The 100,777-nt window shown below is 33.2% G+C and carries 86 protein-coding genes and 4 pseudogenes; 60 read left to right on the top strand and 30 right to left on the bottom strand.

Annotated elements, in window-relative coordinates:
- Nucleotides 1-29: 29 nt before the first annotated feature.
- The 4 genes from qoxA to qoxD are packed head-to-tail and all read left to right on the top strand — an operon-like array spanning nucleotide 30 to nucleotide 4,021.
- On the top strand, nucleotides 30-1,151 hold the full coding sequence (qoxA, locus tag ACA31_RS12950; protein WP_057511557.1) for a cytochrome aa3 quinol oxidase subunit II: 1,122 nt from the start codon (nucleotides 30-32) through the stop codon (nucleotides 1,149-1,151).
- A complete protein-coding gene (gene qoxB, locus ACA31_RS12945) occupies nucleotides 1,151-3,139 on the top strand; it encodes a cytochrome aa3 quinol oxidase subunit I (RefSeq protein ID WP_057511558.1) in 1,989 nt (662 codons plus the stop codon). Before qoxA ends, qoxB begins: the two co-directional genes overlap by 1 nt.
- On the top strand, nucleotides 3,129-3,734 hold the full coding sequence (qoxC, locus tag ACA31_RS12940; protein ID WP_057511559.1) for a cytochrome aa3 quinol oxidase subunit III: 606 nt from the start codon (nucleotides 3,129-3,131) through the stop codon (nucleotides 3,732-3,734). The genes qoxB and qoxC overlap by 11 nt, the downstream gene beginning before the upstream one ends.
- Nucleotides 3,731-4,021: a cytochrome aa3 quinol oxidase subunit IV gene (gene qoxD, locus ACA31_RS12935; RefSeq protein ID WP_057512644.1), complete on the top strand. Its 291-nt coding sequence runs from the start codon at nucleotides 3,731-3,733 to the stop codon at nucleotides 4,019-4,021. Before qoxC ends, qoxD begins: the two co-directional genes overlap by 4 nt.
- Before the next feature lie 540 nt (nucleotides 4,022-4,561).
- On the opposite strand, the pseudogene ACA31_RS12930 reads toward qoxD, so the two are convergent.
- Nucleotides 4,562-5,473: pseudogene (locus ACA31_RS12930) on the bottom strand (alpha/beta fold hydrolase); the annotation flags it as partial.
- Nucleotides 5,474-5,584: 111 nt separating this feature from the next.
- The gene (locus tag ACA31_RS12925; RefSeq protein WP_057513723.1) at nucleotides 5,585-6,586 is read right to left on the bottom strand and encodes an ABC transporter substrate-binding protein; all 1,002 of its coding nucleotides are present in this window, start codon (nucleotides 6,584-6,586) and stop codon (nucleotides 5,585-5,587) included.
- Nucleotides 6,587-6,853: 267 nt separating this feature from the next.
- Between ACA31_RS12925 and ACA31_RS12920 the strand changes: the two genes are divergently transcribed.
- A complete protein-coding gene (locus ACA31_RS12920) occupies nucleotides 6,854-7,372 on the top strand; it encodes an NADPH-dependent FMN reductase (RefSeq protein ID WP_057513722.1) in 519 nt (172 codons plus the stop codon).
- Between the two features lie 79 nt (nucleotides 7,373-7,451).
- Nucleotides 7,452-7,798: pseudogene (locus ACA31_RS12915) on the top strand (recombinase family protein); the annotation flags it as partial.
- Nucleotides 7,799-8,137: 339 nt separating this feature from the next.
- On the opposite strand, the gene ACA31_RS13570 reads toward ACA31_RS12915, so the two are convergent.
- Both ACA31_RS13570 and ACA31_RS12905 read right to left on the bottom strand, forming a co-directional pair.
- Nucleotides 8,138-8,272 carry a hypothetical protein gene (locus ACA31_RS13570; RefSeq protein WP_301335887.1) on the bottom strand — a complete coding sequence of 45 codons (135 nt, stop codon included), beginning with the start codon at nucleotides 8,270-8,272 and terminating at the stop codon, nucleotides 8,138-8,140.
- Nucleotides 8,273-8,316: 44 nt separating this feature from the next.
- Nucleotides 8,317-9,177: a LysR family transcriptional regulator gene (locus ACA31_RS12905; RefSeq protein ID WP_057513720.1), complete on the bottom strand. Its 861-nt coding sequence runs from the start codon at nucleotides 9,175-9,177 to the stop codon at nucleotides 8,317-8,319.
- Between the two features lie 153 nt (nucleotides 9,178-9,330).
- On the opposite strand from ACA31_RS12905, the gene ACA31_RS12900 reads away from it, so the two are divergent.
- Genes ACA31_RS12900 through ACA31_RS12885 form a run of 4 tightly spaced genes read left to right on the top strand, consistent with a single transcriptional unit; the run spans nucleotide 9,331 to nucleotide 13,489 of the window.
- Nucleotides 9,331-10,479, top strand: a complete 1,149-nt coding sequence (locus ACA31_RS12900; protein WP_253721406.1) for a 2-methylaconitate cis-trans isomerase PrpF family protein — start codon at nucleotides 9,331-9,333, stop codon at nucleotides 10,477-10,479.
- A 4-nt stretch (nucleotides 10,480-10,483) separates the two neighbouring features.
- A complete protein-coding gene (locus tag ACA31_RS12895) occupies nucleotides 10,484-11,488 on the top strand; it encodes a Bug family tripartite tricarboxylate transporter substrate binding protein (RefSeq protein ID WP_057513718.1) in 1,005 nt (334 codons plus the stop codon).
- Between the two features lie 16 nt (nucleotides 11,489-11,504).
- Nucleotides 11,505-11,990, top strand: coding sequence for a tripartite tricarboxylate transporter TctB family protein (locus ACA31_RS12890; RefSeq protein ID WP_057513717.1), 486 nt, complete (start codon nucleotides 11,505-11,507; stop codon nucleotides 11,988-11,990).
- A 17-nt stretch (nucleotides 11,991-12,007) separates the two neighbouring features.
- A complete protein-coding gene (locus ACA31_RS12885) occupies nucleotides 12,008-13,489 on the top strand; it encodes a tripartite tricarboxylate transporter permease (RefSeq protein WP_057513716.1) in 1,482 nt (493 codons plus the stop codon).
- A 758-nt stretch (nucleotides 13,490-14,247) separates the two neighbouring features.
- Here the strand turns inward: ACA31_RS12885 and ACA31_RS12880 are convergent.
- Nucleotides 14,248-15,288: an NAD(P)-dependent alcohol dehydrogenase gene (locus ACA31_RS12880; RefSeq protein WP_057513715.1), complete on the bottom strand. Its 1,041-nt coding sequence runs from the start codon at nucleotides 15,286-15,288 to the stop codon at nucleotides 14,248-14,250.
- 249 nt (nucleotides 15,289-15,537) lie between these two features.
- Here ACA31_RS12880 and licT point away from each other — a divergent pair, with 249 nt between their 5' ends.
- The 3 genes from licT to ascB all read left to right on the top strand — a co-directional run bounded on the left by licT (nucleotide 15,538) and on the right by ascB (nucleotide 19,851).
- Entirely contained in the window at nucleotides 15,538-16,380 is an 843-nt protein-coding gene (licT, locus tag ACA31_RS12875) for a BglG family transcription antiterminator LicT (protein ID WP_057513714.1), read from the top strand.
- A 178-nt stretch (nucleotides 16,381-16,558) separates the two neighbouring features.
- Nucleotides 16,559-18,433, top strand: coding sequence for a PTS cellobiose/arbutin/salicin transporter subunit IIBC (ascF, locus tag ACA31_RS12870; RefSeq protein ID WP_057513713.1), 1,875 nt, complete (start codon nucleotides 16,559-16,561; stop codon nucleotides 18,431-18,433).
- Nucleotides 18,430-19,851 carry a 6-phospho-beta-glucosidase gene (ascB, locus tag ACA31_RS12865; RefSeq protein ID WP_082587085.1) on the top strand — a complete coding sequence of 474 codons (1,422 nt, stop codon included), beginning with the start codon at nucleotides 18,430-18,432 and terminating at the stop codon, nucleotides 19,849-19,851. Before ascF ends, ascB begins: the two co-directional genes overlap by 4 nt.
- Before the next feature lie 88 nt (nucleotides 19,852-19,939).
- Here the strand turns inward: ascB and ACA31_RS12860 are convergent, their stop codons facing one another.
- Nucleotides 19,940-20,674, bottom strand: coding sequence for an NAD-dependent protein deacylase (locus ACA31_RS12860; RefSeq protein ID WP_057513712.1), 735 nt, complete (start codon nucleotides 20,672-20,674; stop codon nucleotides 19,940-19,942).
- 290 nt (nucleotides 20,675-20,964) lie between these two features.
- Between ACA31_RS12860 and dcuS the strand changes: the two genes are divergently transcribed.
- The 4 genes from dcuS (at nucleotide 20,965) to ACA31_RS12840 (ending at nucleotide 25,986) form a co-directional block, all read left to right on the top strand.
- Complete coding sequence (gene dcuS, locus ACA31_RS12855; RefSeq protein WP_057513711.1) at nucleotides 20,965-22,563, top strand: DcuS/MalK family sensor histidine kinase; 1,599 nt, start codon at nucleotides 20,965-20,967, stop codon at nucleotides 22,561-22,563.
- Between the two features lie 2 nt (nucleotides 22,564-22,565).
- Nucleotides 22,566-23,285, top strand: a complete 720-nt coding sequence (locus ACA31_RS12850; protein ID WP_057513710.1) for a response regulator — start codon at nucleotides 22,566-22,568, stop codon at nucleotides 23,283-23,285.
- Between the two features lie 137 nt (nucleotides 23,286-23,422).
- Complete coding sequence (locus ACA31_RS12845) at nucleotides 23,423-24,775, top strand: 2-hydroxycarboxylate transporter family protein (RefSeq protein WP_057513709.1); 1,353 nt, start codon at nucleotides 23,423-23,425, stop codon at nucleotides 24,773-24,775.
- A 29-nt stretch (nucleotides 24,776-24,804) separates the two neighbouring features.
- Complete coding sequence (locus ACA31_RS12840; RefSeq protein ID WP_057513708.1) at nucleotides 24,805-25,986, top strand: NAD(P)-dependent malic enzyme; 1,182 nt, start codon at nucleotides 24,805-24,807, stop codon at nucleotides 25,984-25,986.
- Between the two features lie 181 nt (nucleotides 25,987-26,167).
- Here the strand turns inward: ACA31_RS12840 and ACA31_RS12835 are convergent, their stop codons facing one another.
- Nucleotides 26,168-27,013 carry a hypothetical protein gene (locus tag ACA31_RS12835; protein ID WP_057513707.1) on the bottom strand — a complete coding sequence of 282 codons (846 nt, stop codon included), beginning with the start codon at nucleotides 27,011-27,013 and terminating at the stop codon, nucleotides 26,168-26,170.
- A 303-nt stretch (nucleotides 27,014-27,316) separates the two neighbouring features.
- Between ACA31_RS12835 and ACA31_RS12830 the strand changes: the two genes are divergently transcribed.
- The gene (locus ACA31_RS12830) at nucleotides 27,317-28,519 is read left to right on the top strand and encodes a GTP-binding protein (RefSeq protein WP_057513706.1); all 1,203 of its coding nucleotides are present in this window, start codon (nucleotides 27,317-27,319) and stop codon (nucleotides 28,517-28,519) included.
- Between the two features lie 108 nt (nucleotides 28,520-28,627).
- Here the strand turns inward: ACA31_RS12830 and ACA31_RS12825 are convergent, their stop codons facing one another.
- Together ACA31_RS12825 and ACA31_RS12820 are read right to left on the bottom strand one after the other, a co-directional pair.
- Nucleotides 28,628-29,362: an acetoacetate decarboxylase gene (locus tag ACA31_RS12825; RefSeq protein ID WP_057513705.1), complete on the bottom strand. Its 735-nt coding sequence runs from the start codon at nucleotides 29,360-29,362 to the stop codon at nucleotides 28,628-28,630.
- 19 nt (nucleotides 29,363-29,381) lie between these two features.
- Complete coding sequence (locus ACA31_RS12820; protein ID WP_057513704.1) at nucleotides 29,382-30,386, bottom strand: ketopantoate reductase family protein; 1,005 nt, start codon at nucleotides 30,384-30,386, stop codon at nucleotides 29,382-29,384.
- Nucleotides 30,387-30,489: 103 nt separating this feature from the next.
- Here ACA31_RS12820 and ACA31_RS12815 point away from each other — a divergent pair, with 103 nt between their 5' ends.
- The gene (locus tag ACA31_RS12815; RefSeq protein ID WP_057513703.1) at nucleotides 30,490-31,386 is read left to right on the top strand and encodes a LysR family transcriptional regulator; all 897 of its coding nucleotides are present in this window, start codon (nucleotides 30,490-30,492) and stop codon (nucleotides 31,384-31,386) included.
- A gap of 444 nt (nucleotides 31,387-31,830) precedes the next feature.
- Entirely contained in the window at nucleotides 31,831-32,832 is a 1,002-nt protein-coding gene (locus tag ACA31_RS12810) for an LLM class flavin-dependent oxidoreductase (RefSeq protein ID WP_057513702.1), read from the top strand.
- Nucleotides 32,833-32,964: 132 nt separating this feature from the next.
- Here ACA31_RS12810 and ACA31_RS12805 read toward each other — a convergent pair whose 3' ends face one another.
- Nucleotides 32,965-33,783 (bottom strand): LysR family transcriptional regulator, encoded by an 819-nt coding sequence (locus ACA31_RS12805; protein WP_057513701.1) that lies wholly within the window; start codon nucleotides 33,781-33,783, stop codon nucleotides 32,965-32,967.
- 140 nt (nucleotides 33,784-33,923) lie between these two features.
- Between ACA31_RS12805 and ACA31_RS12800 the strand changes: the two genes are divergently transcribed.
- Both ACA31_RS12800 and ACA31_RS12795 read left to right on the top strand, forming a co-directional pair.
- A complete protein-coding gene (locus ACA31_RS12800; RefSeq protein ID WP_057513700.1) occupies nucleotides 33,924-34,811 on the top strand; it encodes a DMT family transporter in 888 nt (295 codons plus the stop codon).
- 493 nt (nucleotides 34,812-35,304) lie between these two features.
- Entirely contained in the window at nucleotides 35,305-36,114 is an 810-nt protein-coding gene (locus ACA31_RS12795) for a hypothetical protein (protein ID WP_057513699.1), read from the top strand.
- 348 nt (nucleotides 36,115-36,462) lie between these two features.
- On the opposite strand, the gene bioB is transcribed toward ACA31_RS12795, so the two are convergent.
- Nucleotides 36,463-37,446 carry a biotin synthase BioB gene (bioB, locus tag ACA31_RS12790; protein ID WP_057513698.1) on the bottom strand — a complete coding sequence of 328 codons (984 nt, stop codon included), beginning with the start codon at nucleotides 37,444-37,446 and terminating at the stop codon, nucleotides 36,463-36,465.
- 268 nt (nucleotides 37,447-37,714) lie between these two features.
- Between bioB and ACA31_RS12785 the strand changes: the two genes are divergently transcribed.
- Nucleotides 37,715-39,133 (top strand): sodium:solute symporter family protein, encoded by a 1,419-nt coding sequence (locus ACA31_RS12785; RefSeq protein ID WP_057513697.1) that lies wholly within the window; start codon nucleotides 37,715-37,717, stop codon nucleotides 39,131-39,133.
- 173 nt (nucleotides 39,134-39,306) lie between these two features.
- Here ACA31_RS12785 and ACA31_RS12780 read toward each other — a convergent pair whose 3' ends face one another.
- Nucleotides 39,307-40,311: an NADP-dependent oxidoreductase gene (locus tag ACA31_RS12780; protein ID WP_057513696.1), complete on the bottom strand. Its 1,005-nt coding sequence runs from the start codon at nucleotides 40,309-40,311 to the stop codon at nucleotides 39,307-39,309.
- 190 nt (nucleotides 40,312-40,501) lie between these two features.
- Between ACA31_RS12780 and ACA31_RS12775 the strand changes: the two genes are divergently transcribed.
- Together ACA31_RS12775 and ACA31_RS12770 are read left to right on the top strand one after the other, a co-directional pair.
- The gene (locus tag ACA31_RS12775; protein WP_057513741.1) at nucleotides 40,502-40,843 is read left to right on the top strand and encodes a MerR family transcriptional regulator; all 342 of its coding nucleotides are present in this window, start codon (nucleotides 40,502-40,504) and stop codon (nucleotides 40,841-40,843) included.
- Between the two features lie 59 nt (nucleotides 40,844-40,902).
- The gene (locus tag ACA31_RS12770) at nucleotides 40,903-41,262 is read left to right on the top strand and encodes a DUF1304 domain-containing protein (RefSeq protein WP_057513695.1); all 360 of its coding nucleotides are present in this window, start codon (nucleotides 40,903-40,905) and stop codon (nucleotides 41,260-41,262) included.
- A 67-nt stretch (nucleotides 41,263-41,329) separates the two neighbouring features.
- On the opposite strand, the gene ACA31_RS12765 is transcribed toward ACA31_RS12770, so the two are convergent.
- Together ACA31_RS12765 and ACA31_RS12760 are read right to left on the bottom strand one after the other, a co-directional pair.
- Entirely contained in the window at nucleotides 41,330-42,094 is a 765-nt protein-coding gene (locus ACA31_RS12765) for a 2OG-Fe dioxygenase family protein (protein WP_057513694.1), read from the bottom strand.
- A 304-nt stretch (nucleotides 42,095-42,398) separates the two neighbouring features.
- The gene (locus ACA31_RS12760; RefSeq protein WP_057513693.1) at nucleotides 42,399-43,904 is read right to left on the bottom strand and encodes an FAD-dependent monooxygenase; all 1,506 of its coding nucleotides are present in this window, start codon (nucleotides 43,902-43,904) and stop codon (nucleotides 42,399-42,401) included.
- A gap of 492 nt (nucleotides 43,905-44,396) precedes the next feature.
- Between ACA31_RS12760 and ACA31_RS12755 the strand changes: the two genes are divergently transcribed.
- The 3 genes from ACA31_RS12755 (at nucleotide 44,397) to ACA31_RS12745 (ending at nucleotide 47,817) form a co-directional block, all read left to right on the top strand.
- Nucleotides 44,397-45,776, top strand: coding sequence for an LLM class flavin-dependent oxidoreductase (locus ACA31_RS12755; RefSeq protein WP_057513692.1), 1,380 nt, complete (start codon nucleotides 44,397-44,399; stop codon nucleotides 45,774-45,776).
- 24 nt (nucleotides 45,777-45,800) lie between these two features.
- Nucleotides 45,801-47,300: a sodium:solute symporter family protein gene (locus ACA31_RS12750; RefSeq protein WP_057513691.1), complete on the top strand. Its 1,500-nt coding sequence runs from the start codon at nucleotides 45,801-45,803 to the stop codon at nucleotides 47,298-47,300.
- A 127-nt stretch (nucleotides 47,301-47,427) separates the two neighbouring features.
- Complete coding sequence (locus ACA31_RS12745; protein ID WP_057513690.1) at nucleotides 47,428-47,817, top strand: tautomerase family protein; 390 nt, start codon at nucleotides 47,428-47,430, stop codon at nucleotides 47,815-47,817.
- 122 nt (nucleotides 47,818-47,939) lie between these two features.
- Here the strand turns inward: ACA31_RS12745 and ACA31_RS13405 are convergent, their stop codons facing one another.
- Together ACA31_RS13405 and ACA31_RS12740 are read right to left on the bottom strand one after the other, a co-directional pair.
- Nucleotides 47,940-48,083, bottom strand: coding sequence for a hypothetical protein (locus ACA31_RS13405; RefSeq protein WP_172793177.1), 144 nt, complete (start codon nucleotides 48,081-48,083; stop codon nucleotides 47,940-47,942).
- A 69-nt stretch (nucleotides 48,084-48,152) separates the two neighbouring features.
- A complete protein-coding gene (locus tag ACA31_RS12740; protein WP_057513689.1) occupies nucleotides 48,153-48,977 on the bottom strand; it encodes an AraC family transcriptional regulator in 825 nt (274 codons plus the stop codon).
- A gap of 185 nt (nucleotides 48,978-49,162) precedes the next feature.
- On the opposite strand from ACA31_RS12740, the gene melB reads away from it, so the two are divergent.
- The 6 genes from melB to ACA31_RS12710 all read left to right on the top strand — a co-directional run bounded on the left by melB (nucleotide 49,163) and on the right by ACA31_RS12710 (nucleotide 55,969).
- Entirely contained in the window at nucleotides 49,163-50,551 is a 1,389-nt protein-coding gene (gene melB, locus ACA31_RS12735; RefSeq protein WP_057513688.1) for a melibiose:sodium transporter MelB, read from the top strand.
- 15 nt (nucleotides 50,552-50,566) lie between these two features.
- The gene (locus ACA31_RS12730) at nucleotides 50,567-53,542 is read left to right on the top strand and encodes a glycoside hydrolase family 2 TIM barrel-domain containing protein (RefSeq protein ID WP_057513687.1); all 2,976 of its coding nucleotides are present in this window, start codon (nucleotides 50,567-50,569) and stop codon (nucleotides 53,540-53,542) included.
- 293 nt (nucleotides 53,543-53,835) lie between these two features.
- On the top strand, nucleotides 53,836-54,723 hold the full coding sequence (cidR, locus tag ACA31_RS12725) for a cidABC operon transcriptional activator CidR (protein ID WP_057513686.1): 888 nt from the start codon (nucleotides 53,836-53,838) through the stop codon (nucleotides 54,721-54,723).
- Nucleotides 54,724-54,832: 109 nt separating this feature from the next.
- Nucleotides 54,833-55,360 (top strand): acyl-CoA thioesterase, encoded by a 528-nt coding sequence (locus ACA31_RS12720; protein WP_057513685.1) that lies wholly within the window; start codon nucleotides 54,833-54,835, stop codon nucleotides 55,358-55,360.
- 6 nt (nucleotides 55,361-55,366) lie between these two features.
- Nucleotides 55,367-55,741: a hypothetical protein gene (locus tag ACA31_RS12715; RefSeq protein ID WP_057513684.1), complete on the top strand. Its 375-nt coding sequence runs from the start codon at nucleotides 55,367-55,369 to the stop codon at nucleotides 55,739-55,741.
- A 39-nt stretch (nucleotides 55,742-55,780) separates the two neighbouring features.
- Complete coding sequence (locus tag ACA31_RS12710) at nucleotides 55,781-55,969, top strand: hypothetical protein (protein ID WP_057513683.1); 189 nt, start codon at nucleotides 55,781-55,783, stop codon at nucleotides 55,967-55,969.
- A 203-nt stretch (nucleotides 55,970-56,172) separates the two neighbouring features.
- Here ACA31_RS12710 and ACA31_RS13635 read toward each other — a convergent pair whose 3' ends face one another.
- Complete coding sequence (locus ACA31_RS13635) at nucleotides 56,173-57,981, bottom strand: endonuclease/exonuclease/phosphatase family protein (protein ID WP_057513682.1); 1,809 nt, start codon at nucleotides 57,979-57,981, stop codon at nucleotides 56,173-56,175.
- A gap of 470 nt (nucleotides 57,982-58,451) precedes the next feature.
- On the opposite strand from ACA31_RS13635, the gene ACA31_RS13530 reads away from it, so the two are divergent.
- The 4 genes from ACA31_RS13530 (at nucleotide 58,452) to ACA31_RS12685 (ending at nucleotide 63,847) form a co-directional block, all read left to right on the top strand.
- The gene (locus ACA31_RS13530; protein ID WP_156393462.1) at nucleotides 58,452-59,831 is read left to right on the top strand and encodes a poly-gamma-glutamate hydrolase family protein; all 1,380 of its coding nucleotides are present in this window, start codon (nucleotides 58,452-58,454) and stop codon (nucleotides 59,829-59,831) included.
- A 149-nt stretch (nucleotides 59,832-59,980) separates the two neighbouring features.
- Nucleotides 59,981-61,705, top strand: a complete 1,725-nt coding sequence (locus ACA31_RS12695; RefSeq protein ID WP_057513681.1) for a purple acid phosphatase family protein — start codon at nucleotides 59,981-59,983, stop codon at nucleotides 61,703-61,705.
- A 130-nt stretch (nucleotides 61,706-61,835) separates the two neighbouring features.
- Nucleotides 61,836-62,513, top strand: coding sequence for a hypothetical protein (locus ACA31_RS12690; RefSeq protein ID WP_057513680.1), 678 nt, complete (start codon nucleotides 61,836-61,838; stop codon nucleotides 62,511-62,513).
- Between the two features lie 149 nt (nucleotides 62,514-62,662).
- Complete coding sequence (locus tag ACA31_RS12685) at nucleotides 62,663-63,847, top strand: MrcB family domain-containing protein (RefSeq protein WP_057513679.1); 1,185 nt, start codon at nucleotides 62,663-62,665, stop codon at nucleotides 63,845-63,847.
- 535 nt (nucleotides 63,848-64,382) lie between these two features.
- Here ACA31_RS12685 and ACA31_RS12680 read toward each other — a convergent pair.
- Nucleotides 64,383-64,991 carry a GNAT family N-acetyltransferase gene (locus ACA31_RS12680; RefSeq protein ID WP_057513678.1) on the bottom strand — a complete coding sequence of 203 codons (609 nt, stop codon included), beginning with the start codon at nucleotides 64,989-64,991 and terminating at the stop codon, nucleotides 64,383-64,385.
- A gap of 258 nt (nucleotides 64,992-65,249) precedes the next feature.
- On the opposite strand from ACA31_RS12680, the gene ACA31_RS12675 reads away from it, so the two are divergent.
- The 10 genes from ACA31_RS12675 (at nucleotide 65,250) to ACA31_RS12630 (ending at nucleotide 75,079) form a co-directional block, all read left to right on the top strand.
- Nucleotides 65,250-66,197 (top strand): glycosyltransferase family 2 protein, encoded by a 948-nt coding sequence (locus tag ACA31_RS12675; RefSeq protein ID WP_057513677.1) that lies wholly within the window; start codon nucleotides 65,250-65,252, stop codon nucleotides 66,195-66,197.
- Nucleotide 66,198: 1 nt separating this feature from the next.
- Nucleotides 66,199-67,683 (top strand): hypothetical protein, encoded by a 1,485-nt coding sequence (locus ACA31_RS12670; RefSeq protein WP_057513676.1) that lies wholly within the window; start codon nucleotides 66,199-66,201, stop codon nucleotides 67,681-67,683.
- A 296-nt stretch (nucleotides 67,684-67,979) separates the two neighbouring features.
- A complete protein-coding gene (locus tag ACA31_RS12665) occupies nucleotides 67,980-68,633 on the top strand; it encodes a DUF2848 family protein (RefSeq protein WP_057513675.1) in 654 nt (217 codons plus the stop codon).
- Nucleotides 68,633-69,415, top strand: a complete 783-nt coding sequence (locus ACA31_RS12660; RefSeq protein ID WP_057513740.1) for a carbon-nitrogen family hydrolase — start codon at nucleotides 68,633-68,635, stop codon at nucleotides 69,413-69,415. The genes ACA31_RS12665 and ACA31_RS12660 overlap by 1 nt, the downstream gene beginning before the upstream one ends.
- A gap of 25 nt (nucleotides 69,416-69,440) precedes the next feature.
- Nucleotides 69,441-70,427 carry a DctP family TRAP transporter solute-binding subunit gene (locus ACA31_RS12655; RefSeq protein WP_057513674.1) on the top strand — a complete coding sequence of 329 codons (987 nt, stop codon included), beginning with the start codon at nucleotides 69,441-69,443 and terminating at the stop codon, nucleotides 70,425-70,427.
- Nucleotides 70,428-70,438: 11 nt separating this feature from the next.
- A complete protein-coding gene (locus ACA31_RS12650; RefSeq protein WP_253721400.1) occupies nucleotides 70,439-70,903 on the top strand; it encodes a TRAP transporter small permease in 465 nt (154 codons plus the stop codon).
- Nucleotides 70,900-72,177: a TRAP transporter large permease gene (locus ACA31_RS12645; protein WP_057513673.1), complete on the top strand. Its 1,278-nt coding sequence runs from the start codon at nucleotides 70,900-70,902 to the stop codon at nucleotides 72,175-72,177. The genes ACA31_RS12650 and ACA31_RS12645 overlap by 4 nt, the downstream gene beginning before the upstream one ends.
- A gap of 20 nt (nucleotides 72,178-72,197) precedes the next feature.
- Nucleotides 72,198-72,851 carry a GntR family transcriptional regulator gene (locus tag ACA31_RS12640; protein WP_057513672.1) on the top strand — a complete coding sequence of 218 codons (654 nt, stop codon included), beginning with the start codon at nucleotides 72,198-72,200 and terminating at the stop codon, nucleotides 72,849-72,851.
- Nucleotides 72,852-73,140: 289 nt separating this feature from the next.
- Nucleotides 73,141-73,905 (top strand): 2,4-dienoyl-CoA reductase, encoded by a 765-nt coding sequence (gene fadH, locus ACA31_RS12635; protein WP_057513671.1) that lies wholly within the window; start codon nucleotides 73,141-73,143, stop codon nucleotides 73,903-73,905.
- 334 nt (nucleotides 73,906-74,239) lie between these two features.
- Entirely contained in the window at nucleotides 74,240-75,079 is an 840-nt protein-coding gene (locus ACA31_RS12630) for a YitT family protein (protein WP_057513670.1), read from the top strand.
- A gap of 102 nt (nucleotides 75,080-75,181) precedes the next feature.
- Here ACA31_RS12630 and ACA31_RS12625 read toward each other — a convergent pair whose 3' ends face one another.
- The 8 genes from ACA31_RS12625 to ACA31_RS12595 all read right to left on the bottom strand — a co-directional run bounded on the left by ACA31_RS12625 (nucleotide 75,182) and on the right by ACA31_RS12595 (nucleotide 82,779).
- Nucleotides 75,182-76,219 (bottom strand): galactitol-1-phosphate 5-dehydrogenase, encoded by a 1,038-nt coding sequence (locus ACA31_RS12625; RefSeq protein WP_057513669.1) that lies wholly within the window; start codon nucleotides 76,217-76,219, stop codon nucleotides 75,182-75,184.
- 36 nt (nucleotides 76,220-76,255) lie between these two features.
- Nucleotides 76,256-76,411, bottom strand: coding sequence for a hypothetical protein (locus ACA31_RS13395; RefSeq protein ID WP_165349528.1), 156 nt, complete (start codon nucleotides 76,409-76,411; stop codon nucleotides 76,256-76,258).
- Between the two features lie 54 nt (nucleotides 76,412-76,465).
- A complete protein-coding gene (locus tag ACA31_RS12620) occupies nucleotides 76,466-77,497 on the bottom strand; it encodes a zinc-binding dehydrogenase (protein WP_057513668.1) in 1,032 nt (343 codons plus the stop codon).
- A 20-nt stretch (nucleotides 77,498-77,517) separates the two neighbouring features.
- On the bottom strand, nucleotides 77,518-78,777 hold the full coding sequence (locus ACA31_RS12615; protein WP_057513667.1) for a PTS galactitol transporter subunit IIC: 1,260 nt from the start codon (nucleotides 78,775-78,777) through the stop codon (nucleotides 77,518-77,520).
- A 127-nt stretch (nucleotides 78,778-78,904) separates the two neighbouring features.
- Nucleotides 78,905-79,183, bottom strand: a complete 279-nt coding sequence (locus ACA31_RS12610; RefSeq protein ID WP_021338961.1) for a PTS sugar transporter subunit IIB — start codon at nucleotides 79,181-79,183, stop codon at nucleotides 78,905-78,907.
- Between the two features lie 76 nt (nucleotides 79,184-79,259).
- Nucleotides 79,260-79,727, bottom strand: a complete 468-nt coding sequence (locus ACA31_RS12605) for a PTS sugar transporter subunit IIA (protein ID WP_057513666.1) — start codon at nucleotides 79,725-79,727, stop codon at nucleotides 79,260-79,262.
- Nucleotides 79,728-79,746: 19 nt separating this feature from the next.
- Nucleotides 79,747-81,774 carry a BglG family transcription antiterminator gene (locus ACA31_RS12600; RefSeq protein WP_253721399.1) on the bottom strand — a complete coding sequence of 676 codons (2,028 nt, stop codon included), beginning with the start codon at nucleotides 81,772-81,774 and terminating at the stop codon, nucleotides 79,747-79,749.
- Between the two features lie 255 nt (nucleotides 81,775-82,029).
- Nucleotides 82,030-82,779, bottom strand: a complete 750-nt coding sequence (locus ACA31_RS12595) for a DeoR/GlpR family DNA-binding transcription regulator (protein ID WP_057513664.1) — start codon at nucleotides 82,777-82,779, stop codon at nucleotides 82,030-82,032.
- Between the two features lie 171 nt (nucleotides 82,780-82,950).
- Here ACA31_RS12595 and ACA31_RS12590 point away from each other — a divergent pair, with 171 nt between their 5' ends.
- The 9 genes from ACA31_RS12590 to eutH all read left to right on the top strand — a co-directional run bounded on the left by ACA31_RS12590 (nucleotide 82,951) and on the right by eutH (nucleotide 93,223).
- The gene (locus ACA31_RS12590; protein WP_057513663.1) at nucleotides 82,951-84,417 is read left to right on the top strand and encodes a rhamnulokinase; all 1,467 of its coding nucleotides are present in this window, start codon (nucleotides 82,951-82,953) and stop codon (nucleotides 84,415-84,417) included.
- A complete protein-coding gene (gene rhaA / locus ACA31_RS12585; RefSeq protein WP_082587081.1) occupies nucleotides 84,404-85,663 on the top strand; it encodes an L-rhamnose isomerase in 1,260 nt (419 codons plus the stop codon). Before ACA31_RS12590 ends, rhaA begins: the two co-directional genes overlap by 14 nt.
- Entirely contained in the window at nucleotides 85,664-86,494 is an 831-nt protein-coding gene (rhaD, locus tag ACA31_RS12580) for a rhamnulose-1-phosphate aldolase (RefSeq protein ID WP_057513661.1), read from the top strand. It abuts the gene before it with no gap.
- A complete protein-coding gene (gene rhaM, locus ACA31_RS12575; protein ID WP_057513660.1) occupies nucleotides 86,495-86,809 on the top strand; it encodes an L-rhamnose mutarotase in 315 nt (104 codons plus the stop codon).
- Nucleotides 86,810-86,830: 21 nt separating this feature from the next.
- Nucleotides 86,831-88,177 carry an MFS transporter gene (locus tag ACA31_RS12570; RefSeq protein WP_057513659.1) on the top strand — a complete coding sequence of 449 codons (1,347 nt, stop codon included), beginning with the start codon at nucleotides 86,831-86,833 and terminating at the stop codon, nucleotides 88,175-88,177.
- A complete protein-coding gene (gene aldA / locus ACA31_RS12565) occupies nucleotides 88,174-89,607 on the top strand; it encodes an aldehyde dehydrogenase (protein WP_057513658.1) in 1,434 nt (477 codons plus the stop codon). Before ACA31_RS12570 ends, aldA begins: the two co-directional genes overlap by 4 nt.
- A 286-nt stretch (nucleotides 89,608-89,893) precedes the next feature.
- A complete protein-coding gene (locus ACA31_RS12560; protein WP_253721398.1) occupies nucleotides 89,894-91,315 on the top strand; it encodes a sensor histidine kinase in 1,422 nt (473 codons plus the stop codon).
- Between the two features lies 1 nt (nucleotide 91,316).
- On the top strand, nucleotides 91,317-91,883 hold the full coding sequence (locus ACA31_RS12555) for an ANTAR domain-containing response regulator (RefSeq protein WP_057513657.1): 567 nt from the start codon (nucleotides 91,317-91,319) through the stop codon (nucleotides 91,881-91,883).
- A gap of 104 nt (nucleotides 91,884-91,987) precedes the next feature.
- Entirely contained in the window at nucleotides 91,988-93,223 is a 1,236-nt protein-coding gene (gene eutH / locus ACA31_RS12550; RefSeq protein WP_156393461.1) for an ethanolamine utilization protein EutH, read from the top strand.
- A 264-nt stretch (nucleotides 93,224-93,487) separates the two neighbouring features.
- On the opposite strand, the gene ACA31_RS12545 is transcribed toward eutH, so the two are convergent.
- The 3 genes from ACA31_RS12545 to ACA31_RS12535 are packed head-to-tail and all read right to left on the bottom strand — an operon-like array spanning nucleotide 93,488 to nucleotide 97,143.
- The gene (locus tag ACA31_RS12545) at nucleotides 93,488-94,255 is read right to left on the bottom strand and encodes an SDR family NAD(P)-dependent oxidoreductase (protein WP_057513656.1); all 768 of its coding nucleotides are present in this window, start codon (nucleotides 94,253-94,255) and stop codon (nucleotides 93,488-93,490) included.
- Nucleotides 94,256-94,281: 26 nt separating this feature from the next.
- Nucleotides 94,282-95,682, bottom strand: coding sequence for a glutamine synthetase family protein (locus ACA31_RS12540; RefSeq protein WP_057513655.1), 1,401 nt, complete (start codon nucleotides 95,680-95,682; stop codon nucleotides 94,282-94,284).
- Nucleotides 95,683-95,703: 21 nt separating this feature from the next.
- Nucleotides 95,704-97,143 (bottom strand): NAD-dependent succinate-semialdehyde dehydrogenase, encoded by a 1,440-nt coding sequence (locus ACA31_RS12535; RefSeq protein WP_057513654.1) that lies wholly within the window; start codon nucleotides 97,141-97,143, stop codon nucleotides 95,704-95,706.
- Nucleotides 97,144-97,365: 222 nt separating this feature from the next.
- Between ACA31_RS12535 and ACA31_RS12530 the strand changes: the two genes are divergently transcribed.
- Complete coding sequence (locus ACA31_RS12530; RefSeq protein ID WP_057513653.1) at nucleotides 97,366-98,436, top strand: M20 family metallopeptidase; 1,071 nt, start codon at nucleotides 97,366-97,368, stop codon at nucleotides 98,434-98,436.
- 96 nt (nucleotides 98,437-98,532) lie between these two features.
- Here the strand turns inward: ACA31_RS12530 and ACA31_RS12525 are convergent.
- Nucleotides 98,533-99,278 (bottom strand): annotated as a pseudogene (locus ACA31_RS12525) (SLC13 family permease); the annotation flags it as partial.
- A gap of 132 nt (nucleotides 99,279-99,410) precedes the next feature.
- Between ACA31_RS12525 and ACA31_RS12520 the strand changes: the two are divergent.
- Both ACA31_RS12520 and ACA31_RS12515 read left to right on the top strand, forming a co-directional pair.
- A complete protein-coding gene (locus ACA31_RS12520; protein WP_057513652.1) occupies nucleotides 99,411-99,920 on the top strand; it encodes a YfiT family bacillithiol transferase in 510 nt (169 codons plus the stop codon).
- A 458-nt stretch (nucleotides 99,921-100,378) separates the two neighbouring features.
- Nucleotides 100,379-100,777 (top strand): annotated as a pseudogene (locus ACA31_RS12515) (transglycosylase); the annotation flags it as partial.

The following is a 100,777-nucleotide window of genomic DNA, read 5'->3' as shown; positions in this document are numbered from 1 at the left end:
TACAATTGTAGTATTAGGAGGTCAAAAAAGTGTCAAAATTTAAGTCTTTGCTTCTACTCTTTGGCTCGCTAATTTTACTTAGTGGTTGTGAGAATGTAGAAGTTTTAAACCCAAAAGGGCCAATGGCAAGTGATTCGAAGTTCTTGATTATGTATTCAATCATCTTCATGCTTGTTATCGTTGCCGTCGTAATTCTCTTGTTCACAGTCTTTCTATTCAAATATAGAATCAGTAAGACTGAGGAAACAGGTAAGATGCACCACAGTGTTTTAATGGAAACCATTTGGTTTATCATTCCGGTCATCATTCTAATTGCTTTAGCCATTCCAACGGTTAAATCACTTTACAATTATGAGGAAACGCCAGATAAAAAGGATGATCCTATTGTAGTTTATGCTACAAGTGCTGGTTATAAGTGGTTCTTTAGTTATCCTGAAGAAAAAATCGAAACGGTTAATCACTTAACTATTCCGAAAGATCGCCCTGTTGTTTTCAAACTCCAATCAATGGATATGATGACAAGTTTCTGGATTCCACAACTTGGTGGTCAGAAATATGCGATGACAGGTATGACTATGGACTGGACGTTAACAGCTAGCGAAGAAGGTACGTTCCGTGGACGTAACTCAAACTTCAACGGCGAAGGGTTTGCTCGTCAAACTTTTGATGTTAATTCAGTAAGTCAAAGTGAATTTAAAGATTGGGTCAAAGATGCTCAAAGTAAAAAAGAATTAGATCAAGATACCTTTGATAAGCAACTTTTACCAACTACTGAAAATGAAAACTTAACTTTCAGTGGTACTCATCTAGCATTTGTTGATGCTGCAGCAGATCCTGAGTATATTTTCTACGCTTATGATCGCTACAATTACGTACAAAAAGATCCAAACTTTAACACTGAAAAAGAATTAACTGAAGATGTGTTAGATAAACCAGATCAACCTGCACGTAAACCGCAAATCACAAATGCGAACTATGAGAGACATGGTATGAAAGCCATGATTCTTGGCAACAACGAACCATACGATAGTGAATTCAAAGACGAGGAAACACATAACGTCGATGAAATGGACAAAATCTCTAAAGGTGCTAAAGACGAAAAAGCATCTGAATTAGAGAAAAAAGAGCATGAATCTGGAGGTGGACATTAATGGATTTTCCATGGGATCAGTTACTCGTTAAAGGTTCTTGGATGATTACAATGGCACAAATCGGTGCCCCATTTGGAATCATTGGACTAATCGCAGTAATTACTTATTTTAAATTATGGAAATATTTATACAGAGAATGGTTCACATCTATCGACCATAAGAAAATCGGGGCAATGTATTTAATCTGTGCCGTATTAATGTTCGTTCGTGGTGGTATTGACGCATTAATGATGCGTACACAATTAGCGATTCCTAACAATACGTTTTTGGACTCAAATCACTATAACGAAGTTTTTAGTACACACGGTGTTATCATGATTATCTTTATGGCAATGCCTTTCATATTTGGTTTGTGGAATGTCATTGTACCTTTACAAATTGGTGCTCGAGACGTTGCATTCCCTGTATTAAATAGCGTAAGTTTCTGGTTATTCTTCTCAGGTATGATTTTATTCAACTTGTCATTTATAATCGGGGGCTCACCTGCAGCTGGTTGGACTAACTATGCACCACTGGCAGGTGAATTCAGTCCCGGACCAGGTGTCAATTATTACTTAATTGCAATTCAGATTTCTGGTATCGGTACACTGATGACAGGTATTAACTTCTTCGTAACCATACTTAGAATGAAAACACCTACAATGAAATTTATGGAAATGCCAATGTTTACGGTTACTACTTTCATTACAGCCTTACTCATTATCTTGGCTTTTCCAGTATTAACAGTTACATTAGCACTATTCACAACAGATAGAATCTTCGATACTGCATTTTTTGCAGTAGCAAATGGTGGTATGCCAATGCTTTGGGCTAACTTCTTCTGGGTATGGGGGCACCCTGAAGTTTATATTGTTGCCCTTCCAGCATTCGGTATATACTCTGAAATTATTCCAACATTTGCGCGTAAACGCCTATTCGGCCACCAAAGCATGGTTTGGGCAACGGCAGGTATTGCGTTCTTAAGCTTTTTAGTTTGGGTTCATCATTTCTTCACAATGGGTAATGGTGCGTTAATCAACTCATTCTTCTCAATTTCAACCATGCTTATCGGTATACCAACTGGTGTTAAAATATTTAACTGGTTGTTCACGCTTTACCAAGGCCGAATTACGTTCGAGTCACCAATGTTATTCTCACTAGCATTTATCCCCAACTTCCTAATAGGTGGAGTAACTGGTATTATGCTTTCTATGGCAGCAGCAGATTACCAATACCACAACACATACTTCCTAGTGGCGCATTTCCACTACACGTTAGTATCCAGTGTTGTACTTGCCTGTCTAGGAGCTTTAATATTCTGGTGGCCTAAGATGACTGGATTTAAGTTAAACGAAACGTTAAACAAATTCTGCTTCTGGTTCTTTGTAATCGGTTTCAACATTTGTTTCATACCTCAATTTATACTTGGTCTTGACGGTATGCCACGTCGTTTATATACTTACATGCCAGAAGATGGTTGGTGGTTATTAAACGTAATCTCAACTTTCGGTGCTCTATTAATGGCATTAGGCTTTATGTTCTTAGTTGCAAGTATTGTTTACAGCTTCTTCAAAGCACCACGTGAATTAACTGGTGATAACTGGGATGGTTTAGGTCGTACACTAGAATGGTCAACTGCTTCAGCGATGCCACCTAAATACAACTTTGCTATCACGCCAGATTGGAACGACTACGATACATTTGTTGATATGAAAGAACATGGTCGTCATTATTTAGATAACCATAATTACACAGATATCCACATGCCGAATAATACCCCAGTTGGTGTATTCATGGGAATATTCTTCACTATTGGTGGTTTCTTCCTAGTATTTGAAACATTACTACCAGCTATTCTTTGCTTAATTGGTATCTTTGGCACTATGATTTATCGTAGTTTCCAAGTAGATCACGGTTATCACATTCCAGCTTCTGAAGTAATGGAGACTGAAAAACGTTTACGTGAAGCACGAATAAAAGAAAAGGAGGCTGTAAGTCATGAGTCATGATGCAAACACAATTGATCAACGTTCGCATGAAGGTGAATTAAATAAGCTTGGCTTTTGGATTTTCCTTACAGCTGAATTCTCATTATTCGGTACGTTATTTGCAGCGTTACTAACACTGCAACATGGTGGCGATTATGCTGGTAAAATGACTACCGAGTTATTTGAATTACCGCTCGTTTTGATAATGACATTTGCTTTATTAATTAGTTCTTATACATGTGGTATTGCAATTTACTACATGAGAAAAGAAAAAGAAAAATTAATGATGATTTGGATGATTATCACTGTACTATTAGGTATGGTATTCGTAGGCTTTGAAATCTATGAATTCACACACTATGTGCATGAGGGTGTTAATCTTTCGATTGGTTCTTATTGGTCTAGTTTCTTTATACTATTAGGAACGCATGGTGCCCACGTATCGTTAGGTATCGTCTGGATTATCTGTTTATTAATCCAGATCGCAATGCGAGGATTAAATAAAGACAATGCTCCTAAATTATTTATAGTAAGTTTATATTGGCACTTTTTAGATGTTGTATGGATCTTCATCTTCACTGCCGTATATATGATAGGGATGGTGTTTAGCGGATGAATACAATAGTAAAACACACAGTAGGTTTTATTGCCTCAATCGTTCTGACAATATTAGCAGTGTTTGTAACTTTATACACATCTATGGAACTTAACGTTAAGATTACCATCATTTTTGGTTTTGCTTTTATACAGGCTGCAGTTCAATTATTAATGTTTATGCACTTAACTGAAGGTAAAAACGGAAACTTACAAGCATTTAAAGTTGTATTTGCGATTATCATTACTTTAATTACTGTTATTGGTACTTATTGGGTAATGCAGGGGGGACACTCAGCTCACTTATAATCCATAGAAAAGGAATTCTCTTCAAAGGAGTGACCCGAATTAGTGGGTGTAAAATTAAAACGCTTTCTTTGAATTCATACATTAAAATGTATTTACAAGGAGTTTGTTTCTATAAAGAGAGTTGGTTATTTAATAGATATTAAAAACAAAGCAATTAAATATGATCCTAAAATATTAAGTTATCCATAATTTCTAACAAGGGTTATCAGGTTATTCAATTAACAAAAAAATCATGTTAATAACTTTATATTTATATCTAAAACTATCGTTATTAATACAAGATTACCTTTTGAAATGTTTAAAAGACTCCTTATCTAATAAGGAGTCTTTTCTAATATATTTCCAATAATTAATAAGTGTAGATTATATGAGTGATAATACTTACATAAAACAACTATATAGCATCTTAGAAATCTTCTTTAACTGACCGTACTCTGCGTATACATGCTCCCTCTATCATTCTAACTCTTGCTACTTTCATGTTGAAACACCTATTCTATTAGCATTAGCTTCTTTAAAAAGAAACTTATCCGACATTTTTTAGATAACTCGTTTAACAAAATTGATAATTTCATTCGTAAATAAATTAGGAGTTTCTATAGCGGGAAAATGACCACCTTGTTCAATCTCATTAAAATAGATTAAATTATATTGGGTTTTGATGTAAGAATAAGGAGGTATCATTATATCTTCACTGAAAATAGAAACACCTGTTTTAGTATCTATAGTGCCTAATTGCGGCAATCTAGTTGCATTTTCTAGATATATATTCATTGAAGTTCCAATACTTTGGGTATGCCAATAAAAATAAATATTATTAATAATATCTTCCATACTTAATAAATTATGACCACTCCAAGAATCATATTTCTCACCAATCCATGAAATCAAACCAAGAGGAGAATCGTTAAGTCCATATGCTAAGGTCTGAGGTTTAGTTGACTGTATTTCCATATACCCAGTTTCTTTATAAAAGAACTCACTAGCTCTTTTTTTATATTCAAGTTCATCTTCAGTTAAGTTTTTATTCTTCTGTAATATGTCTTTAACTATCCCTATATCAGTTAAATGAAGGCCTTTAATAGAATTTGGAGATTTTTTAGCCATGTAGCGTGCAATACCTGATCCAATATCTCCACCAGAAACTATAAATTCATCATAGTTCAATTTATTTTTCATTAATAAATTCATTATATCGGCAATTTCTTCGTTATTTAACCCTTCATTAAATTCAGAAAGTCCAAATCCAGGTATAGAAGGAATTATAATATCGAAAGAAATATTTTCCCCATTATATTCAAAACCTTCTTTCAATTTGTCTATAACTTTTGTATATCGCAAAATACTATCTGGCCACCCATGCAATAATATCAATGGAATCGTGATGTTAGACTTCCCTTTTTCATAAATAAAATGGATTTTTTGCTTGTTTATATATGTTGAAAAATTTCTAAATTGATACTTTAGTAATGAATTTGAAAAAAAAGACTCCTTTTAAAAGGAATCTCTTCTATGATGTTTAGTGTTAACTATAGATTATGTAATTATTCCTAATCCTAATTATTATTGATACGCTTGTTGAATTTGGTCAAGTTGTTGCATCGTTAAATTAATGCCACCTTCACCAAAAAACCATGTGTTTGCTTCAAATACATATACATCATTGTTTTTAATTGCTTTAACATTATTAATAACTGAGTTTTTAAGTGCATTAGGCATACTATCATCATTTTCATCTTGCGTTCTATTAATTATAAATAGTTTGTCCGGATTCATTTTTTCCAAATATTCATTTGAAATTAAAATACCGCTGGAATTAGGTTTTATTTTCTTATCTGCATGTTGGATACCTAAGTCTTGGTTTAGAAATCCACCAAATCGTCCTGATGCACCGTATGATTTAATTCCTTTATCATCAACATTTAGAAATAAGATACGCTTGTTATTAATAATTTTTTTGGATTCCTTAACTTTAGCATCTAATTTTTCAACCAATGCTTGAGTTTCTTTTTCTTTTTCAAAAATTGTACCTATATTTTTTGAGCTTTGTTTTATTGAAGCGATATAGTCCTTGTGATTTGGACTCACAAACACAATTTTTGCATTAGGTGCAGCCTTCTTCATCTCATCTAATGTTTTAGTATGAGCTTGTCTAAACGAAGCAAATATGACGTCAGGTTTTGCTTTAGCTAGACGATCGTAACTGGGTCTACCAGGATTACCAAGATTCTCATATTTCTCACTTTTAAATTCTTTTAAACTTTTAGGTAAAAAAGATGCATTTTCTCCTTTAGTAATTGCAACAATACGATCTTGTAACTTAAGCTGTTGCATAATATCAAGTGCACCATAATCCATGACAACTACATTTTTAGGATTGATAGGGACATCTATGGTTTCTTTTTTTACTTTTCCTTCAGTGTGATCCTGAGTTTTTTCTTTCATTTCATAGGTGTGAGTAATCTTTGTTATCTCTTTTTTTGAGTCTTCTTTACTGTTTGAACTACATGATGCTAATAACAGTGCTAAACACAAAAACATTATAATTATATAGGGCTTTTTCATTTTTATAATTTCCTCCGTATATAAATTATATAGTTAGTGATAACGATTATCAATATCAAATAAATAGTTAAACTAAAAGTTGTAGAAGTAAAAAATGATCGTTTCCTAAAGTATTAGGTAATACAGCGTCTGAGACAAATACTTAGTCGACTAGGATTAATTTTTGTTAAGATAATGGTGTTCAAAGTTTGAAATTAAATTATGATCCTATTAAGGAAATAGTTATTACTAAAATAATATACAAATGAAAAGGAGTTGTAATTGAAGATGACGCGTTTTTTAGCATTATGTGGAAGTAAACGTAAAAATTCACTAAACAAAAAACTACTAATCGATATAGAGCGAAATCTCTCACATGAACACACCTTTGAAACATATGATGAAATATATGATTTTCCAATATTTCATTCTGATATTGAATATGAAGATTATCCGAACATTATAAAAGAATATATAGATAAGTTAGATAAAAGTGACCATATTGTCATTACAACGCCTGAATACATCAGGGGGGTCCCAGCTACTTTAAAAAATGCAATCGAATGGTTATTAGCTTCAAATATCCTTTATAAAAAGCCTGTTTCTTTTATTGTTAGCAGTGTACATGGTGATGCATGTTATGATAACTTGATTGAATTTTTGAAATTCCTCAATCCAAAACTTCATGAAGACGGTATGCTATTGTTATCAGGAGGAAAAAGACTACGCGATGAAAATGGGCAATTCTTTTATGCAGAGACTGAAAATAAATTGCAGAACTTTGTACAACATTTAGAATGGAATTAAAATAATATTTTGAAATACTTAAAATCTTTACTGAAGCAGTATCAGTAAATAAAGAACATATACTTTAGACACAAAATCCAAGAAACAGTTAATTGAGTTGTCTCAATGGTTGGATGAAAACAGTATTGTTTTACATATTGTTGATATGAATGTATCAACGAAAGATGCGATGGGCAAGATGTCCTTTACCATGATGAGTGTATTTGCGGAACTTGAAGTTTACTTGTTAAGTGAGCGTACGAAAAAAGATTAGAAGCTGCGAGAGCAAGAGGAGATAAGGGTGGAAGACCTTCATTGCCAAATCACAAAAACCGTGAGATTAAATTCTTATATGATGAACAAAAACTTACAGGCGAAGAAATTGCTGGAAGGACTGGTGGGAGTTGGTCTACAGTGTACAGGATTTTAAAAATCAGAAGTGGTTAATATATATTTTAATGTTATTTCCATTTAGTTCATCTCTTCTTAATATTTTCTGGAGGTATTAAAAATAGAAAGTATACTACTATAAATATAATTAAAAATGCCAGTATGAAACCTATTGTTTTAATATAAATATTAGATATCCAAAAACCTAATATTAATAATATTGCTGCTATAAATGCTATTATCGTTAAAACTAAAGTCATAAATTTCTCCTCTGAATTCAAATTTCCAAGAAATCATATAGTATCATAAAAATATTTTTTATTAAATATAGCATGAATTATTACAGTTATTATCTTAATAAATACATAGCAATTATAAGAGGTTCAAAGCGACTAATTATTTTCTAGAACTGTCGGTGCTATTACCATCTTCGGGCCCTCTCATAATATCATCTATGTGCATAAAACCATTTGTTATAATTACAAATATTAATATGATAAATAAACCAAAGTACGAATCTTTTACTGTCATTGGCTTTTTTCTCTTTTGAAAATACCAACCTAATAAAAGGATTATTATAAATTTCTTTCTTTCATAAAATTATAAAATGCTCTCACCACAGTGTTATTTAAATATTGTTGTTTTAATATCATATCAGTATTTCTAATAATATAAGCACCATGTTGATCTAAGCATGGTATTTTAAATAAATTTTCATTATCATCCAAGAGAATATCTGGCAAAATAGAAAAGCCTAAGCCATTTTGTACAAATTCTTTACTTGTTTCCATATTATCGACTTTTATGGTAATTGAAGACGGTTCAATAAATCTACCTATCCACCAATCATCTATTAACTTATTAAGGGAAGTATCAGTATTATAATATATTCTTGGCAAATGAGGTAAATCATCTATAGAAATTGGATTTTTAGATACAATATAAATCTTTTCTTGCATAAGGCGTATTTTTTGAGATGAAAAACTATAGTCACCTCTTAAAATACCTACTTGAGAGTAGTCATTATGAACGGATTTAAAAACTTCTTCACTCCAACCAGTATTAACATCAAATTCTACTAATGGATATTTTTTACTGAATTCCGACAAAATTTTAGGCAATTGGTACCTTGAAAAAATACTTGATGCGCTTAACCTTAATATACCTTGAACTGTATTTTCTTGATTTATAAGATCTTCTTTAAGTTTTTGATTATCTTTTATCATAGAAATTGCATAGTTTACTATCATTTCACCTGCAGAAGTAAATACCACACCTTTCTTATTTCTATGGATAATTTTAACATCAAATTCTTTTTCGAGTTTATTAATTCTATATGTAACTGCTGGTTGTGATGTTCTCAATATCTTACTTGTTTTCGTAATGTTTTTATATTTAAATAACTCTCTTAATATCTCCCAATCTATACCATCCATAAACTTGGCCCCCTTATATATTTTATAATCGTCATAAAATTTTTTTAGGTTTAATCATAAAAAAGCAATATTTTATTTATCGAATATATACTTATATACTCTATATAAGTTAACTGAATATTTCAATAAATATGAGGGGGTCATAATGTGGATATGAGAAATACAAAAATACCATGTGTTTTAATGAGAGGGGGAACGAGCAGAGGGCTAGTTTTTAAAGATAGTGATTTACCTTTGGATATTGAAACTAGGGAAAAAGTAATATTAAAGATTTATGGTAGTTCTCCCAATGGACAAATTGATGGTATTGGAGGAGGCACTTCTGTTACAAGTAAAGTAGCAATCGTGGGTATAACTGATACAGATGAGAGTGATATTTATTACACATTTGGACAAGTTGGGATAAATAAAAAAAGTATTGATTATAATGTGACTTGTGGAAATATGGCAGCAGCTGTTGGGCTCTATGCAGTTGAAGAAGGGCTAGTTAAAATGCAAGAAGGTAAAACTAAAGTTAAAATTTTAAATACAAATACTAAAAAGATAATGGAAGTTGTTATTCCCGTGAGAAAAGGAAGTGTTGAAAATATTGGTGATTTTTCTATTTCTGGTGTAGAAGGAACAGGGGCAAAAATAGCAGTGAATTTTATGAATCCTTCTGGTGCTTTTACTGGGAAATTGTTTCCTACTGGAAATTTAGTTGATTATATTAAAGTTGATAAAAAAACATTTGAAGTAAGTGTATTAGATACTGGCAATATTGTTTCTTTTGTGAAAGCAAATGAATTTTCCCTTGAAGGCCATGAATTATCAGATGCGATCAATAAGCCTAATGTTTTAAAAGAAATTGAAAAGTTACGTGTGAAAATAGGAGTCCTATTAGGTATATTTAGCAAAGAGGAAAATATAAACCCTGAATTAGAAGCATTGCCTAAAATAACATTAGTTAGTGAACCCAATGATTATATAACAGAGCTAGGTATTTTAAATAAAAAAGAAAGTATAAGCATTATAGGACGATACATTTCCATGGGGAAGTTACATCCTACTTTTGCTGTTAGTGGTTCTATTTGTTTAGCGACAGCATGCCAAATACCAGGAACAATTCCTTATTCAATTTGTAAAAAAGATCCTATAGATACAATAAATATAGGACATCCTAGTGGGACTATTTCTGCTGAAGTCTTTTTACAAAAAAATGAAAGCGGTCACAAATTACTTAAAGGCGGTACTGGGCGTACTGCTAGGAGAATCATGGAAGGGCATGCTGTGATTCCAACATCTTTAATAGATAAGGAGTGAAAACATGATTAAAAAGAAGGCAATATTAATTGTTTTATTATCTGTTTTATTAGTTAGTTGTAGTGCTAAAGGTGATTCTAAAAATAATGATAAGAAGAACTCAGTTGAAAACTTTCCCAATAAAACGGTTAATGTAATTATACCTTTTGGGGAAGGGAGCGCAAGTGATGCGTTTGTAAGACAATATTCACAAATTCTAAGCGAACACTCAAATGCAAATTTTCAACCAATAAATAAGGATGGTAGTAGTGGTTTATTAGGTATGTTACATACTTATCAACAAAAAAATGATGGATATAATATTCTAGAAATCACGCCTTCACAAGTTATAGCCGATAACTTAGATAAAAGTAAAGATATTAAATTATTAGATGATTTTGAACCACTTGCTCAAATTCAGAGTGACATCTATGTGCTTTCCGTTTCTAAAGATAGTCCTATAAAGGATTATGATGATTTAATTGCAAAAGGAAAAAAGGGTGGAATTACAGTTGGGGGAGCAAGCTCAACAGGTCTAGATGATTTTGCGACAAGTAATTTTGAAAAAGAAGCTAATATAAACACTAATTTTATACCATATTCGTCTGGTTCAGAAGTAAAGGCTGCTGCCCTTGGTGGTGAAGTGGATGTTTACTTAGATAAAGTTGTAAATGTTGTTGATTATGTAAAATCTAAAAAGGTTAGATCTTTAATTATTTTTAATAATGAAAGGATTAATAAAATAGATGAATTTAAAAAAACACCTACAACGAAAGAAAAAGGTTTAAACGTAGATATTGGATCTTGGAGAGGTTTTGTAATTAAAAAAGGTGCACCGAAAGAAGTGAAAGAACAACTAAGCAAACAATTAAAAAATGCTTACGAAACTGAAGAATATAAGAAATATTCGGAGGATAATTTAGTTGATATAGGTGAAGGCTACCTTGGTCCGGATAAATTCGAAAAAAAATTAGATAAAGAGTATAAAAAATTTGATGAAATTGCAAAAGACTTAGATATCAAGCAATAAGATTAGGGGGGATTTCATGGGAAGTATAATATTTGGCTTTATATTATTAATTACATTTTCATATTTTTTGATTAATTCAATAAATATGGAGAATTTAAGAGAAGTTGATCCAATAGGCGCCTCTGGTATACCGACCTTTGTATTGTTTTTACTTGTGTCACTACTTTTTTATACATTAATTAAGGAAATTATTAAATATAGAAAAAACAAAGAAGGTGTTAATTATAAAGCACTATTAAATAAATCTGTATTAATAATTATTAGTATAACAGTATCACTTGGTTTATTTATTTTAGTTATAAATAAAATAGGGTTTTTCTTGGATTGCCTATTTTTAACCCCATTATTATTAATATTATTGGGAGCCAAAAACAAGTTTCAAATTATTTGTTTCTCTATAGGCATTCCGCTACTTTTTTCATTCTTATTTGGGAATGTATTAAACATTCCTATACCAAAAGGAATTGGCGTTTTTTCTGAAATTAATAACTTTATATATTAAAGAAGGAAGGTGTAATAATGAATATAGAATTATTAAAAGATTCCTTTTTAACTATAATTGAACCTATGAATCTTATGTTAGTAATTTTAGGTTTATTAGTAGGTATATTTCTTGGAGCATTACCTGGTATAGGTTCTTCTATGGCAATTGTATTAGCTTTGCCTTTTACATATTTCTTAGATGTATTGCCAGCTATAGCATTATTGTCAACGATTTATGTTGGATCAGCTTATGGGGGGTCAATAACAGCTATTTTATTTAACACTCCTGGGACGCCTGAAGCAGTAGCTACGACATTTGATGGTTATCCAATGTCACAAAAAGGAAAGTCAAAAAAAGCATTAGGTTTAGCAATAAGCAGTTCAGCTTTTGGTGGGATATTTGCAGTTTTCTTAATGTTCTTTTTATCTTCTATGCTATCAGAACTAGCGTTTAAAATACATTCTTCAGAATACTTTGCATTAGCTATTTTAGGCATGACAGTTATTTCTGCCTTAGGTACTAGTAGTATGGTTAAAGCTATTATTTCGGGCCTTATCGGCATCTTCATCTCAACTATAGGAATAGACCCTTTGACAGCAACAGATAGATTCACATTTAACACTATAGAATTAATGAATGGAATAGATTATATCCCTATCATGATAGGGGCATTTGCATTAGGTGAAGTGTTTTCACAAGTTACAGGCAATAATTCTAATAATTCAACTTCAACTTCAGATATGTCAAAAGGAATGTTCAAATTCAAGGAATTTTTTGAATATAAATGGACTGCACTAAAATCAGCAATAATCGGAAGTTTACTTGGAATATTACCAGGAACAGGTGGTTCAATAGCTTCCTTTGTGAGTTATGGGGTAGCGATGAAGACTGATAAAAATCCTAAGGAATTTGGTAAAGGGAGATCAGAAGGAATAGTGGCACCTGAAACTGCTAACAACGCGGCTGCTGGAGTTTCAATGATTCCCACGCTTATTCTTGGCATACCTGGTAGTCCAACAACTGCTGTAATATTAGCTGCTTTAATACTTCAAGGAGTGCAACCTGGACCACAACTTATATCAGATCAACCTATCCTGTTGTATTCAATATTTTTAGCAATGTTATTTGCAAGTGTTATGACTTTAGTTGCTGGTAGAGCAGGCGTACAAATATTCACTTTATTATTGAAAGCACCATATAGTATAATAGCAACTTTTATAATTATACTTTCCCTACTAGGTGCTTATGCTACAAATAATGACTTATTAAATGTTTGGATCATGTTATTATTTGGAGTGGTAGGGTATCTAATGAAAATATTTAATTTTTCAATAGCTGCATTGATATTAGGAATTGTTTTGGGTCCCTTAATGGAAAAATCATTAAGAAGACACTTATTAATTAATAATGGAGAATATTTATCTTTATTAAATTCTCCTATTACAGTAATACTTTTGATAGTCAGTATTTTAATAATAGTATTACCAATGATTATGAATAAAATAAAAGCTGAATAAAAATAGATTTATTAATTAAAGAAAATAAAAGTCATTGTCTTAACATCAATTGTTTTTCTTAGATATTTAAGTCTATAATTTTATATTAAAAATAAACTAAATTATCATGAGCCCTTTCAGTTATATACTGAAAGGGCTCAATTACTACTAAATAAAATAGGAATATTCAACTTTAATTAAATCAATAACTTATGTTTATAAAAAAGCTTTTTCAATTAGTTCAAGCACTCTCAAAAGTAAAGGTGTAGCAGTCATATAATCACCTCCTTACATTAAGAATTAAATATAGTCTCATTAAATCTAAGTCCTATATTCATTTCTTGCTATTATCCAAATTGTTTTCAAATTTGTCACTATTCCAATAAAAGTAGTATTAATATCCATAATGTCATAAAAGGAATTCCATTGCTAATAATACTATTGTATATTTTGTAGCTATACCTAATAATTCAGCCAACCAAATTCAAAATATTGCACCATAACATCCAAGTGTAATAATAGATTCTATTTACATAAGATATTGATTTTACATTTCTACTATTATCCCGCCAGTAAGTATGTAAGCCCATGTACTTCCGATATGTTGAATAGAAATTAGATATAACTACCAAAATGCTACATATTATGAGCAACAAAGCATTTTTAACAAATGTTTCTCACGAAACATTAGACAAATAACCAGCAAAAATCTGGTCCGATAATTTTAATAAGACAAAATAAAAAGATGCCCCAACGCTAAGGGCATCTTTTCAAAAATATTACATTGTACTTGTATCAATTACAAAACGATATTTAACATCTGAAGCTAAAACTCTCTTATATGCTTCATCAATTTGATCAGCTGAAATTAATTCGATTTGAGGTTCAATGTTGTGTTTTGAACAGAAATCTAACATTTCTTGAGTCTCTTTTATACCACCAATAGCTGAACCAGCAAATGATCTACGATGACCAATTAAATTTGCAACATGTAATGATATAGGCTCTGCTGGAGCCCCAACATTAACAATTGTACCATCTAGTGTTAATAAGTTAAGGTAATCATCTAATTTCAGATTCGCACTTACTGTATTAATAATTAAATCAAATGAGCTTGCAAGTTTTTCAAAAGTTGCTTCATCACTTGTTGCATAATAATGTGAAGCACCTAATTTCAAACCATCTTCTTCTTTATTTAATGTTCTTGATAATACCGTTACTTCAGCACCCATAGCATGTGCAATTTGAACAGCCATATGTCCAAGTCCACCCATACCGATAACTGCTACCTTTTTATCTTCATTTGCATTCCAATGATTTAAAGGTGAATAAGTTGTAATGCCAGCACAAAGTAAAGGTGCAGCAGCATCTAAACCAATATTATCAGGAATACGTAATACAAAATCTTCATGTACTACAATATGCGTTGAGTATCCACCTTGAGTGGGTTCACCATATCTGTCTGTACCTGCATATGTACCGACGTTTCCTTTTAAACAGTATTGTTCTTCGCCATTTTGACAATGTACACATTCTCCACAAGAGTCTACCATGCAACCTACACCGACACGGTCATCTATTTGATGCTTACTGACTTCAGAACCAACTTCTTTAACGATACCTGCGATTTCATGACCTGGCACTAATGGATAATGAACGGGACCCCATTCTCCATGTGCAGTATGAATATCAGAATGGCATATTCCTGCATATTTAATTTCTATTAAAATATCATGTGTATCAAGATCACGTCTTTTAATTTCTGTAGCGTAAAAATCAGAATCTGGGCTATTTACAGCTCTAGCTTTAACATTTAACATATATTGATACCTCCATTATTTGTACATCAGAATATTACTATTAATATTCTTCATTGTTTATAATAGACCTTAAAGTATACTTGAGGTCAATGAATATGACTTCGCATAAAATTATGACTGAATATCCAATTCGGTCGTTTAATAAAGATATTAATTTAATAATAAAAAATGGCACAGTGGTCATAGCATATACAAAGTTGATATTAATTCTTCTAATATGGCACAATATACTACAATGAGGGGTGTCATATGAAAATAAATAAAATCATAAATAATAATGTTATCAGTGTCACTCAAAACAACCAAGAGCGTGTTGTTATGGGTAAAGGGATTGGGTTTCAGAAGCAAGAAGGGGACATTGTAGAAGAATCAAAGATTGATAAGATTTTTGATTTAAGTAGCCAAGAGATATCTGACCGTTTCAAAACGTTATTAATTGAAGTGCCAATTGAGGTCGTTCAAGCAGTTGAGAAGATTATTGAGGTTGCAAAGGTTGAATATCATAAAGACTTAAGCGATACAATTTATGTTGCACTGACTGACCATATTAACTTTGCAATTGAGCGTCAACAAGAGGGTATGGCAATCAAAAACGGATTATTATGGGAAATTAAAAAATTCTATCCAACTGAGTACGAGATTGGGATGCGTGGCTTGGACTGGATTGAAGAATATGCAGGCGCTAAATTACCAGCTGATGAAGCGGGGTTTATCGCAATTCATTTGTTAAATGCAGAGCATAATAACTTGGCAGATTATAATCAAGTAACCGAAATGGTACAGAATATTTTAAGTTTAGTGAAGTATCACTATAGATTAGACTTTGATGAAGAAAGCTTAACTTACTTTAGATTTGTGACACATTTAAAGTTTCTTGCGCAACGTATTTTCTCTGAAAATCCACTCAATTCAAGTGAAATTGAACTTTATGATATTGTGAAAGAGAAGTATAAAGATGCATTTAAGTGTGTGAAGAAGATTGAAATATTTTTAATGAAAAAACATCAATATGAAATGACAAGAGACGAAGCCTTGTACTTAACCATTCATATACAAAGATTAATTTCTAGAAATGAAAGCGTTGACATTTAGTGTTGATGTGCTATATTTAGTGTTAATAAAACAAAATAAACAATTAATTGTTTAGGATTGTGACTGTTCGGCAGGCGAGACCTAAGCCATTAATAGATGAATTTATCTTGAGATAAGTATATCTATTTGTGGTTTAGGTCTCGTTTTTTTTGTTCTAAATAAGGCGGGAGTGATAGAAATGGCAAATAAACAAAGATTGGCTGATGAAATACTAAAAAACATTGGCGGTAGTGGTAATGTTAAGAATTTAACGCATTGTATGACACGTTTAAGATTTGTGCTAAATGATGAAAGTAAGGCAAATGATGAAACTATAAAGCATTTGGATGGAGTCATGGGTTTACGTAAACAAGGTGGACAATATCAAATTATTGTCGGGAATAATGTTTCGAAAACGTATGCTGAATTAATGAAGTTAGGTGTAAGTGGGGATGGTAAAAGTAACGAGCCTGTTGAAAAGAAAAAATTAACAATCAAACAAGTGGGTATTAATATTTTAGACGCTATCATCGGTACGATGTCTCCATTAATTCCTGCCATTATTGGTGGGTCAATGATTAAGTTATTAGCAATGCTTTTAAGTATGACAGGTGCGTTATCAGAGGAAAGTTCAACCTATAATATTTTAAATACTATAGGTGACGCACCGTTTTTCTTCTTACCGATACTCGTTGCAGTATCTGCCGCTAAGAAATTTAATAATAATGTATTCTTGGCATTAGCAGTGTCTGGGGTCATGGTTCACCCAGTATTTATGGAGATTATGGAGAAAGCAGCTGAAGGTAAAGAAGCTACATTTGCATTTATTCCAGTTATGTCTGTGAAATATACGTATACGATTATTCCAGCCATTGTCATGACATGGTTGCTAAAATACATTGAAGATTTTGCAGACTATATTACGCCAATTGTTATGAAAAACTTTTTGAAACCAATGTTAATTTTATTAATTGCAGCGCCTATAGCGATTATTATTGTTGGTCCTGCTGGTATTTTAATTGGTACGGGATTAGCTCAAATTGTATTCTTTGTACACGGTCAGTTAGGATTCTTAGCAGTAGCAATTGTTGGTGCGCTATGGCCATTATTAGTTATGACAGGTATGCACCGTGTGTTCACACCAACAATCGTTCAAACCATTGCAGAAACAGGTGAGGAAGGTATGGTTATGCCATCTGAGATTGGTGCCAACTTATCTCTTGGTGGGGTTTCCATGGCAGTAGCATTTAAAACGAAAAATAGAGAATTACGTCAAACAGCTTTGGCAGCAGCGTCATCAGCAATTATTGCTGGTATTACTGAACCTGCATTATATGGGGTAGCCATTCGATTAAAACGTCCAATGATTGCATCAGTTATTACAGGATTTATAGCAGGTTCAGTTGCAGGACTTGCAGGACTTGCCAGTCATTCTATGGCAGCACCTGGATTGTTTACGAGTGTGCAATTTATAGATAAAGACAATCCTATGAGTATTGTATGGGTTATTGTAGTTATGGTTTTATCAATTGTTATTTCATTTATTTTAACGTTGGTGATTGGTTTTGAAGATATTCCAGAATCAGAAGATGAATTATTAGATTTAGGTACGAAAGACGGTATTACTGTCGCGTCTCCAATTGAAGGGGAAATCAAACCGATTGCAAGCGTTCAAGACGATGTATTTAGTAGAGAAGTGATTGGAAAGAGTATTGCAATTGAACCAACAGGAAATAAGATTTATGCACCAGTAACTGGTACAGTGACCTCAGTCTTCCCGACAAAACATGCGATTGGCATTACAGGTGACGAGGGTGTTGAAGTATTAATTCATGTGGGTATCGATACTGTGAAGTTAGAAGGAAAACCATTCACATCTGCAATAGAACAAGGAGATCATGTGAATGTGGGTGATATTATTGGAACATTTAATTTAGCTGAAATTATTGAAGCGGGTTATGACCCTACAACAATTTTAGTGATTACAAATACTGAAGATTATGATGCAATTACGTCATTCGATAACATTGACGTTGAAGCACATACATCAATATTAGGAGTGGTTAAAAAATGAATATAAATACGTTTCCAGAAGGTTTTCTTTGGGGTGGCGCTATTGCAGCAAATCAAACTGAGGGAGCATGGGATATAGGTGGCAGAGGATTAAGCAATATAGACCTAATTCCTCATGGCGCTAATCGACAAGAGATAAAACTAGGGAATAAAAAATCTAAATTAAGTGATACAGAATATTATCCAAGTCATACAGGTATTGATTTTTACCATCGTTATAAAGAAGATATTGCGTTACTTGCAGAAATGGGATTGAAAGTGTTTAGAACATCTATTTCTTGGAGTAGAATTTATCCAAATGGTGATGAAGAAACACCAAATCAAGCTGGTATCGATTATTACACTGATTTATTTAAGACATGTAAAGCGCATAATATGGAGCTACTCGTAACGCTTGCGCATTTTGATATTCCAATGGGTATCGTTGAGCAATACAACGGTTGGAAAAATAGAGAAACAATTGATTTATATGTGCAATTTGCGGAAACGTGCTTTGAATACTTTGGCGCATACGTGAACTACTGGATTCCATTTAATGAGATCAATGTCGTGTTACACAGCCCATTTTCAGGTGGAGGTTTAACCTTTGATGAAACTGAAAATAAAGAAGCAGTGTTATATCAAGCAGCACATTACATGTTAGTCGCAAGTGCTAGGGCTGTTGAAAGTTGTCATCGCATCACACCAAAAGCAAAAATAGGCTGTATGATTGCAGGTGGTAGTTTTTACCCTTATAGTTGTAACCCTGAAGACGTCTGGCAGTCTATGAATGATGAAAGAACCAATACGTTCTTCGTAGACGTACAAGCAAAAGGGAAATATCCGTATTATATGAAATCATTCTTTAAATCTAAAGGTCTCAATATTGATATTGAAAGCGATAAAGAAACATTGAAAGAAACTGTAGATTTTGTAGCATTTAGTTATTATGCCTCTCGAACATCTATTGCTGATATTTCAAGAGTGGAAAAAAATGAAGGCAATATTATTGTATCAGCTAAAAACCCATACTTAAAAATGAGTGATTGGGGCTGGGTTATTGATCCGCTTGGTTTAAGAATTACGATGAATCAAATATACGAAAGATTTGAGAAGCCGCTTTTTGTCGTAGAAAATGGCTTAGGTGCGAAAGATGTAGTAGAAGTAGATGGGACTATTCAAGACGATTATCGTATTGATTATATGCAACAACATTTCCAAGCGATGTATGATGGGATTCAAGATGGTGTACCACTACTAGGCTATATTAGTTGGGGGATTATTGATTTAGTATCAGCATCAACGGGTGAAATGAGTAAAAGATACGGTATGATTTATGTTGATAAAGATAATGCTGGCAATGGCACTTTAGAACGTAAAAAGAAAAAATCATTTGATTGGTATAAACAAGTGATACATCAAAATGGTATAGAAATATAAATTATTTAAGATAAATAAATGTAAAAGAGAACTCGTCTTATAAAAACGAGTTCTCTTTTTTATAAATTCCTTAGCTTCACTACATAACTCACTCTACACATTCTAGGTCTTTAATCACTTTGACCATGTCGTCATGAATGACTAAAGTTGCGTGGTTATCATAAGGCGTAGGGTCTCTATTAATGATAACTAGGTTCTGTCCTTTGAAATTCGAAATAAGTCCTGCTGCTGGTTGGACTACAAGTGAGGATCCTAAGACAACTAAAGTATCGGCTTCATTTATTTTATTCAGTGCATTATATATGGTATTTTCATTTAATAATTCCCCGTAAAGTACAATGTCAGGTCTAATCGGGTTACCACACGTTTCACACTCGCGTAAATGATGCGCCATAATATAATTTCTAAAATATTCATTGTGGCATTCAATACAATAGAATTGATTTAACGTGCCATGCAGTTCGTCTACATTAGAACTCCCTGCATCAGTATGCAAGCCGTCGATATTTTGGGTAATGACACCTAATGAACGTTTGTTTTGTTCTAGTTGAGCAATCCATTGGTGAACGAGGTTCGGTTGTTTATCTGCTATAAGTAAACGTTTATGATAAAAATTAACAAATCCTACTGGATCATCTTGTAGATAATCAGTACTTAATAAATATTCAGGCGCGTAGCCATCTTTTGAAATTTCATCGAATAATCCACCCATAGAACGAAAATCAGGGACACCACTTGCGACAGATACACCTGCGCCTGTAAAAAATGTGATGTTATTAGAACCATTAATGATATTTTTGAATTGTTCAATCTTGTGATTCATGTATCTCACTCCATAAAAAATTTGAAAATCTAAGGAAAACTTTAGAAACCGCTATCAACATTCAAACTAATTTTAAATTTTAGAAAGTAATTTAGCAAATAAAACGTAAAGTTAAGCCCACATAAGTCAGTAGATAGTCGCTTGTTTAAGGACGTATTTACGGTTTTTAAATTATATTATTATTATATTAAATTACATATTTAACACTTATACTAATTAATTGTCGAAAGTATGATATATTTCTAATAATTATATGTATAAATCTTAATAACTAAAGGCGGTTTGGAGCTTTGAAGAAAAAGAGACTAAAGTTAAGTACATTAATCATTATTGTAGTATGTATTGTAGTGTTATTTTCTTTACTTATTACAAGTGTATTGATTAGTCAGACAATTAAAGATACGATACATAAAACAACTGAAGAGAAAGCTGAAGTAATTGGTAAGACAGTTTCTCAATCTGAGATTGTTCAATCTACTTTGAAAAAGGGCGACGATGATAATAGAATACAAACATATGTGTCTGAAATACAACATTCAACGGATGTGAGTTTCATTGTTGTAATGGATATGAATGGAATACGAAAGTCACATCCTAATGAAAAGTTAATTGGTAAGCATTTTAAAGGTGGCGATGAAAAAAATGCGCTTCATGGTAAAGAGAGTGCTTCTATTTCTAAAGGTACGCTCGGTGAATCATTAAGGTCATTTACACCTGTTTATGTTGATGGTAAACAAGTTGGCGTAGTTGCCGTTGGTGTACCGATGAAAAGTGTTTCTGAAGCACTTGCAGATGGCAATAAGCAGATTATCATTGGATCAATTGTTGGGCTTATCGTCGGTGCCTTTGGCGCATATCTACTTTCTAGATACATTAAGAGAATATTGCTTGGTTTAGAACCTTCGAATATTGCTAAGATATTTGGAGAAAGGAACACGATGTTACAATCTGTTCATGAAGGTATCGTTGCTGTTGATAAAGAAGGTAAGATTAATTTAGTGAATAAATCAGCGATGGATATATTTAAAAAGGCAAATCTCAATAGCAATCCTATTGGCATGAAGATTGATGATTATATGGAGTCTACACAACTACCAAAAGTACTCGAGTTAGGTAAACCAGAATTAGATAAGGAACAAAATATTAATGGCGTAAAGATTTTGGTTAATAGAGTACCATTGGTTGTAAATAATGAAATTGTTGGTGCAATTTCAACATTTAGAGACAAGACAGAGGTTAACAAGCTTTCTGAACAGTTAGTAGGCGTGAAGACATATGCTGATACATTACGTGCGCAGTCACACGAGTTCAGTAATAGATTGCACGTAATTTCTGGTCTGTTACAAATGGAACATTATGAAGATTTGAAAAAATATATACATGAAATTGTTGAAGTCGGTAGCCAAGAGAATGGTAGTATTACGTCGAAGATTAAAGACGCTGTGTTAGCTGGATTCTTAATTGGAAAATTAAGTTTGGCGAGGGAACAGAATATTAAATTGTCTATTATGAGCCATACAGTAATCCCTGAACCGAAACATTCATATATTACACATGAACTGATTACGATTATAGGTAATTTAATAGATAATAGTATAGATTCTTTAAGCGCTGCTTCTGTTAGAGAGAAAACAATCGACGTACATTTGAAATATATAAATAGTGAATTAAGTATAGATATTGTAGATTCAGGGTTAGGTTTAAAAAGTGAATTAACGCATCAAATTTTTGAAAAGGGCTATTCTTCTAAAGGGGAAGATAGAGGATATGGGCTACACCTTGTTCAACAAAGCGTAGAGAAACTTAGTGGAGAAATAAATGTAGCTTCTAATGTAGAAGGCAATGTGACATTTTCAGTGGTTATAAACTATTCAGAAAAGGGGGATTAAAAATGTTAAATATCTTAATTGTTGAAGATGATCCAATGGTTGCACAAATAAATCAACAATTTGTTGGAAAAATAGATGGCCAAGCTTCAGTTGATATTGCCTCAAATGTTAAAGAAGCTATAAACTACATAGAAAACAAAGAAATTGATTTATTATTGCTGGATATATATATGCCTGAAGAAAATGGTCTTACATTTCTTAAATATATAAGAGAGCAAGGTTATAAAATAGATGCAATACTCATCACAGCAGCTTCTGATGTCGAGGATATCCAAACTGCATTTCGTTACGGCGCTGTAGATTATTTAATTAAGCCCTTCGACTTTGAGCGGTTTCAACAATCGTTGTTGAGATATAAAAAAGGTCTAACATTCTTTAATAAAACGAGTAGTATTAATCAAACTGACATTGACGCTGAGTTTCTCAATAAGGAAATTGTTGAGTGTGATTCAGAGCTGAAATTACCAAAAGGCGTGACGGAAGCAACATTACAAGTAATTATTGAAAAAATGAAATACTTTGAAGAAAATGAATTCTCTACTGATGACATCTCAAAGCGCGTCAATATTTCGAGAGTTTCTGTAAGAAAATATTTAAAATTTTTAACAGATATAGAGGTTTTAGAGGAATCTTTAAATTATGGCATAGGTCGGCCCATCAATTTCTATAAGGTTAAAAAGGATAATCTACAGTATTTAAATAGTTACATAGAATTATATTGAAGTACTACCGAATTAAAAGGATGAAATTCCTTTTGATTCGGTTTTTTTAATTACAAAAAGATAATTAAAATTTCATAAACTATAATTCTATGTCGCCTATGAATAAAATAGATTTATACGTAACAGGGGGGTTAATAATGAATACGAAAGAAAATTTGAAAGCGCTTACTAATGATGGGATACCAATAGAGCGTAGCTTCAAAAGTTTAGGGAAAAGGCTAGTTAATATTAAAGTGGGTGTGTTGCCATTACCACTTTACTTAATACTAGCTGTAATTATATTAGCTGCGTCCATATATAATACATTACCGACAGACATGATTGGGGGATTCGCAGTAATCATGATTTTGGGTATCTTGCTCGGAGATCTTGGTCAAAAAATACCGATTTTAAAAGATATCGGTGGACCTGCTATTCTAGCATTACTTGTACCATCTGTTTTAGTGTTTTTAGATGTTATTAACACATCTTCTATGGAATCGGTTACAAGTTTAATGAAGACCTCGAACTTTTTATATTTCTATATTTCTTGTTTAGTTGTTGGCAGTATTTTAGGTATGAATAGTAAAGTGCTAATTCAAGGATTTACACGTATGTTTGTACCTTTATTAGTGGGAACTATTTTGGCAGTATCTTCAGGCTTATTAGTCGGGCTATTATTTGGTTATGATATTAAGCATACATTATTTTATATCGTTGTACCTATTATTGGTGGAGGTATTGGTGAAGGTATTATACCATTATCCATTGCATACTCATCTATATTGGGAGGGTCAGCTGAATCGTTCGTTTCTCAAATGATTCCAGCAGCAGTAATTGGTAACATATTTGCGGTTGTTACTGCAGGTATCATGATGCGCGTAGGAGAAAAGCATACAAAGCTTTCAGGAAATGGAAAATTAATTAAATCTGAAAACATAGATGAAATGAGTGAGGATAAAGAAGAGAAAGAAAAAGTCATTGATTTCTCACTTATGGGAGCAGGTTTACTTATTGCCTGTAGTTTCTTTATTGTTGGTACACTTGGTCAAAAATTCATAGGTATGCCGGGGCCAGTTATTATGATTCTATTTGCAACGATTATTAAATGTTTAAAGGTATTGCCACATAATATGGAAGATGGCGCGCATAATTTATATAAATTTGTATCTACAAGTTTGACTTGGCCGTTAATGGTAGGGCTTGGAATGTTGTACATACCTTTAGAAGATGTCGTTAAAATTGTAACACCAGCATATGTTGTGATATGTGCATCAGTTGTATTAACCATGATTGTTTCTGGCTATTTTGTAGGTAAATTGATGAAAATGTATCCAGTAGATGCCGCTATTGTGACGAGTTGTCATAGTGGTTTAGGTGGTACAGGCGATGTAGCTATATTATCAGCATCTAAACGTATGGCACTTATGCCATTTGCACAAGTTGCTACTAGAATAGGCGGCGTATCAACAGTAATCATAGCAACATTTTTGTTGAAAATATTAAGTTAAATCATAATACGATATAAGGAGTAATAAATATGTCAGTAAGAAATGAAACTACAAAATCAATAAGTTTACACCATGAACGCTCAGGAAAAATAGAAATTACAAGTAAAGTAGAGGTTAATAATGAACAAGATTTGAGTGTCGTTTACACGCCTGGCGTATCTGAAGTATGTAAGGCTATTACAGAGGATGAATCAAAAGTAAATACGTTAACAGCACGAGGTAATATGATTGCTGTAATTACGGATGGTACGGCGGTACTTGGATTAGGTGATATTGGACCCAAAGCTGCTATACCAGTTATGGAAGGAAAAAGTATTTTATTTAAAAAACTGGCAAAGGTAGATGCATTTCCTTTATCTTTAGATACAAAAGATACTGAAGAAATCATATCTATTATAAAGGCTTTACAACCTAATTTTTCTGGGATTAATTTAGAAGATATATCCGCACCACGTTGCTTTGAAATTGAGAAGAGATTAATTGAAGAGCTCGATATTCCAGTATTTCATGATGATCAACATGGAACGGCTATAGTTGTACTTGCAGCATTAATCAATGCACTTAAATTTGTTCAAAAAGAAAACTATTCTGTAAAAATCATTATCAATGGTGCTGGATCCGCAGGTATTGCGATTGCTAAGTTATTATTAGAAGCAGGTTATAAAAACATTACACTGGTCAGTCTAGAAGGTGTCTTAAATAAATCAGAAACGTGGATGAACAGCGCTCAACAAGATATTACAGCATATACAAATCCTGATGAACATAAAGGTACATTGGATGATGTCATTCAAAATGCAGATGTATTTATTGGTGTATCTGGTCCCAAAGCGTTAACAAAAGATCATGTAAAGTCAATGAGTGATAACCCAGTTGTTTTTGCATTAGCCAACCCAACGCCAGAAATATATCCAGAAGAAGCAATAGAAGCTGGAGCTGCAATAATTGGAACTGGACGTTCAGACTATCCTAATCAAATCAATAATTTATTAGCATTTCCAGGAATATTTAGAGGCGTGTTAGATGCACACTCAAGTGATATTACAACAGAAATGAAAATAACGGCAGCTAAAGCAATTGCTGGCACAATAAGAGAAGATCAGTTAGCAACAGATTTTATTATTCCTAACGCGCTAGATAAAAACGTCACTCACCAGGTCGCAGAAGCGGTTAAAAATAGCGTGAAAAAAGAAGGGGAAATATTAGTTTAGAGTGAAAAAAAGGAACAGCAAATGGAATTGTTAGCAGATTTATGATTCTAGACAAAGTAGAAAGTTGATTAATCTGATGGATATGAGTTCTACGATTTTAATAAGTAACTAAGATTCTAAATAATAATTAAAAGCGCTGACAACACAATATAATGTTGTCAGCGCTTTTAATTTTGTACCTTTATTCTAGTTCTCCATCTTCATCATATTTCGTTACGTTACCGTCTTGATCAACAATGTAGGAGCCAGCTAAGTTATCATCTTTATCAGTAAAGGAGAATCCCCAATCTCCATTATCACTTTGTTCAGGCTCTTTATAGGTGTATTGAGAAGTATTTAAACTATGTCCCTCATATGCTTCAACCTTATCAATTACATTTTCTCGTGTGACTTCACCACTATTATCATTACTATTTTCGCTACTATCATTAGAACCATCAGATTCAGAAATTACAGGTGTCCAATGTTCTATTTCACTTTGAGAAAAATCTTTTAGTTTTACGGTTTTAGGATTATTAAGTATGCGGGTAGATTCATTTTGCGAATAATCATCTTTGTCCCAACGTTTGTCTTGGAAATGACTAGGTACGTCATAAACGTCTACTGTACCATCATGGTTGTCTTGATAAATAACTTGTCCTGCAGCAGTTGGTGTGCCATATAAAGCTTGCGTACCGTTCGGAAATGTTGCGGAAGCACGCTTATTATATGGATTTAATACGTCACCCGATATATCTACATGAGTGATTTCAGTACTTGAAGAATCTGCATTGCCACCATTATCTTCAATTATAGAAATCCATACTTTGGCGTAATGTTCAGGCGAATTAGTACTTTCGTCATTACTGTTACCCTCAGATGATGAATTATCATTGTTGCTTTCATCTTTGCTATTATTACTACTGTTTTGGTCTTGTTTGTTTGAGTCATTAGAATCTCCATCAGATCCTGTATTAATGTTGATATCACAAGCAGATAGACCAATAGAAGCTACAATAATTACGGTAGCTATATATTTAAATTTCATAAAATCCCCCTTATATAATAAATAAGTATGCTTAATATTTATTATACCCAATAAGTTGTCAAAAATCTTTTTATTAAAAAATATTATGATAATTTTGAAAGAAAATATTCACTTTTTAATTTCAAAATCGTTTTTATCTTCATAGTATTTAGCTACTTTTAAAAGATATAATTCTCTCTCAAAAAATCTTTCGCGAATTAGTGTGATTAGAATGCTCTGAAAATATAATATTGACTTTACTTAAATTTAACGTTACATTATAAAACGTAATAATTACGATTTATAAAAGGGGAGTCATGTCTAATGAGTAAAATTCCGGTAACTGTTTTAAGTGGCTATTTAGGGTCAGGAAAGACAACGTTGCTCAATCACATTTTAAAAAATCGAGAAGGACGTAAAGTAGCGGTTATTGTAAATGATATGAGTGAAGTAAATATTGATAAAGATTTAGTTGCAGAAGGTGGCGGCTTATCGAGAACAGATGAGAAACTAGTTGAATTATCAAATGGCTGTATCTGTTGTACGTTGAGAGATGATTTATTAAAAGAAGTCGAACGTCTCGTACACAAAGGAAATATAGATTATATTGTCATTGAATCTACAGGTATTTCAGAACCTGTACCAGTTGCTCAGACATTTTCATACATAGATGACGAACTCGATATTGATTTAACATCGATATGCCAATTAGACACAATGGTGACAGTCGTTGATGCGAATCGTTTCACCAATGACATTAATTCCGAAGATTTATTGATTGACCGAGACGAAGGTGCTGATGAGACCGATGAACGTACAATTGCAGATTTACTAATCGATCAGGTTGAATTCTGTGATGTCCTTGTATTGAATAAAACGGATTTAGTTACTGAGAATGAATTACAGAAACTTGAAAATGTATTGATACAGTTACAACCTGAAGCGAAATTAATTAAAACGGTTAATGCAGAAGTAGAATTAGACGAAATTTTGAATACTGGGCGCTTTGATTTTGAAAAGGCAAGTGATTCTGCAGGGTGGATTAAAGAATTAACTGAAGGTGGCCATGCGACACATACGCCAGAAACTGAAGAATACGGTATAAGTTCTTTTGTATATTCAAGAAGATTACCCTTTCACGCGGAACGTTTCAATACATGGTTGGAAAATATATCAGATAATATCGTTCGTTCCAAAGGTATCGCGTGGCTCGCACAATATAATGAAGTCGCTTGTTTATTATCGCAAGCTGGTTCTTCTTGTAACATTAGTCCAGTGACTTATTGGGTTGCTGGTATGCCACTAGAACAACAAAGACAGATATTGCAAGAAAGAACAGATGTTGCAGAAAATTGGGATATTGAATATGGAGACCGAAACACACAACTTGTCATTATCGGTACGGATTTAGATACTGAAAAAATTGAACGTGAACTAGACGCATGTTTATTAAATTATCATGAAATAGAGCAAGATTGGAGTAACTTATCAGACCCTTATCAATGGGAGATAAGTACGCAAAAATAGACGAAAAGAGGAAGCGTTGTGTTTGAATGCTTCCTCTTTTTGTATTTAATTATTTTACGATAGATGAATACTATTTATATCTTTTTTAACAAACACGTATCTTCGTTATTATTTTAAATAATCATAAATTTGTTTTGGACGTCCTAAATATAAATTTGCAATAATATGTTGCCCATCAACGATCTTTTGCACTGGAAAGTCAGCTAGTGGCGCCATGACATGTTCAAATAATTGTAGTCTCACTGGTGAGCGATAGGCCTCTTGTATTTGGAAATCTGTAATTTGACTACGTGTTAATTCACTTTTTTCGAGTTCTCCATTATAATCACGCATTTGTTTTAACATAAATTGGGGTTGAGCGATTATATTTTTGGCTTCTTGCTCATCCATAGGGAAGTGTTTGTAACCCATTGTTGTTTGAGCTACACGTAAAGAGCCATAATCTAAAGTCCCTACAAGTACATCATTATCTATATATAAATTAGGCTGCCCTGATTTTTTCGGAAAAGCTGCAATTTCACGTCCAGATGTAATTGCAGCTTGATTGTTAACATACATACTTAAATAAAATTCACCTTGTTCTCCATTATATTCTACTGGTATAACTTGACCTGCTTCCATATAAGAACCTAAACCTGTACTATCAGGCATGTTTATAATTTCAAATTTAATTAAATTACTTGTAATTTTCAAAGGTTCTGGAACTACACGTTTTAATGCTTCTATATCAGTTTCATAAATTACATTGAGGTATTCTCTATTTCTAAAAAATGGGTTGGTTGGGGAGAATGCAGGCGCGTTAACTGGTGTTGTAACTATATTTTTTAAATCTTCTTTTTTCATAATAAGTCTCCTCCTATAATTATGACAATACTTTAAACAGTTGTAATGAATGTTCAAATTCAGGAAGTTCACTTGAATTTGAAGCTTTTGAAATAATTTCTACAATTTTTTGGTTAAAAGGTGTGGATATATTGTGTTTTTCTCCTACCGCAACTACAAGGCCATTAATATAATTAATTTCAGTTTGTCTTTGTTTTCTTAAATCCTGCAACATACTGGCTTCTAATTTACTGCTAGGCTGAAGCATTTTGTTTAGTTTTTCTGCATTTTTTTGGTTTTCAAATTCAGTTAAATCATGACCGCTAATAGTAGCAAATGCTATATTATTGGCATAGCCCACTTTGATACATTCATCAACTACGTGTCTTGCTATTTTAAAGGCATCTGGATTGTCTAAAATATCACCATATGTGCAATTTAATGCTGCTGATAGACCGCTAAAAGTACTATTGATAAGTAATTTAGACCACTTTGTTCCTAGTAAGTTATCGGAAAGGTGGACATTTCCAATACAACCTAAAAGGCTTTTTAACGATTTAAGTCTAGATGTGATTTCACCATTTAATTCACCAATTTGAAGTGCATAATTTTTAAAAGAATTATAATCTGTCGTTAATTCTGATATGCCAGGTGCTTTAAACGTTGCACCAAATTCTACTGATCCTGCAATAACGCTATCTCTAGGTATATATTGTTGAATAATTTCTTCAGGCACTCCATTTTGTAGAGATAACAATATACCATTACTTTTTAAAATATTTTTGATAACTGGTAATACATCTTTATTATAAGTTTGTTTCGTTAATAATAAAATCAAATCATACTGTTGATTAATTTCATTAGGTTTTAACGCGTTAACTGAAACATGAAAATTATCTGTGCCTTCTATAGTGGCGCCTTGACTATTTAAAGTATTAACATGTTCATCATAAGTATCAATGAGATCGACGTTTTCGTTTGTTAAAGATAAATACGCCCCCATAATTGTTCCTAAAGAACCCGCTCCATAAATTGCTATATTCATTAAAAATCACCTCATTTACTACTATAATTGCTATTATTTATATATACTAATATATAATATTGATGAATATATAAGTGTAAGCTTATAGTTGGAAGGTGAGTTCTTGGAATTATTACATTTAAAGTATTTTAAACGTGTAGCAGAAAATTTAAATTATACTAAAACTGCAAATGAGTTAAATGTTAGTCAGCCTGCTTTAAGTATGATGATAAAAAAATTAGAGCAAGAATTAAATGTAGAATTATTTTATAAAAAAGGAAGAAATGTATTTTTAACTGATAATGGAAGTGTTTTGTTGAAGTCGGCAAACAATATTTTTAATGAGCTCAACAAAGCAGAAGAATTAATTTATAGGAATGAACAAACCAAAAATCAAACGATTAGTTTTGCATCTTCTCATAGTCGTTTGATTTCATATATATTTGATGAGTATATAAAGCATAATCCACAATACATGTTTAATTGTGAAATTGACACAATGGGAGCGATTATTCAGAAAATAATTAACTATGATATTCAATTTGCTTTAAGTTCAATCAAAATAAATCACCCTAAAATAGAATGTCGGTCTATTATTGATGAAGATATTGTTATTACATATCCTAAACAGTTTGATGATAGTCCAAACTTCGACTTCGTCTATAACAATGACATTATCAAAAATTTTGTTTTTCCGTCTCATAATCAAGATTATAATAATCTAACAAAAAGTAAGTTAATAACAATGAATTTGAACATTCATCATGCAACTTATATTGATGATGCGTTTATCACATCGATAGTAAAACAACGACAAAATTTTGCTTTTGTCCCTATTAGCATGTGTAGAAAATTAGAGTTGCCTTATATTCCTCATTCAGATTTGATAATTCATACTTCAATTTATTTGTCTTCATTAAAGAACGAGAAATTAAATGAAGGAAATTTAGATATGTTTAGATTTATTGAAAGTTATTTGAAAAAGAATAAAGCGTTTTATGTGATGAATCGTAATTCATGACTGTCATAATATTATCTTAATACGGGATGTTTAAGTATTTCAAGACATGTCACATCAAGGTCTCTCTTATAACATTAAGGACATTTACATTTAGGGCTTTTCAAAAAGCAGGATATGGAATAGTTTCGTATATTACTAATACCTGTATTTAAGAGTTGAATGGGAATGCCCTTTAGCCTTTTTAATTTCCCGGAAAATAATTAGGTAACAGACCCTCTTTAATTCTAATGATGAATAATGCTATTTACATAGTTGTTATATTGAATATTTACACGCTATAAACAGTAAATTATCTTTATATCGCATGGTGTTTTATGATGGAATAAGCAGAGGATTTTTTTAATTGTGTGATGCCCATATCTGTTTTAAACAAAAAAAGTAAGCATTATATCAAATTAGAAAACCATCAATATTCAATAAGGTTTATAAAGGAGAACAAAATAAATGACAAAACATATACCATTAAGTGTCCTCGAACTTGTAGGCATTTCGGAAAATCAGACAGTCAAGGAAGCACTTGAGGCATCTATGGATAATGCAGAGCTTGTAGATGATCTTGGATTCAAGAGACTTTGGTTTGCCGAGCATCATAATACAAAAAATCTTGCATCCAGTGCTACATCACAACTGATTGCGATGGCAGCAGCACGAACAAAAAATATTCGTGTAGGATCGGGCGGTATTATGTTGCCAAACCATTCACCATTGCAGTTAGCTGAAAATTTCGGCACGACTGCCCAACTCTATCCAGGTAGAATTGACCTTGGACTTGGGAGAGCACCTGGAACGGACCAAAAGACATCACAATTGATTACACGTTCTGATAGTGATGCACAGACTTTTGCAAATTCTATTTTTGACCTTATGGGCTGGTTCAGTGACGAAGGACTAGGTAACAGTGTTCCTGTGACTTCGACAGTAGGTACTGGTACAAACGTACCAATTTGGGTATTGGGCTCAAGTATAAATGGTGCATCAATTGCTGGACAGCTTGGACTACCGTATTCTATTGCGACACATTTTGCGCCTGATGACTATAAACAAAAAATTGACATGTACCGTTCTACATTTAAGACAGATGCGCCAACTTCTCAAATCGATGAACCATATGTCATGGCGGGAATTAATGTTGTTGTAGCACCAACAGACGAGGAAGCAGAAAAAATTTGGACAACGACGATTCAAATGATGAGAGATATGCATACAGGTCAGCAGCGTAAGTTACAGCCACCTGTAGACCCTGAAGAATTAGGGTCAGAAGAGCAAAGAAAAATGATGGAATCGATGTTCAGCATCAAAGCCGTTGGTTCACCTGAAACAGTCCGTAAAAGACTAGAAGCGTTCACGGAAGAGACCGGAGCGGATGAACTCATCACTGTGACTTATACTTATGACCCAGAAAAAAGAAAACAATCGATGGAACTACTCGCAGACCTGTGGTTCTAAGTAATTGATGCTCAAGGAAGATGTTTCCATGTTTAATCAAGGTAAGAAACAAGCATCGTCTGATTAGATTTAAGATAGCGGGAACTGTATGTCATTTATGATGTACAGTTCTTTTTTATAGCTTTATAAATTTTATTTTGTGTTGTCTTTCAAGATATTGTAAAAATTATTTATGTGTTTCTCTTTTTTTGAGTAAATTCCTATCGTTCGCGAAGCATTTGGAAGTTTAATGTGAGTATACATATTGCTGTTAACCTTTTCCATATAGGACTTTGGACAGATGGCCACACTTTCACTTGTAGCTATAAAATTTAAAATGGATTCTCTATCTTTGACGTAGGATAAATCCATTTTTTTCGGATTGATGTTATTATTTTTAAAATCAAATGTATCGCCCGGTGGTTCTAATAAATAGTAATGTTGTTGAGCTAAGACTTCTGCATCAATATGATTTATTTCATTTAATGCATGTTGCTTAGAGAATACAAGTTCATAGGGCTCTTCAAACCAATATTCATAATAAACACCTTCTTGTAACGCAATTTGTTCACCTATTACCAAGTCTAATTTATGTTGTTGAAGCTGATTTACTAATTCCTCTGTACTGTTGGCTGGAAATAATCTGATATGTTCATTTTGATTGTTCATTTTATGCAATTCTTCTAATGGAAAATTTGAAATAATACCTACTTTTAAAACTTCAGTATCTTGGTTTTTTAAATAATCAATTTGCTGTTTTACTGATTTCAGTCCTTCATATAACTTTAACCCTTCATTTGTTAAACTGACGCCTCTAGGAGTCGCGTCAAATATTTTATAACCAAAATATTGTTCTATTTGAGTAATTCTTTTCTTAATACCAGGGGTGCTTATATTTCTTTCAAATGCAGCTTTATTATAACTTTTAGCTTTAACTACGGAAAATAAATCTTCTAAGTAATCCACTTCCATACTATCCCACCTTTTAACTTAAAGTTTATACTCATTATACTAAGTGCTTATTCCTCAAATCACAATACCTTGCTAACATTTAATTAATGAAGGAGGAGTGATTTGTTCATGACATTAAATTCATTGAAAAGGATGCAACTATGAAAGCATTAATCCAGTTCATAGCATCAATGTTCATCTTTGGAACGATAGGCCTTATCATTAAACAAATAAATTTAACGTCAGTAGAAATAGCGATGCTTAGCAGTTTTATTGGATGTACTTTTTTATTATTATTTTACATTATGCGTAATAAAAGACTAAACTTTACATTTTTGAAGCGTTATAAATGGCTCATTATTCTCTCTAGTTTTGCGTTAGCCGGTAACTGGGTGTTTTTATTTCAATCATATCAGTATACGAGTATTGCGAATGCAACTTTAGGTTATTATTTTGGTCCGATTATTGTGTTAATGCTGTCTCCATTCATTTTAAAAGAAGCATTGAGTAAAAAAAGTGTGTTTTGTATTATCGCTTCACTTATCGGGTTGATATTTATTTTAAGTAATGGTTTTCTACAGCCTGGATCGAATGATGTGTTAGGAATTCTAATTAGTATGCTTGCGGGGAGTTGTTACGCTTGTTTAATGCTTACTAATAAATTTATTAAAGATGGTAGCCGTATGGATTTAGCGATCTTTCAATTATCTATAACAGCATTGATTTTACTTCCCTTGGTGTTTGGGGTTGGTGGTGGATTTGAAATTCACACACAAATTGCTGCAATACCATTTATTCTCTTTTTAGGAGTTGTTAATACTGGTATTGGCTTTTGGTTATTCTTTTCTGGTATGGAAAAATTAAACGGTCAAAATATTGCATTATTAAGCTATATAGATCCATTAGTCGCAATTTTTATATCGGGTCTTATTTTACGTGAACAATTTACGGTTTTACAAATGATTGGAGGGATAATACTGATTGCTTCAACGTTCTTGAGTGAATTTTCATTTAATAAATTTAAAGTACGACGGAAACAAGAATTTTAAATACTAAGCATTTCATTGGAGTAGGTACATTAAAAAAGTAATATATTTTTAATGGTTATAATTCAAGATTTATAATCTATATATAGGCACATCAAAAATACTCGAATAAACAAGCAAACCTATTTTGGTTTAATAGGTTTGCTTATTCGTTTCTATACCCCATATAATGTTATAGTCTAATAGATTCTATAACTATATTTTAAATTAGAAGCTGTTAAAGTCATTATATTGGAATATGACGCCTCTAATTTAACTTAAGAAAATGTCACCCGAATAATTAACCAAATCTATATGAGGGATTGTTTACGTATGTGATATGGAAGTGGGTTAGTTATACCAAATACCCAAAGTTATAAAAAAGGATGGCACAAATAGAGAATTAAAAGATATCCGTTTGTGAATGAGATAAACAAGCCAAGTAAGAATTATAAAATGCTTATATATCATTTCATTGGTTGTAAGTTATACGCTATAAGTATTGGAGAATGTTTTTATGAATAGTTTTAAAAAGATATTTACGAGTAGCACGAAAACGGCAAATAAGAAAGTAATCACTATATATGTTGTTTTACGCTTAATTGTTATTTTAAACCTCATGAATGAAATGATATTTATACAAAGATGGGATGTCATTTTCACCCTTGTTTTGACGCTTGTCCTATTTACTATTCCACAACTTACTGAACGATTATTAAAAATTGAAATACCTAATTTACTGGAATTTATTATTATACTGTTTATTTTTAGTTCTACGATTTTAGGTGAACTTGGAGATTTTTACAGTTATTTCAGATTATGGGACACAATGCTTCATTCGATTAATGGATTTTTAGCTGCAGGTATTGGATTTTCACTGGTATTTTTACTTAATAAAAATGTGAGAGGAATCAATTTAAATCCATTGTTTCTTGCAATCGTTACTTTTTGTTTTTCTATGACTATCGGTGTGATGTGGGAGTTTTTTGAATACACTGTGGATCAGGGCATGGATATGGACATGCAAAAAGATCGAGTGGTTCAAAAAGTGAATAGTGCAACTTTGGCTAATGAGCACAATACTGTACATCACATTGATAATATAGAGAAAACTGTTATAGAGAGTAGAGATGAGTCGGGACATCGTGTTGAAAATGTTGTGAATGGTGGCTACCTTGATGTTGGAATACATGACACAATGAAAGATTTATTTGTGAATTTGCTGGGCGCAGCTACATTTAGTGTGCTAAGTTACTCATACGCGAAATACGATCGGAAAAAATATAAATTTGTTAAGAATTTTATACTTAAAAGAGAAGATAGGTAATTGTGTACTTTTGATCATATGAAGTTAATGATGTTTAAAATAAATCTAAAATAGTTCAATCATATAATACATTTATGATTGAACTATTTTATTTTTCATTTACAGAGTTCCTTTCTGGTATTGCGTTTTAAGTAAAATCAATAATAAAATGAATGAGGGTAACCAAACAAAATCTAAATTCAACATGCCTAGGTAAATACAATCAGAAATAATTGGTAAACTAAGTGCATTTCCTAGGGAATAAACTTAGTTTACAGTATGGCTAGCATATTCTGTTACGAGGATTTTCTTGAATATGATTCTTGCACCACCAAAAGATAGGGCAAAGCATTAATAGAAGTTTAATTTCTAATTTCCTTTCAATTCATTATTGCCAAAGTCAATTTCAAATCCTAAATCTTGAATCATTTTATAGTCCAATTTATTAGGCTGTCCTCCAGTAATTAAGTAGTCTCCTACAAATATTGAATTTGCAGCCTTTAAGGCCAAAGGTTGTAGTGAACGTAAATTAACTTCTCTACCGCCAGCAATTCTAATTTCTTTAGATGGATTAACGAGTCTAAATAAAGCGATAAGTCTTAAGCATTTCATAGGTGTCAATTCATCCATTTCCCCGAACTTTGTGCCTTTAATGGGATGTAAAAAATTAATAGGAATACTATCGGCGTCGATTTCTTTTAAGGCGAACGCCATATCAATAATATCTTGGTTTGACTCTCCCATCCCACAAATTACACCAGAACAGGGTGAAATATTATTTTCTTTCATAATTTCTAAAGTATTGGTTCTATCCTTATAAGTATGTGTAGTTACAACTTCTTCGTGATAGTTTTCACTAGTATTTATATTATGGTTATATCTATCAACACCAGCTGTTTTGAGTTTTTTTGCTTGCTCATCATTGGTTAAACCAAGACATGCACATATTTTCAATTGAGGATGGTTTGATTTAATTTCTTCTACAGTTCTACTTATATGATCAATTTCTTTATTACTAGGACCTCTGCCACTCATAACAATACAATAAGTGCCTATATTGTTTTCATGTGCTACTTTGGCACCACTCACAATTTGTTCTTCTGGTACTAGAGCGTACCGTTGCTTTTGTTTCATATCTCTAGATTGACCGCAATAACCACAATCTTCAGGGCATATACCACTTTTTGCGTTTAAAATCATGTTTAATTTAACTTTTTTGCCATAATAGTGTTTTCTTAATATGTAAGCTTCGTTTAATAAATCTAATGTGTCTACGTTAGAATCTTCATAAATTTTTAGCAACATATCTTTAGTTAGATTTTCCCCTTGTAAAATGTTTTCAGCTAATTTCATAGTAATGCTCCTCATTTAATTAGACTTTAATAGTTTCTCCTTTTTATAATAAAGCTATTCCTGTATAAATGTAAACCAAAATAAATAAATAGTTTACATTATCTCCGTAATAGTTAGAAATTCTGATAAGGGGAGCAATTTTTTATATTCAAATTGCTTAAGAAAGCGTAACGATATCAACTTAAATTTAAAATATAGTTTGATTCAAGTAGGAAGTCACGATAAACTAATGGCATTGTGAAAAATATATTTACGAGGGGATAATATAGTGTTTAATAGTAGTGAACAATTAATTTTAGGATTTACGATCATTATTTATTTTGTTTTTTTACTTTTGATGTCTTTATACATACAACGAAAAATAAAAACATATGATGACTATAATATGGCAAGTAGAACGGTAACCGTATGGCCACTGATTTTAACATTCGTCAGTACAGGTGTAGGTGGCGCGACACTGTTAGGTTATATGGAAAATGGCTATACATTAGGTATGGGACAACAGTGGATTCACATAACCATGATAGCTGCTGTTATCGTACTTGCGTTTTTTTTATTAAAACGTATTAGATTATTAGGCGAAAAGCATAATATGGTGACAATCGGTGATTATACTGCACTGCGTTATGGCGAATCAGCACGTGTTCCTACTGTTATCAGTTTCTTATTTGCTTATTGTGCGATGACAGGTATGCAATTTGTCGCGATTGCTTCTATTCTGAATTTAACAATAGGGTTAAATATGACAGCGGGTATTATTATAGGATGTATCTTACTGACTATAAAAACTTACCTAGGCGGCTTAAAAGCTGTTATTTGGCAGGACGTTGTTCAAGGGACAATATTAACAATCGGTATTATAGTGTTATTTTTTGTGGTTATCTATTACTCAGGTAGTTGGAGCGATATTCAAGCTAATGCGAGTGGTCAAAATCAAAACGACATGCTGAACTTCCTTAATATCACACCAAATGAAATTTTAATCTATCTGTTAACATTAGCTTTTTATCAATTTATCAGACAAGATGTGTGGCAACGTATTTGGGCAGCTAAAGACTTGAGCACTGCAAGAAATGGTTACGGTATTTCGATGATTATTGCGGTGCTATTAGGTGCAATGACAGTATTTATTGGCGTGTATGCTAAGTTTGGTTTGAATTTAGATGTAACAGACACACCATTAGTTTATTATAATGTCATTCAAGAAGTATTCCCATTTCCATTAGTACTTATAATGATTATAGTATTATTAGCAGCAGTAATATCTAGTGCGGATTCCTTCTTCATTGCAGGTTCTTCATCTATAGCTAACGATATTATAAAACCAAATGTGAAAAGTCATAATCAGAATAAAATGCTGTTATATAGTAAACTTTCAGTGTTGATCGTAGCAGTAATTTCTTTAGTATTAGCACTTATGATTCCAGAATTAGTAAATCTTATGGTAACCGGCACTGCGATGTCAGTATCAGGTTTGCTTGCACCAGTGATTTTCGGTCTATTTTGGAAAAAACCCACCAAACTTGCAGGTAATATCGCAATGTGGAGTGGACTTGGCTCAGCAGTAGTATGGCAAATACTCGGTCATCCGTTTGGTCTTCATCCAATCTTAATTGGGTTGCCACTTTCAACAATTATGTTATTACTTGTAACATTCTTTGGTAAGAAAGATTACACGAGGACATAGGTAACCAGTTTAGCAAGCACTTTATAGTAAATTAAAAAATCTCACTCATCAAATAAGATGAGTGAGATTTTTATTAAGCACTATTTTTTTATAAGCACTATTTTTTTATAAGCACTGATCAAATAAACTGGCTAGTCTAAAAGTCCGCCATCATTATTAAATTATATTTCGGATTATTCTTCTGATATTTTAACCACTTGTTTACCAAAGTTTTCACCAGAAAATAGTTTTCTAAATGCATTAGGCAATTGATCAAAGCCTTCATCGATTGTTACTTGTGATTTAATTTTATCTTCAGATACCCATTTTGCAAGTTGTTCGCTTGCTTCTTTAAAATGTTCTGCAAACTGTGCGACTACAAAGCCTTGCATTAAGGCTTGGCTTTTAACTAGTGTTTCTTGAATTCTTGGTCCCATTTCAGTTTGCGTATGATTGTAAGTTGAGATTGCACCACATACAGGTACACGTGCAAATGTATTTAAATGTTTGAAAACTTCATCTGATAATTTTCCACCGACGTTTTCGTAATATACATCAATACCATTTGGTACAGATGCTGCAAGTTGTGCTTCAAAATCATTACATTTATAATCAACAGCAGCATCAAAGCCTAATGTGTGTGTTAAGTACTCTGTTTTTTCTTTTCCACCGGCAATACCAACAACATTTGCACCTTTTATTTTAGCAATTTGTCCTACTACAGATCCTACAGCTCCTGAAGCAGCAGATACCACAACTGTTTCACCTTCTTTAGGTTTTCCTATTTCCAATAATCCGGTATAGGCAGTCATACCTGGCATTCCTAAAATACTTAAATATAAATGTAATGGAACTTCTGTGGAAGGTATTTTATTCACTTGGTTTGCATCAGTAGTGATTATTCTTTGCCAAGGTAAGACACCCGTAACATAATCTCCTTCTTCCAAGTAATCCACTTCAGATTTTATAACTTTCGCTAAAATATGCCCATCAATTGGTTTACCGATATCATAAGGTTTAACGTAACTTTTTGAATCATTCATTCTTCCACGCATATAAGGATCCACAGAAATATAAATAGATTTTAATTGTACTTCACCCGTATTAGGTTCTGTTGTTTGAATTGCTTCGTAACTAAAAGTATCGTTTTGAGGTAATCCTTCTGGTCTTTCGCTTAATACAACTTGTTCATTTTGCATAGTAATCCTCCGTGTAAATATTTTTTTAATTAGTGTTTAAACTGACTTTCTTAAATGAATTTATTTCTTGTAATGATAATTGCCATTGAGGTATAAAAAGCAAGACTTTTTCATTGTTTTTCCTCCTATTGAGTGGTTATATAATAAGATAACAGTTAAACCTTAGTTTAAGAGAAGGGATGTGCTTACATTGGAAAAACTTTATATTGATCAAGTAGCAAGCAAATGTAATATAAGTAAAAGTAAGTTAAGATTTTATGAAAAAAAAGAAATATTAAAATTTATAGAAAGAGATGCTAATAATAAAAGGTTATATAGTGAAGATGATATTGAAATGATAAAATTCATAAAGTGTTTAAGTAATTTGAATATGAGTTTAAAAGATATTAAAAAAAATACAGGTATGTTATATGATAATGAAATAGATATAAAAACAATATTAGAAGTACATTTAGGGGTTTTAAATAACCAAAAAGAAGTACTGAATAAAAGAATCGTAGTAATTGAAGAAGAGTTAAATCAAATTATTTAACTTATAGCTTTTAGTTAAAGATATGACAACAATTTATTTGAAAAAGAGGTGTATTAAGTATGAGCATTGTTTCAGGAATTCTTGTTTTATTAGTTGCTATTGAATTTATATATATAATGATATTACAAACGATTAAAACGACTTCCCTAAGAACCAGTAAAATATTCAATATTAAGCAGGAAGAATTAAAACAGCCTAATTTAAAAGTTCTTATGAAAAACCAGGGTGTTTATAATGGACTTCTTGGTGTGTTGTTATTATATGCACTATGCTTTTCCCATAATCCTAGAGAATTAAGTGCTTGTATTTTAATATATATCATTTTAGTTGCTATATATGGGGCAATTACTAGTCAAAAATCTATAATTCTAAAACAGGGTGGACTTCCTATCATTGCCCTTATCTCATTGTTTTTTTAACTTGTTTTTAACTAATTATTGTGTTGACAGACTTACCCCCTACTTTTATAAAAGTAGGGGGGTAATATTATTCATCGACATCTGCAACAACTGTTTGTTGGTAATCAATTAATATGACAGATCTAAGACCTGTACCTTGTTCTGATCCTTTTTCAACTGGACTCACATAATGACTTACATTAGGATCGTAAACGCCATAGGATTCTAAAGGATTTTCCATTTCAAAAACTTCTATTATATTGTTTCTATCAGTGTCTTCAGGATTATTCCCAGCAGCTTTTGGCACTGCGATAGCATTTGTCCCACCAATAATATTCTTTCTTTCAATTAAATGAGCAAACGTAAACGGTTCTCCGTCTTGATGTAAACAGTTCGGTGAAGAAACAGCCTTATCTCCGTCATTTTCTACATACAATTTAACGAAATGCACACCCACATGAATCGGTAAGATTTTATCTTCTTCGTTCCAAAACGTTTCATGATAATTGGCTATAATAATATCGTTTAACAATTTATTACTTCTTATATTTTCATCAATAGAGTGGAATTCTCTATATGATCCGGAATGTTCTGGATTGAACTTCCCTTGAAAATACGCAGAATAATCAACGCCATTTCTTTCAATCGTAGGAAGCCAAAAAACATCTTCAGTTCCAGGTAAAACGATTGCTCTAGAGTATCTTCTATATCTATTAAGGTTAGGGGCATAATCATCTTCAGGTAGATCAGCAAAGTATTCTAATATTTCATTATAATCCTGTGCAATACCCTCATAATTTAAACTTTTCATTAAATCATATCTTGAATAACCATCTTTTTGTAATTTATTCATTATTCAATACGTATCCTTTCTATTTTTAAATCTAAGAATGTGAGAATATTCACACGAATTGCGCACAATTCTTCATACTACTTAAGTATATTACTTAATCATTTCTTTTTATTTTATACCATTGTAAGTAGTAAACACAAATATCGATAAATTTTGATTGCTTATACTAGTCCGAAAAAATCTCATCCATCTTATATGATGAATGAGATTTGTATTTACTTTATCAAATTAACAATCATCTTCGAAATATTTGAAAAGCCAATCAGTATTTGTACTTTCCATGTGTGCTTTTTAAAGCGCTAAGCTAATTTAAACGACGGATATGATAATTATGAATCATATTTTTTATAGTTTCTAAATTATGGAGGTCTGTAGCTACAGATACGTAACTATCTGGACGAACTAGGAATACTGAATTTTCTTTAATACCTTTCGCATTGACTGTTCTATTCCATGGTACATCATATAGAGGAACACCAGTTTCAAAAGCGAGCTGTTTGAGTGCTTGGTTAACTTGACCATATGCATGAAGTTGCCAATCATAAGATTTTAATGGTTCAAAGTTATTAATATTATTTGTGTGCACCCATGGTAAGCGATCTCCACCTTTAATGTCACCATATTCTCCACTGCTTAATTCACTATGTCGATAGTTTATATTAGTTTGAGAGATTGTTTTAAACATTAATTGTTTTAATGTGTTAAAACGTAATAATTTAGATGCAAAGAAAGGAATGACGAAATTTTTCACCATTTGACTATTGGACATAATTTGAAAAGCCTTGTCTGTTGTCTTCACTAACCTTTGGGCGAATTTGATACGTTCAGGTTCGTAGGTATCTAGTAATTTTGGTGAGGCTTTTTCTGTTAGAACTGCGCTCAGTTTCCAAGCTAAATTAAGCGCGTCACTTATGCCTGTGTTCATACCTTGACCACCAGCAGGACTATGAATATGACCAGCGTCTCCACATAAGAAAGCACGGCCCAGTCTGAATTTTTCAGCAACGCGATGGTGGGAACGATAGGATGAATACCAGTTCACTTTATTTACTTGTATTGGTAATATACGCTCAACATGAGGAATTAGAGGAGTGAGTGTTTGTGGAGCATCACCATCTACTACAAGCGCTTCAGGTATTAAACCAATTAGACGTAGTTGTCCTGTAGTTCTAATAGGAAAACCTAAACAAAAGTAGTTATCATGGAAACCCATGGATGCTTCTTTCAAAGCTGAACTATTTTCTACATCAGCAACGAAGAACATTTGATGATAGGTTCCACCTGGGAAATCAAGGTTAAGTGATTTCCTAACAACACTACTGGCACCGTCGCACCCACAAATGTAGGAAAATGTTTTCGTGATTTCCCCATCAGGTGTATTTATGGTAGCTGTTACAGCGTCACCATCATCCTCAAATCTTAATAGATCATGATTCCAACTAATTTGACCACCTCGTTTTTCTAGCTCATCAACGAGTATTCGTTCGTGGACGTCTTGGGGAAGTGATAAAACATATGGATAAGGACTTATGCCTTTACCAATTTTACCTACAGGTAATTGTGCAACAACCTTACTATCTTTATATACATTTATAGTGTTTACTAAAATTCCTTTTGCTACAACTTTATTTGAGAAACCTAACTGCTGATAAAATTCAAGGACTCTTGCCTGTAAAGCCATTGCACGTGAAGCGGTTCCAGGCCCTTTATTTTTATCAATAATTTTAAATGGAATACCTTGATTACTTAATGAAATTGCCATGGCTAAACCACTAGGTCCAGCTCCAACTATTAATACTTCATTAATCATATCTATCTAACCCCCAACCTCTGTAATTTCTTAGCACAAGCTAAACATATAATAATTAAACGTAATGTTCAATTGTTGTAATATAGAAAATAGAACTTGGCGTCATATGTTCGTTAAAATTACGAAATAGGGGGATTATCTTTGCTCTGGAATTTACTATACGTATATTTGTTGTGTTCTCATCCTATGCCTTCACACTCCAATGACTAAGTGTCACATATTTTAATATGCATTTATAAAATGGTTCAAATGAGTAAAAATAATTTACCGATTTAATCCGACTATTCTTATAGAATTTACTGATTTGGTGTTGACGAAGTATGGAATATTCGCTATATTTACTAGCATAGATATTATCTGAAAATTCTATAAATTAAGAATTTTCATCTTAGGAAATGAGTAAAGTAATTCAGAAAATATTAATTTAAATTTTAAAATTTCCTCAACAGTCACTATGAAGCATAACGAAACTACATTTAGGAGGAAAAACATATGCCGAAGAAACAGATACATTTTAATGGATTTGTTCAAAATTCACCATCTCCACATTCGTCTGGGTTATGGAAACATGACAAAGATCAAGGTGCACATCATAATCAATTAGAGTATTGGATAAATATTGCACAAACATTAGAGAAAGGTAAGTTTGATTCTATATTTATTGCAGACGTTTTAGGAACATATAGCGTTTATAATCAATCGAGTGATGCTGCAATTAAGCATGCAGTCCAACTTCCTGCGCACGATCCTATACCAATTATTTCTGCTATGGCTACAGTCACAAAACATATTGGTTTTGCCCCAACAATTTCTACTACATATGCACAACCGTATAGTTTAGCTAGACAATTATCCACATTAGATCATTTAACCAATGGTCGTTTAGGTTGGAATGTCGTCACTTCTTATTTAGAAAGTGAAGCGATTAACTTAGGACTGAAAGAACGATTACCAAAAGATTTAAGATATAACAGAGCAGATGAATTTCTCCAAGTCGTTTATAAACTTTGGGAGGACAGTTGGGAAGACGGCGCTGTAGTTAATGATAAAGATACGGATACATATGCAGATCCTGATAAAGTGCACGAAATTAACCATGAAGGTGAATTCTTTAGTGTGCCTGGACCTCATATAGTTGAACCATCACCGCAAAGAACACCTGTATTATTTCAAGCAGGCGCTTCAGAAAAAGGTAAAACGTTTGCTGCTAAACATGCAGAAGCTGTGTTCACAAAACATACTTCAGTAGAATCATTAAAGCGCTATGTAGATGATATACACACAAGAGCTGAACAACATGGCAGAAGTAAGGAAGATATTTTAGTGTTTCCTATGGTACTCCCAATTATCGGAGAAACTGAAGAAGAAGCCTATCAAAAATACGAAACATTAACAGAACATATCAGCTATGAAGGTTCAGCTTCATTATTAAGTGGACATACAGGCATTGATTTTTCAGAGTACGACCCAGATCACTATATAGAAGATATTGAGACGGAAGCGATGCAGGGCAATCTTAATATGTATACCAAAGACCCACACCATAAATGGACACTTAGAGAAGCTGTAAAAAATCACGGTCTAGGCAATGGCACAGCTAAATTTATTGGAACAAAAGAGCAAGTCGCAGATAAATTTGAAGCATGGGCACTTGAAGGTGGGGCAGATGGGTTTAATATCGCTCAAAGCTATTCACCTGGCACATTCGAAGAATTTGTTGATCATGTTATCCCTGAATTACAAAAAAGAGGTCTATATAGAACAGAATATGAAGGTACAACACTTCGTGAAAATATGTTCGGAAAAGATAAAAAGACAATAAAGGAAAATCATCCAGCAAAAAACAAGCGTGCAGCGAATACGCTTATATAAATAATAATAAAGGAGTAAAGAACAATGGATGAAATTTCTCTCTATACATGGATAGGCTTCATATTATTTATGATAGTCATGGTTATTGTTGGTTATATGAGTTCACGGAAAATGAAAAATATTGCTGATTTTGCTACTGGTGGCGGTAACATCGGTCCTAGAGTGCTCGGACTATCATTTGCAGCCACATACTTAAGTGCAGCCACCTTTTTAGGCTACCCTGGTTGGTCATATGAATGGGGTCTTAACAATTTATGGTTATTTCTAGCCATGTTTATTGGTGGACCCACGGGTGTCTTAATGGTGGCTAAAAAGGTAAGGAAATTGAATACAACTCAAAAATCTTTATCTCTTCCAGATTGGTTAGGAGATTTCTACGATAGTGATATAATGCGCGTAGGTACTGGCATTATCCTTCTTTTTAATATATTTTATATAGCCAGCCAGTTTGTTGCAGGCGCAAGGATTTTTGAATATTTACTTGGTATGTCTTATTTTAGCGGACTCGTCTTTATAGCCGTTATTGTCGTACTATACGTGTATGTTGGTGGTGCACTTGCAGATATTTATACTGATGCGATACAAGTTATCATTATGGCCATTGCAGGTTTTGGTGTATTTATCTCAGGTATTGTTATCTTTTGGAAAGGAAGTATTACAAGTACATTTGCTGGTATCGCAAGTAATTTATCTAACCAAAATGAAAATTTAGTTAAAGTATTTAATCCAGAATCTGTACATTTCAATTCTTTTTCCATGGTTTTAGGTGCAATCGTCATACAGTGGGCATTTGCCTCTGCACCGCATTTATTCAATAAAATATTAGGCTTGAAAAATGAAAAAGATTTAGGGAAAATGATCAATACTTATATTATTGTCACGGGCCTTTGTCTACTCGTTCTATTCGGTGGTATATTTGCACGTGTCGCACTTGGTAATAGTGTTGAAACGTCAGATTTAGCTCTGCTTGACTATATTATTTGGGCATTTCCTGCAGTGATTGTAGCGCTTTTCGGAGTGGTCATTTTAGCTGCAGCGATGTCGACAACAGATGGATTATTTGTTTCTATTTCTACAGTATTTGCGAATGATATATTCTTAAAATGCTTAGTTAGACGAAAAATAATTAATATTAGTGATGAAAAAGCGAATAAAATTGCATTTCAAATAAGTAAAATCAGTGTACCAATCGTAGGTTTATTATCATTTTTACTTGTTTTACAACCTCCAAAACATATGAGTGACATTATGTGGATTGGAATATCAGGCATCGCAGCAGGCACATTAGGCCCCATCTTACATGCCATATACGCCAAAAAGAAAGCACCAGCTAAAGCTGCAGAGCTATCTATGTTTGTAGGACTAGGTGCATATTTAGTCATTTACTTCGGTGGCATTATTCCAAGTACAATGTCAGCAGGTGCAGTAGCAACATTTATCGGTATCGCAACAATTACAATTGCTGCATTTATCATGAAGCCAAAAGATAATCAAAAATATAATATAGAAGAAGGTAATAATTAATGTTTGTTAATGAGATGTTATCGATATGGTTATATGGTTTTCTAGGAATGTTTGTTGTAGTATTTATTTCGTTAAAAGTCGGATATTCAAATAAAGATAAATAACTTATTTTAGAAGGAGAATTTACATGCCATTAATTAAATTAGACATGATCAAAGGTAGAGAAAAAGAGGAAATTAAAAGTATTTTAGATATCACATATAATGTTATGTTAGATGCATTTCAAGCACCAAAAGGTGATAAGTATTTAATTGTGAATCAACATGAGGACTATGAAATGGACATATTAGATACAGGCTTAGGCGTTGAAAGAACAGACGAGGTGATAGTATTTACTATCGTTTCGAGACCGAGAACAAAAGAACAAAAAACGACATTCTACAAAAATTTAGTGGATACACTACATGACAAAGTAGGCATTCGTAAAGAAGATATTATGATTAGTTTAGTAGAAAATACCGATGAAAACTGGAGCTTCTTTAACGGTGAAGCGCAATTTCTAACAGGTGATTTATAATCTAACTTGAGGCCATATTATTTTGTTAAGTGGCAACATCTTTCAAAGTTGGTTCGCTTATATAAAAGCATAAAAAGACACTTCCGCTTATAGCGGAAGTGTCTTTCTGTGTTTATCAAAAATTAGAATTTATCTTTTAAGTCTTTTGCTTTATCTGTTGCTTGGTCTTTCACTTGTTCTTTTTTCTCATCGTCATTTTTAATTTCGTCGGCCTTATCTTTAGCTTTATCTGTTGCTTGATCTTTGAACTCATCAAATTTACTCATAAACAAATGCCTCCTTTAAAATGTTATATTAATGTAATTCCACATATCAAAGAACTTAAACATATTAAGCTAAGAAAAATTATTTCGATATTCAGACGCGCTAATTTCAAAGTGTTTTGTGAAACATTTTGAAAATAACAAAGGATCTTTATATCCAACTTTACTTGAAACTTCACATATCATATCATTCGTATGTATAAGTAATTGAGATGCATGATACATACGGATATATGTTAAGTATGCTTTGGGAGAATAATTTAAATTCTTCTTAAACAGCTTGAATAAATGACTGCGAGTGACATTAACATATTGCGCAACATCAACGATACTAATATTCTTGTGATAGTTTGAATTGATAAATTCGACTGCTTTTTGGATATCTTCGTTAACAATATTGACGTTGACTGAGAATTTTTTAGGAAACTGTTCTTGTAGCATATAAACTAATTGGTATATATGTTGCATGATTAAAATGTCATGTGAGTTGCTAGACGCAATTGTTTTTGAAAGATTACAGATATTATGAATCGTTTTTTTAATTTCAGAAGTATCTTTACCTATAATGACATGGTCATCCACGATATAACTACGTGCTAAATAGTCTAGAATTTGTTTGCCGCTAATACCTACCCAATAATAAGTCCAAGGTTTTGAAAATGAAGGCTTATATTCTACTTCCATGCCTTTTTCTAGTAAAAACATATCCCCTTTTTTTAGGTTAAAACTTTTCCCATCATATTTAAAAATACCTTCACCATGAGTTACGATATGTATTACAGATGTTTGGAAAACTGTATAATTATAACCTACGTTTGGTACACCAACCTCAATACCACATTCTGCTAAATTAGCATCAATTAACTTTTTACTGAATTTCTTCCATAAAACTTGCATGATACACCTCTCAATTCATCATATTGAAGATCTTTAGACTTATATAATCCTATTATAATAACAAATGGCAACATTTTGCCATGTAACATCATCATTATGCTATTCATTACATATACTTTAAATTGCTAAAATAAAGCCAACACATATGTAAGCGTTTTAAAAAGTGATGGTTTAGAGGTGGATAAATGAATAGATATTTAACTGGAAAGCAAAAATTAGCATTTGGATTTGGTGCAATAGGGAAGGACGCTATATTTAATATTGTTGGTCTCTTCTTAATGTTTTATATCACAGATATTGTAGGTTTATCTCCTGCGTTTGTCGGAGTTATGCTTTTTGTTGCACGTATTTGGGATGCAATCAATGATCCGATTATGGGTATGATTGTTGATAATACACGGAATAACTTTGGTAAATTCAAGACATGGCTCGTTATCGGTACGCTTGCTAACGCTATTGTTACAGTCTTGCTGTTTACGAATTTAGATTTATCACAGACGGCTATGTACATTTATATATCGATTATATATATTTCCTGGGGAATGACTTACACGATGATGGATATACCATACTGGTCATGGTTACCGAACTTGACGCATAATCCTAGAGAACGTGAAGAAATTTCAGTTATTCCTAGATTTTTCGCAAGTTTAGCTGCATTTATTGTAGGTACTTTTGGTTTGTTCTTTATACACAAATTAGGAGATATTTTTGGTAGCGGTAGTGATTCGGTAGGCATTTTTGTTTTTGCCGTAATCTGTAGTATTGTTTTTATCTTTACGATAGGCGTGACGGTCTTTAAAGTACCTGAAGATTATGAAATGGAAAAACAAATAGGTATTAAAGTTAATTTTAAAGATATTGGTCGTATTTTATTTAAAAACAAAGAATTACTTGCCATCATGGGTGTTTTATTAACTTTTAATTTATGTCTACAAACGCTTAATGGTTCTATCATTTATTACTTTAAATATGTAGTGAATGCAGAACATTTATTTTCAATTTTTAATGCAATGATTCTGTGTGAAATGCTTGGTTTATTACTTTTGCCACGTTTTATTAAATGGGTTGGTAGAACTACAGCGTTTAATACAGCTATTACGCTTATCATAACTGGGTTAGTTATTATTTTAGTATCAGGTTTCGTTGCGCCACAAAGTACGATTTTAGTCATTATAGGTGCAGGCATGTTACGTGTTGGTTCAGGATTTATGGTTGGTATAACAACAGTGTCGCTTGCAGATGTGATTGATTATGGTGAAGTGAAGTTTGGGCAACGTAATGAGAGTGTAATCACTTCCACAAACACGTTTTTAACTAAAGCATCACAAGCAGTTGCCGCTTTAATTGTAGGTGTCGGTTTATCTGTATTAGGTTATACGCCGAATGAGACACAATCGGCGACCACGGTTAATGGTCTGCGTATCATGATTATTGTCGCACCGTTGATTTTTGTTAGTTTAACAGCATTTTTATATCATAAAGCATTTAATTTAAAAGGTGACTTCTTGAATGATATTGAGAAAACACTCCGATATAAACGTCAGAGAGAACATAGAGAGCGTATTAAATAGAGAGGATGTCATTTTATGTTAGAACAACAATTTCATGAAAATATGGAGGTTCAGCATGTGAACTTGATGCCAAGACGTGCATTTTATATACCTTATCAACGAGGGGAGTCTGACTATCGTTTAGAAACACGTTATAATACAAAAAATGTAACATTACTAAATGGTGATTGGCATTTTGAATATTTCAATGCTCTAGAAGAATGTTTGAGACAGCCTCAACAGATTAAAAAGGACATATTACCAGTGCCGTCTGTATGGAATTTATATGGCTACGATCAAATACAGTACCTTAACACACAATATCCAATTCCATTTGATCCGCCGTATGTTCCAAAGTACAATCCATGCGGACGTTATACACGTTCTTTTGAGTTAAGTTCATATGATACAGAAAGTGATTATCATTTGAATTTCGAAGGTGTAGATAGCGCATTTTATGTATGGATAAACAATCAATTTGTAGGTTATAGTCAGATATCTCATGCTATTTCAGAATTTGATATTTCAAAATTTGTGCGTGATGGAGAGAATACGATACAGGTTCTTGTATTAAAATACTCAGATGGTACATATTTTGAAGACCAAGATATGTTTAGACATTCAGGCATTTTTAGAGATGTTTATATTTTAAAACGAGCGCAATCACGAGTAGATGATTTTAAAATTGAAACACATTTGAATGATGATTTGAATAAGGCAACGATAGACGTGAACTTAGCACGTAAACAAGCATTAGACCAAGTTGAACTAAACTTATATAATCCAAGTGGTGACTTAGTAAGTAGTACTCAAACTTCAGAACAGAATCGTTTTACAGTTGATAAACCACAATTATGGTCAGCAGAAAGACCTGTACTTTATACGTTAGTCATTACTACTGCTCAAGAAGTTATTACACAAAAAATTGGTATTCGAGAAGTTGAAATCAGAGATAATCAATTTTATATTAATGGGCAATCTATTAAATTACGTGGGGCCAATCATCATGATAGTGATCCCAAAACAGGTTATACGATAAATGAACCTCAATATACTAGAGATTTACAGCTTATGAAGCAAGGTAATTTTAATGCAATTCGTACAGCACATTATCCGAAATCGCCTTTGTTCTATGAATTAACAGACCAATATGGCTTTTATGTGATGAGTGAAGCGGATTTAGAAACGCATGGTGTAGTGCGTTTATATGGTGAAGAAAATACTGAGCACTTTAATATCATTACGGATGACCCTAAATACCAAACTGCAATTATAGAGCGTATTGAAGCGTCTATAATCCCTTTGAAAAACTATAGTTCGATTGTTTCGTGGTCGATGGGTAATGAATCTGGATTTGGGGTCAATATAGTTGAAGGCTTAGCGCGTGCGAAAGTATTAGATGCTACACGACCACTTCATTATGAAGGTACATTACATCGTGATAAATCAAAAGACTATGATTTATCTAACGTTGAAATGATTAGTAGAATGTATCCATCTCCAGAAGAAATCGAAATGACATATTTGAAGCACCCGAATCTAGATAAACCCTTTATTTTGTGTGAATATGCGCATGCCATGGGGAATTCACCTGGCGATCTTCATGCTTATCAGAAGCTTGTTGAGGCATACGATAGTTTTATTGGAGGATTTGTATGGGAATGGTGTGACCACGGCATTCAAACAGGTTTAAAGGATGGTAAGACAATATTTAGGTATGGTGGAGATTTTGGCGAACGTCTGCATGATGGTAATTTCTGTGTGGACGGTATTGTTTCTCCGGATCGTATACCTCACGAAGGATATTATGAATTTAAATATGAACATAGACCTTTAAAAGTAATAAAGCAGGATAACTATAAACTGACATTACGTAATCAACTGGATTTCACGCATATAGAAAACTATCTAAGTGTTGAAGCAACTGCTACTTATTTAGATGGAACACATCAGGTGTTTGAAGTTCCTTTTACTAAATTCGCACCACATACGACGCAAAAGATTGATTTAAGTGACTATATTAATATAAATGAACTCAGTGATGTGATGTTACGCTACAAATTAAAAGATGAAGATGAGCTACGTTCGACTCATTTTGAATTAGGATATGATCAAATTGTATATCAACGTCAATCAATGACATATCAAAATGCGAAACCATCATCTATAGCATATAAAGACGAGATTCATACAATTCATGTTTCTAATAATGGTTGGATATACACTTTTGATAAAAAAGACGCGAGTTTAAAGACAGTTGCGCATGATGGCATAATTATTATGAATCAGAAAGCAGAAATCAATCTATGGCGTGCACCAACAGATAATGACGTTAATGTTAAGCAAAATTGGGCATACGCTGGATATAAAGATATTACTACGCGCGTACATGGTTACCGAATCGATGAAAATAAGTGTGACGCCAGTCTTGTTTTTGACATTGCTATGGTTAATGAGGCAGTCCCCCCAGTGCTTTCAGGTACACTTACGTGGACGATTCAAAACGATGGTACACTTAACGTAAACTATGATTTAGAGAAAGATAGATTAGCCCCATTTCTACCACGTTTCGGTTTAGCCATGACATTAGCAAATGACTATGAACAAGTCGAATATTATGGAAATGGACCTTATAGTAGTTATCAAGATAAAGGCGTTGCAACATATTTAGATTATTTCAAAACGACAGTGACAGATAATGTAAGTAACCATATCAAACCTCAAGAATCAGGAAGTCATAATCAGACTACATTTGTTAAAGTTTCAAATAATCAAAACGCTATTTTTGTATCGAGTGGGGATGCATTCAGTTTTAATACAACACATTATTCATTAAATCAGTTAACGCATGCGACACATAAAGATCAATTAGAACGCGAAGATTTTACGTATATCTATATTGATTATGCACAAAGTGGCATTGGTTCTAATAGTTGTGGTCCAGAATTAAATGAAACTTATCGACTCAATGATTCACGCATCAGATTTAACTTTAAATTGAATTTTGAGTAGCTAGTGTTTAAGGTGTTTTACTGCTATTAATCAGAAATTATAATATAACTTAAAAGATCGTTATCACGAAATGTGATAACGATCTTTTTTAATCAAATCATGATGACAAATAGTGATTAAGCTATTTCCTAGAAAATAATAACGTGACATAGAAATAAACCTTGGTGTTATATTTCCAATACATGCTAAAATTAATATTAACAAGAACGCTAAAAATTGCTGCATTATAAAATATAACAATAATCGAAGTAGAGAACACTACACGCATAATATAATAAGAAGGTGTGATTTTATTGGAACTTAGACATATGCAGTATTTTGTTGAAGTCGTAAACCAAAAGAGTATGACGAAAGCAGCAGCTAAACTTTTCATTACACAGCCGACAATTAGTAATACAATTAGATTACTAGAAAAAGAATTAGAAGTAACATTATTTAATAGGTATAAAAACCAAATCTACCTAACTGACGCAGGAGAGGCATTCTTTTTTCAATGTAAAGAAATGCTGAAAATGTATGAGAATATTCCTAATGAATTAAGTAATCTTTTAGAATTGAAAAGCGGACATTTAAAAATAGGGATTCCTACAATTATTAATATTAGAAGATTAATCAAACTCATCTCTCAGTTCCATGATTCTTATCCTAATGTAACATTTCAACTTTTTGAAAATGGAAGTAAGAAAATTGAAAATGATATATATTATGGTGATGTAGATATGGGAATTACTGTCTTACCTACGAATCATAAAATTTTCAGCACATTCACTTTCTTAGAAGAAAAATTAAAACTCGTAGTTCATAAAGATCATCCATTATCTGGTAAAAATATGATTGATATTGAAGATTTAGAGCATCAAGAATTTATTTTATTTAATTCTGATTTTTACTTGAACGATAAAATTAAAAACATATGTAGAAACTATGGTTTTAATCCTAATATTATTTTTGAAACGACTCAATGGAGCTTTATAGAAGAAATGTTAATAAATAATATGGGCATCTGTATATTACCTGAAGGGATACTTGATTTATTGGATGAAGATTTGAAAGCGATTAGTATTAATGAACCCTCGATGAAATGGGAACTTGCCATTATTTGGAGAAAAGATATTATAGTAGATTCATTAACTAAAAATTGGATTAAATTCATACAAGAAAATTACTTATTACATCATTAAACACAGGGTCATTCACGAAATTTATACCATTATAAAAAAGGGATATTTTCTATTTATATGCTCTCGTTCTATAATTTGTGACATAAACATTATAGAACGGGAGTTTTTCATGGAGAATTATAAATATCCGAGCGATAGTAAAATTGTCAGTACCGATCAAGTCTTAATTAATGATTTAAATAATTACAACACGCTATTTGGTGGCGTATTAATGAAAAAAATTGATAATAACGCAACATTATCTGCTAGAAGACATGCAAGAGTTAAAGAATGTGTAACAGCATCTACGGATAGTGTAGAATTTTTACATCCTATTACTCAGTCTGATTCGGTTTGTATTGAATCTTCTGTTGTTTATACAGGAGAAAAATCTATGGAAATATTTTGTAAGGTTATTTCGGAAAATATGATTACAGCAGAAAGAAAAATTGCTGCTATTGCTTTTCTTACATTTGTAGCCTTAGACGAAACCAAAAAAGCAATTAAAGTACCTAAAATTACAGCTCAGACTAAAGACGAAAAAACATTGTTTATGTATGGTGAAGAAAGAGCAAAAGTACGTAAAACGAGAAGAGCACAAAGTAAAACATTACTTAAGTCTCTTGATTTAAGTAAACCATGGGAATTGGAGAAGTGATTAAAAATGGTAAATGAAATGGATGAACTAACACAATTCAAATTAGATTTAAAAGCTTTGAGAGAAGAAGCTCCTGGCTTATATGAGCAATTAGAATATATAGCAAGTTTAACAAGACAACTAAGTATTCATTATAAATATTTAGGACTACTCATGTTTTCAAACAACAATGAAGTTATTCAAAACAACAGACCTATTTTAATTAGAGATTCTGTTTTGGAGTTATATGAACAAGAAGTTGAAAAAGTTAAACTAAATCATGAATTCGAATATGTAAATGAAATGATATTAAAATTCCAATTTGTAGCTTATTCACAAATATTCCTTATCGTTTTAGGTGCAGAACCAAGTTTTGTATTTAATAACACGATTATTAAATAATGACATGGCTACTTCTATCTTGAAATGAGGCAGCAATCAATGAGCATATCAGAATGTAGATATTTATGTATCAAACAAGACAAATCCTTTGAAAAAGGTAAGCTGTATTGGCTTTTCCCGACAGAGGTGTCTACACTTGATGAAAAATATTTTTATGTATCAAACGACGGACAGCTTTTAACAGAAGCGTATAAAAGTAGTAACTTTGTTAAAAGTCTGTCGCATTAATGCAATATAACATTTTCGAATACGGTAGGAATCCAATCCACTGTTATTTTTTAAAATTATGATATTGAATGTGCCGAGTCACCCATCTTATAGTTTACATCCTCAAACTACCCCTAGGGTGTTCGCACTTTTCAAAATCTGGCAAGTATAGATAAATTTTAAAGCAGTCACAAATCATTTAATTTGTGACTGCTTTTTTGTGCCTATTTAGTTTTTTCATTTTTACTGGCTTGTTTTACATCTATTTGAGCTAACAGTGGATCATGGTCACTCGCACGACCTGACATAGCAGTGAAATCACTGTTTACATGAATTGGATCCACTTCTGTATAGTTTTTCAAGTTATTTGAAATGAATATATGATCCAGTGCTTGTGAATTACCCTGATAGTTATATGAATAACGTTCGCTTTCAGGCAAATCATAAATCATATTGCTCATATTAAAGCTTTCAAATGTTTTTAACGGTTTTGACCATTGGAAATCATTGTAATCGCCAACGGATACGATATTTGCATTAGGGTTGTCTTTTTGGACTTGTTCTACAAAGCGTCCGACTGATTTCGCAATTTCAACACGCTGATTTTCACTTTCTAATACAGGAGGTTGTTGACTACCAAATATTGGTGTATCACCATTTTTAGAATTCCAATGATTCGCTAATACGATGACTTGTTCGCCATGGAATTTAAATTGAGCAGCCAATGGTTTTCTTGAATCACCAAAGGCTGGATTATTTGGGTCAATGCGACCTGGATTTAATGTTAAGTCGCCATCTTTATATGAGACGGCTGTGTTCGCATCTCCAGATTCAATAGACTTATCAAACTGCACACGTTTAGGATTATATAAGAAACCGACACGGATATTCGCATCAGGCTGGCCGCCGTCTTCATTCATTGAAGGATCGATATTTAAATATTTATACTTTGGTCCGCCAGCTTCTTCAATATCTTTAATTAAACGTTCATAAGATTGATTAGCTTCTGGCCCGCCTTCTTTTGGCCCGTCATTATCTTGTACTTCAGTCACACCGATAATATCAGGATTCTTCATGTGTTCTGTGATACCATTCGCAATTTTATCCGCTTTATTTTCTGTTGTAGATGATGAATTGTTAGAGAAATTTTCTAAATTGTAAGATGCAACATTTAGCTTTTGATTACTCGGTTCAATGGAAGTTGGTTGTGGCTCAGTATCACCCTCGACGTGTGCTTGTTTCATGTCATCTAAATCTACATTTAATTTGTAGTTTTGAAATCCGTAATTCACATGACCAATAATTGGACCTTTAAATTTATCGCCTGTTGCTACATCAAAATCACGTGCTTTATTATTATCATACATTTTAAAAGGAATACGTTCACCATGTTGATCATTTTCTTTTAAACGTACACCGCCATTGTCCATTTCAGCAGGTTGATCATCTAAGGCAGTGAAAATGTCTCCGTGTTCTTGCGGGCCAACACTTCTGACATCGCCAACTTCAACACGCATGCCCTCTAGTGACTCCCAGTAGTCAATTGCGTATTGCTCGCGATCAAAGGTCTGAAAATCATCATTTGCAGAAATCTTGCTTGGTACTTTATCAATCACAAACGGCCCGGGCAATTTTTGGTCACTTTCTTCAATAGACACGTTGCCACCTTTATCGTCACGCGCATTAATTTGAGTTACTGATAAGTCGGTTTCTTGTTTATCACCATAACCGTCAATATAATATTCATCGACAGTGCCTGTGACGTTAACTAAGTCACCTTTTTGTGCGTCATAGTTTTGATTACCCATATAAATGATAAGTCCTTCAGATGTATTTGAATTATTATCTTTCTTATCGTCAGGTGTTTCAATATGTAAGTACTTGCCACCATTTAATTCATATTGATATGTAACAATGCCTTCTATGTTATTTACTTTTTTATCATCGTAAGGTGATTGATGACCTTTACCTTGGATATCGTGAATCTCTATCCCTTTTGTGGAAGCTTCTTTAGTATCTTGCGCATCTTTCATCTTTCTCTGTCGTTGTTGCGTGAATCGTGCTAGGTACTATGACAGTAGTTGCTAATGCCATAGATGTGATAAATGACCAAGTTAATTTATTCAAAACCATTCCCCTTTAAAGTTCAACTTTAATTATATTGTAACAAAGCGAATTCAAAGGGACTGTTAAGATAGGGTAAATTAATATTAAGTTTAGTTTTAATTATAGTAGTGGAAAATAATAGTGATGATTAAGTTGTATTTGCAATGGTGAGTACTTATTTAAAAAAAGAAAAACCATAATTCACGATTGGGTTAGATGTTGAGAGAAAGACGAAATAATACAGACACATACCAATATTGTGGGGTTGACAATATATATTTATTTTTTAAATTATGATGTTAAATATAAATGTTGCATAGTATATAATAAAACTTTGCTTTTATAGAATTGTTGGTTATCATTATACTAAAATAAATATTTATTAAGGGGAATACACATGAACAATATTTTTAGGTTTCGTAACTTTTCAGTAAGTAAAGTGACTTTTGGAATTGTAACTGCAGCAATAACTTTAAGCGTAATCACTTTAAAAAATGAACAGGCATATGCGAGTAAATCAACGGAGAGCTTAATTCAGCCTACAGCAATGCAAGGAGGAATCGAACAACCAACAGAGGCTAGTAACCCAACAAGTAACAAAAAACAAACTGAAATCGAAAACTCAACTAAGGTTGAAAACCTAACAGGAATCGAAACCTCAACAGAACAACCCAAAGAGACTACAAAAAAATTACCATCTACATCTAATCAACATACAATGAGCGGCGTAGTTTATGATGAAAAAACTACGAAAAAAACAGAGGACACATTTAATTTTAAAACTACAAATGCTCCCATGACATCAAAAACTAAAATACCGCCCAAACCGATAAAACAATCTCAATCAAGCACAGAAATTGTAACCCCAAAATCTGAACCGTCAGCATCAACTGCCCAAACAAAAATAGAAACAAGAAACCAAACTGCTACAGCAGCATCACCAACTCAAAATTCAACAGCAATTAAAACGGGAAGCGCGCCCATATCATCTGCTCCATCAACTGAGTCAGCATCTACGAGAACAAATACAACTACACCCAACACCGTAACATCGTCAACAAACCAATCTAATACAACAAATAATACATCGGAATCATTAACAAACGAAGTTAAATATTCTAGTAATGTAGCAGTTGAAGCAAACACTACTGACTATTATAATTCAATGACCCAATTGGAAAATGACACAATAGAAAATGTAGATTGGAAAAAAGAGACTAAAGATAATGGCAGTGAAGTGCTTGTGGTAGCGCCCCATGGTGGTGGTATAGAACAAGGTACTTCAGAGTTAACAAAATTATTAGCTAATGAAGCTGATTACGACTACTTCTCTTTTGAAGGTATTCGACCATCTAATAATTCACAATTACACGTTACTTCCACACGTTATGATGATCCAACATTAAATCATATGATTCAAGATCGTAAAGCAACAATTGCAATTCATGGTGCTAAAGGTGATGAAGCAATCGTTTATTTAGGCGGATTAAAATCTACATTAAAAGATGAAATTCAAAATCAACTTGAAAGATACGGTTTTGTGGTAGAAACGCCTCCAGACAATATAGGAGGGCTAAGTGACAACAATTTTATAAATAGTGAAGAGGATAGCACAGGCATTCAACTCGAATTAACGAGCGCTTTAAGAAAAGCATTTTTCAAAAATGGAGATCTGAGTGCTGATTCTAGAACAAATACTGACAATTGGACAGCTACCATGTATGATTTTTCTGACGCATTATATACAGCAATCCAAAATATTTATCCGGAAAATTAAATAATATTAAAAATATTTCATATTATATTTTAATGATTTCAGATAGTAATTTGAAATTTACAAACTCCATATAGCATTAACTTTAAATTAATACTACATTGCTAGAATAGTGAATGAAACATTAAAAATTCCTATTGGGGGTACGTGTGATGGCATATAAGTATCGTTCTATTGCTGTAAGTACTTTAATAAGTCTATCTTTAGTATTTACTACAGTTTCAACAGCTGAAGCAAGCGGCTCAGGTAGTACAACTGAAGGCGAAAAAAAGGGTGATATTGAATTACTGGATAAAAAACCTAAAGTAGCTGAGGTTCCAGAGAACAACAATCCTAACCGTGTAATTACAAATTTTAAAGGTGACACTAAAACAGAAATGGGTTTTAGTTGGTATACCACAGATAAGTTCAAAGATGCTAAAGTGTGGGTTTCAGAATCTAAAGATTTTACAGATGCAAAATCATTTGATGCTAAACCTAAAAAAGTAGATTCTAAGTATCTTGAACGAGATAAAGATGGCAATATCATTTATAAAGATGTAGCCAAAGATGATGAAGGTGAACCTATTGAAAAAAATGGCGAACCTAAAGTAAATGGTTATTATACTGACGAAAATGCAGGTGGCCCTGAATGGACGAGCGGCGACAAGCATGGTAAGACAGATTTAATCAAAGAAAAAGAATATACATACAAAGCACAAGCTAAAGATTTAAAACCGAATACACAATATTACTATAAAGTGGGTAGTGAAAGTGGGAAGCAAAGTGAAATAGGTAAGTTCAAGACTTCCGGTGATAAAGGCGATCCATTTAGCTTTGTGCAATACACAGATACGCAAAATGCTTTTTGGAATGAGAACGTAAGAAATGAAGCAGCATTTGGTGCTGATACATTGAAAAATGCAATTCAAACAGCAGGCAATCCTAACTTCGCACTTCATACAGGGGATTTTGTAGAAACTGCTGAAGTTGAAGATGAATGGAAAGATTTATATAAACAATCTAGACCATCATTTATGTCGTTACCAGTTGCCTCAGCACCAGGTAACCATGATGAGTATGCATTAAATGAAGAAGACGAAAAATTATTGAATAAATTCAATGAACACATGAACGTACCAAAAGAAAATGACTCGGTTAATGGCGGTTCGTACTATTCATTTGATTATAATGGAGCACACATGGTAGTAGCGAATACAAACGACAATAAGAAATCAAAAGATAATCCAGATGAAAAAGCCATCGGTGATGAACAGATGGAATGGATTAAGAAAGATATTAAACAGGCGCGAGACAATGGGGCAAAATGGGTTGTTTTAAACTTACACAAACCAATGTATTCTAAATCATATCATGCACTTTCAGATGAAGATGTGAAGAAAGTAAGAGACGAATTAACAAAAGAAATTGATGATCTTGACGTTGACTTAGTATTACAAGGTCACGACCATGTGTTATCACGTACACATCCACTAGAACACACATCTACGAAAAATAGCTTTGTGAACGCGAAGAAAGAAGATACAGATCAATTCGTTGGCGAAGATGGTGTAAAATATTATGATGATCCAGATGGTTCAGTTTATGTATTACCTAACACTGGCGGTACGAAAGAATATGACAGTATTTATGACCGTTCATTAGAGCACATTAAAAAGGTTAGACCAGAATTAAGCTGGTTAACTCAGAAAGATTTAGATCATTACAATAGTCTATTCAAACTAGGTGAACAACCACAAGAAACAGATGCATTTAAAGATAAACATGAAAATAACAGAGACTCATCAGATCAAAACTTCTCAGTATACGAAGTAGAAGGCGATCAATTGAAAGTTAAAATTTATCAATTACGCGGTGACATCAGTAAAGGTGAATAACGTAGCGTAGAATTAGTAGATGAATTTGGTATTCAAAAAGATTAAATATAATTAAAACCGATACCTAAGCTGTAATTCACTTTATAGCTTAGGTATATCGGTTTTCCTTTGAAAAAGGAGACTTTGTTTTATGGAACAATATATTAAAGTACTATCAATAGTATCCATTTGTACAGCATTACTTATGGGTTGTAGTAATGAAGAAACTGAGACAAATAAATCGACTGGAAAAGAAGCAGTAGCACAAGAGTCCAGTAAAAAAGAACCATCAAATAAAACTCAAATTTCTGAGGACGAGCAGAAGAAAATAAAAGAAGAAATGATAGATTGGTTAGCTGAAAATAAAAAAGAAGACGGTAAGGCGGTCTCCAATCGTTATTTTAGTACAAGTAGTATTTCTGATGGTGATTGGTATGCGGGAACAGAAAAAGGAGAAATCCAAATTAATAATACAGGCGAACCTGGACCTGAAGCATTCGATTTGCATGCTGTGACTGGTGCTGTTGTATACACACCTAAAGATGGCGAGTCAGGATTTGATAAAGAAGCGGAAGCCCTTTCTAATGTAGAGGGTTACAAAGAAGTTGCAGACTTAAGTAAGCCAGTGACAAAATACATTTTCACCGAAGAGGGCAAGGTCTACGCATACCAATTTGAGGGTAAAGAAGATGTGACTTTAGCATCAGGCTTCGCACCAAAAGATCATACTGGTAAAGACCCCAACCTACGCCCAGACGAGCAATTTAAAGAAACAGAAAACAAAGCGTTGAGTAAGTATTATAAAGAATTAGTTGAAGAATATAAATAATATATCCAATAAGGGTTGTTAGATTTCTAATTTGAAATTTAACAACCTTTATATTTAATCAACAATATAAAATCTATTTGTAAATTTAATGTATAATGTTGGTATTAAGTTTCATATATTAAATAAAAACTTATAGGGGGAGAATGCGATTGAATTTAAATTTGGAAAATATATTTAAAACAATCCTTATGAATTATAAAAAAGAATCTGATAGCAATTCGAATTTCACTAATAATTATTTAGGTGATTTATTGAAAAACAAATTAAGAAATTACATAAAAAGTGAGGAGAGAATACAATTAAGAGATGCTGTAATAATGAAGGGTTCAATAGGCCAGACTAAGTGGGCCGAAATACCGTGGTTTAAAATTGCTTCTTCCATAAAGAACGTACATGAATCAACTCAAAAAGGCTGTTACTTAGTATATTTGTTTGACGCGGAAATGAAGGGTGTATACATTAGTTTGAATCAGGGATGGACTTATTATAAAGAAAGATATGGCACTAAATTAGGATTGGAAAAGGCAATAACTACGTCACAATTGATATTTGAAGAATTACAGCTAAATGAAAAGAATTTTAGTCCAAATATAAATTTAAAATCTAAGGCTATAATACCAAGGGGCTACGAAGCATGCCATATAATAGGTAAATATTATCCTTTAGCAGAATTCCCTTCAAATGACGAGTTAATCAATGATCTTAATGAGTTTTTATTAGTTTATCAGAAATTTTCAGAATTAATTGGAATTAATCGAGATTATAAAGATTATACTGAGTTATTATTACTTGAGAAAAATGATAGTTATATTGAATTAAAAGAAAAGACATATCAAGAAGCAATTAATTTTGAAAACCACAAGCCAAGTGAAATAAATGATGATTTTAAAATAAGGAAAGATTTTGTCACAAATAGACAAGGGGTAAAACAATATCTTAGAGATAAAAACATGGGAATAATAGCGCTAAAAAATGCTAATTATAAATGTGAATTTAATACGAATTTCCCTACATTTATTAATAATGTAACTGGTAAAAATTATACGGAGGCACATCACTTAGTACCGATAGAATATGCAGAGCAATTTGAATATGATATTGATCAACCGTCTAATATAATTTCGTTGAATCCTATATCTCATAGAATGATACATTTTGCTACAGATGACAAAAAAATTGAAATGATTGATTATTTTTATAACCTTCGTAGTGAGGGTTTGAAAAAACAAGGAATTTCAATTAGTTTAGATCAATTAAAAAAATGTATGGAGTATAGAAAAACATGTAATAGATCAGTAATATCCACTTTTCTAATTACTAGAGCACTTTATTAAAAACTGTTTAAACATTTACATCGATTTGATAGTAATAAAAATGCTGAAATTAACTTTATTGCAGTCGCTGATATAGAATTAGGTAGTTCAGGTAATTTAAAAGAAGACAATGTAGGGTGGTAAAATACAGTAAATCCAGATGGTACAGTTTATGTTACTTTAAATTCCTCGAGCGATAGTAAATTTTATGAACTCGATGGTGAAAAAGATTACGCTGCAAAATCAATTCAAGATAACAAACCTACATTTAGTACAGTAAATACTAAAGGTTCATATATTGAAGTCCTAACATACCATGTGCCTCAATGTTCAGAAGAACTAGGTGAACCTATTGATAGCGTACGTATTAATAAAGAAGGTACTAAAAATCCAGAAAAGTTTTACATGAAACATTCCTTGTAAAACCCCATAGCAATAACGAGGTCAGTCATCGGGTTGTCTGGCCGAACAATGCCGGATGTCTCGAAAACAACAATATAGCACGCGCTTCTTATTTAAAAGAAGTACGTGCTTTTCATATCTTATAAAGTAACTTCTAGCATAGATATTTTCGCATTTTATATACTTTAATATCGCCTTCGCCAGTTTCACCCACGTAATCGTAACCTTGTTTCTGGTACAAGCGTTGGGCAGAAGTGTTATTAATTTCTACTGTTAGCGAAATAATATTGTAGCCTTTATGTAAGGAAAGTTGTTCAGCATAATCAAGTAGATTTTTGGCTATACCCATACCTCTAAATTGAGAAAGTGTGGCAAGCATGCTTACATGATATTCTCCAGAACTACCTTCATCTAAATTAATCAAAGCGACTATAGCTTTAAAGTTATTGATGAACTGAGGCACAATTTGGAGTTTCTGTATTTTTACTATCTGTTCGACAATAGCTAATGTCTGACTTTCAAGCGTATCATAAGGGAGACAAGAGATAGCACCAGCGGGTTGACCATCTACAAAAGCAATCATCGTGTTGTTATAGCTAAAGCGACTGCCATGTTGTCGCCATAAACTTTGCATGCCTTGTTCAAGTTCAGATTGATCGTCCGTATTAAAAAAGACTTTGGCCATATCATCAATTGCTAATAGGTTAAAATACCCACCTTCTTGTAATTCAGGGTAGGCAGGTTTAATTCTTATATGTGACAAAAGCATCCTCCTTTTCTAATTCACATTTACCCTTAAAATGACATAAATAAATTGAATATCAAATTATTTCACAAGGAATCACTTAATTTTACGATAGCTAAATATATAAAGTGTCCATGATATCGCAAGTGAAATAAACACTACAATACACATAGCGCACTCGATAAAATCAGAATGTACAACATATATGGTACATTCTGATTTATTATATTGTATAATACTGTATATAATTATAATTAAAAGAGGTGCACTGTTTTAATGATCAGAATATTGATACCATGCTTTAATGAAGCGTTTGTGATTAAACAAACCTATGATAAATTAACAGAAATTATGAAACATGATAGTTATATTAACGGTTATGCATATGAACTACTTTTCGTAGATGATGGCAGTAGAGACCAAACATTAGCAATAATTCAGCAATTATCTGAAGAAGATAATTGCGTGAAATACATTTCCTTTTCACGTAATTTTGGTAAAGAGTCTGCAATGTACGCAGGTTTGAAAGCAAGTACAGAAGCTGAAGCATTAATCATCATAGATGGAGATTTACAGCACCCTCCGTCGTTGATTCCACAAATGATTGTAGATTTTAGAAATGGTGAAGATCAAGTAGTAGCTAAAAGGGATAGAACCGGAGAACGTTGGTTACGTAAGAGTTTGTCTAAAATGTATTATTTAATGATTAATAAAATGGTAGATGTTACCTTAGAGGATGGCGTAGGAGATTTCAGATTACTGAGTCAGCGTGCCGTTAAAGAAGTTGTGAAACTAGGAGAATACAATCGATTTTCAAAAGGGTTATTTGCTTGGATTGGCTTTGAGCCTAAAGTCATTGATTATCAAAATATACAACGTGAAGAAGGAGAGTCTAAATGGTCATTTAGTTCATTGTTAAATTATGGTATAGATGGACTGATTTCCTTTAATAATAGACCATTACGTATTATTATTTATTTAGGATTGTTCAGTTGTTTAATGAGCTTTCTCTATATTGTATTCAATTTAATTTATATGCTGAGTTATGGTGTGTCTACACCAGGCTATTTCACGACTATTTTTGCAGTATTGTTTCTAGGTGGCGTGCAGCTGACTTCTTTAGGTATTATTGGAGAATATATAGGTAGAATTTATTATGAAGTGAAACAAAGATCGCTATTTATTATACATAAGACGAATTTAAATAAACATGAGGTAAATTAATATGAAATCATTCAAGTTAGACAAGATGTATTTAACACTTACCGCACTATTTTTATTTTATTACTTTATGGCGTTCTTTTTACCGTTAACTCATGATGATTGGGACTGGTATGGTCAATATGGCATGCAAATGTGGCAGGAAAAATATGCGAATTTAAATGGTCGTTATTTGGGCAATATTTTAGAAACTATAGCTGTTCGTTTAGATTGGTTTAGGTGGATATCATACGCGTTGATTAGCATGACTATGATATATATTATTGTTCGCTTTACTCATAATACGAAACAGCCACTATATTATTTAATAGCCTTCATACTTATGGTTACCATACCAAGTGAGATATACAAACAAACTTACGGATGGTTTGCAGGTTTTTATAATTATGTCCCAGCCACGTTGTGTGTGCTATTCATTTTATGGTTTATTGTTACAGTTTTATTCGAACGAAGTGGGCTTACACTTGTAATCAATATTGTCTTTTATATGATTTGTTTTATTGGGCAGTTTTTCATGGAAAACACGACGCTCTTTAATAGTATGATTTTGGTGTTAGCTATCGCTCTGAACTTATTACTTTATCGACAAGTTAATCCTAAATTTATTGTTGGTTTATTATTATCTGTCTCTGGTACAGTGATAATGTTTTTAAACCCCAATTATCGTAAAATATTTTTTGAAGGCAGCAGTTACCAGAATGTATCGAGCGAAACAGGATTACTAGATAAAATATTGCATACGGTGACTACGACAATTCCAGATTGGGTCTTTTTCAATCAAATTGTGATTTTATCTATGATTATTGCTGTGGTGTTAGTTATGCTATATCGAAGTACTGCACTGTATAAGTTATCCAAGATAAAAATAGGGCTGACTGTTAGTGGATTATTGATATTGCCTATGTATTACTTTTTCATATATAAACAATTCGCATTACAAAATTTCCATTCAATGACTATAGCAAATCTGTTCAATACTTTGATTTGTATTATATTTTTAAGTGCAATGATTTATGCAATATATAGAGTGATAGGGCAAAAGGAAGTGCGTTATACATTATATTTACTCCTAGCTTCAACTTTACTTATATGTGCACCTTTAGTCATTGTAACACCACTCGGTCCAAGAAATTTTTATACAGTATATGTAATTTATAGCATTATTTTACTTATCTTGTTTGTTCAGCTCAACGTTATTCATACGTTGTGGTATAACATGGTTGTGGGAATCGCAATTATGTTTGGTATTGTTTATTTGAGTAGTTTTTACTATGTTTATTATCAAAATGAGACGCGAATCGCGAGTTTGAAACAAGAAGTAAAAGCGAATCCTGATAAGGATTTCTATACGATGGAGAAACTACCGTTCGAACATTATTTACATCATGCAACACCAACCAGCGATAAATATCAAACACTATTCAATCAATATGAAGGCTTGCCAGCAGATAAAAAAGTTAAGTATGTGCCTTTTGGTAGCGAAGAATAGCATCATAATTATGTCCTAGGAAATAATTGTGAACATACGATGAAAAACTGAGATGCGTATTATACGACGCACCTCAGTTTTTTTGTATCTTATGACTGTTCTTTGTTTAAAATAATTGCTTTATAATCGCGAACATCTATTTTTCTTAAGGTTTGAATTTCGAGATTATGAAGTTGAGATGTTTTGATTATTTAATAAAAATTTGGAATGTTTTAAGTTGAAAATTATAAAAACGTTGTAAATATTCACTTAATTAATGTACACTGTATAATGTATACATTAAAAGGGGTGTGAATATGAAATTTAAATTAGATTATGAAGAAGTAGATTTAAGTTTTGAGAATGCTTACTGCATTGGATATTCAGGTAGAAATATTGAAAAGACAAAGGAGCATATAGCTGAATTAAAAGAACTAGGGGTACCTGAACCTAATTCAGTTCCTGAAATTTATCATTTGGATCCTTTACTTTTTAGACAAAATAATTCTATTTCAATTATTGGTGATAAATCTAGTGGAGAAGCAGAAATTGTTATTATTTTTGATAATGATAATCGCTATGTGACACTTGGTAGTGATCACACTGATCGTGAATTAGAAACTGTGAGTATTCATAAGTCTAAACAATTGTGTGCAAAGCCAATTGCCAGTACTATATGGGATTTTGATGATGTACAAGAACATTGGGATGAACTAGAGCTAAGGTCATTCGTGTTCGTAGACGGAGACTGGGAATTATATCAAGAAGATAAAGTAAACAGTATTTTACCTTATAAGGAATTAATAACTTCTTTAAATCAAGATGACGCCAATTTAAAAAACGCTGTTGTTTATTGTGGTACTGTGCCATTGGTTAGTGGATTTAAATATCCTAATGCTTTTAAAGCTGAGTTAGTAGATCCATCTAATAACAAATATATTAGATTAGAATATGAGGTGAAAAAACTATGATCAACCTTCAATTATTTCAATTTAATATTGCATTAGGTGATTTAGAAAAAAATAAAGATAAAATCACGCAATTATTTAGTGAGGAATTGCTAAAAACTACAAGTATTGTTGTATTACCAGAAATGTGGAATAACGGTTATGATTTAGAAAATTTAAATGAAAAAGCTGACGATAACCTGAAAGTAACTATAAACTTTATTTCAAATTTAGCTAAAGAATATAAAGTGAGCATCGTTGCAGGCTCTGTTTCGAATAAAAAACAAGATGAAGTTTATAATACGTTAGTTGTTTTTAATGAGAACGGCGAACTTATTTACGATTACGATAAGATTCATTTGGTTCCAATGTTAGACGAGCCAAAGTTCATGGCTGGAGGGGATTTTTTACCACAATCTTTTCAATTGATGGATACAGATATGGGAGGCATTATTTGCTACGATTTAAGATTTCCTGAATCAACACGTCAATTGGCAGTAAATGGTGCTAAAGTGATTTTTATTGTTGCAGAATGGCCAGATTCAAGGTTGTATCATTGGAGGCACTTAAATATTGCTAGAGCAATTGAGAATGCAGTGTATGTTATAGCCTGTAATTCATGTGGAAGTGATGGCAAAACGACATATGCAGGACACTCTATGATTGTTGATCCAAGAGGAAACGTTATTAAAGAATCTGAAAAAAGTGAAAGTACAATTTTTTCAGAAATAGATGTGGAGCTCGTTCATGAAATACGTGAAAGTATACCCGTATTTAAAAATAGAAGGGTAGATTTATATTCTTAATGAGCCTTTAAGGGGATGACATTTTATGAAAAGATTTATTTCATTTTCTTTATTAATAGTTTTAATATTAAGCGGTTGCCAAAGTGGTGAGAATAAAACTAAAGATGATGAAGTTAAAACAATACGTTTAGCACATACTGGTTCAGATACGCACCAATATAATATAGCTTCGCAAAAATTCAAAGAATTGGTTGAAAAGAAATCTCAAGGTCAGTTAAAAGTTAATGTCTATGGAAATGGTAGCTTGGGTAATGAAGATGAGTTAGTAGATCAAACGATGACTGGATCGATTCAAATGACTACTGTAGCAGCTGATAGCAGCTTGTCAAACACAATACCAGAAATGAACTTATTTGGTATACCTTATTTATTTGAAAATAAACAAGATGTGTACTCTAAACTCGATGGCAAACCAGGAAAAGACTTATTGGGATTAGCACATTCTAAAGATATGCAAGGTCTTGGATATTGGGAAGTAGGATTTAGGCATTTTACGAATAATAAAAGGGAGATAAAGAATCCTGAGGATATGAAAAATCTTAAACTAAGAGTGCAATCAGCAAAAGTATGGAACGAGCATTTAAAAGCTTTAGATGCAATACCCACACCGATTAGTTTTAGTGAATTATATTCTGCATTAGATCAAGGTGTTGTAGATGGTCAAGAAAACCCGTTACCAACAATTGCATCTCAAAAACTATTCGAAGTACAAAAATATATTTCTTTAACCAATCATACTTACACACCTGCAGTTGTATTAATGAATCAAAGTTATTATAAGAAGCTTTCTGATCAGGAGAAGAAAATAGTTAATGAAAGCATTGATGAATCAACGAAATATCAACGTAAATATATTTCAGATCAAGAACAAAAAATAAAAAAACAACTAAAAGACGAGGGCATGGTTATTACTGAAGTAAATCGAGATGAGTTTAAAAAGAATACGAATGATGTACAGTCAGAAATCAATGATCAAGTACCTAAATCCATAATTCGTCAATTTAGCGAATAAGGGGGATAAATATGAATAAATTAAATATAATAGAGAAGAAATTTATAACCGTTCTTACTCACTTAATGACAATTTTTATGATTTTATCGATTTTGACTATATTTTTGCAGCTTCTTTCACGTTTTATTTTTAAAACCTCAATTTTTTGGTCACAAGAACTTTTAATGTTGTTTTTTGTTTATAGTATTTTATTTGGGGCAGTAGTGTTGATGTATAAACAAGAGCATTTACAAGTTGATTTATTTGAACAGTTACCTAAAAAGTTAGAAAAAGTACTTGATTATTTTGTGAAAAGCGTTATTACAATCGTACTATTAATAGTTTTTTACTATAGTATTTTACAAGTATATTTAAGTATAAGCGCTGGGCAAGTTATGACTTCTATGCCAATTGGTAGATGGATTATGTATATACCAATGCCAGTATGCTTCATATTGATGATTTATTTTACTTGGAAGACAGGTGATAAATCATGATATTACTTCTAATTATATTATTATTTGTACTTATAATTATCAGAATGCCAATTGCGTTTTCTTTAATGACTGTATCTATTATAGGAATTGGATGGACTGGTATAGAATTTTTAGAAATTATACCGAGGAAAATGTATTTTGGCATAAATAATTTCTCACTTTTAGCTATACCTCTATTTGTATTAGCTGGAGAAATAATGTCAAAAGGTGGTATGTCTAAAAGAATTGTTGAATTCTCTAAACTACTAATTGGTCCATTACCTGGTGGTTTAGCAATGGTTGTTATAATTTCGAGCGTATTTTTTGCTGCGTTAACAGGGACAGCGATAGCTGCAGCAGCTGCAATAGGTGGCATGTTGTTACCATTAATGAAAAAAGAAGGATATGATGAAGGTTTTTCTGCATCATTAGTAGCTTCGGCTGCAACGGTAGGACCCATTATACCGCCTAGTATTATATTTATTTTATTTGGTGTTATGGCAAATCAATCTATAAGTGATCTATTTATAGGAGGAGTCGTTCCTGGTATTTTAATGGGAATTGGATTAATGATTTATAGTTACTTTGTAGGTAAAAAAGAAGGGTATAAATCCATGGACAGTTTTCCACCTTTAAAAGATATACTCTTAGGTTTTAAAGATGCTGTTTTGGCATTATTAATGCCAGCAATTATTATAGGAGGCATTGTTAGTGGATTATTTACTGCTACAGAATCTGGTGTAATTGCAGTTTTATATGCGATAATAATAAGTAGTGTTGTATATAGAGAATTAAACTTTAAAAAATTGTATGAAGCATTAATTAGTAGTACAAAGACTTCCGTCGGTATCATATTCTTAATAGGAAGTGCAGCAATATTTATTTGGTTTGTTTCCTTCAATAATGTTCCAGAACAACTACAATCTATGTTAGGCGTTTTTGCAGATAATCCAATTTTACTATTACTTGTAATAAATATTGTATTATTAATAGCAGGTACATTTATTGATACGATAAGTGCAGTTACTATTTTTACACCTATCTTCTTACCACTAATTATGGCAACAGATATAGACCCTATTCATTTTGGTGTGGTAATGGCTGTGAACTTATCTATAGGAATGATAACGCCACCGGTAGGAGTTTGTTTATTTGTAGTATCATCTATAAGTAAAGTGCACATCAAAAAAATTATCAAATCAGTTACACCACAATTAGCTATTTTAATTGTAATATTAATAATCATTACGTACTTACCATGGTTAATTACTTATCCGGTTTCGTTATTTAAATAAATTCTCTAGGAGGTTCAAGGATGTATGATTCTTTAAAAAAAGTTAATAGAAATTCAATAAAGCAAGAAATATATGATCAAGTTAAGCGTTCATTATTCAATAATGAATTACCACTTGACCAATTTATTACTGAAGTTGAATTATCTAATTTACTAGACGTCTCTCGTACACCGGTTAGGGAAGCAATCAATGAATTAGTGTTAGAACAACTTATGATTTTTAAACCAAGAAAAGGTTATAAAGTAAATACATTTACTAACCATGAAATTGACCAAATTTTCTTATTGAGAGAATCACTGGAGATTGCTTGTGTGCCTTTTATCGTACAAGTAATAAATGAAGACCATATCCGTGATTTGAAAGATATTATTGAAAAACAAATTAAAGCAGCTCAAAATGATGATTATTATACATTTATGTTATTAGACAAAAGTTTCCATACCTACTTAATGGAAATTATTCAGTTTGAGTTATTTCTAAAAAGCTATAATGTGCAACATGACTTATCCATTCTTATTGGTACTCAAGGATTAAAAAGCCAAGGAAGAATGATAGAAGTTATTGATGAACATAATGAAATAATTAAGGCACTATCATACAAAAATGAGGAAGCTATTGTAAACACGATGAAATCTCATTTAGAGAAATCTATGACTGCGTTTAAAGTAAAATAGTTGTTGTTGTTATAAAAATAGGTTAGTAGAAATATACTAAAGTATATAAGCTTAAATCGTCGAGATCTCAACTTAGCCTTAATTTAAATATCTAGTGATTCTTATAGGACAAGAAAGAAATCAAATTTCAAAACTTGGTTTCTTTCTTGCTTTTTTCAATTTAATAGCAATCTTTTAGAAACAAAAATAAGATAATTTACTAAAAAAGTAAAATTAATGTACAATAATATGTAAACGCTTACTAATTTATTTAAATCATACTAAATCAATATTTTAAAGGAGAATGCAAATGAAGGACAAAGTGATGATGATAACCGGTGGTAGTAGTGGTATGGGCAAAGCAATGGCGAAACGATTTGCTGAAGAAGGTGCCAAAGTAGTTATAACAGGTCGCTCATTAGAACGACTTGAAGTTGCTAAAAAGGAAATTGAACAATATGAAGGTCAGGTGTTGTGTATAGACATGGATGTACGTGATCCAGAGCGTGTGCAGTATACAGTAGACGAGACTATAAAAACATTTGGACAAATAGATGGTCTTGTGAATAATGCAGCAGGTAATTTTATTTGTCCTGCAGAAGATTTATCGATTAATGGGTGGAATTCAGTTGTAGATATTGTATTAAATGGGACGTGGTATTGCACACAAGCAGTAGGTAAAGAATGGATTAAAAATGATAAGAAAGGCCGTATTTTGAACATGGTTGCGACGTATGCTTGGAGATCTGGACCGGGCGTTATTCATTCTGCAAGTGCGAAAGCTGGTGTCCTTGCTATGACGAGAACACTTGCGGTGGAATGGGGATCTAAATATGGTATTACAGTTAATGCCATTGCACCTGGACCAATTGAAAATACGGGTGGTGCAGGAAAATTAAGTCTATCTGAAGAAGCACGTCAACAAACACTAGACAGCGTGCCAGTAGGTAGAATGGGACAACCTGAAGAAATTGCAGGTTTGGCCAAATTCTTATTCTCAGACGATGCAGACTATATCAATGGCGCTTGCATGACTATGGATGGCGGACAATGGCTCAATCAGAATGCGTTTTAAGCAATTTATATATATGTATATAAAAGGCAGATTGAGCACGTAACATCGCTTGATTTGTCTTTTTAGTTCAGCGCTATTGCTAATATATAATAAAAGTAACGGATTCATTTACAATTTATAAAACAAATTAACCTTATTCAATTGAAATAAATGACCATTTCTACTATTATGTATACTTGTGCTAAAAAAATAACGAAAATTATAACTTAAGAAACTTTTTAGTCAATTACTGAAAAGTTTCTTTTTATGTCGTGCTTTCTAGTCAATCAATATAAGTGAAATAAAACAGTAGGAATGAGTGGTTTTTAAATAAAAGGAATGGGGTGTTATTGGGATGTTGTACAAAATCCATTTTAAAAATATATGTTTCTGTATTTTAGGAACATTTCTTATAGGTATAGGAATCAATGCGTTTGTAATAGCTGCTAATTTGGGGGAAGGCGGTACAGTAGGTGTTTCGCTAAATTTAAAATATACGCTAGGTTTATCACCAGCACTGACATCTTTGATTATAAACATGATATTAATTGGGGTAGGTTGGAAATATTTAAGTAAAACGACAGCAGTTTACACATTGATTACAGTCATTTCGAGTTCAGCATTTTTAGGACTAACTGAATCGTTTAATATGCATCTTGAATCTGATTTTATAAATACAGTGTTTTCTGGTGTATTTATCGGTGTCGGCAGTGGCCTTGTAATATCAGCACGCAGTACATTAGGTGGCACTTCCGTGATTGCTAAAATTATAAATAAATACACTGAAATCAAAACATCTCAAGCGTTGTTTATTCTTGATTCAATTATTGTGTTATCTTTCTTGATTGTGCTTCCAGTACAAAATGTTTTATATACCATTGTTATGCTCTTTATAGTTGAGAAAAGTATGGCATTTGTAATAGAAGGTTTTAATCCTAAAAAGGCGATTACGATTATTTCGAATTATAATAATGAAATTAGTAAGGATATTAATAAAGAAACAGGTAGGGGCTCAACATTATTAAATGGTGTTGGTGGCTATGAACGGAAAGAGACAAATGTACTTTATGTCGTTGTACCGCAAAACCAATTATCAAGAATTAAGAAAATCGTTAATGCTCATGACGAAAATGCTTTTCTTGTTATTCATGATGTGCGAGACGTCTTAGGGAATGGCTTTATGAAAATACAGTAACGTAAAATATATATGTAGATATATATACGCATCAAAAAGTCCTAACATCGTCATTGATTTTAGGACTTTTTTAATAATAATTATGGCAATGTTAGATTTTAATTATGGGTGGAAGATCACTTTATCAAAATGTTTCTTTTTATTAACTAATGCATCAAATGTTTCGGGACCCTTTGCTAAATCTAAGCGATCTGAAATGATTGGGTCCACTTGAATCTCTCCTGTAGACATGTAATGAAGGGACGCATGCCATTCTTCACCTGGGAATGGGGCAGATAATCCATTCCAAGAGCCAATAACATTAAGTTCATTGCGTAATATTTTTTCAAAATGAACACGATCCATTTCAATATCGGAGTAAGGTATGCCTAACAGCAAGACTTCCCCGCCCTTAGCAGGTAACGTTAAGACTTGTCCAATCGTAAATGGCGAACCTGCTGATTCAACAGCGACATCTATGTTATGAGGAATAGTAGCGATAACGTCATCTAAATTTTCTTCTTTAGAATTAATTGTATAATCCGCGCCGAGCGTCTTAGCAATTTCTAATTTATCTGGGTCGATATCAATAGCAATCGTCTTAGCAGCACCAAATATTTTAGCCCATTGAATGGCTAATAAACCGATACTGCCACATCCTATAACAGCTACAGTTGCACCAGGTTTCATGCTTGTTCTATAAAACCCATGTGATACTACGGCAGAAGGTTCTACCATCGCAGCTGTATCAAAGTCTACATTTGTTGGTAATTTCAAGACATTATTCGCAGGTATTTTAACGAATTCTGCAAAGCATCCTGGTTCATAAGAACCAATAACATATAAATGTTCACATCTAGAGTATTCACCTTTTTCACATTGTTCACAGGCGTGACACGCGATAGCCGGACAGCCCGTGACTGCATCGCCAACTGCCACATGATTTACGTTACTGCCTATACTTTCCACAACACCTGAAAATTCATGACCAAACGTCATGCCCTCACGATAGGGGCCTAGCTTTTTATAGCGGGAAGTGTCCGAACCGCATATACCAGTTGCAATCACTTTAATAATGACATCGTTACTGTCTTCAATTTCAGGAGGTTTTGTTTCTTCGTACCTTAAATCTTCAATGCCGTATAGGTTCAAAGCTTTCAAAGTATTTCACCTCTTATTTTCTGAATATTAACTGTATTAATTTTGTTCAGAAGTAACTTTTTTCTTTTTTAAAAATTTTGCGCCGAAGTAACCAAGAAAAACGACTATATTACAATAAAGTAAGTTATTCATATATAAATCTGTAATACCTCTCAATGGCCCAAGCATGAAATCTAACATATGTTCTACCATAATAATTATCTCCTTATATCATTTAAGTTCTAAATGAGGGTTATTTGAAACAAGTTAATCGATAGGTCGAAGGAGTACTTTAATACCTTCTCCACCTTTAATATGGTTGTATCCTTCTTCCCATTGCGTAATATCAAGTTCATTAGTGACTAATGCTTCAGCATTGACGTCGCCACTACTTAATAGTTGTAAAGAAGGTTCCCAGTCAGCTGGTTTTTGACTTCTGGTACCAACAACACGTATTTCTTTTTGTACAATTTTTTCTAAATCAAATGAAATCTCTGGATCTTTAAAGATACCCACTTGAACATAGTGTCCTTTTTTGCGTAATATATCTAAACCTTGTTTGGCAGCGGGTACTGCACCAGAGCATTCTAAAACGACATTTGCACCATAATCATTAGTAATACTGTTTACATAGTCTTTTAAATCAGTATTTTGAATATTGACGACATGATCTAATTTAAGTTCTGTTGCTTTGTCTAACCTTGCTTGATCATTATCTAATCCAGTGATTATGACTTTTGCACCTTTACTTTTAACAACTTGCGCGACAAGTAATCCAATAGGTCCAGGCCCCATAACGACTACGACATCGTCAGGCTGTATTTTTATTTTAGAAACGGCGTGGTGGGCACAAGCTAATGGCTCCGTCATAGATGCTGCTTTATATGAAACATTATCAGGAATACGATGGACACTAGCTGCACGTGCAACTAAGTATTGCGTAAAGCCACCATTTTGTTGTGTACCTAAACCTTTACGATGATTACATAAGTTATAATCACCACTTTGACAATATTCACATTCACCACAAATGTAATATGTTGTTTCAGAAGTGACGCGATCACCTACTTTAAAATCGGTGACATTAGCGCCTGTTTCTACAACTTCTCCTGAGAATTCATGACCAAGCGTCACTGGAAAGTTCACTTTATAGTGACCTTCATACGTGTGAACATCCGTGCCACAAATGCCTGCATAATGGACTTTTATTTTTACTTCATCTGCGTTCGGTGAAGGTATCTCTCTATCTAAGACTTCTAGATTCCCGAATCCTGGTTCAGTTTTAACGAGTGCTTTCATGTAATGTCAGCTCCTATCTGTTAGTTAAATAAACTAAAGAATTTGAAAATAATGTAATTTAAGATGTTACCACCTTGGTCAAGACTTGAAATTTGAGATGAGCCAGATGGCATATTCACGTTTGTGCCTTCTGCCATGCTTGTGAATATCGGTGCAATATCTGTTGCGATATATAAAGAGATGGCAATCATAATTGTGCCGACAATAACTGAGTGTATGATATTACCGCGTGCAGCACCTACGATAAATGCGACAATAAATGGAATTGTTGCCAAATCACCAAATGGTAAGACTTGGTTACCAGGTAAGATAACTGCCAATAATACTGTGATTGGAACTAAAATTAAAGCTGTTGAGATAACTGCTGGGTGACCTAATGCAACCGCAGCGTCTAACCCAATGTAGATTTCACGATCACCAAAGCGTTTGTTTAACCAAGTACGTGCAGATTCAGAAACAGGCATTAAACCTTCCATCAAAATCTTAACCATACGAGGCATTAACACCATAACTGCAGCCATTGACATACCAAGGTTGATAACATCGCCAGCGTTGTAACCAGCTAACAAACCAATGATTAAACCAAGTACTAAACCGACGAATATAGATTCACCAAATGCACCGAAACGTTTTTGAATTGTTTCTGGGTCTGCATGTAGTTTGTTGATGACAGGCACTTTTTGTAAACCTTTTACTAAGAAAATACCTGGAGCATATGAAATTGTACTACCTGTGGCAATCGATACCCCAGGTAAATCATAGAACTCACTCATCATTGGTGCAGTCCAGTCAGCCACTTTCAGACAGACAATTTGGAATATTGCTGCAGCCACTAATGATTGCCAAATGCTATCAGATACGGCGTAAACCATGGCACCCATAAATGTATAATGCCAGAAGTTCCAAATATCTACGTTCATTGTTCGTGTAGTCTTAGTCAGTAACATGACAATGTTAATAACAATACCTAAAGGAATAATAAATGCTGCGATAACAGATGCCCATGCAATAGAAGATGTTGCTGGCCAACCTACATCAATCACATTTAAGCTTACGCCTAAGTTCTTAACCATCGCTTGAGCAGCGGGTCCCAAGTTGTTTACAAGTAAATCAATAACTAAGAAAATCCCTACGAATGCGACACCAATCGTCAAACCTGATCTAAATGCTGCGCCCACTTTTTGCCTAAAGAATAATCCTAGTAAAAATATAACGATTGGAAGGATTACTGTTGCCCCTAAATCTAGAAAAGCTTGAATAAAATCTACAAATCCACTCATCCCTTACACCATCCTCTTTAATATAAAGTGATGTTGGTATAAATTAAGACGTCCATTGAAATAACCATGAACTTCTTTTTAATATTTATACCAACGGTTGATTCGATAATTTAAATTAAATGACTCATTATTCTTGTAATGCGTCTAAGATTTCTTTTTTAGTATCTTCTACGCCAATTCCAGTTAAGAAATTACGTGCGTTAATGACAGGGAAGTCATATTCTTTTTGCGTCATCGCAGTTGTAACTAATAAATCTGCTGAATCTGCGTAAACGCCAACTTCTGAAATTTTAATTTGTTTTAAATCTACTTTGATATTGTGCTCTTTTGCCATTTCTTCGATTGCACTATTTACTACCGTTGAAGTTGCGATACCTGCGCCACATGCTACTAATACTTGTTTCATAATAATTTCCTCCTAATTTGAGAACTTAATATTTAAATTCTCTTCCTGTTATATTTTTTATTATTAAATTGAATGATTATACGTCTGCTAATTCTTGCTCAATAACTTCTACAACTTGATTGCTATCTGTTGCCTTAGCAATGGTTTCAAGTATTTGATCATTTTGGAAAATGCCCATCAATTTTTGTAGTAATGATAGTTGAGCATCCTCTTTATCCATTGCGAGCATAAAGATTAATTTTACATCCGTTGTTTCTTCAACTTCGCCCATGATGACGAAGGGTACGGTTTCTTTAAGGACAGCCACACCGATTGATTTTGAATTCACGTGCTGAATATCTGTGTGTGGAATGGCTACAGAACAATATACTGTAGGTAACCCTGTAGCAAATGACTGTTCTCTTTCGATAACTGCATCCTTGTATGATGCTTTTACGTAACCATTGTCATGCATTAATTCGGCTAATTGACTCAATACATCTTCCTTTGATGTGGCCTCTAAACCAATGACAACATTCGAGGCATCAACTGTTAAACCTTCCATATGACGCAACCCCTTTGCTTTAGTCTATTTTTGAGAATTGTTTAATCGTTTCAAATATTTGTGATTTTGAATCTGTTTGTATAATGATTTGCATACTTTCATTATCTTGTGCTAAATCTCGTAACTGTAATAGGGGTCTTAAATGTTTGAATTTATCTGTTGCTGCGATAACCACAAAGACATGTACATTAAGTCCTGTGCTTAGCGTCAATGGTGCATCTAATACCAACATACTCATAGACGTGCGGTTTACATTTTGTTCGTTCTCAGCATGTGGTATGGCGATGTTTTGATTGATAACCATATAAGTATCGTCAAAAGATTGAATCATCGAATCGATGTAATTTGCATCTATATAGCTTTGGCTAGAAAGTGGTTCAGCTGTCAGTCGAATTGCTTCTTCCAAATTCGAAACATGAGAGGCAAATTGAATATGGTGTAACGGCAACAAATCTTGTAAATTCAAATGACCATTTAACGAAATTGAAGACGATTTGATTGAAGCATATGCATGAAGATCATCAAATTGGTTTTTAATTTCATTAAGTAAAGCGTCTTCGTTATGAATGTCAGCATACTCACGTATCATGGCTAGCATCTTTTCAGCGTGTATGTCTGTCTCAAAACTATTATTGAGTTGACCGAATACATACTGACGCAGATCGTGTTTTTCTTTGGCAGTTAATATAGCTTTTGTGATATATAATCTTTTGTGTGTCATCACGTGCATCGGTGAAAAGACAATATCAAAGTCTAGCGTATACTGGTTAAATTCACGTAGTGATAATGCATCTAAGAATATAAATTCTGGAAACACACTCCGCAATTCTTGTAACATGAGTTGAGAGATTGAAGTACCTTGTGTACAAACCACAACAGCTTTCACCTTTTTGTCGATGTCTTCATCTTGCCTTCTTAAAATACCGCCAATGAGTATGGTTAGATATGCGATTTCATTATCAGGTAATGGTTGGTTAAAGAACTTTTCCATAGGTTTAGAAGAGAGTTTAACAAGATGAAATAATTCTTTGTAATCATCTTTCAGATTATTCTGTAAACTATCGACATCAGATAACTCATATCTAATTCTGTAAAAAGCGGGCTTCATATGAAACAACAATTGGTTAACCAATGTTTCACGATCTTCAAAGGTAATAAAAGTGATTTTCTCAAATTGATCAAGCATGCTTTGTAGTGCAGTTTTTAATTCTGGTAAAACGCTCACATCATCTAATTCCGACCATTGCACACTGGTTGATAGGAGCTGCAATGTTATAAATAATTTCTCTTGGCGAGGAATATCAGGATAGTTTGAAGTAAGTATTTCAGTTGCTTGATACTCCTCAGTGTCGGAAAGGTCATCGTATCCAATTGAAAAAGGTGAGATGATCTTATCGTGCTGAATTCTTCTCATGATGAAGTAGAGTTTGTAGCGTAATGTCTCAGTACTTTGATCAATAAAATTATTCTCTAAATATTGTTCGATTTTGTTGATTTGAATATCGATGATTTGAAGTTTCTCTTCTTGCAAAGCTAAACTTGTTAAAATATCATCTTTTGAAATATTTAAAGTGAATACTTTATCAATTAAGCGTGTTAAAATCCTTCTAATTTCAAACTCATTACCGACTAAATAATAACCCTCCTGCCTTGAATATTTCAGAGTGACATCATATGGTTCTAGTAATAATTTTAATTTTTTCAAATCATTTAATACTGTGTTCTTACTTACTTTTAAATCAATTGAAAAGTGATTTAATGACAATGTTTCATCTTCTCTAAACAACATCAGTAAAATGAGATGCGCGCGTTGGTAAGCAGTATATACTTGCTCATCTTCCTGTGGAATAGGTTCAATAGATACATTAAGAAAATTTTTGATTATATCATGAACGATGAAGAATCCTTGGCTTGTGCGCTCAATCGTTGGGCAATCTTGTTCAGTTAACCATTCATTGATTTTTTGGATTCGATAGCCAAGTTGTCTGCGAGACATGTTGAACATTACTTCTAAGTCTTTGCCTTTAATTTTTGGATTTTTAATCATTTCGCTAATGATATTAAAGTTTTCTGCTTGTATTTTGAACCCCTCCCTTGTTGTTGACTCTAATTTAGCACAGCTCATCAAAGAGTTGTACACTCATTAGACACAAATGCGTTTCTGTTTTATGTACATCATTGTGATTAGCATGAGAAAAAGCACTTACCACCGTATTTGGAATGATAAGTGCTTATCGTATAATATTTTAATTATTTCATTCTTAATTCATTGATTATAAGATATGAAAGTTAAAGAGAGAAACTATATTATCTTTACTGAATGATTTTCTAGGATACTTTTCCATTCGTCACCCAATTTAGTATCTGTCACGATATAGTCGATATTGGATAAGTGACCAAAGCTTATTAAACTATTGCCATCAAATTTAGAAGCGTCAATTGCCAAAATAACTTGTTTGGCTTTATTGATCATGAGTTCTTTAATGTGAGATTCGTATTCATTAGAATCCGTGATGATGCCATCTTTAGACAAGGCTTTACAGCTTAAAATAGCATAATCTGTATGAAATTTATTAATTGATTCTGTCGTTTGAGGACCAACTAATGCAGATGAATGTTTTAATAATTTGCCACCTGTTGAGTTGATTTCCATAGATGTTTGATTTAGTTCATATAGTGCGTTTACGGCATTTGTTATGATATGAATTCTTTTATTGGAAATAGCAAAACGCTTTAATGCTTCATTTATTGTAGAACTGGAATCAGCAAATAAGCTTGTATCATTTTGTATAAATTGATCAATTTTTTTAGCAATAATGACTTTGCTATCTTTATTGCGCGTATGTCTCACTGAATAAGGCAGTTCTTCAGTTTTGATTAGTTTTGCGCCACCATAATTCCGTTCTACGATACCTTCTTTTTCCAATTTTTCTAAATCTCGACGAATTGTTTCTTCTGAAACATTAAATTCAGAAGCTAATTTATTCACATAAACAACATTGTTTAAATAGAGATGATTTAGTAGTGACTTTCTTCTTTCAAATGGCTTCATAATAAATTTCTCCTAAATATATATTGTCATCATTATAGCATAAAACCGCTTTTAATCTCACAAAAAAAGACTTAAACCAACACATAAACCACATTAATTATAAAAAATATGTTGTTTTATGTTGATTTATGTGGATTGTTTGATTATAATCATAACCAAAGAGGTGATAAGTTGAAGCATTATATAGCTGTTGATATTGGTGCGTCTAGTGGTAGAGCCATCTTAGCAAATATCGATAATAACCAGATTAAAACACAAGAAATCAATCGTTTCGCCAATGGTTTCACAACACAAAATCAACAAGAAGTGTGGGATGTTGACTATTTATTTGAAGAAATTATTGTTTCTCTGAAAAAAGCTAAAGCTATGGGCATCACAGAGTGTTATTTAAGTATAGATACGTGGGGCATAGACTATCTTTTTTTAGACCGAGAAGGGAAGCGCTTACAAAATGCCGTTTCATATAGAGATTCAAGAACGGATACAACGATGGATAAATTATTCATCGTTGTATCCAAGTACGATATTTTTCAAAAAACTGGAATTCAATTTTTAACTTTTAATACAATTTATCAGTTGTTTGAAGAGACACACGCATTAAAAGATCAAGCACATGAGATTTTGCTTATTCCTGATTATTTAAATTATTTACTTACCAATGAGAAAAGAAATGAAATTACCAATTTAAGTACAACACAATTACTCTCAGTGCATGATCATTCATTAGATCAAGAGTTGCTAACATCAATAGGAATAGATAAGGAACAATTTTCAAACACAATTGAACCTGGCACATACATAGGCGAAATCAATGCAGACTTAAACATCCAGGATGATTTACCTATGACACATGTTTATGCCACAGCATCGCATGATACCGCATCAGCTGTTTTAGGTTCTGTTGGAGATGCATTTAAAAAATGGGCTTTTTTATCAAGTGGGACTTGGTCATTAATAGGTAAAGAATTAGAAATCCCAATCGTAACTGAAAAAGCATTAGAACTTGGATATTCTAATGAACGCGGTATGAATCATACCTATCGCTTCTTAAAAAATATTATAGGTATGTGGATTATACAGCGGATACGAAAAGATTGGCCCGAAAATTATACATTTCCTGAAATGGTAGAGGAAGCAAAGCAAAATCAAGACTTTAAAGTTTATATCGATTTTAATGATCAACGCTTTATTAATCCTGACTGTATGGTGGATGAAATTAAAAATTACTGTATTCAGACGAACCAAACAGTGCCACAAACATTAGGTGAAATTGTGCAAAGTGTCTATATGAACCTAGCAATAATTTATGCAATTTCCATAGAAGAGTTAAACGAAATAACAAAAGAACCAATCAAAGTAATCAATATTGTTGGCGGTGGTTCCAACAATGACTATTTAAATGAACTTACGGCCTTGTATACAAATTGCGACGTCATTGTGGGGCCAACGGAAGCGACAATTTATGGGAATTTGGCAGCAACAATGATTGGCACAGGTGAGTTTGAAAATATTCAAGAAGCTAGAACGGTAATTAAGCGTTCTACAGATACGAAAAAGATAGGCAAATCGGAGTTAAAGCATATGGCAAATCAAGATATAAAGACATTCAAGGGGGTTACTCATTATGAGTACGTATAATAAGCAAGCATTTGAAGCAGCAAAAACACAATATGAAGCATTAGGCGTTGATGTAGAAAAAGCTTTAACTAAATTAAAAGATATTAAAATTTCCATTCATTGTTGGCAAGGGGATGATGTAGAAGGGTTTCTTTTTAACCAAGAATTATCAGGAGGTATATCAGTCACTGGTAATCATCCAGGTAAAGCAAGCAATGGAGCAGAACTCAGAAGTGATTTAGAAGAAGCATTAAAGCATATTCCAGGAAAACATAAAATTAATCTACATGGTATTTATGCCGAATCTGAAGAAGCAATCGATTTAGATGAAATAGAGCCAAAGCATTTTGAAAAGTGGGTTCGTTGGGCAAAAGAGAATGAATTGGGATTAGATTTTAACCCAACATGCTTCAGTCATGAGAAGTCAGAAGATGGCTTTACATTAGCGCATCCGGATAAATCAATTAGAGACTTTTGGATAGAACATTGTAAGAAATCTAGAAAAATCGGTGAATATTTTGGTAAAGAACTCGGACAGCCCTCAACAACGAATATTTGGGTGCCGGACGGTTATAAAGACACGCCAGTAGATCGTTTAACACCTAGGAAACGTTTGATGGAGAGTTTGGATGAAATTTTTAAAGAAGAAATAGATGAAAGGTACAATATCGATACATTAGAAAGTAAATTGTTTGGTATTGGTTCTGAAAGTTATGTTGTGGGTTCTCATGAATTTTATATGGGTTATGCCTTAACAAGAAATAAACAAATATTACTAGACGCCGGACATTATCATCCAACAGAAGTAGTGTCTAACAAATTATCGGCACTCAATTTATTTACAAAAGGTTTAAGTTTACATGTTTCTAGACCAGTAAGATGGGATAGCGATCACGTTGTTACATTGGATGACGAATTGAATGAAATAGCTAAAGAACTCATTTATAACGATTTACTCAAGAGTACAACAGTTGGTTTAGATTTCTTTGACGCATCTATTAATAGAGTGGTTGCATGGGTTATTGGTACTAGAAATATGCAAAAAGCATTCCTTAAAGCGTTATTAGATCCTATTAATGAATTAAAAGAAGTTGAACAGAGTGGTGACTTTACAAGACGTTTAGCGTTACAAGAAGAAATGAAGATGTATCCGTTTGGCGCGATATGGAATGAATTTTGTAGCAGAAACGATGCTGAACCAGGATTGGATTGGTATGAGCCGATTAAAAAATACGAAGAAAATATTTTACAGGAAAGAGGAATTTAATTGGAAAACTTTGTAGATTCTCCCGCGGTTAAAGAATTATCTAAGATTACACATTTAATGTATCACAAAGGTTGGGACGAACGTAACGGAGGCAACATATCTTGGATATTAGATGCTCCCAAGGTTCAACCGTATTTATCAGAAGACGGCAGAAATATTAGAAACGTAAGTCTGCCATTTGAGGTGCTTCCATTAGCGGACAAATATATTCTTGTCACTGGTACAGGAAAATACTTCAAAAATATTATAGACGATCCACAAGATGCATTAGGTTTAATTAAAATTGCAGCAGATGGTAAAAGCTATAACATTTTATGGGGCTTTGTGAACGATGCAGTAGCAACAAGTGAATTGCCAACTCATTTAATGAATCATATCCAACGTTTAGAAGTTGATGCTACACACCGCGTTATTATGCATTGTCACGCCACACACACGATTGCGATGACGTATACGCATGAATTAGATGAAAAGGCGTTTACGAAAACATTATGGAAAATGTGTACGGAATGTCTTGTTGTATTTCCAGATGCAATTGGTATTATCCCTTGGGTGGTACCTGGAACAGAACGAATAGGGCAACTCACTTCAGAAAAAATGAAACAGCAAAGATCTGTTATTTGGCCATTTCATGGTGTATTAGGAGCTGGTCATGATTTAGACGAAGTGTTTGGTCTGATTGAAACCATTGAAAAAGCAGCTGAAGTATATACGTATGCGCAAGCACAAGGTGGTATTAAACAAACGATTTCGGATGAGAATTTATGGGAGTTAGCTCAAGGATTTAATGTTGAACCTAAAGAAGGTTACTTAGAGGTTGAGGTGAGATAGATGACGCGAATCGCAACGGTGATGTATGTCAATGAAGATTCTTATGATGCATATAAACATAGACATGATGCACTATGGCCTGAAACGAAACAGTTATTAAAAGAGAGCGGTGTGCATGACTACAGTATTTTTCTAAATGAAGACACTGGAGAGTTATTTTCAGTACTTGATGTTAAAGATAAAACAGCATATGACAGTATGGCACAAAATCCGATTTGTCGGAAATGGTGGGACTACATGGCCGATATTATGCAAGTGAATGAAGATAACAGTCCTAAATCAACTGAATTGAGAGAGATGTTCTATTTGAAATAAACGAAAAATGGGGATGAGGTTATGAGTTTAAAACCTAAAAAGACAAATGGCTGGCTTGCAACAATTGCAGTTGCGATGGCCAATTATATAGAAGCGGGTTCAATTATTGCAGCGGCGAGTAGTTTATCACTCTGGCAAGCATATTTAAACATTGATAATTGGCAGATGGGGTTACTGAGTGCATTAAGTGCGAACGCGTTAGGTGCAGCAATTGGTGCATTAATCGGTGGTCCATTAACAGATAAATTAGGTAGAAAATTTATCTTTAAATACGATCTATTATTGTACATGGTAGGTATTTTAATTATCATGTTTTCTGTTAATTTATCAATGTTACTCACAGGTACAATCATTGTTGGTATAGCTGTAGGTATAGGGGTACCTGTAGCTTGGACATATATTGCAGAAGAAGCGCCAGAAAAAGAAAGAGCAAAACGTGTAGGAACTGCACAATTAGCATGGTCTATTGGACCAGCAATTACTTTTACTTTAGCAGTTATGTTAGCGCCATTAGGATTATTAGGCTCAAGATTAATTTTTCTACATTTGTTTATCATTGCGGGTGTTACGTGGTGGATTAGACAAGGTATGGAAGAATCTAAAATTTGGGAAGAAGAGAAGGAAAAAGAACAAAGAGAAGCTTCATTTAATGTTAAAAAGACATCAGCTTTTAAAGAATTATTTACTAACCCAGTAAATCTAAAAGCAATGTTATTACTCATAGGAATTTATTTATTCTGGAATTTAACGTCTGGGGCAATGGGATACTTTATGCCCTTCATTTATGAAAGCGTGGGTGGTCTGAGCGGTGCCCAAGCCAACATTTTACAAGCGATTTTATGGTTGTGTACAGTGATTACGACTTACTTTGGATTTATGAAATTAGGGGACCGTATCAGTCAAAGGTTATTATTTAGTATTGGTGCAACGATGGGAATTGTAGCTTGGATTATATTGACCTTTGCACCAATGAACTGGATATCATTGATTTTATTTGTTTTATTGTGGGGGTCAGCAGCTGGTATAGGTGCCCAAGCCTTTTATGCATTATGGACAAGCGAACTATTTCCAACACGCTATCGTGCAGGAGCACAAGGTTTGATGTACTTCATAGTACGAGTAGGAATCTCAGTATATACATTTGCGTTGCCTACAATGTTAGCATCACTTGGATTCAAAATTACTGGAATAATTATGATTTTATTTTTAGTTATTCACGCAGTCATTGGCATTGTACTCACACCTAAGACACAAGGTAAGACTTTAGAACAGATTGAGCGTGAAAGATATGGAAAAAGTGCAAATAGTAGCTTAAGTATTACACCAGAAACAAATACTATGATTCATGAAGGGGAGAGTAAAATATGATAAATATTAAAGATTATATTAACGGTTCATTTGTTGAAAAAAACATGGAAGACGCAATTGATGTGAAAAATCCCGCAACAGAAGAAATAATTGCAAAATTACACAAGGGTTCAGAACAAGATACTAAAGAAGCTATCGAATATGCAGATAAAGCCCAAATTAAATGGAGTGAACTGCCAGCAATTGAACGAGGCAACTACCTTAAAAAAATTGCAGCCGGTATTCGAGAACGTAGTGAAGAAATTACCAAAGTGATTATGCAAGAAGGCGGTAAAACATATGATTTAGCGAAAACGGAAGCATTTTTTACAGCAGATTATATAGATTATATGGCAGAATGGGCAAGAAGATATGAAGGGGAAATCATACAGAGTGATCGTAAGAAGGAACATATTCTAATGTACAAAAAAGCACTGGGTGTAACAACAGGTATTTTGCCATGGAACTTCCCATTCTTCTTAATTGCACGCAAAACAGCGCCAGCACTTATTACTGGAAATACAATTGTAATTAAACCTTCAGAAGAAACGCCTATAAATGCCCAAATATTCGCTGAGATCTTAGATTCAATTGGCTTACCACTTGGCGTGTTTAATTTAGTGAATGGTGAAGGTAGTGTGGTAGGTAATGAGCTTGCGAGTAATAGTAAAGTCGCACTCGTTTCTATTACTGGTAGTGTCTCAGCAGGTAAAAAAGTAATGGAAGCTGCAAGTAAAAATGTAACTAAAATTAATTTAGAATTGGGTGGTAAAGCACCGGCAATTGTCTTAGAAGATGCTAATTTAGATAAAGCAGTTCAATATATTATAGATTCTCGTATTATTAATACGGGTCAAGTGTGTAACTGTGCTGAACGAGTGTATGTACATTCCAATATAAGTGAAAAATTCACACAACGATTAGTTCAAAAAATGAGCGAAGTTCGTTTTGGTAATACGTTAGAACATAATTACGACATGGGTCCTTTAATTAATAAGCAGGCTCAAGAGCGTGTGCATAACCATGTTAAAAAAGCTGAAGCACAAGGTGGCGTAATTAAATGTGGTGGAGAAATACCTAAGCAACAAGGTTACTTCTATCCAGCTACAATCATCACAAATTGTGAAAATAGTATGGATATTGTTCAAGAAGAAGTCTTTGGACCCGTGTTGCCAATTGTTGAATTTGATGCTTTTGAAGAAGCAATTGAATTAGCAAATGACAGTAAGTACGGCTTAACATCTTCTATCTATACAGAGCATATCCAAAAAGCATTTACAGCAGTAGAAAAATTAGAATTCGGTGAAACATATATAAATAGAGAAAACTTTGAAGCAATTCAAGGTTTCCATGCAGGCGTAAAACAATCAGGTATTGGTGGAGCAGACGGTAAGCATGGCTTAGAAGAATATTTAAGAACACATATCGTATATATGCAGTTAGATGAATAAATAATTTACAACCGAGCCTGTTTATAGGGAGTCTTGTGGGAGCGGGATAGGAAATCAAATTTTTATTTCCTATCCCGCTCCCGTTTTAATTATACGAACTTTAAAGCAACACATATATTCGCCATATAAAAGTGCGATGTAGAATAAGCGAGACTAAGTAATAATGATGAAAAATTACTATAAATTTTTCAAATCATTTCATTTTACATTGACATATAATCGTCAAAATTTCATAATGGTAGTTATATATATAAGAAATCTAAATATTCGCAAAACTAAGTTTGGAATGATGACTATCAACGAAGTGAAAAATTTATGTAAAACGCATACAAGTTTAACACCACAGGCTACACAACATATCGTAGAAGTATCTGATCATTTACAAATGATTGCTGATTTAAATAGGGCGAATGTGTTTATTGATTGTCCTACTAAAAAAGAGCGAGAAGTTATAGTAGTAGCGGAGGCCATACCTACAAATGACGAGGGTTTATATCAAGGTTCAGTCATTGGTGAAAATGTGTATGAAAAATTTGAACCCGCTGTATTCCAAGTATTGGAAGGAGATGATTTTGCACAACATCGTGCAATCACTCAAGAAGGTAAAGTCGTAGAACAAAGTGTTACACCAATTAAATTGGAAGATGTCATTGTTGGTACGTTGATTATGGAAATAGATGTGAGCAACAAAGTAATGGAAGAAAAACGATTAAGAGCTTTGACCCAAGCGACAACAACATTAAGTGACATCGTCTCACAAAATAGTGATAACCCAATTTTTGTACCGGATATGATTGAAGAAAGTTTGTTTGATTTAGACAATGCGTTAGACGTCCGCTACTATAATTTAGCTGGTGAGACAATGGTTAGAGATTTAGTGGACATTGATTGTGAAGCGGGATTGAATTTCGTGACATTATTTCCGAGCATTAAAGACATGCTTACAGATGGCCGTGTTATTACAATTGAAGAACGTGAGCTTAAAGGACACTACTTTCAAGTGAAATGTATTCAGTTACTTGAAGAAGGCGTAATGACAGGTCATTTAATACTGTTGAAAGACATTACGGATTTGAAAGAAAAGGAACGCGAACTCATTTCTAAATCTGTAGCAATTAGAGAAGTACATCATCGTGTGAAGAATAATTTACAGACGGTAGCAAGTTTATTGCGTTTACAGATGAGACGCGGTTTGCCAAATGGTAGTGAAAAATATTTCCAAGAAAGTTTAAATCGTATTCTAAGTATCGCATCTGTATATGAAGTCATTCTAGATGAATCATCGACAGATACGGTGAATATCGATAAATTGATTAAAAAGATAGGTAACATGGTCGTTTATAACGAATCATCGAATAAAACCTTACATATCACATATCAGACAGGTGAACATATTAATTTAGTATCTAATATTGCAGTCTCAGTCGCATTGATTGCGAATGAATTAATTACGAACTGTTTAACACATGCATTCAACAATCAGACAGAGGGTATCATAAGCGTAACGCTAACTTACGATACTGACTCGGATACCGTAAAGCTTGAAGTTCAAGATACGGGTGAAGAAGAGAGTGCTTTTCAACCATCATTTGGTTTGAAAATTGTTACTACTATAGCAGAAAATGATTTGGAAGGCACGTTTAACATTGGCCGTAATTCAATTGGAACAATAGGTAAAGTTGAATTTCAACACAAAGGGGTGGATTGAGATGAAATCTATTATGGTAGTTGAAGATGAAGCGATTGTCCGAATGGATATAGTAGAAATGCTTGGGGAAGCAAACTACAATGTCGTCGCAGAAGTGGGTAATGGAGAAAAAGCAATTGAAGCTGCAGATCAATTTCGGCCAGATTTAATTGTCATGGATATTAAAATGCCGAAGTTAAATGGTTTAAAAGCTAGTAAAATTATTGGCAAGAAACATGATATTCCGATACTTATCCTGACAGCATATAGTCATTGTGAGTATGTTGAAGAAGCTAAGCAACAAAATATCGTAGGTTATATCATTAAACCTATATCTGAGTCCCAATTATTACCAGCTATTGAAATTGCAATGTCACAATCTGATAGTATGGGTAAACTTAAGCAAGAAGTGAGCGATACACATTTGCAAATGGAACATCGAAAACGTATAGAAAAGGCAAAAGGCTTACTAATGAGGCAACTTTATTTAACCGAAGAAGCAGCTTATCAAAAGCTTAGGAGAAATAGTATGGATAACCAGATAGCTATTGAAAAAGAAGCTTCGGCAATCATTAAACAATTGGGGTAACAGCATTACAATACAAGTGAATATAATCAAGCAAAGGTGCTTATTTGAATTAATCAAATAGGCCCCTTTTGTTTTTTATAGCTCATAAAATGGGAGGAACTATTTTGGAACATATTGGTACAGTGATTATTTACATTATTATGGTATGTGCAGTGTTAGGTGCTTTTGGTGCTATTCGGAATGCGAATGAAGGTATAGGGAAGGAATTTATGGAAGGTATCTATACCATCGGACCTATCTTTGCGAACTCAGCAGGTATTATGGCTTCTATTCCATTTATATCGCAGTTTATAGAGAAATTCTTTGGACCACTTTTTGATAAAATTGGTGCGGATCCCGCTATAGCTGCAACATCAATACTTGCGACAGATATGGGGGGATATCAACTCGCAGATGTATTAAAGGATAGCTATGAAGGTTGGATTATGGCAATGATTGTTGGTTTTATGGCTGGTGCCACAATCGTGTTCACAATTCCACTTGGTCTACCAATGCTTGATAAGCGTGATCATAAATACATGGCTTTAGGTATTCTATCAGGTTTGTTGGCCATTCCTTTTGGTGTATTTATTTCCACGGTAATTATTTTATTCAGTCATACAAAAATACGTACAGTTATTGATACAACGAGTGCAGCAACACATGTTTTCCAAATTAGCTTATCCACTGTGTTCATCAACTTATTACCGTTAATTATTTTTGTAGTAGTAACAGCGATTGGACTGTATTTCTTCTCAGATATTATGATTAAAATCTTTATTATCTTTGGTAAAATACTAGATTCTTGTATTAAATTGGTCTTTGTATTTTCTGTAGTAGAAATATTTACAGGATTATTCACAACAGTGTTTGGAGTCTGGGGCTTCGATCCAATTATGGCAGATAGTGAAGATAATTTTAGGGCGTTAGAGAATGCAGGGAATATTGCTATCATGTTATCGGGTGCATTCCCAATGGTGTACCTAATACGTAAGTACTTCTCTAAAGGCCTGCATAGTGTTGGTAGTAAAGTAGGGCTCAGTGAAGTAGGTAGTGCTGGGTTTATCGCTACGATTGCTAATATCCTAGCAATGCTCAAGTTAGTAAGAGATATGCCACCTAAAGATAAAGTGTTGAATATCGCATTCGGTGTCTGTAGTGCATTCTTATTAGGTGATCACTTGTCATATACGGCAAATTTCCAACCGACGCTCATACCAGCCGTATTAATTGGTAAATTGAGTGCGGGTGTTATAGCAATATGCTTTGCTTACATTCTATGTATACCGAAAGCGAGGAAATTGGAAGCAATTGATAGACGTGCAGGCATCATTGGAGAGCATGAATATTTGGATAAATAAACTGAAAAAACAGGGTTGGCACTGAGGTGCCAACCCTGTTTTTATGTGTTGCAGTACATATTGGGTAAATATACTTACAATGTTATTAAACTAAATGCCATATATAATAGAAGAAACACGTCATGATATTTATTTAGAACACAGTAAAAGGGAGCGGAAATACAAAATCAAAATGTAGAATTTGATTTTGTATTCTCGCTCCCACAAGGGTGATTAGCTATCTGATCGCTACTGCTTATATAAATGTGGAGACTGAGACATTTATTAGAAGTAGTTTGCAGTGATACCACCGTCTACATTCATGTTTGCACCGTTTGTCCAATCTGACTCCTCTGATGCTAAGTATAATGCGGCGTTTACAATATCTTCAGGTTTGCCAAATCTACCAGTAGGTTGTCTATTTAATCTCGCATTTTTAGCTTCTTCATCTGCAACTAACCATTCCATTAATAAAGGTGTTTCAATCGGACCAGGGCTGATTGCATTTGTGCGAATCCCTTTAGGACGGAATTGAATTGCTAATGATTTCGTTAAAGATACGACCGCACCTTTTGAAGCGGTGTAAGCATCTTGGGGTACTGAACAACCCATTTCAGCTACAAATGAAGCTATATTTATGATAGAACCAGAGTTGTTTTTTTCCATTTCAGGAATCACATATTTCGTCATAAAGAAAATCCCTTTAACATTAATATTCATCACTAAGTCCCATACATCTTCGCTTGTATTGACGACAGAGTTATCTGCTTCTGGCATGACGCCAGCATTATTATATAAAACATCGATTTTTCCATAAGCTTCAACTGTATCAGCAACTGCATTTTTAACATTGACTTCATTGGCAATATCCACTTTGAAAAAAGAAGCTTCTCCGCCGCTATCTTTGATTGCCTTTACAGTCGCTTGACCGGCTTGTTCATCTCTTTCGAATACCGCGATTTTACCGCCTTCATTTGCAAACATTTGTGAAGCTACTTTACCCATGCCACCGCCAGCACCTGTAATAATACATACTTTGTCTTGTAATCTCATAATCGTTTTCCTCCTCAGTAGTATATTTAGCTTTGTTCGAAGTAACGCGAACGTTCCCAAGTTGTTACGAAAGAATCGAAGTCATTTTGCTCTGATTGTGCAGCTTCTAAATAATGATTCGCGACATCTTCACCAAGGACTTTAGTTACAACATCACTATTTTTCCAAGTTAAGATTGCCTCGTGTAACGATGATGGAATACGGTCGATATTATCTTGTTCATAAGCATTACCAACGAGCTCTTCAGTAAGTTCGATTTTATTTTCGATACCATATAAACCTGCACCAATTAAAGCAGAGTAAGCTAAGTATGGATTCATATCTGCACCTGAAATACGTGATTCAAAGCGTAATGCGTTTTGTTCACCTACAACGCGGTAACCGGCAGAACGATTGTCTTGGCTCCATGCAATACTTACCGGTGCCCATGAGTTAGGTGCAAAACGTTTATAAGAGTTTACGTAAGGTGCAAACATTAATGAAAAATCTCTCGTAAATTTAATGATACCTGCTAAGAAATGTTTCATCGTTTCAGATTTTGGTTCTTTTGCATCATCACCTGCATAGAAAGCATTTGTTTTTGTGCCTTTTTTCATCATACTTAAATGAATATGACCACTTGAACCTGTCCATGCTTCGTAAGGTTTAGCCATGAATGTTACGGATTTGTCATTTTGAATACAGATTTCTTTCATACCATGTTTGAACATAATATGTTGATCGGCAGCATCTAAGGCGTCTGAGTATTTTAAGTTGATTTCGTGTTGCCCTTTATACGCTTCACCTTTTGAAGATTCGATAGTAATGCCCATTAAGTGCATTTGGTTTCTTATTTCTTGATAAATTGGCTCATTCTTACTACCTTGTAGCAAGTTATAATCTTCATTTAAATGGCCGGCAGCTTCTAAATTGTCATATCCTTGTTTTGAAATATCTTCAAATGAATTATTGAATAAGTAGAATTCAAGTTCACTTGCCATATGTGGTGACAAGCCTTGTGCTTCTGCTTTATCAATTTGTTGTTTTAGAATGTTACGTGGTGCAATTGCAATCGGTTCACTGCCATCTACAGCATACACATCACAAAAGACCATCGCAGTATGCTCTAACCAAGGCACAACTTTTAGCGTATTCAAGTCAGGTACAGCTAAATAATCACCATAACCTTTGTCCCAGTTCATAAATTCAAAATTATCGTTCGTATCCATTTCAAAGTTTGTACCTAATAAGTAGTTACAAAAATGTGTACCATCAGATATATCATTTTCTAAAATGAAATCCCCCGTAATTCGTTTCCCCATTAAACGGCCTTGCATATCACAAAAGCCCATGATGAGTGTATCTATATCGTCAGATTTAACTAATTCAAGCAATTGTTCCTTTGTAATATCTCCAGTTACTTTTTTGCCTTTAATATTGTTATTCATATATGACAACCCCTTATTAGTTTATTTAAGTAAAGATAATGAAATATATTTCAATTCTAAGAACCCGTCTAATCCAAAGTGACTGCCTTCACGACCCATACCACTTTCTTTAATACCACCAAATGGTGCTTGAGGCACACTTAATTGAGTACCGTTGACACCAATCATGCCAAACTCCAGTTTTTCACTAATTTTATAAACCGTATTGATATTATTTGAAAAGAAGTAAGCGGCTAAACCATATGGTGAAGCATTTGCAATATCAATCGCTTCATCTTCGTCTTCGAATGTAATAATCGGTGCGACAGGGCCAAATATTTCTTCTTGTGCAATAGCCATTGTTCGCTCCACACCTGTAATGACAGTAGGTTGATAGAAGAGCGCTGATGTAGCAATGTCAGCTTTATCTCCACCAGTTTCAACTTGAGCACCTTCTTTGATAGCATCAGCAACTAAGTGTTCAACTTTATCAATCGCTTTTTGATTAATCAGTGGTCCTACTTGAGTATCCTCTTGATCACCAGGACCAACTTTAATTGTTTTTACACGTTTGATAATTTTCTGTGTCATCTCTGCTTTAACATCTTTGTGTACAAGTACAACGTTGATGCCATTACACATTTGACCACTATTTTCGAACTTGTTATCAACGATAGCGTCTGCAGCATTATCTAAATCGGCATCAGGTAACACAATTGCTGGTGCATTGCCCCCGAGTTCGAGTGAGATGCGTTTGACTTGATCAGAAGCTTTGCTCATCAATTTCTTACCAATTGGTGTTGAGCCTGTGAATGACATTTTTCTAACACGTTTGTCCTCGAACAATTTGTCTGATATTAGTGAAGAACTACCAGTAACAATATTTGCTACCCCTTTATCAATGCCAGTTGCCATTAATTCATCGAAAATGGCAATTGCAATTCTTGGTGTTTCACTTGATGGTTTGACGATTACAGTACATCCAGCAGCTAATGCAGGTGCAACTTTACGTGCAACCATTGCGCCAGGAAAATTCCATGGGGTAATCAAGCCACAAACGCCTACAGGTTGTTTCGTGACTGAGATGCGTTGATTATCTGATGAAGGTGGAATGACTTCACCATAAATACGTTTGCCTTCTTCAGCAAACCAACGAATGAATTTTGCACAAACTCCGACTTCACCAAAAGCTTCTGCGTAAGGTTTGCCTTGTTCTTCACTCATAATCGTTGCGAGCTCTTCTTGTTTATTTAATAAATTAGCTGCCCATTGTTCTAAATAACCTTGTCTTGTTTCAGCAGTATAATTCGACCATGTTTCAAAAGCAGTGGTCGCACTATCAATTGCTTGTTGTACGATTTCTTCAGTTACACTTGGTACTTTGCCAATGGTATTTCCATTTGCCGGGTTAACGATGTCGATGGTATGGTCTGTTTCAACTGTTTCACCGTTTACCCAGTTATAATTTAAATTACGCGTCATATAATCTCCCCTTAATATGCAAAAAGACGCCTATATACTCAATTTTGTTGATTGAGATATAAGCGCCTTTGCTTAGTTGTTATTCACTTGGAAAAACTAAAAGTAAAATTCTGAAACCCTTTTCAATTTCGTGTTAAACAAATATTACTAAAATTTTTGAATCTTGTCAATATTCAGATAATGTACTATACTTTGCACAAATAAGCATAGGGGGTAGATTGAATGGGCAAAACGTTGGATTTATTACAAAAACTAATTACTTTTGATAGCTCTGATCAAGAAGTTGCAAATGAAACCATTGATTATTGTAAAGAGTGGTTGGAAGAACAAGGACTCAAACCTGAAATTATAACTAACAATGATTATAAGATGCTTATTTGTAATGTAGGGGAAGGTAGTAAGCGACTCATTCTAAATGGACATGTTGATGTGGTAAGCGGTAAAGAAGCACAATTTGAACCTGAAATTAAAGATGGCAAAATTTATGGACGCGGTTCTGCGGACATGAAAGCAGGTGTCGCTTCATTTATGGTTGCAATGACTGAACTTAAAGATGCTGATCTAGGTGATACAAGTGTTCAACTTCAATTAGTCACAGACGAGGAAATTGGTGGCCATAATTGTTCTGCTTATCTAACAGATCAAGGCTATTTAGGTGATTTTGTGATTTGTGCTGAACCGACTCAAATTGGAATTGGCTATCAATCTAAAGGACTTTTACAATTTGATATCCAATTCAATGGTGAGTCAGCACATGGTAGTAGACCCTGGGAAGGTGACAATGCCATTATAAAAGCATATGAAGTATACGAAAAAATAATTGACTTACCGTTTGCGAAACAATCAACAGATATCTTTGATGGCCCTTCAATCAATCTAGCTAAAATTTCTGGTGGTGAGGTTTACAACAAAGTACCAGATGCATGTATACTTTCCATTGATATTCGCTATTTACCTAATCAAGATAAAGATGACATTCTAGAACAAATTAAAGGTGTGACAGAGGATGAAATATCTGTGCATATGTCAGGTCCTAGTGTGAAAAATGAAATTGATAATCCTTATATTCAACAACTAGTAAAAGAAATCAAATCTGTAACTGGTGATAAAGAAGCTAATATTTTTGGACAACATGGCTTTGCTGATACAAGATACTTTTCAAGATTTGATGTACCAGCAATTGAATTCGGACCTTCTGGTGATGCGTGGCATGGTGATGGTGAATACGCCGTAGTAGAATCATTAGATCAATATAAAGATATCATTGTAGGTTTTGGAAAAACATTTAATTAGATGTAGGCAAGTGATTTAAATAGATATGAAAATATAAGCGAACGCTCAATTTTAATCATTGTACGTTCGCTTTTTTTTAGAGAGAATTAAAAGTGATTAAATTAAACCTAGCCATTGCCAGTAAGTGAAGCTAAATAATATGATGATTAAGTGACCAATGACAGTGATGGGGATACCTGTTTTCAAGAAAACTTTAACGGTAAATGTTTCCGTACCATATGCCAACATAGATTGTGGCGCACTCACAGGAAGTAAGAAGCCGAAGCTAATTACAAATTGTTGTATGAGTACAAAGCCTATAGACTGTTCTCCTAAATCTAAGGTCGTCGTAAGTGAAATGAATACTGGAATCAATGCAGAGGCCAAGCTTGTAGCACTTGCAAAACCTAAATGAATTAATATATTAAACAAATAAATTAAAGCAATCGTCATCACTAATGGATAGTGTTCGAGGCCGACAGGCCCAAAGGTTTGGTCACTTAACCATTGTGCAGCAGTTGTTTTTAATAACACATTACCTAAGGAGCAAATACAATAATCGTTCCCCAAGGAATACACGATTCAGCTTCTTTCCATGTCATAATACCGATTTTAGGGAGCAACATGATTGCTAGTGCTAATAAAATAATAGAAGATGAGTCAATCGGATGCAGCAATTTTTCTGTAGACCAAAGTAAAAGTGATGCAATTGAAATAGCGATGAGACGCCATTCTTTAGCAGTGACAGGGCCCATTTCATGTAATTGTTTTTTGATCAGTTGTTTGACTCCAGATATTTCGTTTACCTCAGGTGGTATTACTTTAAAATGCCTTTTGTTAAGCAGGAAATATAAAGAAAAGGATGAGAACCTACATTACAATAACTGAAAAAATTTCGTGTATTTTATAAAATGTTTAATTATAAAGAGACAGAGAATAATAGTGATATAGAGACAATGTGCTTGAATTTAAATAAATGATGATAAGGTGATTAAATGGATGTAAGGTTTCCAATAGGTGAATTAGAAATTCCAGATAAAGTAACATTAGATGATATTCAAAAATGGGCGAAAGCAATAGAAGGTTATACTGAACGCTTAAGAGAAACTGTAGACACGCTAGATGATGAAGCATTGAATGCAAAGTATCGTGCAGGGAGTTGGACAGTGCGTCAACTTGTACATCATATTGCTGACTCGCAATTAAATATGTATCAGCGTTTGAAGTTAGCGCTCACTGATAATAATCCAATAGTACCAGCGTTTATTCAAGATGAATGGGTAATGTTGCCAGATAACGATTTACCTATAGAAAGCTCGATTAAGATGCTAGAAGGTATGAATGAACGTATCGTAGCAATTGCTAATAATTTAAATGAAGCTCAATTAGCACAAACATTTACGCTAAAAGATAGTGGCGAAATAACCGTAGCTAAAAAAGTTGCAAAACTATCTTGGCATGAAGAACATCACTTAGCGCATATTAAAATAGCATTATCTAAATAGTAGTATCTAAAAAGCCGTTCAAATTATGAGGATTTGAATGGCTGTTTAATTTGATATCTAATTATTTTGCATGATTTCTAGTTAAATTGATATAAAATATCACCTAAAAAAGGTATAAATACGATTTCTAATAAATTGCAAATAGAAAAATAAAGTGGAATTGTACACAATCGACAAACAAATTACATAAGTATTACGTGTTTATATTTCGAAATAATCAGTTTATGGACGTTCATGAAAGCTTTTCGTTACTTTTTGCCATTAATTGTAACTTTTTCACTGTAATTTAGATGTAAAGAACATACGTATATTTTAATTTGACTGTAACCTACAAACATTTTATGGATGTTATAGTATTATTTGTGAGTTGGTTGAAGCAGTATATAATCTTTTAATTCAACAATTGAAATTCAACCATATAAAAAATAAAAATTATCTTTTGGGAGGATTTATTAATAATGAAAAAAACAGTAATCGCATCAACTTTAGCAGTAGGATTAGGCGTAACAGGAGCAGTAGCAGGAAATTCAGCTGACGCTGCAGAACAAAATGTAGACAAAGCACAATTAGCACAATTAGCTCAATCAAATCCAGGGCAATTAGATGAAGCACCTGTTCAAGATGGTTCATATAACATAGACTTTAATTATAACGGTACAGACTATAGCTTCGAATCAGATGGTACAAACTTTAGCTGGGGCTTTGGTGGAGGATCAACTGAAGGTTCAGCTGAGGCACCAGCACAACAAGAAGCACCAGCTGAACAAGCATCTGAGCCAGCACAACAAGAAGCACCAGCACAACAAGAAGCACCAAAAACTGAAGCAACGCAACAACCACAACAAGAGTCAACTTCT

This window comes from Staphylococcus sp. NAM3COL9, from assembly GCF_001431205.1.
Classification (GTDB): domain Bacteria; phylum Bacillota; class Bacilli; order Staphylococcales; family Staphylococcaceae; genus Staphylococcus.
Note: the sequence above shows the minus strand (reverse complement) of the source record. Positions and strands in the feature narration are given on the sequence as shown.

Bases quoted from the DNA above. Each gene is read 5' to 3' on its own strand.
- ACA31_RS12840 (WP_057513708.1), top strand. From the start codon at position 24,805: ATGTCAGTAAGAAATGAAACTACAAAATCAATAAGTTTACACCATGAA.
- ACA31_RS13635 (WP_057513682.1), bottom strand. From the start codon at position 57,981: ATGAAAGATGCGCAAGATACTAAAGAAGCTTCCACAAAAGGGATAGAG.
- ACA31_RS12650 (WP_253721400.1), top strand. From the start codon at position 70,439: ATGAATAAATTAAATATAATAGAGAAGAAATTTATAACCGTTCTTACT.
- ACA31_RS12655 (WP_057513674.1), top strand. From the start codon at position 69,441: ATGAAAAGATTTATTTCATTTTCTTTATTAATAGTTTTAATATTAAGC.
- ACA31_RS12845 (WP_057513709.1), top strand. From the start codon at position 23,423: ATGAATACGAAAGAAAATTTGAAAGCGCTTACTAATGATGGGATACCA.
- ACA31_RS12530 (WP_057513653.1), top strand. From the start codon at position 97,366: ATGGGCAAAACGTTGGATTTATTACAAAAACTAATTACTTTTGATAGC.
- ACA31_RS12640 (WP_057513672.1), top strand. From the start codon at position 72,198: ATGTATGATTCTTTAAAAAAAGTTAATAGAAATTCAATAAAGCAAGAA.
- ACA31_RS12750 (WP_057513691.1), top strand. From the start codon at position 45,801: ATGGATGAAATTTCTCTCTATACATGGATAGGCTTCATATTATTTATG.
- ACA31_RS12885 (WP_057513716.1), top strand. From the start codon at position 12,008: ATGAATATAGAATTATTAAAAGATTCCTTTTTAACTATAATTGAACCT.
- ACA31_RS13570 (WP_301335887.1), bottom strand. From the start codon at position 8,272: ATGACAGTAAAAGATTCGTACTTTGGTTTATTTATCATATTAATATTT.
- ACA31_RS13530 (WP_156393462.1), top strand. From the start codon at position 58,452: ATGAACAATATTTTTAGGTTTCGTAACTTTTCAGTAAGTAAAGTGACT.
- ACA31_RS12810 (WP_057513702.1), top strand. From the start codon at position 31,831: ATGACAAAACATATACCATTAAGTGTCCTCGAACTTGTAGGCATTTCG.
- ACA31_RS12895 (WP_057513718.1), top strand. From the start codon at position 10,484: ATGATTAAAAAGAAGGCAATATTAATTGTTTTATTATCTGTTTTATTA.
- ACA31_RS12925 (WP_057513723.1), bottom strand. From the start codon at position 6,586: ATGAAAAAGCCCTATATAATTATAATGTTTTTGTGTTTAGCACTGTTA.
- licT (WP_057513714.1), top strand. From the start codon at position 15,538: ATGAAAATAAATAAAATCATAAATAATAATGTTATCAGTGTCACTCAA.
- ACA31_RS12850 (WP_057513710.1), top strand. From the start codon at position 22,566: ATGTTAAATATCTTAATTGTTGAAGATGATCCAATGGTTGCACAAATA.
- ACA31_RS12620 (WP_057513668.1), bottom strand. From the start codon at position 77,497: ATGAAAGCACTCGTTAAAACTGAACCAGGATTCGGGAATCTAGAAGTC.
- qoxC (WP_057511559.1), top strand. From the start codon at position 3,129: ATGAGTCATGATGCAAACACAATTGATCAACGTTCGCATGAAGGTGAA.
- ACA31_RS12665 (WP_057513675.1), top strand. From the start codon at position 67,980: ATGAAATTTAAATTAGATTATGAAGAAGTAGATTTAAGTTTTGAGAAT.
- ACA31_RS12795 (WP_057513699.1), top strand. From the start codon at position 35,305: ATGAATAGTTTTAAAAAGATATTTACGAGTAGCACGAAAACGGCAAAT.
- ACA31_RS12605 (WP_057513666.1), bottom strand. From the start codon at position 79,727: ATGGAAGGTTTAACAGTTGATGCCTCGAATGTTGTCATTGGTTTAGAG.
- ACA31_RS12675 (WP_057513677.1), top strand. From the start codon at position 65,250: ATGATCAGAATATTGATACCATGCTTTAATGAAGCGTTTGTGATTAAA.
- ACA31_RS12905 (WP_057513720.1), bottom strand. From the start codon at position 9,177: ATGGATGGTATAGATTGGGAGATATTAAGAGAGTTATTTAAATATAAA.
- ACA31_RS12740 (WP_057513689.1), bottom strand. From the start codon at position 48,977: ATGCAAGTTTTATGGAAGAAATTCAGTAAAAAGTTAATTGATGCTAAT.
- ACA31_RS12800 (WP_057513700.1), top strand. From the start codon at position 33,924: ATGAAAGCATTAATCCAGTTCATAGCATCAATGTTCATCTTTGGAACG.
- ACA31_RS12880 (WP_057513715.1), bottom strand. From the start codon at position 15,288: ATGTTAAATGTTAAAGCTAGAGCTGTAAATAGCCCAGATTCTGATTTT.
- ACA31_RS12520 (WP_057513652.1), top strand. From the start codon at position 99,411: ATGGATGTAAGGTTTCCAATAGGTGAATTAGAAATTCCAGATAAAGTA.
- ACA31_RS12615 (WP_057513667.1), bottom strand. From the start codon at position 78,777: ATGAGTGGATTTGTAGATTTTATTCAAGCTTTTCTAGATTTAGGGGCA.
- melB (WP_057513688.1), top strand. From the start codon at position 49,163: ATGAATAGATATTTAACTGGAAAGCAAAAATTAGCATTTGGATTTGGT.
- ACA31_RS12570 (WP_057513659.1), top strand. From the start codon at position 86,831: ATGAGTTTAAAACCTAAAAAGACAAATGGCTGGCTTGCAACAATTGCA.
- ACA31_RS12825 (WP_057513705.1), bottom strand. From the start codon at position 29,362: ATGAAAAAAGAAGATTTAAAAAATATAGTTACAACACCAGTTAACGCG.
- ACA31_RS12900 (WP_253721406.1), top strand. From the start codon at position 9,331: ATGAGAAATACAAAAATACCATGTGTTTTAATGAGAGGGGGAACGAGC.
- ACA31_RS12645 (WP_057513673.1), top strand. From the start codon at position 70,900: ATGATATTACTTCTAATTATATTATTATTTGTACTTATAATTATCAGA.
- ACA31_RS13405 (WP_172793177.1), bottom strand. From the start codon at position 48,083: ATGAGTAAATTTGATGAGTTCAAAGATCAAGCAACAGATAAAGCTAAA.
- ACA31_RS12545 (WP_057513656.1), bottom strand. From the start codon at position 94,255: ATGAGATTACAAGACAAAGTATGTATTATTACAGGTGCTGGCGGTGGC.
- ACA31_RS12765 (WP_057513694.1), bottom strand. From the start codon at position 42,094: ATGAATAAATTACAAAAAGATGGTTATTCAAGATATGATTTAATGAAA.
- bioB (WP_057513698.1), bottom strand. From the start codon at position 37,446: ATGAAATTAGCTGAAAACATTTTACAAGGGGAAAATCTAACTAAAGAT.
- ACA31_RS12560 (WP_253721398.1), top strand. From the start codon at position 89,894: ATGATGACTATCAACGAAGTGAAAAATTTATGTAAAACGCATACAAGT.
- ACA31_RS12715 (WP_057513684.1), top strand. From the start codon at position 55,367: ATGGTAAATGAAATGGATGAACTAACACAATTCAAATTAGATTTAAAA.
- ACA31_RS12610 (WP_021338961.1), bottom strand. From the start codon at position 79,183: ATGAAACAAGTATTAGTAGCATGTGGCGCAGGTATCGCAACTTCAACG.
- ACA31_RS12690 (WP_057513680.1), top strand. From the start codon at position 61,836: ATGGAACAATATATTAAAGTACTATCAATAGTATCCATTTGTACAGCA.
- ascB (WP_082587085.1), top strand. From the start codon at position 18,430: ATGAATATAAATACGTTTCCAGAAGGTTTTCTTTGGGGTGGCGCTATT.
- ACA31_RS12755 (WP_057513692.1), top strand. From the start codon at position 44,397: ATGCCGAAGAAACAGATACATTTTAATGGATTTGTTCAAAATTCACCA.
- ACA31_RS12630 (WP_057513670.1), top strand. From the start codon at position 74,240: ATGTTGTACAAAATCCATTTTAAAAATATATGTTTCTGTATTTTAGGA.
- ACA31_RS12770 (WP_057513695.1), top strand. From the start codon at position 40,903: ATGAGCATTGTTTCAGGAATTCTTGTTTTATTAGTTGCTATTGAATTT.
- ACA31_RS12760 (WP_057513693.1), bottom strand. From the start codon at position 43,904: ATGATTAATGAAGTATTAATAGTTGGAGCTGGACCTAGTGGTTTAGCC.
- ACA31_RS12710 (WP_057513683.1), top strand. From the start codon at position 55,781: ATGAGCATATCAGAATGTAGATATTTATGTATCAAACAAGACAAATCC.
- rhaA (WP_082587081.1), top strand. From the start codon at position 84,404: ATGAGTACGTATAATAAGCAAGCATTTGAAGCAGCAAAAACACAATAT.
- ascF (WP_057513713.1), top strand. From the start codon at position 16,559: ATGGCAAATAAACAAAGATTGGCTGATGAAATACTAAAAAACATTGGC.
- aldA (WP_057513658.1), top strand. From the start codon at position 88,174: ATGATAAATATTAAAGATTATATTAACGGTTCATTTGTTGAAAAAAAC.
- ACA31_RS12555 (WP_057513657.1), top strand. From the start codon at position 91,317: ATGAAATCTATTATGGTAGTTGAAGATGAAGCGATTGTCCGAATGGAT.
- ACA31_RS12745 (WP_057513690.1), top strand. From the start codon at position 47,428: ATGCCATTAATTAAATTAGACATGATCAAAGGTAGAGAAAAAGAGGAA.
- ACA31_RS12600 (WP_253721399.1), bottom strand. From the start codon at position 81,774: ATGATTAAAAATCCAAAAATTAAAGGCAAAGACTTAGAAGTAATGTTC.
- fadH (WP_057513671.1), top strand. From the start codon at position 73,141: ATGAAGGACAAAGTGATGATGATAACCGGTGGTAGTAGTGGTATGGGC.
- ACA31_RS12730 (WP_057513687.1), top strand. From the start codon at position 50,567: ATGTTAGAACAACAATTTCATGAAAATATGGAGGTTCAGCATGTGAAC.
- ACA31_RS12830 (WP_057513706.1), top strand. From the start codon at position 27,317: ATGAGTAAAATTCCGGTAACTGTTTTAAGTGGCTATTTAGGGTCAGGA.
- ACA31_RS12835 (WP_057513707.1), bottom strand. From the start codon at position 27,013: ATGAAATTTAAATATATAGCTACCGTAATTATTGTAGCTTCTATTGGT.
- ACA31_RS13395 (WP_165349528.1), bottom strand. From the start codon at position 76,411: ATGGTAGAACATATGTTAGATTTCATGCTTGGGCCATTGAGAGGTATT.
- ACA31_RS12540 (WP_057513655.1), bottom strand. From the start codon at position 95,682: ATGAATAACAATATTAAAGGCAAAAAAGTAACTGGAGATATTACAAAG.
- ACA31_RS12860 (WP_057513712.1), bottom strand. From the start codon at position 20,674: ATGAATCACAAGATTGAACAATTCAAAAATATCATTAATGGTTCTAAT.
- ACA31_RS12920 (WP_057513722.1), top strand. From the start codon at position 6,854: ATGACGCGTTTTTTAGCATTATGTGGAAGTAAACGTAAAAATTCACTA.
- qoxB (WP_057511558.1), top strand. From the start codon at position 1,151: ATGGATTTTCCATGGGATCAGTTACTCGTTAAAGGTTCTTGGATGATT.
- rhaM (WP_057513660.1), top strand. From the start codon at position 86,495: ATGACGCGAATCGCAACGGTGATGTATGTCAATGAAGATTCTTATGAT.
- ACA31_RS12780 (WP_057513696.1), bottom strand. From the start codon at position 40,311: ATGCAAAATGAACAAGTTGTATTAAGCGAAAGACCAGAAGGATTACCT.
- ACA31_RS12820 (WP_057513704.1), bottom strand. From the start codon at position 30,386: ATGAATATAGCAATTTATGGAGCGGGTTCTTTAGGAACAATTATGGGG.
- ACA31_RS12670 (WP_057513676.1), top strand. From the start codon at position 66,199: ATGAAATCATTCAAGTTAGACAAGATGTATTTAACACTTACCGCACTA.
- ACA31_RS12805 (WP_057513701.1), bottom strand. From the start codon at position 33,783: ATGGAAGTGGATTACTTAGAAGATTTATTTTCCGTAGTTAAAGCTAAA.
- ACA31_RS12720 (WP_057513685.1), top strand. From the start codon at position 54,833: ATGGAGAATTATAAATATCCGAGCGATAGTAAAATTGTCAGTACCGAT.
- ACA31_RS12595 (WP_057513664.1), bottom strand. From the start codon at position 82,779: ATGAAGCCATTTGAAAGAAGAAAGTCACTACTAAATCATCTCTATTTA.
- ACA31_RS12695 (WP_057513681.1), top strand. From the start codon at position 59,981: ATGGCATATAAGTATCGTTCTATTGCTGTAAGTACTTTAATAAGTCTA.
- qoxD (WP_057512644.1), top strand. From the start codon at position 3,731: ATGAATACAATAGTAAAACACACAGTAGGTTTTATTGCCTCAATCGTT.
- ACA31_RS12890 (WP_057513717.1), top strand. From the start codon at position 11,505: ATGGGAAGTATAATATTTGGCTTTATATTATTAATTACATTTTCATAT.
- ACA31_RS12535 (WP_057513654.1), bottom strand. From the start codon at position 97,143: ATGACGCGTAATTTAAATTATAACTGGGTAAACGGTGAAACAGTTGAA.